The following is a 103,958-nucleotide window of genomic DNA, read 5'->3' on the forward strand; positions in this document are numbered from 1 at the left end:
GCCGATGTTCACGTGCGGCTTGTTACGCTCAAACTTTGCCTTTGCCATAATGGCCTCCTGTTTTCTTTCCTGGCGGTGAGCGCGCGGCTCACCCTACGGATGGGTGGCAGGGCGGGCCGCAGGGCCCGCCGCCAGATCAGGCGTATTTCGCCTGGATTTCGTCGGAGATGTTCGACGGCACCGGGTCGTAATGGTCGAACTGCATCGTGAACTGCGCGCGGCCCGAGGACATGGAACGCAGCGTGTTGATGTAGCCGAACATGTTCGCCAGCGGCACGAAGGCGTCGATCGCGATGGCGTTGCCGCGGTTCTCCTGGCCGGAGACCTGTCCGCGCCGCGAGGTCAGGTCGCCGATGATCGAACCGGTATATTCCTCCGGCGTGATCACCTCGACCTTCATCATCGGCTCCAGCAGCTTCGCGCCGGCCTTGCGCAGACCTTCGCGCATCGCGGCACGGGCGGCGATTTCGAAGGCCAGGACCGAGGAGTCGACGTCATGGAACGCACCGTCGATCAGCGAGACCTTGAAGTCGATCACCGGGAAGCCCGCCAGCGGACCGGAGTCCATGACCGACTTGATGCCCTTCTCGACGCCGGGGATGTATTCCTTCGGCACCGAGCCACCGACGATCTTGGATTCGAAGGAGAACCCTTCGCCGGCCTCGGTCGGGGTGATGACCATCTTGACGCGCGCGAACTGGCCCGAACCGCCCGACTGCTTCTTGTGGGTGTAGTCCACTTCGGCTTCGTGGCTGATGGTTTCGCGATAGGCCACCTGCGGCGCACCGATATTCGCCTCGACCTTGAACTCCCGCTTGAGGCGGTCGACGAGGATGTCGAGGTGAAGTTCGCCCATGCCCTTCATGATGGTCTGGCCCGACTCCAGGTCGGTTTCGACGCGGAAGGACGGGTCTTCGGCGGCCAGCCGCGCGAGGCCCTGGGACATCTTCTCCTGGTCGGCCTTGGTCTTCGGCTCGACGGCGATCTCGATCACCGGCTCGGGGAAGGTCATGGTTTCCAGGACGACCGGTTCCTTGGCGTCGCAGAGCGTGTCGCCGGTGGTGGTGTCCTTCAGGCCCGCCAGCGCGATGATGTCGCCGGCGAAGGCTTCCTCGATCTCCTCGCGGTTGTTCGAGTGCATCATCATCATGCGGCCGACGCGCTCGCGCTTGCCCTTGGTCGCATTGAGGATCTGGTCGCCCTTCTTCATCACGCCGGAATAGATCCGGGTGAAGGTCAGCGAGCCGACGAAGGGGTCGTTCATGATCTTGAAGGCCAGGCCGGCGAAAGGCATGTCGTCATCGGCGCGGCGCGCGATGTTGCGGACTTCCTCTTCGTCACCGGGCTTGAAGCCCATGTAGTCGACCACGTCGAGCGGGCTCGGCAGGAAGTCGATCACGGCGTTCAGCAGCGGCTGCACACCCTTGTTCTTGAACGCGGAACCGCCCAGCATCGGGACGAATGCCATTTCGAGGCAGCCCTTGCGGAGCAGCTTGCGGAGGGTATCCACGTCGGGCTCTTCGCCCTCGAGATACTTCTCCATCCACTCGTCGTCCATTTCGACGGCGGCTTCGATCATCTTGCCGCGCCACTCGTCGGCCTGGTCCTGCAGCTCGGGACGGATGTCCTCGAGGGTCCAGGATGCGCCGAGGTCGTCGCCCTTCCAGAGCCACTCCTTCATCAGCACCAGGTCGAGCAGGCCTTCGAGCTCGTTCTCGGCGCCGATCGGGATGCCGACGGGAACGGCGCGCGCGCCGGTGCGGTCCTCGATCATCCGGTGGCAGTTGAAGAAGTCGGCGCCGATCTTGTCCATCTTGTTGACGAACACGATCCGCGGAACCTTGTAGCGGTCAGCCTGGCGCCAGACGGTCTCGGTCTGGGGCTCGACGCCTGCGTTGGCATCGAGCACGCAGACAGCACCGTCGAGCACCGCCAGCGAACGCTCGACTTCGATGGTGAAGTCGACGTGGCCGGGGGTGTCGATGATGTTGAAGCGGTACTTCGTGTCCGAAGTCCCTTCTGCGGTGGGTTCTTCCTGACGCTGCCAGAAGGTGGTCGTCGCAGCCGAGGTGATCGTGATCCCCCGTTCCTGCTCCTGCTCCATCCAGTCCATGGTCGCGGCACCGTCGTGCACTTCACCGATATTGTGGGACTTGCCGGTGTAGAACAGGATCCGTTCCGACGTCGTGGTCTTGCCCGCGTCGATATGGGCCATGATACCGAAGTTCCGGTACCGCTGAAGAGGGTAGTCGCGTGCCATGGGGGATGTCCTTCAGGCGGAGTCTATAGGTTACCAGCGATAGTGGCTGAACGCCTTGTTGGCGTCGGCCATCTTGTGCGTGTCTTCGCGCTTCTTAACCGCAGTGCCACGGGAATTCAGTGCGTCAACAAGTTCCCCTGCCAGACGCTCTTCCATGGTGTTCTCGTTGCGGTTGCGGGCGGCGGCGATCAGCCAGCGGATGGCCAGCGCCTCGCGGCGCTCGGGACGGACCTCGACCGGAACCTGGTAGGTCGCACCGCCGACCCGGCGGGACCGGACCTCGACGGAGGGCTTGATGTTGTCCATGGCCTCGTGGAAGACCTCGACCGGCGACTTCTTCGTCTTCGCCTCGACGCGGTCGAAGGCGTTGTAGACGATACGCTCGGCGGTGGATTTCTTGCCATCCACCATGAGGTTGTTCATGAACTTGGTCAGAACCTTGTCGCCATACTTGGCGTCAGGCAGGACTTCACGTTTTTCAGCAGCGTGACGACGGGACATTTGCGTCTCTCCTTATTTCGGGCGCTTCGCGCCATATTTCGAACGGCGCTGCCGACGGTCCTTGACACCCTGGGTATCCAGGACGCCGCGAAGGATGTGGTACCGGACGCCGGGAAGGTCCTTCACCCGGCCGCCACGGATCAGGACCACGGAGTGTTCCTGCAGGTTGTGGCTTTCACCCGGGATGTAGCTGATCACCTCGTAGCCGTTGGTGAGACGCACCTTGGCCACCTTCCGCATTGCCGAGTTCGGCTTCTTCGGCGTGGTGGTGTAGACGCGCGTGCAGACGCCGCGCTTCTGGGGGCACGACTCCAGGTGCTGCGACTTGGAGCGTTTCACTTTGGGCTGCCGCGGTTTGCGGATCAGCTGTTGGATCGTTGGCATGCCGGGTATCTCTCCGCTTTGCACATTTTCTTCGTCTCTCGCGCACCTGCCGTGCGTAGGCCCCTGAGACGCCGAGCCCGGGACCCGGACAAAGCGCAAAAACCACGCCGTCCCAGCATGGGGTACGCCGTGGTGGGTCCTCAGAGGATCGGGGCTTTTCAGGGCCCGGATCTTGACCACTTAAGATCTTGAGATGCGTCAGGATACAGTTATCCCGTCGCGATTGGGCGGCGTATATGCAGAGTCGCAGGGGTTGTCAACAGCAGCCCGCCGCCCTGCCCGGCCCTTGCCGCCGGCCGCCGGATGCGCCCGATTCAGGGGCGCGGAATCACGGGTCTTGCCTGCAGACGCCGCAGCCGGATCTCGCGCCACAGCGAATACCCCCCCGCGGCGACCACGATGGCCGAGCCGGTGACTGTATAGATGTCGAGCCCCTCCCCCAGGAAGATCACGCCGATCGAGATTGCCCAGAGCAGCCCCGTATACCGGAAGGGTGCCACGAAGCTCAGCTCGCCCGCGCGCATCGACTGGATCGCCAGCAGGTAGGCCAGGACAAGGCTGACCCCCGCCACGGCCAGAACCGCCAGAACCCGCGGCGGCACCGGCTGCCAGTCGACGAAGCAGCCCCAGAGGACGGCCATCGCGGTGGTGGCCAGCGCGCCGCAGAAGGCCGGGATGGTCGGCGGGATGGCGGCGGGGATCTGCCGCGAGGCCAGGTCGCGCAGGGTCAGGAAGGCCACGGCCAGCAGCGCCACCAGGCTCCAGGCCGAGAACCCGTCCGTGCCGGGGCGGATGATGACCAGCACCCCCAGGAAGCCCGCGAAGATCGCCGTCAGCCTGCGCCAGCCGATCGGCTCGCGCAGGAACAGCGCCCCGGCCAGGGTCACGCTCAGCGGCGCCGCCTGCCCCACCGCCGAGAACACCGCCAGCGGCATGTGATTGAGCGCGACCACCACCGCGGTGCCGGTCCCGGCCTCCGCGGCCGAGCGCACCAGGATCGTGCGGCGCGCGTCCCTGCCGGGCAGGGGCAGCGACCGGCGCGTCACAAGGAGGATGACCAGCAGCAGGATGCAGGCCACCGCGCCGCGCAGGAAGATCGCCTGGGACACCGGAAGCTCTCCGGCGACGGAGCGCATCAGCGCGTCATTGGTGGCGAAGGCGCCCATGCAGGCGGCCATCAGCACCGCACCGCGGATATTCTCGGAGGAACTCGTCATCTGTCTGGAACTTTCACGGCGGCGCGGGGCGTCGGGTAGGGCCCGTGAAGCACATCTGCCCGCGCCCGGCAATGGGCCGCCCGGCATTTCGCCGGGCTCAGCGCGGCGCATCCGCCTCGTCGGCCACCACGCGCAGGAAATTCCGCAGCACCGGCGCCGGATCGTCGCGCCGCCAGATCAGGCCGGTTTCCAGATGCGGCGGATCCTCGCCCAGGTCCAGATAGCGCACGCCGGCCCGCGCCAGCGACCGCAGCGACCCGGGCACCAGCGCGATGCCCATCCCCGCCGAGACCAGGCTGATGATGGTCTGCATCTGGATCGCGTGCTGGACCACCCGCGGGCGGGCGCCGCGATCCTCGTAATAGCCGGTCACCAGATCGTGGAAATACGGCGCGGCCCGGCGCGGGAACAGGATCAGCGGCGCCGCGGTCACGGCGGCAGGGGCAAGCCGCCCCGCCGCGGGCACCAGCCGCCCCTGCGTGATCCATGTCTCGGGGACCGCCGCGATCAGCGGCTCGCGCAGCAGCCGCAGATAGCTGAACCCCTCCGGGAGCAGGCCGCCCCCCTGCAGGATGACGATCCCCGCCTGCCCCCTGCCCTCGGCCAGCGCCGCCACCTGCCGGTCGGTGGTCGCCTCGCTCAGCGCCAGCTCCACCTCCGGGTAGAGATCGCGGAACCGGTGCACCAGCCGCGGCAGGATGGAGTAGTCGGCGGTGGAGACGAAAGAGAGCTCCAGCCGCCCGGACTGCCCGCCGAGGATCCGCTCCGCCGCCGGTTCCAGCGCCTCCACCGCCGCCAGCGCCGCCTGCACCTGCGGCAGCCATGCCGCCCCGAAGGGCGTCAGCGCGACGCTCCGCCGGGTCCGCGCGAAAAGCGGTGCGCCCAGCCGCCGCTCCAGCGCCTGGATCGACTGGCTCAGGGGCGGCTGCGTCATGCCGAGACGGTCGGCGGCCCGGCCGAAATGCAGCTCCTCGGCGACGGCGGCGAAATGGCGGAGCGGCCGCAGATCCATCAGTCATATCCTTATCGACCCAATAGGCGCACAATAATATATTTCACTCCGCTTTCACAGGCTGATACGGTCGCCCGACCATTTCCAAGGGAGGGTTCGATGCCCCTGTATCGTTCGAGAACCAGTACCCATGGCCGCAACATGGCAGGGGCCCGCGGCCTCTGGCGCGCCACGGGCATGACGGATGACGATTTCGGCAAGCCGATCATCGCCATCGTCAACAGCTTCACCCAGTTCGTGCCGGGCCATGTCCACCTGAAGGACCTTGGCCAGATGGTCGCCCGCGAGGTCGAGAAGGCCGGGGGCGTGGCCAAGGAATTCAACACGATCGCGGTCGATGACGGCATCGCCATGGGTCATGACGGGATGCTGTATTCGCTGCCCTCGCGCGAGATCATCGCCGACAGCACGGAATACATGGTCAACGCCCATTGCGCCGACGCGATGGTCTGCATCTCCAATTGCGACAAGATCACCCCCGGCATGCTGATGGCCGCGATGCGGCTGAACATCCCCGTGGTCTTCGTGTCGGGCGGGCCGATGGAGGCCGGCAAGGTCACCTGGGAAGACGGCCGCGAACAGGCGCTGGACCTCGTGGACGCGATGGTTGCCGCCGCCGATGACAGCTATACCGACGAGCAGGTGCAGACGATCGAGCGCTCTGCCTGCCCGACCTGCGGGTCCTGCTCGGGCATGTTCACGGCGAACTCGATGAACTGCCTGACCGAGGCGCTGGGACTTTCGCTGCCCGGCAACGGCTCGACCCTGGCCACCCATGCGGACCGCCAGAGGCTGTTCGTCGAGGCGGGCCACCTGATCGTCGACCTGGCCCGGCGCTATTACGAGCAGAATGACGCCTCGGTGCTGCCGCGCTCCATCGCCAGCCTGCCCGCGTTCAAGAACGCCATGACGCTGGACATCGCCATGGGCGGATCCACCAACACCGTGCTGCACCTGCTGGCCGCCGCGGTCGAGGGCGAGGTCGATTTCGACATGTCCACCATCGACCAGCTCAGCCGCAACGTGCCGGTCCTGTGCAAGGTGGCGCCCGCCAAGGCCGATGTGCACATGGAAGATGTCCATCGCGCCGGCGGGATCATGTCGATCCTGGGCGAGCTGGACCGCGCCGGACTGCTGGACACCTCCGTCGGCTCCGTCCACGCGGAATCGCTTGCCCATGCGCTGGACCGCTGGGACGTGACGCGGACCAATTCCGAGACGGTGCACGACTTCTACCGTGCCGCGCCGGGCGGGGTCCCGACACAGGTCGCCTTCTCGCAGAACCGCCGCTATGACACGCTGGACATGGACCGCCAGGGCGGCGTGATCCGCGATGCCGAACACGCGTTTTCCAAGGATGGCGGGCTGGCGGTGCTCTACGGCAACCTCGCCGAGGATGGCTGCATCGTGAAGACGGCCGGCGTCGACGAGTCGATCCTGGTCTTCAACGGCCCCGCGCGCATCTTCGAATCGCAGGACAGCGCCGTCTCGGCGATCCTGACCAACAAGGTGAAGGAAGGCGACGTGGTGCTGATCCGCTACGAGGGTCCGCGCGGCGGGCCGGGGATGCAGGAAATGCTGTACCCGACCTCCTACCTGAAATCGAAGGGGCTGGGGAAGGCCTGCGCGCTGGTCACGGACGGCCGCTTCTCGGGCGGATCCTCAGGGCTGTCCATCGGCCATGTCTCGCCCGAGGCGGCCGAGGGCGGCACGATCGGGCTTGTCGAGGAGGGCGACCGGATCGAGATCGACATCCCCAACCGGCGGATCCAGCTGGCCGTGGATGACGCGACCCTGGCCGCCCGCCGCCTGGCCCGCGACGAGAAGGGCTGGACGCCCGAGGAAAAGCGCACGCGCAAGGTCTCGGCCGCGCTGAAGGCCTATGCCGCGCTGACCACCTCCGCCGCGAAGGGCGCCGTCCGCGACGTCACCCAGCTGGACCGGCGCTGACCCGGTGCCGCCGGCGCGCCCTGCCCGGCGGCACCCCCCGTGCGGGCGGATTTTTTCGGAAATCCCGGCAGAATCCGCTTGCACTCACCCGCCCTCTGCACCAGATAGGGCCACCGTAGGAGATGGCCCCGGCCATCGCCCGGATGCGGACCGGAGACAGGATCTCCCGGCCGCGCACAGGGGTATAGCTCAGCTGGTAGAGCGACGGTCTCCAAAACCGTAGGTCGCGGGTTCGAACCCTGCTGCCCCTGCCACTTCCAAGGCGCTGAAAAAAAAGCGAAAAACCTTCGGAAATTTTCTGTGGAGAACTTCTCTGGATCGCCGGTTTACAGCCCGGTTTACCAATCCGGTTTACACCTCGGCCGGAATATCGCGCGTCACAGGCTCCTTGCCAGCTTGTCCAAAAGCCCATCCGCCGCGTCAGGCGACAGGGCCACATAGGTCTCGATCATCTTCGCAGCGTGCTGAATCGACCAACCCATGTGCGTGGCGATCTCGCGCAGGCTCGCATCGGCCTCGAACAGCCGGGTGGCCGCCGTGCCGCGCGCATCGTAGAGCCGTGGCCTTTTTGCAACATCCTCGGTTTCGCGGATCTTGCATTCATCCCGGCGGCGGCTGACCGCCTGCCCCATGTCGTTCTGGGATTTGTAGGGCTGGCCCCGCCCGTTGAGCAGGATCCTGCCTTCGGGCGTGTCGCCGGGGGTCTCGTCCAGGATGGCCTGCATCCGGGGCGTGACCGGGATCGACACGATGCGCTTGCGCTTGGCCGTGCGGATCACGATGCGCTGCCCCTTCCCCGTGGCCTGAAAATGGCTCAGGGAGAGCGTGTGCAAATCGCCGGGGCGAAGGCCCGTCTCCGTTGCCGTAATCATCAGGCGGGCCAGCCAGCGCGGCGCAGGGCCTATGGAGCGCTTGGCGTCGCCGTGCAGGAACAGGTCCAGCTCGGCAGGCGTCCAGATAATGTCGGACCGGTCGGCAGAGTACAGCTTGGACATGCCCGACAGGTGGTTCGCCTTGATCCAGCTCTTGTCCACCGCCCAATTGACGATGGCCACCAGATGGCCCGCGCGGGTGTCGGCAACCTTGGCGCTCTCGAAGCGATCGCGCCAGCCGTAGACCACGCGCCGGATCTGCGGCAGGTCGAACATCTCGATCACCGCATCCCCGAACTCGGCGTCAATCCCGCGCTCGTGGTAAATGCTGACCGAGTAATCCTTCTTGGTGCGTGGGGCCAGGGCCGCATATTCGCGGCTGGCAAGGAAGGCCCGGATCACCTCGCGGAACCGGCCGCGGGACGCGCTGCGGGTCTCGCACGCCTCCCGGTACGCCTTCCAGTAATCCGGCCCGTTAAGGGCCAGATCATCGGCGGAGGACCAGAAGCGCGGCCCCCCTCTCCATGCGTAGTGGTAGACCACGCTCGACCCGTCAGCGAGCCGCTTGCTTACGCGGTGAATGCCCTTCGCTGGACGTGTCATACTTCTTCAGCCATGTGTTGATGTCAGCCTCCGCTGCGGAAGGTTTCGCGATAGCGGTCCCGTCACGCATATGGAAGACCACGGAGCAATCGCGGATCTCGACCGTGTTCACGTGCTGCACCTGGGCATTCATGATCGCTTCTGTCACGACCTTGGCTATGGTGGATTTCATGGATAGTTCCTTGGCAACGTCAAAGGGGGAGACCCCAGAAAAAAAGGGGGGCGACCGAAGTCTCCCCCTTTGAGTTGCCTAATAACCGTGAACATTCCACGATCATTGGCAACACCTAGGGTCATCTTAGAGCAGGCGCAAGTGTCAGAATCCCAACGGCAAGAATACCTTGCCGTTTTCGCACGCTTCGCACGCGCGGATGGCCAGTTGCTTCTTCGGCAACTTGTCCAAGGAGACATCGGCCAGCTTGTCGGCCGGAACATGCGCCTGGATCATCTCGATCAGATGGGGCTTTTTGTAGCCCTCGAAGAAATCCTCCGTAAACTGGGCAAAGCTCAGAAGCGCCTCCTGCGCTTCTGGAAGGCGGTTTACAGACGCAAGGGAAAGTCGGTCAAGGAGCTGTTTCGCGAGTATTTTCCGGTGGTTGGAAGGTGTCGTTGAGTCAACACTCTCTTTGGTTGCGTCGATTGAAGCAATTTTTACCCAGTCGGGGGACTGCCTTACATACTCCTGCACCCCATCAGCAGAGACGATATCGCGGTCGTCCCGATGGAAAAGGGTCTGCGAATACGAGAAAGACGGGTTTGCGAGCTGTTCTGCAAACATCGCCAGCACCCGGTCGGGCTTCTTGGCCAGCAACATGCGGAGACAATGAACGCGTATTTCGCCGATTTGTTGCGCAACTTTTGCGGGAAGTTTCACATTTTCCGCTTCGTTGCCTTCCTGCAACATATCGCTCACAGGTTCCGGGCGCATCAACCACCCGCCTTGATAAAGCGGCTCCAGGTCGTCAGGAAGGCAGTTTTCCCGCACATTCAGAGGCTTGTCAGCCGAGAAGCCGAAGGTCCAGCACACTCCCAGAAGCTCCACAAGCTCCGGCGGGTGGAACTTCTCTGCACGCTCGGACAGTTCCGAATATCGGGCAAACCACTCGGGTTCAGCCTCTTCGTCGTGCCGGTAGCGATCCCAGCGGATCTCCGCCCACTCGGCCCGCTCGTCATCGGTCAGCCGATCAACGCCCGGGTGCATTTGCGGGGATGCCGACCCATACAGATCGTCGCAATAGCGGATGAAGGCGGCATCGGGATAGTCCGCCTCGATGCGTTCCTCGCCAGCAATGTGGGCCAAGCTGTCCAGAACCGAGGGGGTCAGGATGAAGCTCGTATCGGCGAACAGGTCTTCCTGAAGGCGCCCGCCCGCCGCGAGATAGGCTTCCTTCGTCGTCAGCGCGGCCTTGGCCGACTTCGACCAGTCCGCCCGCGAGCGCTTGAAGGCATCGCGGATGTCGTTCAGGTCCATGCCGGGCCGGGACATGCAGACGGACACCATTTCGCGCATGGCGTCTTCGTCTTCGTGGAAATAGGTCAGGCCATAGCCTTGATCGATGCTCAGCGATCCATCCAGGACCAGCGTAAGCACGTCCTCGGGCAGCTGGTGCACCGCGCGGCGCTGCTTCACCGCCGTCACGGACTTGCCCAGCCTGCGCGCGATCTCGCCATCCGACATCGAGCGGAACGCCGGGCTGTTGTAGACCATCAGTTCATCGCGATCCGACAGGCGCTGCTGGGTGATCTGCTCGGTGGCGCCCATGTCGCGGGCCTGATCCTGCGGGACCAGCCGCACCGGGACCATGTGTCCGCCGTCGAAGACGCCAGTGTCCACCAGCTTGTGGAGCGCCCGGGCGCGCCGCCCGCCGGAGACGGCCAGGGCCTGCCCCTCATGCTCATAGGCGATCAGCGGCACCAGCACGCCGTTCTCGGCGATGCTGTCGGCCAACTGGTCGACCAGCACGGGATCTACCGTGTCGTCGCTGCGCGGGTTCTCGGGCGCGACGTGCAGCCGGGCGATGGGGAAGTGGGTGATGTCGAAAGCTTCGTGCTTCATGGCTCTCTCTCAGGATTGAAGGATCGCCGCCAGCACGAGGCAGGCGGCAAGCGGCAGGACATGGATCAGCGCGACGTTCACTCGGCCGCGGACATCATCATGCTGTTCGGGTCGATCCCGGCGGCGCGGGCATCGGCCACGGCACGGGCGAACTTCGCAGCCGCTTTCGCCTCGGGGGTAGGCATTTCGGGCAGCGCATCGGCCCAGGCGGACATTTCGGCGAGAACCTCGTGCGGATCCTCGCCGAACACGTGATTGCTGTGCACGGGGAAGATCATGCGATCCGTGTCATGCGCGGCGGCATGAAGGGTCAGGGTGGCATGGTCCCACTTGCCGCTCGTCAGACGGCACTCGGCGCGGGTCCAGCCCTTGGCCTCGATCTTGGCCGCGATCTCGTTGCAGGCGGTGATGATGTCTTGCAGGTTCACTTGGGAAGCTTCCGTTCTCTGGCGTTGTCCTTGGCGATCTGCCATTTGATGCTGGGTCGGCCGCTGCGGCTGGGGCCGCGCTCGCCGCTGTCGCGCACGCGCTTCTTGGCCTTCAGCTCGGTCAGGCGCGGGCGGATGGACATGAAGTCCACGCCGATGCGCTCGGCGATCTCGTCGGCGGTCAGCGGGCCCTCGGCTCTGCTCAGGGCCGCCATCACCCGGTCGCGCAGGTGTGTGGGGCGCTGCTTTCCCAGCATCGCGGCGGTCGCGGCGCTGGTATCGGTCGGCGCGTGGCCGATCCCGTTGCGGTCATAGGGCATCAGGTTTCCTCGGAGGGGTTCAGCCGCTCGGAGCGGTGTAGGTGTAGATCACGGTGTTCACGCCGGTTCCGGAGGCCCGGAAACTGCCAATGGGCAGATCCTTCCAGGCATCATTCCAGCCGTAGCGGTTGCTCTTCGGCGCGGGCAGAAGGCCATGCTCGCGCGCCGTGTAAGGCAGGATTGCTCGCAGCACGCCGCCGGGCTTGAGGAACTTGATCGCGTGAAGCACGTGCTTGGCATAGTGCTTGCCCGCGAAGGGCGGGTTCATGACCACCGCGTCATAGCGATCGCTGTCCTTGTCGGGCGCAGGCACCTGAAGGAAGTTGGCCACATGCACGCGATGGCCCTTGGCCCGCGCCTCGGCCGCGCGGCCTGCATGGACCTCGATCCCGAGAACCATGGCGCCCGTGGCCCGCATGGCGTCCATGATGTTGCCGGTGCCGCAGGACGGTTCCAGCACCCGACGGCCGGTCATGTCGCCATATTCGCGCATGAGGGTGTCGATCACAGGCTGCGGGGTCGGGTAGAATTGCAGGTCCTTCGAGACGGCCGTGCCGGTTGCCTTGGCCTTCTCGGCCGCTGCCTCGGGACTGTCCGCCAGCACCTCGCCGTAATACTCGGCCAGAGCGCGGTTGACGGTCAGCAGGGTCTCGGGCGCGAAATAGACATGCGCGTTGCCGTTCTGGTATTTCTTGCACCAGATCCCGTGGATGGCATCCTCGGCCGTCGCGTGCTTGCCCTCGGCCAGCGCGCGCAGATCCTCGAAGCTCGGCTCCGGCTTGGCATCGAGCGCAGCCATGGCGCGCAGGATGTCCTGGACCTTCTCCCGGCCGTAGCCGGACCACGTTCCGAAGCCCGAGAGGATCACGCGCTTGGGCAGGCCCTTGACGCCGACCTTCATCTTGTCATGCGATTTGAAGGCCGGATCCAGGTTGCAGAACACCTCGGCCAGCCCCTTCAGCACGGTGCCGCGGGGATCGGACACGGCATCGCCGAATAGCTCGCGGACCTTTTCCAGCGTCAGCGCCGGGGCTTCCGCGATGATCCGGTCTGCCCGCTTGCGGTCATTGGACCCGGCCACGGTGTCGAAGTTCACGGCTTGGCGCATCTGGGCCCAAGCCGACAGCAACAGCGATTTCTCCATTTCGCGCGGGCCCGGCGCGCTCGGAGCGCGAAGCTCGCCATAATGCCCGCCGATGGTTACGGCCATGCTCAGGTCTTTGATGGCCTGCTCGAACCCGGCGTGCACGGAGGCCAGCTTGACGCGCTTGGCCTCGTACTCGTCGATGATGTCGCTGGGAAGGCGACGGATTGCAACGTGCTGGTTCAACGCGGCTTTCCTTCTGTGATCGTGGTGTGGGGCGCTCAGGCCGCCCAGGGCGGCGTGGGGAGCGTGACGCGCAGCGCGGGGGCGTCCGGAGCGGACTTCCACAAGGCGCATCGCTCCGGGTGAACCTGAGCGAGTTCGCGCCCGTGGTCCCCCCGGCACGGCTCCGAGGTGTCCGATTTGCACACAGGGCACGGCACGCTGAGAGGTGCCGAGGCGTGCGCTTCCCGAAGGTCGCGCAACACATCGCGGGTCTTGGTCATTAGGCATCCTTTCGGGGCTGGTCTGTCGCCGCCCTCGATTCCGCGCTGTTCTTTGCCGGGGTGAATCGTCAATTCCGCAATCATGCGGCAGGCTGACGCAGCCTGTAATCAGGAGGGACGGGGTTCAGGCACCCGCCCGCGTGGCTATAGCCGCCCCAGCCCGTTCGATCCGGCTGGCGTTGATCCGTCCCGCTTCGGTGGGGGCGCAACCAATGCGGCAGTTGTTCGGGATGCCTGCCCCGCTCAATAATTTCATGCTCAAATCTCCGCGTGTGGAGCGCTTTTTCCGTGGAAAACCGGCCCGGGGGTGGGCTCAGCTTCGCAGGATCCGGTTGATGGCCCGCAGCCCCAGGATCACCAGCGAGAGCAATGCGCTCGCAGCCATGATCCGCAGCCGCGATACCGGCGGCATCGGTGCCTTGATCGCAACGATGTCGGTCTTCATCTGCATTCACCTTCTGCGCTGTGGAGCGCTGTTCTGCTGTGCGTGTGGAGCGCTTTTTCCGAGGCCGCGAGGCCGGGCGCAGCCCGGCCGAGCGCGATTTTTTCGCGCGGCGCCAGGACGAAAAGTGCCCCGCCTGATTGTGCCAGGCGGGGCAATGGGCGGGGGCCAGCCGCTGGGGCTGGCCGATCTGGCGGGGCCTCACGCGGCGGGCTTGCCGCGCAGGGCTTGCACGCGGGCAAGGATCGCCTCGCGGCTCTGGTCCTTGGCGTCCTTCGCGTTCTTGGCGTAGGGCGTCCATTTCTCGCCGATTACGCCTTCATAGGCGGATTTGGCGATTTCGAGGTATTCCTCGCACGCGGGAATCTGGGTCTGCTCGGTCTGTTCGATCTGCGAGACCACGCGTTCCAGATTGCGCAAGGCGATTTCGCTGCCGTCCATCGTGGCTTCGACCTGATCGAATTTCTGCCACAGCTCGTCCCGGCGCTGCTGCGCGCTCTCAAGCATCCATTTGGCATTGTTGGCGATGTTGCCAAGCGCGCCCTTCTGCTGGAACGCAAGGGCGTTCGCCTCGCTCGCGTTCGGGGCGATGTAGTCGGTGTTCGGGTCGTAGAGGCACGCGGCCAGCACGGCGATAGCCTGCACGGCTTCATCGTTGCCGGCGTTGCGGTCCTTGGCGTCTTGGTACGCATCGGCGGCGATGGCCATGTAACGGCTGCGCTTGCGGGTGGTCGCGTCGTAGCTCTCGGCGCGGCGCTGGCGGTATTCCTCCAGCCGGTCGGCCCGGTCCTGCTCGTCGCGGTGCCCGCCGGTCTCGGTGAAGCCGTGGGCGATGTCTTCGGGGTTGATGTGATCGTATGCCATGGGCTCGGTTCCTTGTGTCTCGGGTATCAGGTGGGGGCGGGGCGGCCTTGGTGGCCGCTCCCTTTGTTCAGTTCCGGCGGCTCGCCTTCTCGGCTTCCCACGCCGCGCCGATCATGGCGCCGATCAGGAGGCCCGCGCCGATCAGGCCAAGGATTCCCTTTGTCCCGAGCCATGTCCCGATGGCTGCGCAGAGGATGGCAAAGGGAATGCCCAGGACAAGGATTGCAGCCACGGCGCGGCGCTCGTTGCGCTTCTGGCGGGTGATCTTGCGGCGGACCATCTTAGAAGCTCCACTCTTCGGCGAGGTGGGGCGGCTGGCTGTTCTTGACCAGATACGAGACGGCAAGCCGGTCGTCGTAGTCGATCAAGCTTTCCTCGATCGGCAAAAAGTCTTCGCAGGACAGGTCCATGCACAGGGGTTGATCCAGCGCGGGGGCGCTGATACGGGCATCAAAGGCCATGGGCTTAGGTTCCTTCTAAGCGTTTGGTTTAGGGCGAGGCGTGGGGTTGCAGCCCCTGCCTTGCCCGTCCTTTATATCCCTCGTTTCCGGTTTCTTATAGTGCGCATTCTGACGCGCGTTTTCTTAGCAGATGGCGTTTCATTTCCATCTGCACGGCGATGCATTCTTTTCACGACATAGAAATGACGTGCTTCGCAAAGCCTATGCGAGTGATATGAAAAGCCTTGATCCATTGATGGCTATATCTCCTGAGCTTGGTTTCCATTCCTCATGAAATACCGTCAGGTTTTGTTTTTTCATTTTTTTATTATTCCCGCCATGCCCTGCATGGCCATGAAATCATGCGCGATAGCGCATCTTTCCCGGCCTGCAAGGCGGGCAATCTCATGGCTCGATGGGCTGGCGCATCAAGAGGCTGAGAAGGCTTGTCCATGCCTTGTCCATAGGCGGAGCTGTTCAGGTGGCGGAGCCTGTGGGCAAGGTGTGGGCAAGCCGGGGTTGATCCTGGGCGAGCCTGTCGATCAGCGCGAGACGCAGATGCAGAAGGGATCGAAGCCCGAATGGGTGGAGACCCGCAAGGGGCTCCATGCTTGCACGAGAGCCCGGTCGGGCCGGGATCAAGGCACGATGATCTCGGCCCGATCTGCCCAAATCAGCCAGATCGTTGCAAGAGAGCAACAGGATGGAAGCAGATGAGGCTGTTGCACAATTGCCATATTGCAAGAGCCCAATTCTGGGAGTGTTCCCTACTACTCCGGGGGGCCGGGGGCATGGCAATGCCACACCATCGCGGGCATCCGCAGGCGCAGGACTGAGCAGAGCAAGTCCGAAGCAAGGATCGCCCGACTGACCAAAGCCATATCTCCGGTCCCGGCCATTCCTCATGCTTGACGCACATGCGCGGCAAAGATCACGCGCAAGCCATGAAACAGCAGCACAAATCCCCCGCCGTCATCGACCAGGCATCGCTCCCGACGCTCGATGAAATCACGCCGATCACCACCGCAAAGGGCGAAACGCTCGATGCTCGACAAAGCCTCGCATGTACGCTGCGCGCAACAACCGCGCTCAACATCGAGCAGATCGCAGAACAAGCAGGATACTCCGGCAGAGCCGCGTGCTCGCACTTCCTTCGCTCGGATAGGGGCAGGATGGGGGTTCAAGCAGCAATCACACTGCACCTCACCGACGCAGGACGCATCGGCTTGCAGACGATGATCGCGCTTGCCCAGACGAGCAAGTCGGACACGGTAAGGCAGGCAGCAGCAGCAGACTTGATGGACCGTGCGGGCCTCAAGCTGGACCAGCCGGAGCAGCCAGCAGGCGGAGCCGGGCACGCAGCGCCCAGCATCACGATCAACATCGGTCAGCCTGAACAGCCGGTCACGCTGGATGTCACGCCAGACGAGGCAGGCAACTAGTACAGCAGAGCAGAATTGCTTGAGAACACAGGCAGGGGGGGGCGGGGCAAAAACGAAGTTAGGCTCGCCTAGTGACCCCAGTCCGGCGTATAAAATGCGGGAAACATAGGATCGTTTGCATGCCGGACCTACACATCATCATCACAGGAAACTTCGGGGAGAGCTTGCGCCTGATAAATTCGGATATCATCAGCCTGGATGACGATGGCTTGGGTGGCCAGCTGATGCGAGCAGGCACAGCACAACGCTTCAGACTAATGTCGGTGGACCTCCCAGAGCATCTGACAGACATTGCTCTATCCAGCTTCGAGGTTCATCCTAGCTCACATCGAAATCCTGTAAGCCTCGTACGCTGCATCGCCATCTGCGAAGCACTGGAAGCGTCGAATGGCCGACCTGCTTGACGCCACCCGAACCTCTCATCCAAGGTCAACAAGGCACCTTAGCCTTGGGAGTGTGAATGGGCCGAACCTAGAGAACCAACCTCTTGATAATTTTTAAGCAAGCGCCCAGAACCCACCGTCAGAACTAGGATCGCGGAAAAACATCTTCAACTGAAGACATTCCGCCCTCTAAAGAAAACCTAAGGCCACCATGAAATCATTCACCGCTTGGAGCGAAACTGGAAAATCGAGAGCGCGGCAAGTAAGATCCTATCTTCTTCGCAGAACCCCCTTGGGTGGACCGACAGGAAAACTCGACACACTCATTCTTCATATTGGCAGCCCCAAAACGGCCACTTCCACATTTCAAGACTGGCTAGGGGAAAACCGCTGGACCTTGCGCAGAGACGGCGTGGATCTGCGAATCCCATCCGACATTCGCGGCAAAAGCTACATCGCATCCGCGATGGAATATATAAATGGAAAAGAACAGGATATTGATACCTCGGGCTTCTCCAGGTTGTTCGAATCCGTTTCGACGAGAAACCTACTTGTGAGCGAAGAATCGCTGACGAACACATTCATTCCCGGCCCCAAGAGAAACCGGAACGGGTTTGACTCGATTGATAGGTTGATAAAGTTCATTGAGGCACTGGAGACTCCAAACAAGAAAATTTTGTTGACTGTCAGGAGGCAAGATAAGTTCTTAGCTTCGAGTTATGCGCATCGCCTTCAAAGATCAGGAGAGACGGCTGCATTCTCTGGCTGGACGAGAGCCAAAGTCGACTTCAGAAAACTCTCATGGCTTCGAGTTGTAGACAAGCTAGAATCGGCCTTTGGAGAAGAGAATGTATCCGTCGTTCCCTTTGAGATGATTCAAACTACTAATTTCAGGGCATACTATGAAAGATCCCTTTCGTCGTTGAACATTTCAACCCAGAACCATACCGAACCCACTGATCCGATTAAGAACCCGTCACTCACTGAGGTTTCGGAGGAGATTGCAAGAATAATAAATAGGCTGCCAACTAAAGACGTTGCGCAAAAGTCTAAACGAACCGGCGTAATCGAACGGATTAATAATTTCACTTATGCAATCGGCGACCGCACGTCGAGGCCTGACAACGGTGAAGTAGCCCAAGCGTGTCAAGCTTACTATCAGTCCGAGAACATTGAACTAGCAAAACGAAAGTTCCCGGACCTGAAGACCTCATTCACATTCGAAAAATTAAGTAGATAACCCACACCGATTGCATGAGTGTCCAGAAGAAGGTTAGCGCACCATATGAAGAAATTCAGATCGGAGCAATCTCATGACCTTCTTCCAAAAGCCTGCGTTAAAATATCTGGAAGGTGAAAGAAATCACACTTCAGGAAATCCGATCAACTCCAACCTTCGTGGTGACAGAGTAGCTCCACCCTCTACGGCTTCTCCGCCACCAAGAGAAATATCCGCGCGGGAGTTCGGCCTTTCAAACCAATACATACTAAGAGTTGAACCCAACGGCGCCCTATTCAAAATCGGAACAGGATGGTTCGACTTGCACGGGTTTTGGTGCGTTGAACGAAATGGGCGAGTAGAGGTTCGACGTGGCGCAACGAAGAAATTAATGAGAAAACTAACTCCGATGCAACGGCACGAGCTGGCTCGTGTGAGACTAAACGCACGGAGAAACGGCTTGCGTTAGTGTGTATTGGTGCGATAGGCCCTAAACTGTAGTGTGCTTGCTGCCACTGACAGCCAACTTTTCTGTTCCTTATAAGATCAACGCTGCCTCTTATGGATTCACCATCTCCTACGCTATCACTTTACGACAACGCAGAATCCCGAAACAGCGCCGAGCAGACATATGTTATTTTTGGCGGGCGCCGCGGAGGGACTACTGCTATCGCAGGTGTGTGCCAACGCCTCGGCCTTTTCTTAGGGGACGACCTGGGAATCAACCTCGAAGATCTAGACTTCCGCCATTCGCGCGGCAAACAAGCGATCCTTCGATCCATCGAGCAACGAAACAAGGATCGTGGCATCTGGGGTTGGAAGCATCCTGTTCCCCACGCATATCTCTCCAAAATCACACCCCAGCTACGAAATCCGCGTTTTATCTTGGTAACACGCGACACTACAGCACACGCCTCAGGTATGCTTGAGCGGGAAAATCGTGACGTAGAAGAAAGCCTCAGAATCCACATAAGAAACGAAAGAAACAATTTCGATTTCATTTTCAAACAGGAACTCCCCACACTGCTGGTAAGTTATGAGAAGTTAATATCAAAACCAAATGATGTAATTCGAGATACTTCACACTTTCTTAACAGAAAGTTAACCAGACAAAAGCTTAGAGAAATTAAGAAGTTTATACATCCGGGGTATTACGAACCTGTAAGTAGAATAGAAAAGGCTAAGAACGCGATAAGTCAGGTACTTGGAACATCCTCTTCAGAATAAGGTAAATCCAAGTAGTTGAGACGGTCGGTCCGTCTTGACATTCAATACTGAAAGCACTTGAGCGAACAATATTAGACAGGCGCCGCCACGAGAGCGATGGCGACGCCAGGAAGAGCTTAATCGTTACTCAGCCTCGCAGGCAACTTTGAGCGAGGGATGTCATCCAAGCACCTGCGAGCAATCGCTACGACGGGGCGATGAAAACTCTTCACGATGAATCCTCCAGATTGATCCATATCTGTCAACAGTAATATTTAACATTCGCAATAAGTTAACTACTAAAGTAATTATCTTTCAATTGGCGAATCCGCGAAGAGCGGTTACACTCAAATCATGATGAAGCGCCCTGAGCATCTCGAACACATGGAATCTCCGGACATGTTCGACGACGAGTATCATGACGATGTGGTGCAGTACCGGGAACCATCCGATGAGCCAGAGTGGCAAGATGACGAATACCATGACGGCAGCGATGAACTGAGAACTTCTATTTTCTCCAAGATACTATCGGCCTTTCAGTTCAAGCGTCTTGGCTAGCGGGCTGCCCATTCGTTTCTCCGGATGTCCGGCGGCACGTGGATTGCTGTAAAATTAAGCGACCTAAGTTGGTTCCTCATCCTGACTGAACAGGATTGCTCTGTCATAGCGAGAAGTACAGCGTCCCTCTGATTTTCGGAGGGTACGCGAATGACAATCAACTACACCGCCGACGGCCGGGTGATGGGCGACTTCTTCCGCTCGCCTGCCTTCGTGCGCGGGCTGCAAGGCCCCATCGGCTCAGGCAAGTCCGTCGCCTGCGTGATGGAGTGCCTGCGCCTCATGCTGTCGCAGGAGCCTTGCTTCGACCCTGCCACGGTGCGGGAGGTCGAGCGCGGCGTCTTCGACGGCCAGCGCACCGGCAAGCGCCGCTGCCGCATCGGGATCATCCGCAACACTACCCCGCAGCTTGAGACCACGACCATGAAGACGTGGCTCGAATGGCTTCCCGAGCATCTGTATGGCCGGGTGCGCTGGCGCGCGCCGTACCGGCAGGACATCCACATCACCATGCCTGACGGCTTCGACGTGGAAGCCGAGGTCTGGTTCCTCGCCCTGGATCGGCCCGAGGACGTGAAGAAGCTGCTCTCCTTCGAGTTCACCTTCATCTGGCTCAACGAGGCGCGCGAGCTTCCCCGCGAGATCATCACCGCGGCAATCTCCCGCGTGAAGCGCTTCCCGCGCCTGATCGACGGCGGCTGCACCCGCGCCTGCATCATCATGGACACCAACGCGCCCGACGAGGAACACTGGTGGGCCATCATGTCGGGCCAGGTCGATGCGCCGGACTGGCTGTCCGAAGAGGATCGCCTGACGCTGCTCAAGCCCGACGATTGGGAGTTCTTCGCCCAGCCGCCTGCGGTTCTCGATGTCTGGAAGAACGGCAAGCTGGATGGCTACGAGCTGAACCCCCACCGCGAGAACGGCCGGTTCACCGACAAGACCTATTACATGGGGCTGATCCAGGGGCAGACCCGCGACTGGATCATGAACATGCTTCAGAACAAGGTCGGCCGGATCTTCGCCGGGCGCCCGGTCTATTCGGGCTTCAACGAGCTGACGCATCTGGTCGACGACATCGAGCCGGATCCGGAATACGTGATCGACGTGGGCGCCGACTTCGGCCTGACCCCGGCCGCGGCCTTCGGGCAGGACGTGCGCGGACAGGTGCGCGTCTTCGACGAGGTGGTGACGCGCGACACCCAGACGGAGCAATTCGCAATCCTGCTCGCACGGCACATCCGCGAGAAGTATCCGGGCTACCGCTTCCGCTTCACGGGCGACCCGCGCGGCGATGACCGCCAGCCCAACCAGCAGGACGCGGCCTATACCGCCTTCAAGATCCTCAAGAAGCACGGGATCGACATCGAGCCCGCCTGGTCGAACGATCCGGTGATCCGAACCGGCGCGGTGCAGACCCAGCTCAACACGATGGTCGAGGGCCGGCCCGGCTATATCCTGAGCCGCAAGTGCACGTACCTGATGAACGCCAAGAAGGGCGGGTACTGCTACCTCAAGGACGGGCACGCGATCGACAAGAACTCGATCTACAGCCACGTCTCGGATGCCGAGCAATACATGTTCCTGCGCATGGGCTACGGGCGCAAGCTGATCCGCTCCGAGGGCGGCCAGCGCGCTGTCTCGGTGCAGGCCGGGACCGGCGGGAATGTCCATCGCCACAGGCAGGGCGCCCGCGCCCGGCGCACCTCCCGCATCCTCAGCATTGGCCGTTGACAAGCACCGACCCCGAAGAACAGCCGGCAGAAAAGGAGGCTCGACATGTGCGGCGGAGCAATCAAGAGCGTATCGAAGGCGGTCAAGGGCGCCGTTGACACCGTGACCGGGGCCAGCGCGCGCCGGGCGCAGAAGAAAGCGGCCAAGGAGGCCAAGCAAGCGGCGCAGGCTCAGGCCCGGCAGGCCAAGGAGCAGCGCACGCAGGAGGCCTCGGCCGCCTATGCCGAGCGCCGCCGGACGATGGGCACGAATGCCCGCTCCGGCTCGCGCACCTCCTACAGCGCCTATTCGGGCGGCATGGGATCGCGGAGCTTCTTCCAGTGAGGGATGCAGGCGATATCCTGAAGCGCATGGACAAGGCGCAGGCCGAGCGCTCGCGCCTCGAACCCATGTTCGACGATGCTATCCGGCTGACCATGCCGGGGCGGCGCGGCTTCAACATGACCGATTGGGACCCGGCCTGGGCCGACATCTACGACGAGACCGGCGCCAACGCGGTGGAGGAATTTGCCAGCCGGATGCAGGCCGGATTCTTCCCCAGCTTCTCGCGGTTCATCCAGCTTGAGGCGTCGAGCCTGATCGCCCCGAAGGACCGGGCGGCGGTGAACCGTGACCTTGAGGAAATCTGCCAGTATCTGTTCGAGGAAATCTGGGTCTCCAACTTCGCCACCGAGGCGGCCGAAAGCCTGACGGACCTTGCGCTGTCGACCGGCACGCTCTGCGTGGAGGAAGGCTTCGGCGGCAACCGGCTGCACCACCAGTCGATCCCGCTGACGGAGCTTCTGCTTGAGACCGGCCCCGCGGGCCAGATCGGCGGGCAGTTCCGTGAACAGCGCGACGTGCCGGTGACGGACGTGCCCGCCATCCTGGGCCAGCATTACGACGACAGCGCGGCCCCGGTGCTGGCGGCAGACATCCGCCAGAACGTGGATCGCAAGGTCACGCTGGTGACGCACACCTATCGCGACTTCACCAGCCGCGACACCGAGCGCAGCTGGCATATCGTGCTGGTCAAGGAGACGAAGGAGATCGTCTGCAAGCGCGAGTTGACCGGGCGCGGCTCCAATCCGTTCCTCAGTTTCCGCATGGGCAAGATCGAAGGCGGCACCTGGGGGCGCGGCCCGCTGATGCGCAGCCTCGGCGCGGTGCGCACCACGAACCTGATGGTGGAGCTGGTGCTGGAAAACGCGGCCATGGCCATCACCGGGATCTACCAGACCGATAATGACGGCACGGTCAACGCCGACAATATCAGCCTGTTGCCGGGCACGATCCTGTCGCGCGAGATCGGGACGCGCGGGCTTGAGCCGATCGCGGCCGCGACGGGCAGCTTCCAGATGCAGGATGTGGTGCTTGGCGATCAGCGCACGAACATCAAGCGCGCGATGTACAACGATATGCTGTCGGATCCCAACCGGACCCCGGCGACCGCCTACGAGGTCTCCGAGCGCATGGCCGATCTGGCCCACCGCACCGCGGCGGGCTTCTCGCGCATCTTCTACGAGTTCGTCCAGCCCTACATCTGGCGGGCGCTCTACCTGCTCGAAAAGCGCGGCGACATCCAGCTTCCCACCCAGAACGGGCGGGCGCTGAACTTCCGGCCCACCTCCCCGCTGGCGCGAGCGCAGTCCGGCCGCGACCTTCAGGCGCTCATTCAGGACTTCTCGCTGCGCGCGCAGATCTACGGCCCGCAGGCGGCGGCCATGTCCTACGAGACCGAGGAACTGGAAACCTGGCTCCAAGCCCGCAACGGGCTGGATGAGCGGATCTTCAAGACGCCCGCCGACATGGCGCGCTCGATGCAGGAGATGCAGCAGCAGATGATGCAGATGCAGGCCCAGATGCAGCAGATGGGGGCGACCGGCAAATGAGGGAGCGCCCCCAGAAGCCCGTCAACATCGACGGCATTCCACGCAGCCCCGCGCAGGATGAGCAGATCAACGACACCTGCCGCGCCGCGCTGAACACCCCGGCCGGCGAACGGCTCATGGATTACCTGCGCTCGATCACCGCGAGCGTGGTGATGCCTCCCTCCGCCTCGGATGCGGAGCTTCGCGACCTGGAAGGCATGCGCCGCCTTCACGGGATCCTCGACTACCGGCGCAAGACCACCCCCAAGGAGTAGCAGCCCATGCTCAAAGAAACCCTGTTCGGCGCCATCATGCGCGCCATTGTCTTCGCTCCCGCCGATGATGCGGGCGGCGGCAGCTTCTTCACCCCGCCCGCCGATGATGCGGGCGCGGGCGCAGGCGACGATGGCACGCCCCCGCAGGGCGATGGGGGCGCGCCCGAGGGTGAAGGCACCGGCGACGACGGGACCCCTCCCAGCGGCGACGGGAGCGCCCCTGAGCGCCCCGAGTGGCTGTTGCAGAAATACAACAGCGTCGAGGATCAGGCCAAAGCCTATCGCGACCTCTACGGACGCTTCTCCAAGAAGACCGAGGATCTGCGCGCCGAGATCGCCGCAGAGCGCGCGGAAGGCGTGCCGGAGGCGCTGGACGGCTATGCCTATCCCGAGGGTTGGGAAGCCCCCGGCGAGGACGTGGACGGCGCGCTGCGCGCCTGGGCGCACGAGAACGGCATCAAGGGCGAGGCCTTCCAGTCGCTCATCAACGATGTCTGGGCCAAGACCATGCCCGATCCCGACACCGAGCTGAAGGTGCTGGGCGACAACGCGCAGGAGCGCATCGCCGATGTGAACCAGTGGGTGCACAAGAACGTCGAGAAGGATCACTTCCCCGTCGTGCAGGGCATCATGACCTCCGCTGCGGGCGTGGCCTTCATCGAAAGCCTCGCCGGGCGCGGGGCGGCGGCGGGCTTCGCGCCCAAGGGCGGCGATGCCGGCGCCAAGCCGATCACCCGCGAAAGCCTGCGCGAAATGCAGTTCGATCCGCGCTACGGCGTCGATGACAAGTACACGGCCGAAGTGACCGCGGCGTGGGATAAATGGGGCGCGCAGCAGGAGCGGCAGCGGTGAGAACCGCGCCCGCCACCCCCGAAGACATGGAAGAGCTGGCCCTCAATATGAGGGCCATCGACCGCTGGGAGTTGCGCCACGTCGCCCGCGTCACGGGCCGGGGCCATATCTCCATCCTGGGCGACCTGATGTCGACCTACCGCGCCGCGCCGCTGACCGCGCTGCATTGCCCCGAGGGGCTGGTCGGCGTCGTCGGCGTCCTGCCCATGCCGGGGATGCCCGGCGGCGGGGCGATCTTCTTCCTGGGCACCGATCTGGCCGACCTGCACAGCCTGCCCATGGACCGCGCCCTGCGCCGCTGGCTGGATGCCGAGCTTGAGGCTGCGCGCTGGCCGCGCGGCTTCGGCAACGTGATCCCCAAGGACTTGCGGTTCCGGCACGTCTGGCTGCAACATTTGGGGTTTGACTTCCCTGTGGCCGAAGTACAACACCTCCCCGACGAGCTTGAAGTCTTCTGGATGCAGGCCCGTTGCGATGTCGGCCCCAATGACGCCACAGCGGCCTGCGCCTAGCAGAACACCCGCGCCCCGGTGATCGGCGGAATACCCGGACCCCCGATCAACTGTTTGCGTGGAGGCTAAGATGCCCAACGATATTCCCGTCAGCTTCATCGAGCAGTATCAGGCTGACGTGCACCTCAAGTTCCGCCAGATGGGGTCGCGCCTGATGAACACCACCCGCAAGGGCACGGTGCAGGGCTCGACCGTCCACTGGCAAATCTTCGGCACCGTCGTCGCGCAGGCCATGCCGGCCCGTGGCGAACGCCATACCTTCCAGGAGCCCGGCCACGACCGCGTGTCGGCCACCATGGAGGATTTCGTGGTGCCGACCTACGTCCGCAAGCTCGACCTGCTGAAGCAGAACATTTCCGAGCGTCAGGCCCACGCTGCCGCGCACACCTCCGCCCTGGGCATCAAGACCGATGATGCGCTCTTCGCCATCATGAGCGCGGGCAAGGAGAAAGAGGCAGGCGATGCGGCCTATGGCTTCGGCTACAACCACGCCATGTCCATCGTCACCGGGTTCAACAACTCGTATGTGCCCGACGACGGCAACCGCTTCTGCGCGCTGCACCCCAACTCCTGGGCGCAGTTCCTGAAGGTGCCGCAGTTCGCCAATGCCGATTGGGTCGGCGCCGACAACCTGCCCTTCAAGGGCGGCATGTCGGCCAAGATGTGGATGGGCGTGCTTTGGATGCCGCTGCCGAACACCCCGTTCGACGACGAGACCAACGTGGCCACCAACTATGCATGGCACCGCTCCGTGGTGGGTCATGGCGTGAACCAGGAGCCCCAGACCAACTGGCAATGGCACAACGACTACAGCCATTACTCGTGCGTCTCCGACATGAGCTTCGGCGGCGCCGTGATCGAGGACAAGGGCTGCTACTCGGTCCAGTCCCTCTCCCCGCCCCCGGATCCCTCCGCGGGCTGAGCCCCGCCGGGACAGATCGCCCGCTGACGGGCTGACAGCGGGCTGACTGGCCGGGCGTCCCAAGGCGCCCGGCCCTTTTCATTGAGGGCACCATGGCTATCCTTTCCGTCTCCAACAGCACGATCAAGGTGATGAACGCCGCGCTCGCCGAGCTTGGCGTGCCGCCGATTTCGAGCTTCACCGAAAACTCGATCAGCGCGCGCACCGGCAACGCGAAGTTCCTCGACACGCTCGAAGGCGCCATCAGCGCCTATCGCTGGCGCTTCGCGCAGGAGGTGTTCACGCTTCAGCAATCCGGCGACGTGCAGCTTCCGCCGGACTTCCATTCCGCATGGCGCATCCCGCGCGAGGCCGTCGCCGTGCATGTCGCCTATGCCAACGGGCGCCGCGTGCGCTGGGATGTGCTGGGCGAAGACGTGATTATCGAATGGCCCAGCCAGACCACCCCGGCCGTCACGGTGGAGGCCAGCGCCGTGAAGGCGCCCGAGGGCTGGCCCGGCCACTTCCGCCGCTACTTCATCCCGCTGCTGGCCGCCGAGCTGGCCATGCCCATCACGCAGGACGAAAGCCGCGCCGTCGGGCTGTTCCAGCTTGCCGAGCAACGCTTCGCCCTGGCCAAGAGCCGAGACGCGCAATCGCGCAGCCCGCGCCGCATCGACACCGGCGCCTTCGTGCGCGCCCGCCGGGGAGGCCGCTGATGCCCAGCCTGAGAGACTTCCGCTCGAACTTCGCCGCCGGTCGCACCGGCGAGGCCCTGGCCGCGCGCCCCGATGCCGGGGCCTACCAGATGTCGGTCTACGATGCCCGAAACATCATGGTCACGTCCGACAACAAGCTGGCGCGGCGCTGGGGGACCGAGCTTGCGCAATGGCGCGATGCGCCCGAGCGGCTGGAAACGTGGGTCGTGGCCGAAAGCGAGGAAATGCGCTTCCTGCTCGCCTTCTCGCCGGGCCGACTGGAAATCCTCGACGGCACGCTGACCCGGCGCGCGCTGTTCGAGGACATGCCTTGGACCGACAGCACCGTCTGGTTCATGACGATCGCGGCCGAGCGCTATACCGCCGTCATCGCCGATGCCAGCTTCCGCACGCGGATCCTGCGCTTCGACACCGCGACCGGCGACTTCGCGCTCGATCCCTTCGACTTCGACATGAGCCTCGACGAGCGGCACTATCTCGCCCCGTTCTTCGCCTTCGACAAGAAGGTGAAATGCAGCTTCACCACCCTGACCGCGCCCGGCGTGGATCCCGCAATCTCGGCCGCGCTCTCCACCATCCTGGGTGTGGAGGAAACCGAGTTCGACGTGGCCTCGGGCACCGGGCAGATCACCACCGATGCCGACGTGTTCACCGATACCCATGTCGGGCTGCGGATGCGCATCGCCGATGGCGAGTTCGTGGTCGATGCCGTCACCGATGCCCGCACCGCGCAAATCTCCGTCATCCGCGACATCGCCGTGACGCTGGACGAAAACCCGTTCTGGCTCACCGATGACAGCAAGATCGTCGAAGTCACCTGCGAGGGCCACGGGCTGAAGGTGGGCGATCAGGTCGTGTTCTCCAACGTGCAGAAGGGCGCGGGCACCAACGTGCTGCGCGGCGCGCTCTGGCTGGAATACAGCACCACCACCGCGCGATCCGAAGGCGATCCCACCGCCTATGCCGTCAAGCGGATCATCGACGAGAATATCTTCCAGGTCGAAGGCGAAAGCGCGGCAGGAAGCACCAATCTGGTGGGCGGCAACAGCGTCAAGATGATGCGCTTCTGGGATCTGCAAGGACTCAAGGAGCCGGTCTATTCGGCGGCGCGCGGCTGGCCGCAGGCGGCGGGCTTCCACGAAACCCGGCTCTGGCTGGGCGGCTCCGCGCAGCTGCCCGATGCCGCCTTCGCCTCCGCCCCCGGCGCGACGTTCGACTTCGACCCGGGCACCGGCGAGGCCGATGATGCCGTGACCATGTACGGGATCGGCGACCAGTCCCGCGTGCGCCACTTCATCAGCAGCTTCGACCTTGCGATCCTCACCGACCGGGGCGCCTATTACGTGCCCGGCTCGACCGAGCGCGCCATCACGCAGGAGACCGTGCGCGCGCCCAAGGCGGCCGACGGCGGGGCGGCCTATACCAAGCCGTTCCTGTTCGACACCGCGTTCCTCTATGTCGATGCCAACGGTGCCAGCGTGCGGGAAATGTCCATCCAGGGCGATGACAGCCAGTATTACATCGCCCCGATCTCCACCGTCGTCTCGGACTGGATCAACGAGCCGCGCCACGCAGCGCGCTATGACGGGGCCGCGGATGTGGTCACACCCTACCTGATCTGGTCCAACAGCGACGATGGCGGCGCGGTGGTGATGCACTCCAACCGCGCCGATCAGGCCATGGGCTTCATGCGATGGGACATCGAGGACGGGCGTTTCGTCAGCTTCGCGGGCCTCTCGCGCGAGCTTTATGCCTCCGTCTCCATGGATGACGGGCGCCACGCTCTCGTGCGCTTCGACACCGCGCGGCGCACCTCGCTCGATCTGGCCGAGCGGCTGACCGGCTCCGGCGACGAGGAATGGCAGGCCACCATGCACGCGGATCAGACCCTCTCCGCGCATTCGGGCTATCTGCGCCTGAGCGACGTGACGCTCGACGAGACCGGCGCCTTCCGCACCGCCGACATGCTCGACGAACTCTGGATCGGCAGCGCGATGCCGTGGCGGATCGAGGCACACGCGCCCATCGCCGCCTCCGGGCAAGGCCCCCAGCTTGGCAACATGGTCCGGCTGGTCTCGGCCGACATCCTCTGGGACGGCACCTGGACGGGAACCGTTGCCGGGCAGGAAGCCCTTTCCGCGCTTGACTTCCCGGCGCTGGAAGTGCCGACGCCGATTAGAGAATGGCGCAAATACATGGTCGGCGAATGGGGCACCGCGCCCCGTCTGGTGATCGAGGGCAGCGCCGTGGGGGACGTGTCAGTCAAGGCGATGGTGCTGAAGGTCTATTTCTGATGTGCGATGTGCAATCCTTCCTGAGCATGGGCCAATCCCTTGTCGGCGGGCAGCTCAATGCCGCCGACGCCCGCCTGCAAGGCGACCTGCAAGCGATGAACGCCCAGACCGCCACGGTGCTGGCCGGGACGCAGGCAATCCGCCAGCGCGGCCAGCTGCGCCGCGACTTCGACCGGCAGGCAGGCCAGAACCGCGCGGCAATGGCCGTCTCCGGGCTGGCCACCGAAAGCTTTGCCGGCGTGGAGGCGGGCAACCGCGAAGACCTCGCCCGCGCCATGGGCCAGATCGACAGCGATCTGGCGACCGAGACCGCCAGCAATGACGCGCAGGCCCGCATCGCCCAGGCGCAGGCGCGCCGCGATGCCTCCCTCGCCCTCTGGTCGGGCCGCATGGACGCGATCCAGACCGGCGTGCAGGCGGCGCAGAACTTCGCCGCCGCAGGCATGGGATCCTCCGGCGCGGGCGGCGGGCTGGGGTCGGACCTCTGGACCTACAACACCGGCGGCGCGGGCGCGCGCGGCCAGCAGAACCGCAATCGGATCAGGAGCTTTTTCCATGCCGGTGCTTAGGAAGCCCATCGAAATCAACAGCGGCGCCAACGTGCGCCCGCTGGCCATGTCCCGCTCGGCGGCGGGCGACCTCATGACCCGCGAGGCCGGTCGCATGGCGCAGCGCGCCGCGCAGTACGGGCAGGCCATGGCCGCCGCATCGCAGGAGGAAGGCCAGGCGCTCGCGCGCGCTGCGACCTTCTCCACCTCCGAGAGCGGGATGCCGCAGATGCCCGATGCCTCCGCGCAGCGCATGAGCGCGATCGCGCGGCAGACCTATGACGGCGCCATGCAGGAGCGCATGGGGCACGCCATGGCGACCTCGATCCGCGGCAGGATCTCGGCCATCGAGAACCTGCATCCCTACGACCTCGATGCGTTTCAGGAAGAAGCGGCCTCCGCCATCGCCGACATGCGCGGCGACATCCCCGAGGGCTTCGAGGGCTTTTTCGAGGATACCATCGCCGGGGCCATGGTCTCCACCGGAGCCAGCATCGGCCAGCGGCAGGGCCAGCTTGAAATCCGCAATGCCGCCTCCCGCGCCCCGGTCATGGTCGATGACCAGATCCGGTCGGTGCGCGATGCCGTCATGGCCGGAGACGACGCGCGCGCCGCCGCCATGGCCGCAAACACGCAATGGATCGACGAGCTTTCCCCCGCGATCATGACCGATGGCGACAAGGCAGAGCTGAAGCAGCGCATCCGGGTCGCGGCCGGGATGGCCCGCATGACCCGCGACCTGGGCGTGGAAGAGCTTTCCCCCGGCGCGCTGATGGATCTGCAAGCGCGCCTGCTCTCGGGCGGCGACGAGGAACTGAACGAATACTTCACGCTCGACGACGGCACGGTTGACCGCGATGCCATGCGCACCGCCTCCGGCGTGGTCACGCAATTCATCGGCAACGCCAACCGGCGGCAGGCGGCGGTAGAGGCGGCCGCGCAGAAGGCTTATGACCTCTCGATCCTGCGCCGGGGCGGCGCGACCTCCAACCCTAAGAACCGGGGCCTGCTCGACGAGGATCTGGCAAACGCGCTGGAACTGCGCACCGAGGACGGGCTGCGGCGCGGGATCGACATGGCCGACTGGCTGACCATGGAGGGCGAGGACCGCAAGAACGCCGTCGCGCTGGTCAAGGATGCGGGCTTCCTGCCCGACAGCATGCGCCAGCTTTTCGACCGCATGAACACCAATCCCGACCCGGCCGAGCTTGCCGCGGGCTTCGAGCTGATCCGCGACGTGATCGAGGGGCCCAACAGCGCGGGGCGCACCACGAACCTGGGCGACCAGCTTCCCGACGATCTGGCCGCGGTCTACGGGCTGGTCTCCGACCTGCACGGCGATGGCAGCTTCTCGCAGGAGGGCGTCGAGCGGGCCGTGGCCAAGGTCTGGGCGCTGCGCGACGAGCCTTGGGATGAAACCCAGCTTGCCCGGCTGATGAACGCGCAGAACCGCCGGTGGGAAGGGCGCGGGCAGGTCGATGCCGATACCGCCCCCGAGATCCTGGCGCGCGATCTGCGCAGCACGCTCTACGAGGGCGAGGACATCCAGCCCACGCCGGAGGAAGAACGGCAGGCCGCCTCCGTCTTCACCACCTACATGCGCCTGGGCCGCAACTACGACGATGCCCTCGACATGACCCGGCAGAGCATGGAGGGGCGCTATGTCACCAGCGACTACATGGGCGGGGTCCGCTCCGCCTATTCGCCGGAGAAGTTCTACGAGGTGCCTTATCAGGGGATCGGCGACATGCTGGCGCAGCTTGGCGGCGAGGCCGCGGGCTGGGTCGTCGGCGGGCTGGGCTTCCCGCGCGCGGGCGCCAATATCGCCGCCTCTCCCTTCGAGGCCGTGGCCGACCAGCGCATCCGCGAAATGATCGGCGGGCTGGAAGACAGCCTCGGGCGCGAGGCGTTCGAGAGCGGGGCAAGCGGCGACCGGGCGCTGATCGACGATGCCGACTTCCTGCGCCCGGGCGAGGATTACTATCTCGTGGCCGATACCGGGCGGGGCACGCCGCCAGTCTACACCGTGATGATGAACGACGAGACCGGCAGGCCCTACCCCGTCGGCACGCTCGACGTGCGCGAGGACATGGCCGCGCTGCAACAGGCCGACCAGTCCCTTGCCGCGCTGATGAAGGCCGGGAACCTGGGCGAACGGGAATGGAAGATCATCGGCGACGAGATCGTGCGCGCCGCTGAGGCCGGGGAAAGCCCGCGCCCGCCGCAGGAGATCCTGCGCGAACACTTCGAGAAAATGCGTGGCACGCAGGGGCCGAGGGGCTGATGGAAGAATATCGCGATCTACTGAACTTCATCTACCGCGCCGAGAATGGCGGGCGGGTGAATTACGACGTGGTTTATGGCGGGATCCGCGCGGAGCATCGCCCGCCCAAGCCGATCACCGGCATGAGCGTGCGCGAGCTGCTGGCCTGGCAGGAGAAGGTGAACCCGCATTACAACTCCGAGGCCGCGGGCGCGCTGCAACTGATGCCCGCCACGCTGCGCTCTCTGCTGCGCGACGGCACCGCCAAGCTGGATGACACCTTCTCGCCCGAGACGCAGGACCGCTATGCCGTGGCCCTGATGCGCCGCCGGGGCCTCGACAAGTGGCAGGGCGGGCGCATGTCCACCGAAGAGTTCGGCAACTCGCTGGCCAAGGAATGGGCCTCCCTGCCGGTGCTGGCCCCGACCTTCCGGGGGAACCGGCGCATCGAGCGCGGGCAAGCCTATTACGGCGGCGTGGGGGCGAACCATAGCCGGGCGCTGGTGGGTGTGGAGGACTTCGAGGCGCTGCTGTCGGGGCGGCCCAGGGCGCGCAAATCGACCTCCGGCGGGCCGGATGCGCCTGCCGTGCCGGGGCGCACGCCGGGCGTGCAGGACCCGCCCCCGCCTTCGCAAAGCTGGGGCGAGGCATTCGAAGCGGCCTATCGCACCGAGCGGCCGGACGCGGCGCCGGTCGATGTCTGGGACAAGCCCGACGTGGACCTGACCCCGCCGGGCGAGCTCCTGCCCCCGCAGGAGCTTCCGGACGTGGATTACAGCACCCGCACCGGCAAGGGCGGCGGGCCGGTCGCGCCGCTGAGCGCCGGGCAGGTCTTCGTCGAGAGCGCCACGGATAGCGCGATCGTTCGTTCCGCGCAGATGCAATGGCTGGCCCGTCAGCATGAGTTCGATCCCGACTTCGACGTTGCCGCCGCCATCGGCAGCGACGGCATGGCGGGCTTCGCGCGGTATCTCTCCAAGGCGCAGAACGCCGAGCATTACGAGGCGCTGAAGAAGCAGATCCGGCGCGAGGAAATCCGCACGCGCCGCGCCGATCAGTATGACGGCTGGATGGTCCCGCTGGCAGGCGGGATCTTCAACCCCGACAACATCCCCGCCATGCTGGTGCCCGGCGGGCTGGCCCTGCGCGGCGGGGGCGCGGCGCTGCGCGGGGCTGGCGTGGCCGCCGCATCCTCCTTCGCCCTGGATGCGCCCATGGAGGCGGTGCGGGCCGAGAATGACCCGCTGTCCTCGCGGCTGGAAAGCCAGCTCAATGTCGGGCTGTCCATGGCCATCAGCGCCGGGATCGGCGGCTATCTCAACCGCAACGGCCGACGCGCGACCGCCCGGCAGGTAAATCTGGAATGGCGCGACTATGCCGGTTCCCATCCGCAGGCCGAACGGCTGGGGCTGGATGTCGAGGATGCGCCCGCCCTGCCCGGCCCTGCGCAGGCCCGCCTGAGCGCGCCGCAGGATGCCGAGGGCGCAGCCGCCTATGACCGGATCGGCGAGACCCGGCGCGAAATGCACCGCTCCGAGGCCAACTTCTCCACCGACAAGCCCGAGGACGGGCAGGCCATGCTGACCCGGCGCGGCCGGATGCTGGCGCGCATGGTGGATGGGCCCTTCAAGCGGCTCAACATGACCTCCATGACCCGCGCGGTGAAAGGCATGGCCGACGATCTGGCCAATGACGGCGGCATGGCGCGCGCCGACGGCACACCCAACGGGCCGTCTGTCTGGATGCGCTCGCGGGTCTGGCACGGCGAGGTGGATGGGATCTACCGGCGCGAGACCGAAATCTTCGAGCGCTACCTAGGCTTCGAGAAGAACCCCGAGGTGGCCGGCATCCATCTCAACAAGAGCTTCCGGCGCAAGCGCGCCAGCGGCGAGGAAGCGCTGTCGATCGAGGATTTCCGCCGCCGCGCCTCCCGCGCGCTCATCACCGGGCAGCAAGACGAGATCCCCGAGGTGAACGAAATGGCCGGGCACCTGCGCGATAGCTGGAAACGCTACGAGCGCGATGGCGTCGATGCTGGCGTGCTGTCCACCCGCGCCTCGATCCAGGCCCGCATGGACAAGATCCGCGACCGCATCGAGCGGCTGGACAAGAAGGAGGCCGAGGGCAAGGAGCTTTCCGAGAAGCAGCGCCAGGACCGCGCCGTGTTTCGCAACCGGCTGCGCCAGTTCGATGCCCGCCGCGAGGCCGAGGACGTGCCGGAGGATTACTTCACCCGCGTCTGGCGTCCCGCCGCGATCCGCGACAACCGCGAGGCGTTCCTGAAATACGTGCTGATCCCGCACCTTGAGAAGAACCCCGAGAGCTGGACGTGGGTGCCCTCCAAGGATCACCTGCACCGCGAGCTGAACGCGCTGATGGCGCGCAACCCGACGCAAGCGCAGATCGACGCGATGCACGACCGGATCAAACAGGCCCCCGACGAGGGCGGCTGGCAGAAGTTCACCTATTCGCAGGAGGAAGGCGCGGTTCGGGCGCGGGCCGAGGAAATCGTCGAGACGCTGCTGGGCGATACCGACAATGACCTTGCCCACCTGGGCGCGCTGACCGAGGAAGCCCGGCCCAGCTTCGGCCGGATGCGCCAGTTGAACATGCCCAACGCGCATCTGCTGAAAGAGCATAACGGGATCGCTGACTTCATCGAGACCGATTACATGCACGTCGCCAAGGCCTATGCCGACCGCATGGGACCGGCCATTGAGATGGCCCGCCGCTACGGCGCCCCCAACGAGGGGATCAGCGCGGCCGAGGGCTTCCACGCGGCGCTCAGCCGGGCGCAGCGCGACGAGTTCCGCGCCTTCCTGCGCGCCGAGAAGGGCGATGCGCCGCTGTCGCGCACCGAGGCCATGGACCTGATCGAGTACCTGCGCGGGCAGCGCCCGGCATGGGTGCAGCTTCACACGGCCATGGGCCGGATGCAGAAGGAGGCCAAGCAGGCGATCAGGGATGCGGGGCTGGACTGGACCGACTTTGCGCACATGCTCTACACGGATCCCGCGCAGGCGGGCTCTTTCCGCGCAGGCAATGCGGCTGATCCGGTCAGCGTGATCGGGGTCGATCCCTTCGGCGCGACCCCCATCGAGACCTTCAACCACGAGTTCATCCACGCGCTGAAAGCGGCAGGCAAGTTCAGCACCGGCGAGTGGAACGCCATGGTGGATCTTGGCCGCCGCCTCTCGCCGCTGTTCGACCTGTCTCGCTACACCAGCGCGGACGCAGACGAGGAAGCCGTCGCCAACCTCTTCCCGATGTGGGCCGCCCTGGGCGGGGATCAGCGGGCAATCTCGCTGATGGAGGAAGCCGCGGGCGTGAAGCCTGCCTTCTCCACGCTGCTGGGTTCGGGCGATGCCGGGATGGCCCTGCAAGCGCTCAAGGCGTTCAGGCCCTTGGGCACGGCGCTGCGCACGGAGGCGCGCTTCAACACGCATTGGGCGCCGATGGAGCGCGACATCCTGCACCTGCGCGACCGGGTGCAGAACCGGGTGATCCGTAACCCCGACCGCTGGGACAACCGCGCGGCCACGTTCCTGCGCAACTATGCCAACCTCGCCTTCATGGGCCAGTCGGCCCTGCCGGCGGTGCAGGATCTCGGCACGCTGGTCATGCGCCACGGTCTCGGCCGCACCTTCCAGCACGCTTTCGGCAAGCTCGATGACGAGCTAGCCCAAGTCGTGAAGGCAGGCGGGGAGGAAATGCGCAAGGCGGGCGGGATCCTCGACGTGATCGAGGGCGTGGCGCTGTCGAAGTTCTCCGATCCGGGCATGGACGCCTCGGGCCTGACCGCTCCGGAGCGCTGGTCGCGCGTGCTGTCCAACCGCTACTTCGCGTGGAACGGGCTGGCCAGCCTGACGGCGCGCGTCAAGGAGATCGACGCCGGGATGCGCGTGACCGACACGCTCGACCGCATCCACCGCGTTGCGGGCGGCTTCGGCACCGAGGCCGATCTGCGCGAGCTGGGCCGCTACGGGATCACGCCCGACGACGCCAAGCGCATCGCGACCGAGCCTGCCGCGCGCCAAGAGGGCGGGCACTGGCTGGCCAACACCGACGCCTGGAAGGACCGCGAGAACGTGATGAAGTTCCGCGCGCTGATCCGGCAGGGATCCGAAAACGCGGTGCTGATGGCCACGGCCGCCGACAAGCCGATCATTGCCGACGGCACGGTCTACCTGCGGCGCGGCCCGCGCATCGACCCGCTGGCGCGCAAGGCTGGCCTTGAGGTGTCGGGCGACTATTGGCAGGTCCAGTCGGGCCTGCTGACGCTGCCCTTCTCCTTCTGGTCCTTCGCCTTCGCCGCGCACACCAAGATCCTGTCGCACGCGGTTGATGATCCCACGGCGCGCAACATGGCGGGCGTGGCCTCGCTGGTGGGGCTGGGCTACATGGTGGCCAGCTTCCGTGACGGGGATAGCTGGGACCGCCGCGAGCCGGAGGAAAAGCTGTTCCGCGCAATCAACCAGTCCGGCGTGCTGGGCGTGCTGCCGCAGGTCCTTGCCATCGGCGAGCAGCCCACCGGCTATGACATGGCCATGCGCGCCGCCGGGGCCGGGCCCGACGCAGCATCCAATCTGGTGCACGGGATCGGCACGGGCGACATGATGGAGACAAGCTGGGGCCTGCCGTTCCGCAATCACCTGCTCATCAAGGATTGGGTGGATCAGATGGTAGACCGGAACGAGCGGGGAATAATGCCCTAGACAGGCCCCGTGGCAAAAGAACAACACCGGTCGAATCAACGACTGGTGTTGCAATGGCTGAGACGATCTATCCGCGGAGCGCAACCTACGTGGTCGGGTCGACTGCGAGTGCTGGCCCGTTTGAAATCCCCTTCCCCTTTGCCGACGAGGACGAGGTTGCCGTCCACGTCAACGGCGTGCGGATCACCGCCTATTCGGTCACGGTTGCCAGCCGGTACGGCACCGAGGGCAACAAGGTCACGCTCGAAGCCCCGGTATCGAATGCCGGGGTGGTCGTGTCGTCCAGCGTGCTCCCCGCGCGAGCCATCGGCGACACCTTCACCCAGCAAGAGCTGTCGCGCGAGCTCGACCGGCTGTTCTATCTCTCGCAGGAGGCCGCCGAGCGCGCCGTGAGCGTCGATCCCGGCAGCGGCGTGGCCGACATCGGCAGCGGGCGCATCCGCACCAGTGCCGATCCTGTCGAGGCGCAGGATCTCGTGACGCTGGGTTACGCTGAGCGTGTCCTCTCCGGCGATGCAGCCAGCGCCCTGCAAATCGAGGCAGGCGTTATCCTCGGGCACCCTTGGCGCTACGAGCGCGACGAGGCGGCCCCGCCCGCCGCCTCCTACCTGGACACGGCCGGGCGGCGCTATCGGCTTCTCAACGACGAGATCGGGCTGCGCTACTTCGACCGCACGCTGCGCGACGGGGGCCAGATCGGCACCGCGCTGCTGGGCTTCATCGACTATGCCCGCGAGACCGGCCGCGCCGCCGCCGTGATCCCGCCGGGCCTCTACGAGCTTGAACAGGCCATCGCCGCCAGCCTCGACGGCGACGGCACCAGCGGCGTGCAGATCAGCCTGCGCGGCGCGGGGCGCCGGGCGACGGGCCTGTGGTGCGACGCGGCCAGCGTGCCGGGCACCGCGATCAGCCTGCAATCCGGGCACCGGCTGTCCAGCTTCGAGCTTGGCGGCTTCTCGCTGGGCTATCGCGGCACGCAGGAAGCCGGAAGCTGGGCGCTCGATCTGGGTGCGGCCGGGGGCGCGGGGCAGAACCATCGCTCGCTGGTGCTGGATGGGCTGGACCTTGCCCCGTTCGAGTTCCTGACCGGGCAGGCCGATGGCACGGTGCAATCGTCCTGGGCGAACATGATCCGCGCCGATGGGCACCTCAACGCCCTGCTGCGCGAGGTCCGCCTTCAAGGCGTGGATGCCCCCGCTGCCGACTGGTCCGATGACGGGCCGATGTGGGCAACGCTGGTCGGCGTGCAGCTCGACGACTGCGCGGGCGCGGATCTGCTGAAGGTCTCGGCCGCCGGGATCGGCACGGCCATCCGCAGCCACGGCACGGCATCCGGCGGCAGGCTGGCGATGGATGGCTGCGACCTGCGCGCCGTGCGCACCGGGCTGTCCTGGCTGCGCCTCGGCGCGCAGGCGGATCTGCGCGTGACCGGCTGCCGGATCCAGCACCGCGATGCGGGCCTGGTCTTCGACGGCGCGGGCCTCGCGGATGTGAGCGGCAACACCTTCCGGCAGGAGGCGGCAGACGCGGATTATGCCGATCGCGTCATTCCCGTGGATGTGCTGGCGCAGAACGTCACCAGCATGACCGCGCAGGGCAACACCCATGCCGGGACCGGCGACCCCCGCCGGATCGGCCTGCGGGTCTCCGGCGCGGGCGGACAGGCGCGCGTGACCGGCGGGACGATCCCCGCCGGGGCCGTGCTGGCAAGCTGGCTCGACATTCCCGCCGATGCCGGGCTGACGCAGTTCGACCTGCCCGCCACGGCCGAAGGCGCCGAGCCGGCGCTGTTCATCGCCAATCCCGATGCCGCCCCCGTGCGCCGGATCGGCGGTGCCATGCTGGAAATCTCGCTGCTCGAAAGCACCGATTACGACACCATCCAGCATGGCGCGTGGGTGACGATCAGCTTCGAGACCCATGACGGACACCCGTTCCTTGATGGAGCCTTCGGCCCCGAGGGCGTGACCGTGCCCGATGGGCTGGGCGTCACACGCGCCCGCGCCGTGGCGAATGTGGAGTTCGACACCAACAGCAGCGGCAATCGCGGCCTGGCCATCAACCTCAATGGCTCCACCCGCCTGACCGGCGCGCAATCCACGGCGAATGGCGTGGCAAACCGCCCGACCTCGCTGAGCGTCCAGACGCCATGGTTCGATGTGACGCCCGGCGACGTGATCTCTGTCCAGGTCGTGCAGACCACCGGCAGCGCGCTCGCAATCTCTTCCCCGACCAACATGAGCGTGGAGTTCATCTGATGTCTGAAAAGATCACCAGCCTCCGCGATTACCTGCCGGTGATCGCGGCCGTCGTGGCAATGGCCTCCGCCTTTGCCGTGGCCGACCGGCGCGGTGAGGCAAATTCCGTCCGGATCAACGACATCGAGGCGCGCGTGCGTGTCCTCGAAGCCCGCTCGATCCGGCTCGACGAGCGGCTGCAAACCATCCTCGACGTGCAGATCGAAATCCGTGAACAGATCAAGGACCTTCAGCGATGACCTACATTCCCGACAGCGCCGTGAAGTTCATCTTCGTGCACTACTCGGCGACCTATGACGATCAGGTCGTGACCGCCGCCGACATCGAGCGGATGCACCTGAAGCGGGGTTTCAACAAGATCGGCTATCACGCCTTCATCCGCCGCACCGGCACCGTCGAGCCCGGCCGCGACATGACCCGGCCCGGCAAGGTCGAACAGGGCGCGCAGGTCTCGGGGCACAATCACCACAGCGTCGGCGTGTGCTTCGCAGGCGGGCTCAAGCGCGGACATGGCGTGAACAAGGGCTTCGACACCCGCACGCCGGAACAGACCGAGGCGCTTATCGCATGGATCGATGCGCAGCTCGCGCGCTTCGGCGGCGACGGGATGGATCCCGCCAAGGGGCCGCTCGTGGTCGGGCACCGCGATGCCAAAGGTGCCGCCACGCAATGCCCCGGATTTGATGTTGCGCCCTGGTGGGCAGAAGTACAGGCCAATCGACGCGCGGCGAAGCGGCCCCGCATTGGCCTTCTCGCAGCCATCGTCAACCTGCTCAAAGGAGCCCGCGCATGAAGCCTCTGAACAAGTCCAAGACCCTCAAGGCCAACGTCCTGGGCGCCGTGGGCGGCGCCATTGCCGCGGTCGATCCGTCCCTTGTCCTCGACGCCATGACCATCGCCTCCTCGGCGACGGGCGGCACCGGGGAAATCGTCATTCCGTCCGGCCAGATCACGACCTCCGGCGTCGTCATGCTGATCTGGTCGGTGGTCAACGCGCTCCTGCGCCTCAAGACCGGCCAGCCGGTTTCGATGCGCATCGGCAAATAACCCAAGTCAAGAAAAAAAGGCTACCTAATGACCCAAACCACCCTCCAAGCAGAAGCGGCGATGCCGCTTTCCCATTTCGACCCGACCCTGAACGATAGCGTCGATGGCGCGCAGGATATCGGGCCGGCAATCGTCGCGGCCGTCCGCCACGCGCAGGAACATGGCGCCGCAACGCTGGTCATCCCGCCGGGTGAATGGGAAATGCGCAGCGTGATCGACATCGATCTGGACTTCGACGCGCAAGGCAATGAGGTTTCCTGCCACTTCAAGATTGTCGGCGCGGGCATGAACCTGTCGAAGATCATCATGCGCCCATGGATGTACCCGGCCAAGGACCGCATCCGGCTGGACACCTCCAAGCGCAACTCGACGCTGGAAATCTCCGACCTCGCATTCCTCGCCATTGGCCAGGGCATGCAGGAAGACACCTTCCTCCTGCGCTCGCGCGCCGTTCGCCGCGGTGGCCAGATGCAGCGCACCGCCGTCATCCGCAACGTGCTGGTCATGGGCTATGACGACTACCACGGCGGCGGGAGCCGGGAGTATTTCCGCAACCTGTTCGACCTGAGCTGCCACAACCGGCCGCTGATCGAGAACCTGGTGACGGATGCAGGCACCAACGAGAACGTGTACACCGGCTCCGACTGGTCGGATGACAGCGATCTCTGGACCGTGGATCGCGCGCTTGTCCTCGACGGCGCCTATGCTCCCGAGGTCGATCAGTGCATCTTCTCGCGTGCGCGCTACGGGATCATCTGCCGGGGCAATATCCCCGAGACCGAAACCTCCCCGATCGACTTCACCTATGCGGCGGACGACGAAGGCGGGCAGCCCGAGGTCGGCGTGTTCACCAACAACCGCTTCCCGACCTGCATCCTGGGCCTTGTCTGGCATCGCGACGGTCAGGAGCCGGGCCTGTCGGTCCGCGGGAACTTCTTCGATTTCCGCGACTACGGCGCCTATGTGAAAGGCGCCCGCATGGGCGAGATCCTGAACAACACCTTCGTGCAGAAGGTGGTCGACGAGGCAGAGTATCCGACCCGGACCAACCCGAAGGACATCCTGCTCAATGACGTGGATGGCCTGCTGATCGAGCACAACTTCTTCCAGGGCGGCAACCCCGTTCAGGGAACGCCGGACCCGATGCGCATTGCCATCGACATCCATTGCGACGACCCTGCCACCGAGCAGACGCAGGATGTGATCGTGGGCACGAACTATGTCGCCCAGGCCGCGGTGCTGGAACGCTACTGCCGCAAGATGGCCAATACCGGCGCCCTTTACTACAAGGATCCGGTGGTCGCGGGAAGCGCCACCGTCGGCCAGCCGATGCTGCTGGAAGCTGCCGCAACCATCAAGCACACGCCTTACGCCTGACCCGTCAGCAATCATGAAAAACGCCCCGCCGGAGTGATCCGGCGGGGTTACTCTTTCCGGTCTCGCCCATGGGAAAGGGCACAAGCTTCCGCAATACCGTTGCGAGGAGAGTTCCCGGGCCCAAGCAGCGGATCGCAGCCCTATCGCAACATCCGCGCCATTGGTAACGTCACGTTAGGCACCCACAGGAGGGGCGGGGAAGCCTACTTCCGATACGTGCGCACATTGATCGAAGCCAGCCTGCCGTAGTGGTCCTTGACCACCAAATTTGCCCGGGACCTTGTTCCATGCGGAGGGGATCAATCACTAACGCTTATCCAGCCACGAATGCTGGCGATATTTCGCCGCCAAGCATCTTCGAAAGTTACCCGCTCAATAGAGTTCTGCCCTGGAAACTCGAATTTTTGGATTTTTACCCTCATCATCTCAACGTGAAAATCACCAACACTGGACGGCGACGGAACCAAAAAGACAGATCCAGTTAGAGAAACCACTTCTTCGCCGCGCTCAATTTCAGCGCCTATGAATTGATCCCTATATGTCCCTATGACTGCAACTTCCCTGTCGCGATAGTCAAAAATCATGAAGTCTCCTTCCCTGGAAGCGGCCCGGTTCCCCGCCCAGTTTCCGAGCAAGTTCACAGAAGCAAAAACCGCCACAGCCACAACGAAGAAACTGCCATAGCGGCTATCAACACCCACAGGCCCAAGAAACCACGAGCGGACTTCACGATCTTGATCCATTGACTCTTGAACAATGTCCCGCCAAAGAGTGCCGCTTCGCATCCTCCTGCGAAGCGCAATCCCATTCCAGCCCCCCACGATTAGGAGATAAAAAACTATGGCTTGCGAGATGTAAGAAAACCCTGTAAGCGCCATTGAAAACATTAACAATACCAATGGAAATAAAACATGTGGGGAAACAAAACTATAATCCGCGAGTATTTCTAGAGCTCGCATAGGAAATGCGTATACAGTATTATATATCATGATGGAGAGTAGCGCCACGCCGCCTGCAGCCACGATAATTTTCGACACCTCAAGATCGACAAATACCTCGTCGACACCAAAGTATCTCAAATAAGACGATTGGAACTCATAGGTCAAATAATAGCCAATACCCGTGATTAAGGCGATAAGAGCTGCCTCTTTCCCTACGATTTCTGAAAGTGAGTACGGAATGAAGCCGGGTGGCTGTTCCTGCTTTTTATTCTGGGCATCCAGATCGTTTTCTTGCCGCACGGAAATATATCCTCTCAATTCACTGTTTAAGCGACATTCCCAAAATGGTATGTTGCTCGAAGACAAGATCTCTTGGCTGGGCAAGTGGTTCAAGTCTTTTCCCTGTCGATTACAGGCGGCGACGAAAGCGCCAAGAGTTGCGGGGGATTCGTCCACCTGCCTCCAAGATATCAGCCTTGCGGCAACCCTTGTCAGCGCGGTGGATCTTCTTGTCTTGCCGCTCTTTTTGAGTTCAGGCTTGGATAGCTGTGATCCGCATACTGCTGGCGCTCGAAGGCAGCGAATGGTCGTGACTTAACCGTCGCTGTAGCATCCATAATAGGAGCAATCCGCCACTCAGCCTTGCACCTCTATAAAGCGCCAAGAACAAATGCTTTGGTGGTGCCAAGCACCTGGATTTCGCGCTAAAGGCGACTGTCCGGAAATCTGGCTGCAATCGCAGCATTCAAAGACAGCGCTGAGAGCCCGATGATGGCCGGAAGCGTTAGTGGGCGACGGGCGTCCGAGAGGCTGAAAACTGCGCCCAGCAGACCGTCGCGATTGCGCACGTCCCTGGGGTGCTGTATATACCTCCCTCCACCTTCCTCTCCGGTGGCAACCGGAGGCATCTAATCCGCCACCAACGTAAGGCGTTTCTGTGCGCGGGTGACTGCGGTATAGAGCCAGCGGTGGGCGTCATCGCGGAACAGGTCGCTCTCATCGTAGACGATGACGTGCCGCCACTGGCTGCCCTGAGCCTTGTGGCAGGTCATCGCGTAGCCGTAATCGAACTGCTGGCTGTGCTTGAGGTCTTTCCAGTGCAGGTCCTCGGCCCCGCCAAGAAAGAACTCCTGGCGCACGGAGGTGATGAAGGCCCCGCGCTTGGCGTTGTCGTCGTCGACCAGCTTCATGCGGAACTTGTTCGAGCCGCGCTTGCGGTGCAGCATTTCGCGCACGCTGAACAAGCCGCCGTTGAAGATCCCCATGCTCTTGTCATTCTTCAGGCAAAGGAGCCTGTCGCCGATCTCCGGGGCGGGACCGGAGCGGCCCAGCGTGCGCCGGATCCGTTTGTTGAAGCCGTTGCGCAGGGTGTGGGTGCCAACGATCACCTGATCCGCCTGCACCACCTCCTGCGCGGTCAGCGTGCCGCGCGGAACCATGCGCACCGCGCCGCCGCGATCCCATGTCTGCGGCACGTCACCTTGCCGGATCATGGTGGCCAGGGCGATGATCGGGTTGCCCTCGGCCTGCCGGTGGATCTCGGTCAGCATCGCATCCGGGTCGGCCTCGGTGAAATAGCCCGCGCTCGACACGGGCGGAAGCTGCGCGGGATCGCCCAGCACGAGGACCGGCCTGCCGAAAGAAAGGATGTCCTTGGCCAGTTCTTCGCCGACCATGGAGCATTCGTCGATCACGATGAGCGAGGCGCCCACGCAATCGCTCTCCTTGTTGATGACATAGGTGACAGACCCATCCTTGCCGTCGACCGGCTGGTAGATCGTCGAGTGGATCGTCGCGGCGCCGTGGCATCCGGAGCGGCGCATTTGCAGCGCGGCCTTGCCGGTGAAGGCCATGAACACGACATGCCCCCGGCACGCCGCGGCGATGGTTTTGGCGATCGTCGTCTTGCCGGTTCCGGCATAGCCGAACAGCCGGAAAATCTGCGGGCGGCGTTCCTCGGGGGTGGCCAGCCAATCCATCACGCTTTCGAGCGCGACAACCTGGCCGGGGGAATAGTTCTGGGTCTGGGGGGAAAGCAGGGCTGCGCCGTCCATGGTCTTACCTTTTCATGAGCGGGACGAGTGCCACCGCTGATGCAATGGCCAGAACGATCCCGAGGGCTGGGGAAGCCATGAGCGCGGCCCCGAGGACCACGCCCAGGCAGAAGGCGCGCGCTTGGGGCTTCAAGCGCGCCAGGGCGTCAGAACGGGATTTCATCGTCGGAATATCCGCCGCCTCCGCCGCGCTGGTTGCCATAGCCCTGCTGGCCGCCATGGTTCTGCTGGCCGCCATGCGCGGTCCCGCCTCCATAGCCGCCGCCCTGCTGGTTGCCGTAGCCGCCGCCCTGCGGGCCTTGCTGGTTGCCGCCCCAGCCGTTGCCGCCCTGCTGGCCGCCACCGCCACCGCCTCCGCCCTGCTGCTGGCGCTCGCTGATCTTAAGGGACAGGAAGTCCCGGCCGTCCTTGCTGCGCTTCCACGCCGCGATGCGCATGTGCGACAGCGGACCATCGCAGGGGCCGGAGAATTGCGGGGCCTTCTCGTTGTCCTGCCGGTCGTTCGGGAACAGCGGGCCGACGCGCTGGTAGAGCACCAGCTCGCGCTTGCCGTCCCGGCTGACCTGCTCGAACAGCATCACGACGCGCGTCTCCTGCCCGTTGATGTTGAGCTTGCCCGAGCCGGACAGGATCTGATCGTCATGCGGCTTGAAGACGATGCCGCTGTTGGTGTTGTCGTAACCGCTGCCATCTGCCATGGGAGTTTTCCTTTCCTGTTACCAGCCGCTCGGGGCGCTGTTCTGGCGTTGCGTGTCGGGGGTGCGGGGGTTCTGCTGGGTGCCCTGCTGGGGCTGCTGCTCGCCGCGCAGCGGGGCGTCGGGGTTTCCGTCCCATTCCCAGCCGCCATCCTGCTTGGGCTGCTGCTGCTGGGCAGACGGGCCATCCATGCCGGGGGCATTGTGCGGCTGGCTGGTGTACTTGTCGTCGAAGATGCCGAGGAAGATGTCGGCGCAGGCCCCGAGCCAGCTTGCCGCCTTGGTATAGGCGTCGGTCAGGCTCTTCTTGGCCGCATCCTCGTCCACGATCCACTTGCCCGACTTGGCCATGTAGACCATGGGCGTGCCGCCGAAGGCCGAGAAGGTGCGCCGCTCGCCGCTTTCCTTGTCGACCAGCCAGAACTCGATCTCCAGCTGGTGGTGCTGCTCGCGGATGATCTCGAAGCGCTGCTTGCGGCTCATCAGGCGCGGCGGGGCATCGGGCGGCCCGTCGCGCATGACTTCCTCGATCTCGACGGGGATCTGGTGGGGCACGCCTTCGCGGATCGTCTCGCGCACGACGTTGAAGCCCCAGCGCCCGCCGATAGGGCCCAGCACCTCCGTCAGCTTCATGATGATGTAGGTCGGGTTCGGGCTGTCGCCCTTGTAGCTCTTGCCGGTGATCGGCTTCGTGAACCGCTTGTCCACCGGACGGAGCGTTTCCCACAGCGCGATATTGGACGTGAACTGGTTGTGCATCGAGCCATCGGGCATCGGCTTGTCTCCTTAGCGGTCAGCTTGCCGGGCTTCGGCCAGAAGCTCGGACATGAATGCCTCGCGCGCCGCCGGGCCTTGGGCCTGACTGCCAAGCTCGCCGCGCAGCGCGTCAATCAGCGGGTTGATGATCCAGTGATCGGCCGTCTCGATGGTCCAGCGGTTTTCAGGCTCCCCGGCGAACACGCCGGAGAACTTGACGGTGGCCAGCCCGAGCCGGGGATTGGGCCGGGCCGAGACATAGCAGAGCCGGGGGTCGAGCCGGTCGCCGCCGCGGATGCGGGCAACCACACGATCCTCAACCGGCGTGGCCGCGCTCTCGATGAAGCCCAGGGCTTCAAGCTCGTGCAGGTTCGCCCCGTCCATCAGGCCGCCTCCTTCTTCTCGTCGTGGATGGTGATGTTGATGGCGCCGCGCTTGTTGCGCTTCATGGTGATCCGGGGATGGGTCACTTCGCTGTCGGTGTCGCGGACGAACTCCTTCAGCTCCGCCTTGAGCTCTTCGTGGCGCTTGGCCGCCAGCTTGGTGGTCACGAACTCGTCGACCAGCGCGGGGATCTGGTTGTTGTCGCTCAGGTCGCGCCGCATCATGCCGTTGAACGGCACGGTGTTCTTGATCGAGGCCGGAACGATGGGCTTGGGCTTCACGGCGCCGTCGAAGAAGCGCGGGCTCGGCGGGGTCGCGGACTTGATGTGCCCCCAGAACGCATCGCAGCGCTCGACGTAATGGTCCTGCCATTCCTTGCTGGCCCCGATCCAGACGTATTCCGGCGCGGCCGCGCCGACGATGACCGAGAACAGCAGCATGTCCGAGCCGAGCGCGAGCATGTGGTGCTGAAGCTGGGGCATATAGTAGTCGGCGGCTTCCTCGGGGTTTGCCCAGCGACCCGTGTGCTTGGCCTCCATCGGATAGATCAGCCCGTCGGGCGTGCGGATCAGCGCATCGGGATGCGAGCCGATCACCGGGCGGTGGAAGGTGCCATCGGGGGTGAAGATCGCCTCGTGCTGGGTGCCGTCTTCCTTGTGCTTGGAGTGCTTGAAGCCCGCGCCGTGTTCCTCGCACAGCCGCGCGATGGTCCAATCCAGGTGCGCATCCTCCGTGGCGAGGCCCAGCTGCACCGGCCAGGATTTGGACAGATCCTCGCGCTCTTGCAGGCCCATCTTCTCGCGGTACATGCGGTTCCAGTCGCCAGACAGGATGTCCCGGGCATCGGACGAGCCGATATAGGTGTTGCGGTCCATGTCAGTGTTCTCCGAAGGGCGCCTGATAGATGGCGTCGTGGTGGACGATGGTGGCTTGGTTGGGGCTGGGGCCGTAGCGTTCATCGCAGTCCGCCTTGACCGCGCTGAACAGCCCGGCCAGATCCTCCTGCCCGAAGCCCAGCCAGACGAGCGGGATCAGCGCGGCGCAGGCGTTGTAGAGCACAGCGTCGATCAGCGCGGGTGTCTGGGCGTCGTAGGGCAGCAGCTTGTTCTGCTCGGCTACGAATGCGCGCTGGCGCTTATCGTCGAGCGAGAAGGCGAAGTAGTGGGCGCCGTTGACCGGCTGGGATCCATCAGGCATTGGCATTCTCGATCTTAGTGCACAGGACGCGCAGCCCGGCCGTGAGCGCCGCGCGGGCGATGGACAGGCCCGACAGGCGGGTGTGAAGCTCTGCCCAGGACGGCCAGAACTTCTCCTTCTCGGCGTACTCGGCCAGCACCAGCCGGACCTGCTCGGCCGGGTAGATCGCGAGGTTGCGCGCATAGATGGTGAGCATCGCGTTGCGATCTTCCTCGGCCATCTTCTCGTGCTTGGTGGACAGCCACAGCTGGTAGAGGGCGACACGCAGCGCGGCGGTGTCTGCGGGCTGGTCGATCAGCGCGGCAGCCGCGGCGGCGACCTGATCCTTCGTCACCGCCTTGGGCACGAACCACGAGCGCCTGTGCAGCCGGCAGAGATACATGCCGTCAGAATTGCGCTCGATGTCTTTGATGTTGGCCCAGGTCGGCTCTTCGTCAGAGGGCCATGCCCCCAGCGAGGAAAGCGCGGACCGAACCCGGTTGATCTCCGCGTCCTCGATCTGCAAACGCAACTCGGCCGGGCGGGCGACGCTCAAGGATCCGCGCGATGTTTGCGACGAAATCGCCGTCGGCGTCTCGGTGGAGCCGCCCGGCACGATGGGACCAGGATGCGAAGTCATGGATTGCCTCTTCCTCGTTGAAATCGTGGTGGGGGAAGCGCGCCCTGAGTTCTGACAGGGCACGCTTGGAGGGCCGCCAGTTGGCAGCCAGCATGGTGGCGCGGGCGGGAGGTCCGCCCGAGCCGGTTTGAGGGGGCCATGGGGTCTGCTGTTGCAGAGCCGCGCTCAGGGCTGCGATGATCTGGTTGACGCTCAGGCCGGTTGCATCGGCGATGGCGTCGAGGGGACCAGCAAGACCGGTGAACGCGGATGTTGCGGGTAAAGACACAGATTGAAGTCCTCGGCGTTGACCGGGACGATACGCGGCTCCCATCGCATGGCTTTGCCGCCGCGCTTGACCTTCACCTTGCGCCAGCCATGCACGACGATCTCGAACCCGCCCAAGAGGGCTATGAGGGCGCGAGGCTCTTCGAGGATCTTGCTGACGCGGGCGGAGGCATTCGACCCGGATGTGACTTGGACCAGCCGGGGCACGAACCCCGGCTGCACGGCTATTAGGTCTGCAAAACCGAACAGGTCTTGCCTTATGCGGGCGTGAGGGTTCCACCGTTCTACGACGGCGGTTGTCCATCCCTCAGCCTTCAGGAGCGCGAGGCTCCGCTGGGAGGGTGTCACGGGGTGCTGGCGTGCAGGGTCCGGGTGACTTTCGCGACCTGGCCGAACACATCGCGCAGGAGCGCAAGTTCATTCAGGGCGCTGGCGAGCTGGTTTTCCAGGTGGCCATTGGTCTGGCGAGCGAGCGCCAGTTCCTTCTTCAAGCGATCTGCCTCGGAGGATCCGGGCGTTTCCCAATCAGGTGTTGACAGGGTGATGCGGGACTTTGCGAGCTTCTGCGCTTGCCGTAGGGTGGCCCCCTTCGGCAGTAACGGTCGGTTATCAGGCATGTCATTCCACTTTGTGCGGACTTTTGAGTTTGAGCACCGTCCTGCGGTTTACAGTTCGCTTGTAAGCCATTGACTTTAGGTGCCCGGTTCCTTGCCTATTCTACAAAAATATCCAATTCAATCAGCGATTTGATACGGACTCCAAAACCGTAGGTCGCGGGTTCGAACCCTGCTGCCCCTGCCACTTTCCAGACGCAGACCGACGACACCCGCAACGCGGCATGCGGCGCGGGGCTTGAACAACCGGCCCGCAGGCGGTATCTGCCCCGGCATTCAGAGAGGGCAGACCATGGCGACAACCAACCCCGTTCAGTTCATCCAGCAGGTGCGCGGCGAGATCTCCAAGATCGCCTGGCCCACCCGCCGCGAGGTCCTGATCACAAGCCTGATGGTCATCGTCCTGACGGCGATCTTCGCGCTGTTCTTCACGGTCGTGGACATGGGCATCCGCTTCGGGCTGCAATCGGTCCTGACGGCTTTCGGCAGCTGACCGGCCGCTTCCGGGGCGGAAAACGGCTCTTGCCATTTCCCGGCTCGGGGTCTAGCACGCACTCTCACTCAAAACGTGGCATGCCGCGATTCGCGGCGTGCTTGTCTGTTCCACAAGGGGACGAGCCGCCACGGGCGGGACAAGGATAAGGCAACATGGCGAAACGGTGGTACTCGGTCAGCGTCCTCTCGAACTTCGAGAAGAAGATCGCGGAACAGATCCGCCACGAGGTCGCCGAGAAGGGACTTGAGGACCAGATCGAAGAGGTTCTCGTCCCCGAGGAAGAGGTGATCGAGATCCGCCGCGGCAAGAAGGTCTCGGTCCCGCGCCGCTTCATGCCCGGCTACGTTCTGGTGCGGATGGAAATGACCGATCAGGGCTATCACCTGATCAACTCGATCAACCGGGTCACGGGGTTCCTGGGGCCGCAGGGCAAGCCGATGCCGATGCGCGACGCCGAGGTGAACCAGATCCTGAACCGGGTCGAGGAAGGGGTGGAGCAGCCCCGCACGCTGATCCATTTCGAGATCGGCGAGAAGGTCAAGGTCGCCGACGGCCCGTTCGAGGATTTCGAAGGGCTCGTGGGCGAGGTGGACGAGGACAACCAGCGCCTGAAGGTGACGGTGTCGATCTTCGGCCGGGAAACCCCGGTCGAGCTGGAATATACCCAGGTCACCAAGATGATCTGAGTCCGTGCCTGCCTCCGGGCAGGCGCACGAGGCGTGGGAGGCTCCCCGGACGCGTCCGGGACCAGACCACGGCAACGAAGGGCCACCGACGCGTCGGCGGCCGTTGAAGGCGGAGCGATCCGCCGCTTGTCAGAAGGAGAGGCCAGATGGCCAAGAAACTGATCGGCACCCTGAAGCTTCAGGTGAAAGCCGGCCAAGCGAACCCGTCCCCTCCCGTGGGCCCCGCCCTGGGTCAGCGCGGCATCAACATCATGGAATTCTGCAAGGCGTTCAACGCCAAGACGCAGGACATGGAGCCGGGCGCGCCCTGCCCGACCGTGATCAGCTACTATCAGGACAAGTCCTTCACGATGGACATCAAGACGCCCCCCGCGTCTTACTACCTGAAGAAAGCTGCCGGTCTGAAGCCCGTCGGCAAGCGCAACCGCCCGAAAGGGTCGGAGAAGCCGGGCCGCAGCATCATCGCGACCGTCACCGTCGCCCAGGTCCGCGAGATCGCCGAGTCCAAGATGAAGGACCTCAACGCGAACGACGTGGATGCGGCAATGCAGATCATCCTGGGCTCCGCGAAGTCCATGGGCATCGAGGTGAAAGGCTAAGTCATGGCAAAGCTCGGTAAACGCACCAAGACCGCCCGCGAAGCCTTCGTCGGCAAGGAAAACCTGTCCGTCGAGGATGCCGTCTCCCTGATCAAGGGCGCCGCTTCCGCGAAATTCGACGAGACGCTGGAAATCGCGATGAACCTGGGCGTCGACCCGCGCCACGCGGACCAGATGGTCCGCGGCGTGGTCACGCTGCCCAACGGCACCGGCAAGACCGTCCGCGTCGCCGTCTTCGCCCGCGGCGCCAAGGCTGACGAAGCCAAGGCCGCAGGCGCGGACATCGTCGGCGCAGAGGACCTGATGGAAATCATCCAGGGCGGCACGATCGAGTTCGATCGCTGCATCGCGACCCCGGACATGATGCCGGTCGTCGGCCGACTGGGCAAGATCCTGGGCCCGCGCAACCTGATGCCGAACCCCAAGGTCGGCACCGTGACCATGGATGTCGCGCAGGCCGTGTCGAACGCCAAGGGCGGCGAGGTCCAGTTCAAGGTCGAGAAGGCCGGCGTCATCCACGCGGGCGTGGGCAAATGCTCCTTCGACGATGCAAAGCTGGCCGAGAACATCCGCGCCTTCGTCGAGGCGGTGTCCCGCGCCAAGCCCTCGGGCGCCAAAGGGGCGTACCTGAAGAAGATCTCGCTCAGCTCCACCATGGGGCCGGGCGTGTCGGTGGCGGTCGAGAACGCGGCAACCGCGGTCTGATCCAGCCACGCAGGCTTGCGGAGGGACGGCATCGCCAGATGCCGTCCCTTTTGCGTGACCGCCCGGCGGCAATCCGGGGAAAGGAAAGATTACCCCTTTCCTTTCCCTGCGTTCGCCGCTAGGGAACGGTCTCCCGCATGAAATGTCCCACAAGACGATTCGTGCGGTCTGTCCGAGACGGAGGGTGCGTCGAGGGAAGCCGCCAGGGGCTGACCGAAGGCGCTTAATGTCCTTCCCGAGATGGGGATCGAGACGTTTCTCTGGGATCAGGCCCTGCCTGCTCTCTGGCGATCTGGCCTCGGGACCATCACCGGACCCGAACGTCGGGCCCCGTGCCCGGCAGACATGAGCCGAGGGGGAAACTCCTCAAACTTGGAGCAAAACTGTGGATAGAGCCCAGAAAGAGAAAGTGGTCGAGGAACTCGGCCAGATCTTCGAAAGCTCTGGCGTCGTGGTGGTTGCACACTACGCGGGTCTCACGGTTGCCGAAATGCAGGATCTGCGGGCGCGCATGCGCGATGCCGGCGGGTCTGTGCGTGTTGCCAAGAACAGGCTCGCCAAGATCGCCCTGAAAGGCCACCCGGCGGAAGCCATGGGGGACCTGCTGACGGGCATGACCGTACTGTCCTATTCCGAGGATCCCGTGGCAGCAGCCAAGGCGTCCGAGGACTTCGCCAAGGGGAACGAGAAGTTCCAGATCCTGGGCGGGGCAATGGGAGATACGGTTCTGGACCGGAACGGTGTGAAGACCGTGTCCCAGATGCCGTCGCGCGAGGAGCTCATCGCTTCCATCGTCGGCTGCATCGGTGCACCTGCGTCGAACATCGCCGGGGCCATTGGCGCGCCTGCAAGCAACATCGCAAGCATCCTTTCGACGATCGAGGAGCGCGGCGAGGCCGCGTGACATGGGAACCGCGTGGGGCCGCAAGAACCTCGCGTTGGAACACATCTAGATATACGGAACCAGAGAAATGGCTGATCTGAAAGCACTCGCAGAGCAAATCGTCAACCTGACCCTGCTCGAAGCACAAGAACTGAAAACCATCCTGAAGGATGAGTACGGCATCGAACCCGCAGCGGGCGGCGCCGTCATGATGGCCGGCCCGGCCGGCGGCGAAGCAGCCGCTGCTGCCGAAGAGCAGACCGAATTCGACGTGATCCTCAAGGCCGCAGGCGCCGAGAAGATCAAGGTCATCAAAGAAGTCCGCGGCATCACCGGCCTGGGCCTCAAAGAAGCCAAGGAACTGGTCGAAGCCGGCGGCAAGCCCGTCAAGGAAGGCGTCGACAAGGCCGAAGCAGAAGACATCAAGGCGAAGCTGGAAGCAGTCGGCGCCGAGATCGAGCTCAAGTAATCGCCTGCGCGCATGTCGCGTGGCTGATTGCATCATTCGGTGGCTGGATCCGGATTTTCCGGGTCCAGCTATCCGCGTCTTGGAGAGGGGCATTCCCCTGCCCCTCTCCAGGGTGCGGACCGGTCGAGCGGCTCCCCTTGGGACGGGAGCCAGGAATGGACCGATCCCCCTGATTTCATCGGCGTGCAACCGGCCACCCCACCGGGCCGCACGTTGACGAAACACGAAAGGTGACGACGCGCATGGCTCAGTCCTTCCTCGGCCAGAAACGACTCCGCAAGTATTACGGCCGCATCCGCGAAGTTCTGGAGATGCCGAACCTCATCGAGGTTCAGAAAAGCTCCTATGAACTGTTCCTGAAATCCGGGGATGCGCTTCAGCCGATGGACGGCGAAGGCATCATGGGCGTCTTCCAGTCCGTCTTCCCGATCAAGGACTTCAACGAGACCGCCGTTCTCGAATTCGTCAAGTACGAGCTCGAGAAGCCGAAATACGACGTCGAAGAATGCATGCAGCGCGACATGACCTACAGCGCGCCGCTGAAGGTCACGCTGCGCCTGATCGTGTTCGATGTCGACGAGGATACCGGCGCCAAGTCCGTGAAGGACATCAAGGAGCAGGACGTGTTCATGGGCGACATGCCGCTCATGACGCCGAACGGCACCTTCATCGTCAACGGCACCGAGCGCGTGATCGTGTCCCAGATGCACCGTTCGCCGGGCGTGTTCTTCGACCATGACAAGGGCAAGACCCACGCGTCGGGCAAGCTGCTCTTCGCCTGCCGGATCATTCCCTATCGCGGTTCCTGGCTGGATTTCGAATTCGACGCCAAGGACATCGTCTTCGCCCGCATCGACCGCCGCCGCAAGCTGCCCGTGACCACCCTGCTCTATGCGCTGGGGCTGGACCAGGAAGGCATCTGCGACGCCTATTACGACACGGTGAATTTCCGTCTCGACGGCTCGCGCGGCTGGGTCACGAAATTCTTCCCGCAGCGTGTCCGCGGCACCCGCCCGACCTATGACCTGGTCGATGCCGCCACCGGCGAGATCATCTGCGAGGCGGGTCAGAAGATGACCCCCCGCAAGGTCAAGCAGCTGCTGGACGAAGGCACCGTCACCGAATTGCTGGTCCCCTTCGACCACATCGTCGGCCGCTACGTGTCCAAGGACATCATCAACGAGGAAAACGGCGCGATCTATGTCGAGGCCGGCGACGAGCTGACCTGGGATCTCGACAAGGACGGCGAGATCACCGGCGGCACGCTGAAGACCCTGCTGGATGCCGGCGTCACCGAGATCCCGGTTCTCGACATCGACAACATCAATGTCGGCCCCTACATCCGCAACACCATGGCGGCGGACAAGAACCTGGGCCGCGACGGCGCGCTGATGGACATCTACCGCGTCATGCGCCCGGGCGAGCCGCCGACCGTCGAGGCCGCCTCGACCCTGTTCGACAGCCTGTTCTTCGACAGCGAGCGCTATGACCTCTCGGCCGTGGGCCGGGTGAAGATGAACATGCGCCTGGCGCTCGACGCCGAGGACACCCAGCGGACGCTGCGCAAGGAAGACATCATCGCCTGCATCAAGGCGCTGGTCGAACTGCGCGACGGCAAGGGCGAGGTCGATGACATCGACCACCTCGGCAACCGCCGCGTCCGGTCCGTCGGCGAGCTGATGGAAAACCAGTACCGCGTCGGCCTGCTGCGGATGGAGCGCGCGATCAAGGAACGCATGTCCTCCGTCGAGATCGACACGGTCATGCCGCAGGACCTGATCAACGCGAAACCCGCGGCCGCGGCGGTGCGCGAATTCTTCGGCTCCTCGCAGCTGTCGCAGTTCATGGACCAGACCAACCCGCTGTCGGAAGTCACGCATAAACGCCGTCTCTCGGCGCTTGGCCCGGGCGGTCTGACGCGCGAGCGCGCGGGCTTCGAGGTCCGCGACGTCCACACGACCCATTACGGCCGGATGTGCCCGATCGAAACGCCGGAAGGCCCGAATATCGGTCTGATCAACTCGCTGGCGACCTTTGCCCGCGTGAACAAGTACGGCTTCATCGAAACCCCCTACCGGGTGGTGAAGGGCGCGCAGGTGACCGACGAGGTCCACTACATGTCCGCCACCGAGGAACAGCGCCACGTGATCGCCCAGGCGAACGCGTCGCTGGATGACGAGGGCCGGCTGACCAACGAGATGGTCAACACCCGGATGTCGGGCGACTACACGCTGAACCCGCGCGAAAGCGTCGACCTGATCGACGTCTCGCCGAAACAGCTGGTCTCGGTCGCGGCCTCGCTGATCCCGTTCCTGGAAAACGACGACGCCAACCGCGCCCTGATGGGCTCGAACATGCAGCGTCAGGCGGTTCCGCTGCTGCAGGCCACCGCGCCGCTGGTCGGCACGGGGATCGAGCAGGTCGTCGCCCGCGACTCGGGTGCGGCGATCATGGCCAAGCGCGGCGGGATCATCGACCAGGTCGACGCGACCCGGATCGTGGTCCGCGCCACCGAGGATCTCGAACTCGGCGATGCCGGGGTCGACATCTACCGGATGCGCAAGTTCCAGCGCTCGAACCAGAATACCTGCATCAACCAGAAGCCGCAGGTGAAGGTCGGCGACATCGTGGTCAAGGGCGAGGTGATCGCCGACGGCCCGTCCACCGACATGGGGGAACTGGCGCTCGGCAAGAACGTCATCGTCGCCTTCATGCCGTGGAACGGCTACAACTACGAGGACTCCATCCTCATCTCGGAACGCATCGTGCGTGACGACGTCTTCACCTCGATCCATATCGAGGAATTCGAAGTCGCCGCCCGCGACACGAAGCTGGGCCCGGAAGAGATCACCCGCGACATCCCCAATGTCGGCGAGGAAGCCCTGCGCAACCTCGACGAGGCGGGCATCGTCTATATCGGCGCCGAAGTCGGTCCGGGCGACATCCTCGTGGGCAAGATCACGCCGAAGGGCGAAAGCCCGATGACGCCGGAAGAAAAGCTCCTGCGCGCCATCTTCGGCGAGAAGGCCTCCGACGTGCGCGACACCTCGCTGCGCCTGCCCCCGGGCGATTACGGCACGATCGTCGAAGTGCGGGTGTTCAACCGGCACGGCGTCGACAAGGACGAGCGCGCGATCCAGATCGAGCGCGAGGAAGTCGAACGCCTGTCGCGCGACCGTGACGACGAGCTGGCCATCCTGGAGCGCAACATCTACGCGCGCCTCAAGGACATGATCCTGGGCAAGCCCGCGGTGAAGGGTCCCAAGGGCATCCGTCCGGGCACCGAGATCACCGAGGAACTGCTCTCGGGCCTGAGCCGCGGCCAGTGGTGGCAGCTCGCGCTGGAGAACGAGGCCGAGGCGCAGATGATCGAGGCCCTGAACGCGCAATACGAGGCGCAGAAGCGCGCCCTCGATGCACGGTTCGAGGACAAGGTCGAGAAGGTCCGCCGCGGCGACGACCTGCCTCCGGGCGTGATGAAGATGGTCAAGGTCTTCGTGGCGGTGAAGCGCAAGCTGCAGCCGGGCGACAAGATGGCCGGCCGCCACGGCAACAAGGGCGTGATCTCGCGCGTGGTGCCGATGGAGGACATGCCGTTCCTCGAGGACGGCACCCCGGTCGATTTCGTGCTGAACCCCCTGGGCGTTCCGTCGCGGATGAACGTGGGTCAGATCCTGGAAACCCACATGGGCTGGGCATCGCGCGGCCTGGGCATCCAGATCGACGAGGCGCTGCAGTCCTACAAGCATAACGGCGACCTGACCCCGGTGAAGGATGCGATGAAGATCGCCTATGGCGACGATGTCTGGGAAGAAGGCATCGAAGGCATGGACGAGGGCCAGCTGCTGGAGGCTGCGGGCAACGTGACCGGCGGCGTGCCGATCGCGACCCCGGTCTTCGACGGCGCGAAAGAGCACGACATCAACGATGCGCTGACCCGCGCGGGCTTCTCCACCTCCGGGCAGAGCCGCCTGTTCGACGGCCGCACCGGCGACGAGTTCTCCCGCAAGGTCACCGTCGGCGTGAAGTACCTGCTGAAGCTGCACCACCTGGTGGATGACAAGATCCACGCGCGTTCGACCGGCCCGTACTCGCTGGTCACCCAGCAGCCGCTGGGCGGCAAGGCGCAGTTCGGCGGCCAGCGCTTCGGGGAGATGGAGGTCTGGGCACTCGAAGCCTACGGCGCCGCCTACACCCTGCAGGAAATGCTGACGGTCAAGTCGGACGACGTCGCGGGCCGCACCAAGGTCTATGAAAGCATCGTCAAGGGCGAGGACAATTTCGAGGCCGGCGTGCCGGAATCGTTCAACGTTCTCGTCAAGGAGGTCCGGGGTCTGGGCCTCAACATGGAACTCCTGGACGCGGAGGGGTCGGAGTAACCGGGGTCGCCCCCGGGCGGGCCTCCGGGCCCGCCGCTCCTTTTTCCGCGCAATTTCAAGGATAGCCCAATGAACCAGGAACTCGTGAACAACCCGTTCAACCCCCTGACCCCGCCGAAGCAATTCGACGAGATCAAGGTCTCCCTCGCCTCCCCCGAACGGATCCTGTCGTGGTCCTATGGCGAGATCAAGAAGCCCGAGACGATCAACTACCGCACGTTCAAACCCGAGCGTGACGGCCTGTTCTGCGCGCGCATCTTCGGTCCGATCAAGGATTACGAATGCCTGTGCGGCAAGTACAAGCGCATGAAGTATCGCGGCGTCGTCTGCGAGAAATGCGGCGTCGAGGTGACGCTGCAGAAGGTCCGCCGCGAGCGCATGGGCCATATCGAGCTGGCCTCGCCGGTCGCGCATATCTGGTTCCTCAAGTCCCTGCCCTCCCGCATCGGCCTGATGCTGGACATGACGCTGCGTGACCTGGAGCGGATCCTCTATTTCGAACAGTACGTGGTCATCGAGCCGGGTCTGACCGACCTGACCCAGGGCCAGATGCTGTCCGAAGAAGAGTTCATGGACGCCCAGGACCAGTACGGCACGGATGCCTTCACCGCCAATATCGGCGCCGAGGCGATCCGCGAGATGCTGTCGATGATCGACCTCGAAGCCGAGGCCGAGCAGCTGCGCGCCGACCTGGCCGAGGCCACCGGCGAGCTGAAGCCCAAGAAGATCATCAAGCGCCTGAAGATCGTCGAGAGCTTCCTCGAATCCGGCAACCGTCCGGAATGGATGATCATGACGGTCATCCCGGTCATTCCGCCGGAACTGCGTCCGCTGGTGCCGCTGGATGGCGGCCGCTTCGCGACCTCCGACCTGAACGACCTGTATCGCCGCGTCATCAACCGCAACAACCGCCTCAAGCGGCTGATCGAGCTGCGCGCGCCGGACATCATCATCCGCAACGAGAAGCGGATGCTGCAGGAATCCGTCGATGCGCTGTTCGACAACGGCCGCCGCGGCCGCGTGATCACCGGCGCCAACAAGCGTCCGCTGAAATCGCTGTCGGACATGCTGAAGGGCAAGCAGGGCCGGTTCCGCCAGAACCTTCTGGGGAAACGCGTCGACTTCTCGGGCCGTTCGGTGATCGTGACCGGTCCCGAACTCAAGCTGCAGCAATGCGGCCTGCCCAAGAAGATGGCGCTCGAACTCTTCAAGCCGTTCATCTACTCGCGCCTCGAGGCCAAGGGCCTGTCGAGCACCGTGAAACAGGCGAAGAAGCTGGTCGAGAAGGAGCGCCCCGAGGTCTGGGACATCCTCGACGAGGTGATCCGCGAGCACCCGGTGATGCTGAACCGCGCACCGACGCTGCACCGTCTGGGCATCCAGGCCTTCGAGCCGGTCCTGATCGAGGGCAAGGCGATCCAGCTGCACCCGCTGGTCTGTTCCGCGTTCAACGCCGACTTCGACGGCGACCAGATGGCCGTGCACGTGCCGCTGAGCCTCGAGGCCCAGCTGGAAGCGCGCGTCCTGATGATGTCGACGAACAACGTGCTGTCGCCCGCCAACGGCGCGCCGATCATCGTTCCGTCGCAGGACATGATCCTCGGCCTCTACTACGTCACGCTGCAGCGTGCCGGCATGACCGGCGAGGGCATGGTCTTCGCCAACATGGAAGAGGTGGAGCACGCGCTGGCATCGGGTGCCGTGCATCTGCACGCCAAGGTCACCGCGCGGGTCAAGCAGATCGACGATAACGGCCTGGAAATCGTCAAGCGCTACGAGACCACGCCCGGCCGCCTCAAGGTCGGCGCGCTGCTGCCGCTGAATGCCAAGGCGCCCTTCGAGCTGGTCAACCGCCTCCTGAAGAAGGGCGAGGTCCAGCAGGTCATCGACACCGTCTACCGCTATTGCGGCCAGAAGGAGTCGGTCATCTTCTGCGACCAGATCATGACGCTGGGCTTCCGCGAAGCCTTCCGCGCCGGCATCTCCTTCGGCAAGGACGACATGGTGATCCCCGACAACAAGTGGGAGATCGTCGATGGCGTCCGCGACCAGGTGAAGGAATTCGAACAGCAGTACATGGACGGCCTGATCACCCAGGGCGAGAAGTACAACAAGGTGGTGGACGCCTGGTCGAAATGCAACGACCGCGTGACCGAAGCCATGATGTCCGCGATCAAGGCACTGCCGGTGAACGAGGACGGGTCGGACGGCGAACCGAACTCGGTCTTCATGATGGCCGACTCCAAGGCGCGGGGCTCCGTCACCCAGATGAAGCAGCTGGGCGGGATGCGCGGCCTGATGAACAAGCCGAATGGCGAGATCATCGAGACGCCGATCATCTCGAACTTCAAGGAAGGCCTGACCGTTCTCGAGTACTTCAACTCGACCCACGGCGCCCGCAAGGGTCTGTCGGATACCGCGCTGAAGACCGCGAACTCGGGCTACCTGACCCGTCGTCTCGTCGACGTGGCGCAGGACTGCATCGTCCGCCAGGATGATTGCGGCGGCTCCCGCTCGATCACCGCGCAGGCGGCCGTCAATGACGGCGAAGTCGTCTCCTCGCTCAGCGAGCGCATCCTGGGCCGCACCGCGGCAGAGGACGTGTTCCGCCCGGGCACCGAGGAACTGCTCGTCGCCCGCAACGAGCTGATCGACGAGCGCAAGGCCGACCTGATCGAGGCAGCGCGCATCCAGACCATGCAGATCCGCTCGCCGCTGACCTGCGATACCGAGGATGGCGTCTGCGCCCGGTGCTACGGCCGCGACCTGGCCCGCGGCACCCCGGTGAATATCGGCGAGGCCGTCGGCATCATCGCGGCCCAGTCGATCGGCGAACCCGGCACCCAGCTGACGATGCGGACCTTCCACATCGGCGGCGTGGCGCAGGGCGGCGGTCAGCAGTCCTTCCAGGAATCCAGCCAGTCGGGCCGGGTGGAACTGCGCAACCCCAACCTGATGACCGCCGCCAATGGCGACATCCTGGTGATGGGCCGCAACCTGGTTCTGGCGATCGTGGCCGAGAATGGCGACGACCTGGTCACGCACAAGGTCGGCTACGGCTCCAAGCTCTGGGTCAAGGACGGCCAGGAGATCAAGCGCGGCGAACGTCTCTTCGAATGGGACCCCTTCACCCTGCCGATGATCGCCGAGGCTGCGGGCAAGGTGAAATTCGTCGACCTGGTCGCGGGCATCTCCGTGCGCGAGGATGTCGATGACGCCACCGGCATGTCGCAGAAGATCGTGATGGACTGGCGGACCGCGCCCAAGGGCAACGAGCTGAAGCCGGAAATCATCATCGTCGGCGAGGACGGGCAGCCCATGCGCAACGAGCAGGGGCGTCCGATCACCTACCCGATGTCGGTGGACGCGATCCTGTCGCTGGAAGACGGCACCGAGGTGCAGCCGGGCGACATCGTCGCGCGGATCCCGCGCGAGGGCGGCGGCACCAAGGACATCACCGGCGGTCTGCCGCGGGTGGCGGAACTGTTCGAGGCGCGGCGTCCGAAGGATCACGCGATCATCGCGGAGCTGGACGGCTACGTGAAATTCGGCCGCGACTACAAGAACAAGCGCCGCATCACCATCGACCCCGTGGACGAGACGCTGGAACCCGTCGAGTACATGGTGCCCAAGGGCAAGCACATCCCGGTGGCCGAGGGCGACTTCGTCCAGAAGGGCGACTACATCCTCGACGGCAACCCTGCCCCGCATGACATCCTGCGGATCATGGGCATCGAGGCGCTTGCCGACTACATGATCGACGAGGTCCAGGCGGTCTACCGGCTGCAGGGCGTGAAGATCAACGACAAGCATATCGAGGTGATCGTCCGCCAGATGCTGCAGAAGTGGGAAATCCTGGATTCCGGGGACACCACGCTGCTCAAGGGCGAGCATGTCGACAAGGTCGAGTTCGACGAGGCCAATGCCAAGGCGGAGTCCAAGGGCGGCCGTCCGGCATCGGGCGAGCCGATCCTTCTGGGCATCACCAAGGCGTCGCTGCAGACGCGCTCCTTCATCTCGGCGGCCTCCTTCCAGGAGACCACCCGCGTGCTCACCGAGGCCTCGGTCCAGGGCAAGCGCGACAAGCTGGTCGGCCTGAAGGAAAACGTCATCGTCGGCCGCCTGATCCCGGCAGGCACCGGCGGCGCGACCCAGCGGATCCGCCGGATCGCCACCGACCGCGACGCCAAGGTCATCGAGGCGCGCCAGGAAGAGGCGGAAGCCGCGCTGGCCCTCGCTGCGCCCGAATCTGACGACATGTCGGGCGGGTTCGGCCAGGTTCTGGGCGATGACGTCTTCGGCGGTGCCGATGACAACGGTCTGGTCGACCTGCCGGAACGCCGCGAGGACTGATCCCGCTCCGGCTGCCGACAGCCAGGGCCCCCCGCCATGCGGGGGGCCCTTTTCTTTTGCCCGCGCAGGTTCCGGTTGCGAGGCGGACCGCACCGAAGCTCCGGCGGGACGACATGTATATGATTGCGCCTGCCCGGCGACATGGTACCGTCAAACCGAAACGTGCTTGCACAGCCTCCGGAGGGGTGACTGGAAATTGGCAACCAGACAGGGCGCATCAACATGACCGAAACCTCCGCCCGCCCTCTTTCCGCGACGGAGCCATCCCGCCGGAGTTAGGATCCCGCAGGTGAGCCGCCGCAGGCCCCGCAGTCGACCCGGGCCGGGCCCGCTGCCCGCAGGCGGACCGGACCTGCCGTGAAGGTTCATGTATACGGCGACAGCCATTCCTACCTGTTCTACGGCAGGCGCCACTACCGGCACCGGCTGGAACTCGGCCGCCCGCTGCGCTTCACGGTCACCGGCGGGTCGATCCGGGCAGCCTCCCTCTCGGGGTTCCGCAGCAGCAATTCCACGCTGGGCGTGCGAGAGAAGATCCTCTCCGTCCTGCCCGATGCCAGGCACCTCGCCCTGTGCTTCGGCCAGGTCGATCTGGAACTCGGGTATTGCTATCGCGCCGCGATCAAGGGCGAACCGGTCGATCCCGGCACCTATCCCGCCTGGCTGCTCGACATCTACGACGGCTTCATCGACCATCTGCTTCCCTCCGGCTGCGAGATCGCCCTGAAGGGCGTCAATCTCACGGCGCTTCAGTCCGACATCTTTGCCGCCGCCTATGTCAGCCGCCTGATCCTGGAGACGGGCAATGTGCAGCTGGACGACGCGATGGCGCAGATCAAACCGCATATCCTGGGGCATGATGCGCAGAACGCCATGCATCTGGCCTTCAATGCCGGGCTTCGGGACCTCGCCGCATCCCGCGGGCTGCGGTATTTCGACATCAATGACGAGATTTCCCAGCCCCCCGCGGGCTCCGGCAAGGCCCCGCGCATCGCGGGCCACCATATGCCCGGCGCGCCGGACCACCACCTGGCCGATACCAAGGCCACGCGGCTGATCCATTACAACGCGCTCGGCCGCTGCTTCGGATTGCTTTAGCCCCTGCCCGCGGGGATCGCGGCGCCGAGGAGCCTTCGAACCGGACCGGAGGAAATCCACCCCGCGCTGCCGCCCCGGGCCCCTTCGCGATGGCCCGCGACCGGACGGAAAGACGGGGCCAATGGTCGGGAACAGGGCGATGCGGCGGCGCGAGGGCGCCCGGCGCCAACCGACGGACCGCCGCCTAGCCGCGGCGCAGACCATAGAATTCGATGCAGTTTCCGCGGGGCGCCCCGCCCGGATTAACGGTTGAATGACCCCTGCCTCCTAGTCTGGCTCCGACAGCTAGGATGGACGACGAAAGATGAGATGGCATTTCCCCGGCTGGCACCCGACCCGCCGCGACGGCCTTTTCGGCGCTCCGGGGATGCTGGGCGCCATGCCCGCCCTGATGATCGCGGCCTTCTGGCTTTTCGGCGAGGCCGGGCTCTATGCCGCGGCGGTCGGCCTGCCGCCTGCCATCTGGATCCTGTGGGCCCTGCGGGCCCGCGGCACCGATCCCGGCCGATGGCGCACGCCCTTCGACATCCGGCGGAGCCAGCTGGAAGACCGGGCAGGCGCCATGCTGCAGGACAGCCGCGTGACCGGGCGAAGCACCGCCTGCATCCTGATCGCGATCGATGATTTCGCGCTTCTCGCCAGTCGGTTGGGCTTGCGCGCGGCGGACACCATCCAGCTGCAGATTGCCCGCCGGATGCAGGCCGCAATCCGCCGCAACGACATGCTGGGCAGTTTCGGCAACGGCATCTTCGCCATCGTCCTGTCCCCCGTGCCGGGCCCCGACCTGGAAACCCTGCTCTCCATCTGCGGCCGGTTGCAGGCATCGGCGGCGGAACCGATCCTTCTGGACGGGGCCAGCGCGCAGATCTCCGTCTCGGCCGGGTTCGCCCTGCCCGACCGGGTGCCCGAGGCCACGGGCCGGTCCCTGCTGGATTGCGCCGAGGCCGCGCTGGCGGAGGCTCAGCGTCACGGGCCCGGCTCCATCCGAACCTATTCGGTCGAACTGCATCAACGCCTCACATCCCGGGCGCGCCTGGTGACGGATGTGCGCGAGGCCCTGGAAACAGGGCAGATCCGCCCGTGGTTCCAGCCCCAGGTCAGCACGGATACCGGACGCGTGACCGGCTTCGAGGCGCTGGCGCGCTGGTCGCATCCCGAAGGCGGCCTGATCCCCCCGGCCGATTTCCTGCCGGCGATAGAGGCTGCGGGCCTGATGGAACGCCTGGGGGAGATAATCCTGCATCACGGCCTTTCGGCGCTGAAGGCGTGGGACCGTGCCCAGACCGCCGTCCCGACCGTCGGCGTGAATTTCTCGCTGCAGGAACTGCGCAACCCGACGCTGGTCGATCGCATCGCCTGGGAACTGGACCGGTTCGGCCTGGCCCCCGACCGCCTGACCATCGAAGTGCTGGAGAATGTCATTTCCGACGGAACCGAAGACGCCGTCAGCCGCAACATCGTCGCGCTTTCGAAGCTGGGCTGCCGCATCGACCTGGATGATTTCGGCACCGGCCATTCCTCCATCACGAATATCCGCCGCTTCACCGTCAGCCGGTTGAAGATCGACCGCAGTTTCGTCCTGGGCGTCCATGAGGACCGGGAACAGCAGAGGATGGTCGCCGCGATCCTGACCATGGCCGAACGGCTGGATCTCGACACGATCGCCGAAGGGGTGGAAAGCGTCGGGGAACACACGATGCTGGCCCAGCTGGGCTGCGGCCATGTCCAGGGCTACGGGGTCGGGCGCCCCATGCCCTTCGAGGACACGATCGCATGGCTGGCGGATCACGAGGCCAAGCTTGCCTCCCCGCCGGTCATCGGCCGCAGGACCGGCTGATCCGCCGCCGCAGCCCGGCGAGACGGCGGGTAACCTGCCCCGGTGCGGGCCGAATCCGGCCTTCCGCACCGCAGCGAAACGCGCAACGCAGGGGGCTTTCGGGTCCCGTCAATTCCGGCGGAAACCCCGGTTTTGCCTATATCTGCTTGACCTTTCCACCGCTCGCCTGTTGAACCGGCCCATCTGGAAACCCGAAGGCTGCGTGTGCGATGAATGATCAAAACAAGAACCTGATTCTGGCGACGGTGTTGTCCTTTGTCGTGCTGATGGGCTGGTTCTTCCTGTTCCCGCCGCAGGAGCCGCCGCAGCCCGAAGCGCCCGTCGCGGAGCAGACCGCCGCGCCGACCGGGGAAACCACCGCGGCCACGCCGCCCGGCCTGGCCCAGGAGGGTGGCACCGCGCCGCCCGCGGCCGGGGAAGCCGCGGCGGACAGCCCCCGGATCGCCATCGACACGCCCAGCCTGACCGGCTCCATCGCGCTGACCGGCGGCCGCATCGACGACCTGTCGCTGCGCAACTACCACGAGTCTCTCGACCCCGGCAGCGCCGAGGTCAGCCTGCTGAGCCCCGTGGGGCAGCCCCAGGCCTATTACGCGATGTTCGGCTGGGCGCCGGGCGGCGACCTGGACTTTGCCGCCGTGCCCGGCGCCACCACGCCCTGGCAGGTGGAAAGCGGCGAAACCCTTGCCCCGGGCGCACCGGTGAGCCTGATCTGGGACAATGGCGCGGGCCTGGTCTTCCGCCGCACGATCTCGATCGACGACAAGTTCATGTTCTCCGTGACCCAGAGCGTCGAGAACACGACCGAAACCCAGCAGCGCCTGGCCCCCTACGGCCTTGTCGCCCGCCACGGGGAACCTGACAGCAAGAAGTTCTTCATCCTGCACGAAGGCGTCGTGCGGATGAGCGACGGCGCGCTGGAGGAAATCAAGTACAACAAGATGCCCGACCTGGATGTCGTGGCGCGCGAACAGGCCCCGGCGGAGGTGACGAGCGTCGCCGACAAGGGGTGGATCGGCTTCACCGACAAGTACTGGATGACGACGCTGATCCCGGCGCAGGGATCCGGGTTCACCTCGGTGGCCAAATACGTCCCCGGCAGCGACATCTACCAGACCGAGACGCGCCTGCCGACCGTCACCGTCGCTCCCGGCGAAACCCGCGAGATCACGTCGCAGCTTTTCGCGGGCGCCAAGGAATGGGAAACCATCAAGAATTACCAGGCTGCAGGGGTCGACCGCTTCATCGACTCCATCGACTGGGGCTGGTTCTTCTTCCTGACCAAGCCGATCTTCTGGCTGCTGCACGAACTGCACGCGATCATCGGCAACATGGGCTGGTCGATCATCGTGCTGACGCTGATCCTCAAGATCATCCTCTTCCCGCTGGCCTACAAATCCTACGCTTCGATGGCGAAGATGAAGGAACTTCAGCCGGAGATGGAGAAGATCAAGGAGAAGGCCGGCGACGACCGCATGAAAATGCAGCAGGAGATGATGGCCCTCTACAAGAAGGAAAAGGTCAACCCCGCCGCGGGCTGCCTGCCGATCCTTCTGCAGATCCCGATCTTCTTCTCGCTCTACAAGGTGATCTTCGTCACGCTGGAACTGCGTCACGCCGCCTGGCTGGGCTGGATCCGCGACCTGTCGGCGCCCGATCCCTCCTCGATCCTCAACCTCTTCGGGCTGATGCCCTGGGGCGTGCCGGACCCGGCCAGCTTCTTCGCGATCCTCAGCCTCGGCGTGCTGCCGATCCTGCTGGGCGTCTCGATGTGGCTGCAGCAGAAACTGAACCCGGCGCCCTCCGACCCGACGCAGCAGATGATCTTTGCCTGGATGCCCTGGGTCTTCATGTTCATGCTGGGCAATTTCGCCAGCGGCCTGGTGCTCTACTGGATCACCAACAACACGCTGACCTTCATCCAGCAATACACGATCATGCGGCGCCATGGCTACAAGCCGGACATTTTCGGCAACATCAAGTCCAGCTTCGGCTTCCTGAAACGGAAGAAGAAGGACGCCAAATGACCATGCGCCTTGCCCATATCTGGCGGCATCCCGTCAAGGGCATCGGCACGGAACGGCTCGGCTCGGCTCATCTAGAGCCGGGCCGTCCCGTTTCGGGGGACCGCGCCTGGGCGATGCTGCGCGAGGGGGTCGAGGCGACCGGCGGCTGGCAGAAATGCGCGGGCTTCCTGCGCGGTGCCAACGGCCCGCGGCTGATGGCGGTCACGGCGCAGACCACCGGGGACGGGCTGATCCTGCGCCACCCCGACCGCGCGCCGCTGCAATTCGATCCCGCGACCGAGGGAGACCGGCTGATTGCCTGGCTCGGCGATCTCTGGCCCGAGGGGCTGCCGCGCCCCGAGAGGCTGGTGAAGGCCCCGCCCGAGGGCATGTCCGACATGGCCTACCCCTCCGTCTCGGTGCTGAACCTCGCCTCGCTGGCCGAGCTGGCGGCCGCGCTCGGACAGGAAACCCTCGACATGCGCCGTTTCCGCGGCAACCTGTGGATCGGGGGCGCCGCCGCCTGGGCCGAATGGGACTGGGTCGGCCGCCGCCTGGCGATCGGCGACGCGGTGCTGGAGGTCGTCGAGCGCAATACCCGCTGCCTGGCCACCCATGCCAGCCCCGAAACCGGGACGCGCGACCTGGACGTGCTGCGCACCCTCTCGGGACGCTGGGGCCATCGCGATTTCGGCGTCTATGCCCGCGTCCTGTCCCCCGGCCGCATCGCCCCGGGCGATACCGCCACCCTGATCTGACCGCAGCCGCGCGCGCCCCGCGCGGTGCCCGCCCCCGCAACCCGGAGACCCCAGATGACGCAGATGTCCTTTCCGCTTGCCGAGGAGCCCGACGAGCTGTCCCGCGAGGCCGGGCGCAAGCTTTTCGCCGGCGAGACGAGTTTCGTGAAAGGCGTCGTCGCCATGTCGGGCCTGCCCCCGGCCGACAGGCTGGAGATCTGCTTTGCCGGGCGCTCCAATGTCGGGAAATCCTCGCTGATCAATGCGCTGACCGGACGCAAGGGGCTGGCCCGGGCGTCGAACACGCCCGGACGGACGCAGGAGATCAACTATTTCGAACGCGATGCGCTCTACCTCGTCGACCTGCCCGGCTATGGTTTCGCCAATGCGCCGGTGGCCACGGTGGCGAAATGGCAGGAGCTGATGCGCGCCTATCTCTCGGGCCGCCCCACCCTGCGCCGCGCCTTCGTCCTGATCGACAGCCGCCACGGCATCAAGAAGGTCGATGACGAGATCCTGACGCTGCTGGACAAGGCGGCCGTGACCTTCCAGGTGGTGCTGACCAAGGCCGACAAGATCAAGACCAGCGAATACCCTGCCCTGCTGGAACAGGTCGGCAAGGCGCTGGCGAAACACCCCGCCGCCTATCCGGAGCTGATCCTGACCTCGTCGGAAAAGGGCGAGGGCATCCCGACCCTGCGCAGCACGATCAACGGCCTCCTGGCGGACTAGCGCCGCCGGTCACACCGCGAAGTCCAGCGGCGCGAATTCCGCCTGATCCGCCGCGACCGCTGCCTTCAGGTCCTGCATCAGCGCGGGATCCGCCGCGTGCACCCTGCTCCAGTTCGGCATGGAGGGGGTGGCATGCGGGCTTTCCAGGAAGATCTGCCCGGCGCGGGTGATGTTGTCGGCGAACAGCTCGACCGTGCGTTCCTCGCTGTGCCGGTCCAGGCTCAGCCCGTTCATCTTGGCGTCATGGGCATAGACCTCCACCATGTCCAGCGCGCGGCGGTAATAGACCGCCTTCAGCGTGCGGAACGTGTCGGTGGAGAACACCGTGCCGTCCACGGCCAGCTTGCGGAAGATCGCCTTGCAGATATCGGTGGACATGCGGTTCAGCCCGTCGCTGGCCTCGTCGGGGCTGACCTCCTGGTGCTTGTGGTCATAGGCATCCGAGATTTCCACCTGGCAGACAGCGCCCGGGCCCAGGTTGCGCCAGGCCTCGGAGAGGACGCCGATTTCCAGCCCCCAATCCGACGGGATGCGCAGATCGGGCAGGATCCCCGTGCGCAGCGCGAACTCGCCCGACAGCGGATAGCGGAAGCTGCGCAGGTAATCGATGTAGTCGCGATCGCCGATCACCTTCTTCAGCGCGATCAGCAAGGGCGACACCAGAAGCCGCGTCACCCGCCCGTTCAGCTTGCCCTCGCCAATCCGGGGGTAGAACCCCTTGGACAGCTGGTAGGGGAAATTCGGATTGGCCACCGGATAGACCAGCCGCGCCAGCATCCCCTGGTCATAGGTGACGATATCGCAGTCATGCGTCGCCATGACCGCCGAATCCGCACAGGCGATCAGGTAGCCCATCGAGGTCCAGACATTCTTGCCCTTGCCGGGTTCCGGTGGCGCCAGGCCCAGACCGGCCAGCCGCGCCTCGATCCCCTGCATCCGCGGCGAGCCGTTCCAGATCACCACGTGGTTCTGCGGCAGGCGGGAAAAGAAATCGCGGGCCATGCGGTACTGGCGTTCATCCGCGCGGTCCAGCCCGATGATGATCCGGTGCAGGTAGCGCACCTTGCCGAGCTCGGCCAGGATGTTGGCCAGGGCCGGGCCCTCCAGCTCGGAATAGAGCGAGGGCAGGATCAGGCTGATCCGCCGGGTCTGGGCATAGGCCTCGATCTCGTAGATCATCTCCTCCAGCGGCCGGGCGCGGAGGTTGTGGAACTGGGCGATATTGCCGTTCTGGTGGAAGTCGGCCATGTCAGCTCTCCTGCGGGGCAAGTCCCGCGGTCAGGTCGAGGATCGCGGCATTCCAGCCCTCGGGGCCCTCTGCCGCGCTCCGGCGTATGCGTCCCGCTGCCTCGCCGGACAGTTCGGGCAGGCCGGGGCCATGCGGGTTGCGGATGATCACGCCATGGGTGGCCGCCTCGATCATCTCGCGGTCATTGGGCGCGTCTCCCAGCGCCACGGTCGTTCCGGCGCCGTAGCGCAGGGCGATCTCCGCCATGCGCCCGGCCTTGGTCGCGCCGAAGGACAGGGTCAGGAACCGCCCGCCATCGCGGGCCGCCAGGCCCAGCCGCTCCAGCTCGCCGAGGAATGCGCGGCGTTCCTCCGCGGTTCCCTGCCACAGCCCGGGTTCGGAGAATTTCCGCCGCCGCGCCAGCGCCGCCGCCGCCGGCGACAGCCCGGTCAGCGCCGCGACCTGCCGGTCATCCATGTCGCCGAAGCCGCAGAACCGCGCGCGCAGGGGGGGCGGCACCTCTTCCAGCAGCCAGCGCAGCCGTCGATAGGCCGGGGCCTCCGCCGCCTCGGCATCGCCGGGCTGCCAGATGCCCGCGCCATTCTCCACGATCGCGGGCGCCTGCCCCAGTCCCAGCGCCCCGTGCAGGGGCGCGATCTCCGCGGCGGTCTTGGAACTGGCGAGGATCAGCGGAATGCCGAGGGCCGCCAGCCGGTCGAGCGCGGGGCGCGCGGGGCTCCAGTCATAGGTGGCATGGTCCAGAAGCGTGCCGTCGAGATCGGTAAAGACAAGCCAGGTCAGGGCGCTGTTCCGTTTCGCTGTCCGGGGCGGGGGCGCCCTGTCCCGGCAGGGAACACCAAATCGCGGCCCCTGCCAAGTGCCGCGATGCGGCGAAGCTCAGACATGCTGCCCGGCATTCACCTCGATCTCCGTGCCCGTGACATAGGAGGAGCCGGGCGAGCAGAGGAAGAAGATCACATCCGCCACTTCCGAGGGCTGGCCGAGGCGGCGCAGCGGCAGGGTCTCGACGATCTTCTCGGTCCCGGGGCTGAGGATGGACGTCTCGATCTCGCCCGGCGCGATGGCATTCACCCGGACGCCCAGCGGGCCGAAATCATGCGCCATCTCGCGGGTCAGCGCCTTCAGCGCCGCCTTCGAGGTCGCATAGGCCGCGCCCGCAAAGGGATGGACCTGGTTGCCCGCGATCGAGGTGACATTGACCACCGCGCCCTTCGCCGCGGCCAGTTCGTTGCAGAGCCCGCGGGCCAGGACGATCGGCGCGAAGAAATTGACGTGGAAGACCCGCCCCCAGGTGCGCAGGTCCGTCTCCAGCGTGTTCAGCCGTCCGCCTTCTTCCGATTTGGGCGAGATCCCGGCATTGTTGACCAGCGCATCCAGGCGGCCGTCGATGCGGTCGCGGATCCGCTCGATGGCCTCGATGGTGCTCTGCGGATCGCCCAGATCGATCTGGATGTGGTTCTCCTCGCCGCCCGGCCAGGGACAGCGGGCATCGAAGGGCTGGCGCGAACAAGTCAGCACCCGCCATCCCTCGGCCGAGAAACGCTTTACCGTGGCATGACCGATCCCGCGGCTGGCGCCGGTCAAAAGCAGGGTCTTCTGAGGCGACATCGCACCGGTCCTTTCCTCGTTACCGGACCAGTCTAGAGGCTCGGCCGCCCCGGGGAAAGCTGCCCTTGAGGGATTCCCCGCGAGCGATTAGGAGGAACCGTCCCCCGAGGTGCGCGAGATGAAAAAACAGATGTCCCAGACCCGCGACTGGATCGCAACCGCCAAGACCCTGTCCGAGGCCCTGCCCTACCTGCAGCGCTACGAGGGCGCGACGATCGTCATCAAGCTCGGCGGCCATGCCATGGGCTCGGATGAGGCGATGGAGGAATTCGCCCGCGACATCGTCCTGATGCGGCAGGTCGGCGTGCATCCGGTGATCGTCCATGGCGGCGGCCCGATGATCAACTCTATGCTCAAGCGGCTGGACATCCAGTCGGAATTCGTCGGCGGCAAGCGCGTCACCGATGCCGCCACCGTCGAGGTGGTGGAGATGGTCCTGTCGGGGCTGATCAACAAGCGCGTGGTCCAGGCGATCAACGACCAGGGCGGGCGCGCGGTCGGCATTTCCGGCAAGGATGCCGGGCTGATGATCTGCCGCCAGGATGACCCCTCGCTGGGGCTGGTCGGCACGCCCGAGACCATCGATACGCGGCTGCTGGAGACCCTGACCACGGCCGAGCTGATCCCCGTGATCGCGCCGCTCGGCGTCAGCCGCGAGGGCCAGACGATGAATGTCAACGGCGACACCGCCGCCGGCGCCATCGCCGGCGCGCTGCAGGCGCGGCGGCTGCTGCTGCTGACCGACGTGGCGGGGGTCAAGAACGCGGCCGGCGACGTGATGACCGAACTGACGGCGTCGCAGATCCGCGAGATGACCGAGGAGGGCGTCATCGCCGGCGGCATGATCCCCAAGACGGAAACCGCGCTGGATGCGCTGGCGCGCGGCGTGCGCGCGGCGGTGATCCTCGACGGGCGCGTGCCCAATGCCTGCCTGCTGGAGCTGTTCACCGATCACGGTGTCGGCTCGATGATCCGCCGCGGCTGAGCCCCGGCCCGCCCGCGCCGCATCCCCGGCGCGGGTCCGTTGACCCGAAAGCGATTGCCATGCCGCTCCTGATCCTGATCCGCCACGCCAAGTCCGACTGGTCGCATGACAGCCTGGACGACCATGCGCGTCCGCTGAATGCCCGCGGCCGGGCGGCGGCGCCGCTGATCGGGCGGGACCTTGCGGCGCGCGGGCTGGTGCCCGATCAGGTCCTGTGCTCCTCGGCCCTGCGCACCCGCCAGACCTGGGAGGCCATCGCAGCCGAACTGGCCGGCCCCGCCGAGGCCGATATCCGGCCCGCCCTCTACCATGCGCAGCCCGAGGCGATGATGGATCTCCTGCGCCGGGCCACCGGGCAGGTCGTGGCGATGATCGGCCACAATCCCGGGATCGGCGCGCTGGCCCACCAGATCCTGGCGGCGCGGCCCGCCCATGCGAAATTCGCCACCTACCCGACCGGCGCGACGCTGATCGCGCAAATCGACGACTGGGCCGGGCTGCGGAACGGCGGCGCGAAACTGTCGGATTTCCTCGTCCCGCGCGACCTGCCCGGCCATCCCTGAGGATCAGCGCCGCGCCTCTGCCGCGATCAGCGCGGCATGGGCGGCCGGGTCCGCCCGGTGCAGGCTGTCCAGCATCTGCTGCGCCCGGTCGCCCAGGCGCGCCGTTTCCTCGGCCTTCACCGCCTCCACCTTCGCGCGCAGTGCCAGCGCCCGCGCGATGCGCGGATCGGCCGCCAGGCCGGGATCGCGCTCCGCCATCGCCGCCACCGCATCCAGGATCGTGCCCAGCTGCGATCCGTAGCTGGCAACCTCGGCCGTCACGCGGCGTTCGATCGCGGGAACCCCGGCGAAATCCGGGGCGATCTCCTGCGCGACATCGCCCGAAAGCGGCGCCCGGAAGATCGCCGAGAAGGGAAAGACATTCATCCCGCGCCCTCCCCGCCCCGTCTCAGTGGCCGAGGATCTGGCTGAGGAACAGCTTGGTCCGCTCGCTCTGGGGATTGTTGAAGAAGGCCCGCGGCTCGTTCTGTTCGACGATCTGCCCCTGGTCCATGAAGATCACCCGGTTCGCCACCGCCTGGGCAAAGCCCATCTCATGGGTGACGCAGAGCATGGTCATCCCCTCCTCGGCCAGCTGGATCATGGTGTCCAGCACCTCCTTGATCATCTCGGGATCCAGCGCCGAGGTCGGTTCGTCGAACAGCATGATCTTGGGCCGCATGCACAGGCTGCGGGCGATGGCGACGCGCTGCTGCTGCCCGCCCGAAAGCTGGCCCGGATACTTGTTGGCCTGGTCGGGGATCTTCACCTTCTCCAGGTAATGCATCGCCGTCTCGATCGCTTCCTTGCGGGGCACCTTGCGCACCCAGATCGGCGCAAGGGTGCAGTTCTCCAGGATCGTCAGATGCGGGAACAGGTTGAAATGCTGGAAGCACATCCCGACCTCGGAGCGGACCTTGTCGATATTCTTCAGATCCGAGGACAGGACCGTGCCGTCGACGGTGATCTTGCCCTCCTGGTGTTCCTCCAGCGCGTTGATGCAGCGGATCATCGTCGACTTGCCCGATCCCGATGGCCCGCAGATCACGATGCGTTCGCCGCGATAGACGGTCAGGTTGATGTCGCGCAGGACGTGGAACTGCCCGTACCACTTGTTCATGCTGCGGATGTCGATGGCCACCTCGTCGGAGACGGCCATGGCGGGGCTTTGCGCGGTGTCGGTCATGATGGTCCCTCAGCGATGGCCGGTATTGAGCTTGCGCTCCAGGTACATGGAGTAGCGCGACATGGAGAAGCAGAAGAGGAAGAAGACGAAGCCGATGAAGGCGAAGAGTTCCCAGTAGATGCCGTTCCAGGCGGAGTCGGCGCGGATCGCGTTCGACAGCCCGATCGGGTCGAGAATGCCGATGATCGAGACCAGCGTCGTGTCCTTGAACAGCCCGATGAAGGTGGAGACGATGCCGGGAATGGCGATTTTCAGCGCCTGCGGCATGATGATCAGCCGCTGGGCCTGCCAGTAATCCAGCCCCAGGCTGTCAGCCGCCTCGTATTGGCCCTTGGGCAGCGCGGCCAGCCCCCCGCGCACCACCTCGGCGATATAGGCGGCGGAAAACAGCGTCGCCATGATGATGACCCGCACGATCAGGTCGAAATTCGTTCCCGGCGGCATGAAGTAGTTCAAGAGCGTCGAGGCGACGAAAAGCAGCGTGATCAGCGGCACGCCGCGGATGAACTCGATGAAGGCCACGGAGAAGCTGCGCACGATGAACAGGTCGGTCTGCCGGCCCAGGGCCAGCAGGATCCCCAGGGGCAGCGACAGGGTGATGGCGCTCATGCCGATCACGACCGACACCATGAACCCGCCGAACTTGTTCGATTCCACCGGCTCGAGCCCCAGCGGCAGCAGGGCGCTCAGGCCGCGGCCCAGCGGGCCCATCACCAGGATCCACCACAGCAGCGGCAGAAGGACGGCCAGCGCCACGGCCAGGATCGCGTTGACCCGGCCGCCCAGCCGCCAGCCAAGCGCCGCCACGCCGAACCCCGCCAGCGCCAGGAGCGGCGTCCAGACCGGCCCGCCCCAAAGCAGCCAGGCGCCCAGGAACGGGTAGAGCACCGAGAAGACCAGCATCCGCCGCGGCAGCCCGGTGAACAGCACCGGCGCCAGCGCCACCAGCATCAGCACGAAGGTCAGGTTGGGCCGCCACAGGAAATCCCAGGGATAGAACCCGTAGACCAGCTGCAGGAACCTTTCGCGCACCACCGCCCAGCAGGCGCCGGAATGCTCGGTGCCCCAGGTCTCGTCGATGATCTGTCGGCATTCCGCCAGGCTGTCGGCATTCCACACGGACAGGAACACCCAGGGCAGCAAATGCGACAGCAGCAGCGCCACCACCCCCAGCGTGACCACGGTCATGGCCGAATTCACCGGCCCGGCGAAAAGGTTGCGCCGCATCCAGCCGGCCGGACCGACCGAGGTCACCGGCGGCGGCTTCTGCTCCAGCATGCGGGTGCGGACATAGGGGGTCATCGCCATCTCACCGCTCCTTCAACTTGACGCGCTGGTTGTAGAGGTTGAACACCCCCGAGATGACCAGCGAGATCGCCAGGTAGATCAGCATGGTCAGCATGACGCATTCCAGTTCCCGCCCCGACAGGTTCAGCGAGGTGCCCATCAGGGTGCCGGTGAGGTCCATGTAGCCGACGCCGATGGCCAGCGAGCTGTTCTTGGTCAGGTTCAGGTATTGCGAGATCAGCGGCGGGATGATGACCCGCAGCGCCTGGGGCAGGATCACCAGCCGCATGGTGCGGTTCGGGCGCAATCCCAGCGCGGCGGCCGCCTCGCTCTGGCCCTTGGAGATCGCGATGATGCCGCCGCGCACGATCTCGGCGATGAAGGCGGCGGTATAGAGGCTCAGCGCCAGCCACAGCGCGATGAAGGAATTGCGCAGGTAGATGCCGCCGGCGAAGTTGAAACCCTTGAGTTCGGGATAGCCCAGGTGAAAGCCCAGCAGCGCCAGCAGGACCAGCACCGGCAGCGCGATCACCCCCAGCGACAGGTACCAGGTGGTCGGCCGGTCGCCGGTTGCGTTCTGGATGCGCTCGGCGCGGCGCCCGATGGCACGCACGGCAAGCATCCCTGCGGCCAGCACGGCCAGCAGGGCCAGCAGGTCGAGCGAGATGTCGAAGATGCCGAAAAACGGAACCTCGCCCAGGCTGCGCGTGAAAAGCGGCTCGGGCAGGTAGATCCCGCGATTGGTGAAGGCCACCGCGTCGAACAGCATCGAGGCGGCCGGATCGTCGCCGCGGAAATCGCGCGGCTGCGGCAGCGCCTCGATCAGGATGGCCATGGCCAGCACGATCCACAGCAGGACCGGCACGTTGCGGAACGCCTCGACATAGACCGTCATGACCCGCGCCACCAGCCAGTTGGAGGACAGGCGCAGCACCCCGACGATCACGCCCACCACCGTCGCCAGCACGCAGCCCAGCACCGCCACCAGCAGCGTGTTGAGCAGCCCGACCAGCGCCGCCCGGGCATGGCTGTCCTGGCTGTCATACTTGATGAGCATCTGGTTGATGTCGTAATTCGCCGGCGCCCAGAGGAAGGTGAAATCGATCGGCTTGCCGAGCGCGGCGAGATTGTAGGCGACATTGGCGCCCAGCCAGTAGATCAGGGACAGCACCCCGATCAGCGTGACGATCTGGATCGTCATCGAGCGGTAGCGCGTGTCGTAAATCAGCTGCGACAGGCGGAACCCGCCCTGCGGCGGCTCGCTGACAGTGGCCATGGATGCTCCTTCGGGACGGCGGGCGGGAAGGGTTGCGGAGGCAGGCGCCGGATGCAGCGGGGGCGCGGAAACTCCGCGCCCCCGGTCGATCTCAGCGGAAGGGCGGCGCGTATTGCAGCCCGCCTTCGGTCCACTGCGCGTTCAGCCCGCGCGCCAGACCGATCGGCGTGCCCTCGCCGATGTATTTCTCGAAGATCTCGCCGTAATTGCCTTCGGCCTTGATCGCGTTCTTGGCCCAGTCGGCCGAGAGGCCGAGCATCTCGCCGAGATTGCCCTCGGTGCCCAAGAGGCGGGCGATCTCGGGGTTCTCGGTGGAGGCCGAGAGTTCCTCGATATTGGCAGAGGTCACGCCCAGCTCCTCGGCGGCCAGAAGCGCGTTATGCACCCAGCGCACCAGATCGGCCCAGTCGCTGTCGCCATGGCGCACCAGCGGCCCCAGCGGTTCCTTGGACACGATTTCCGGCAGGATGATGTGATCGCCCGGCGCCTCGAAGGAGGCGCGGGTGGCGGCAAGTCCCGACGCATCGGTGGTGTAGACGTCGCAGGCGCCGGCAAGGTATTGCTGCTGCGCCTCGGCATTGGTCTCGATCGGGACCGGCTCGTAGCTGATGTTGTTGGCGCGGAAGAAGTCCGACAGGTTCAGTTCGGTCGTGGTGCCCTTCTGGATGCAGACCGTGGCGCCGTCGAGTTCGCGCGCGGAGGTCACGCCCAGCTCCTTGGGCACCATGAAGCCCTGGCCGTCATAGTAGTTCACGCCGACGAAATCGAGCTTGAGATCGACATCGCGGGTGAAGGTCCAGGTCGTGTTGCGCACCACCAGGTCGACCTCGCCCGCGGCAAGCGCGGTGAAGCGGTTGGTGGTGGTCAGCGGCTTGAACTCGATCTTCTCGGGGTCGCCGAAGATCGCGGCGGCCACCGCGCGGCACCAGGCCACGTCGAAGCCTTCGTAACGGCCATTCGCGTCGGGCGCAGCAAAGCCGACGAGGCCGGTATTGGTGCCGCAGATCAGCTCGCCCCGGGCCTTCACGTCGTCCAGCGTATTGGCGGAAACCATCCCCGCCGCGACACCGGCAGCCGCCAGCACGCCCCAAAATACCGTCTTGGTCATTTGTACCTCTTCCTGTGCGCCGCCATGAGCGGCTTTTCGCCGGTTCGCTGCCGGCCTCGGTCCCTGATTTATCGTGGTGAGCCCCTCACCGCCGAAATTCCTGCAGGTTGCGGGCCATCGGTCAAGGCTTTGAACCCCCTCGACGTGGGAAAACTGACGGTTTTTTCAGCAGACGCCGCGGCGCGGGGCAAAAACAAGGCAGGGGGCAAAAGCCCCGCCGGGCCCGGAAGACAGGCCGCGGGGCAGGAGGATCGAGTCAGGGGGCCGCGCAGGCGGCCGGGGTCAGATGGCGCGGATCAGCGTGAAGGCGCGATGGGCCGTCAGGAAGGCTTCGCGTTTCAGCGCCGCGATCGCGGCCGCCTCCTCGTCCTCGCCCCATTGCCGCGCCTGCCAGTCCTCGTCGATCCGCGAGGCGGTCCAGGCGTCATGCGGCGTGATGGCGCCGTGGATCACCGCCAGCGCGATGACCAGCGAGCCCGAAATCGTGACCAGGTCATGAAAGGCCGAGAGTTCGAACGCATCCAGCGCGTGGACCTCGGCGGCAAGGGCGGCAAGGCTGGCCGGGGGCTGGGGCAGGTGCATGACCCCCGCCCCGGTATCCAGCGGTGCGCCGAATTGGCCCGCCGACCAGATCAGCAACGGATCCCAGGCCGCGCCCTGTGCATCCGCCAGGTCGGCCGGGGCCTCGGCTCGATAGCACAGGAGGTCGGTGCCGCCATATTCCGACAGCATCGCGGCGACGGCCGCATGCTGGTGCGCGACATTGTCGATGGCCGAATTCGCCAGCCGCGTCAGCGGCATGGTCGCGGGATCCACGGTCTCGACCTGGGCATCCCATTCGCCGGCCACGGCCTCGGCAAAGGCTCGCGACGGCAGCAGCAGAGCGGCCTTGGCGGGGGTCTTCACCGCGCGGCCGTCCAGGCGCACGGTCCAGCCCTCCGCGGTCTCGACCGCCTCCGCCGCCTTCCAGAACCGTTTCGGCGCCCAATCGGCCATGCTACTCTCCCCAAAGCTCGTGCAGCAGCGCGGGCACCTGCGCGAATTCCGTCGCCAGCCGCTCCGCTCCGGCCGCCTCCAGCGCGGGCACGGCGTGATAGCCCCAGGCGACGCCCAGCCGCCGCACCCCGGCGGCGCGGCCCATTTCCATGTCGAAACTGGTATCGCCGATCATCACCGCATCCGCCGCCGCCACCCCGGTCGCGGCCAGGGCCGCCTCCACCATCGCGGGATGCGGCTTGGACGGGTGATCGTCGGCCACCTGCGTGGTCACGAAGCGCGGCGCCAGCCCGTGCAGGTCCATCAGATGCGTCAGGCCGCGGCGCGACTTGCCGGTCGCCACGCCGATCAGCACGTGATCGTCGGCAGCCAGCGCATCCAGGCAGGCCAGCGCCCCGGGATAAAGCGGCGAGGAAGCCGCGGCATCGGCGCCGCGCATCGCGGCATAGCTGTCCTTGTAGGCCGCCACCATCCGGTCGATGCGCGCGGGCGGCTGGTCCGGGGCCAGCTGGGCGATCGCATTGGGCAGCGACAGCCCGACAATCGACAGCACCTCGGCATCGGGCGGCGGGGCCAGCCCCTCGGCCGCGAAGGCCGCCGCCATCGAGGCCTTGATATGGCCCTGGCTGTCGACCAGCGTGCCATCGACATCGAAAAGGGCCAGACGCAGGCGGCTCAAAACTCGGGATCCTCGAACGGGTCCGCGGGCACATCGGCCGGGTCCCAGCCAAGGGTCCGCCAGGTGCGCGCCATGTGATCGGGCAGCGGCGCGGTGATTTCCAGACGCGCGCCGGTCACCGGATGGGTCAGCCCCAGCGACCGAGCATGCAGGTGCAGCTTGCGGCTGATCTCGCCGCCCAGCTGCGCGCCCCAGCCATCGCCCAAGTTCTCCTGACCCGATCCGCCATACTTGCCGTCGCCGATCACCGGGTGGCCCAGTTCGGCCATATGCGCGCGCAGCTGGTGGGTGCGGCCGGTCACCGGCACCATCGCCACCCAGGCGCAGCGCTTGGCCAGCGCAGAGAGCACCGCGTAATCGGTGGTCGCGTGCTTGGCGCCCTCGGTCGCGTCGACATCGCGCGGATGCAGGCAGCGCATCTTCTCGCCCTCTCCGCCCCTGCCATGGCCGGGCGCCTTGACCAGCCCGTACTTGATCGTCCCCATCTGCGGATGCGGCACGCCCGCGACGACGGCCCAGTAGATCTTGCGCGTCTCGCGCGAGCGGAACGCCTTGGTCAGCGCATCCGCCACCTTGCGGGTCCGCGCCATGATCAGCACGCCCGAGGTGTCGCGGTCCAGCCGGTGCACCAGCCGGGGCTTCTCATCATAGCCGAAGCGCAGGCATTCGGCCAGGCCGTCGACATGGCGCGTCTGGCCCGATCCCCCCTGCGAGGCCAGGCCCGGGGGCTTGTTCAGCACGATGACATGGTCGTCGCGATACAGCACCGCGCGGCGCATCATCTCCGCATCGGCCTCGGCAATGCGGGGCACGGGCGGGCGGTCCTGTTCGGGACCGGGATCGGGGATCGGCGGGATGCGCACGGATTGCCCCGCCTCCAGCCGCGTCGCGGGCTTCACCCGCCCGCCATCCACACGCAGCTCGCCCTTGCGGCACATCTTCTCGATGCGGCCCTGGCCCAGATGCGGGAACTGGCGCCTGAGCCAGCGGTCCAGCCGCTGATCGGCATCCTCGGGGGAAACGGTCCGTGTCTCTACGCCGCTCATTGCAACACCATCCTGGTCAGGGTCAGCCCGGCGAAGAGCGCGCCAAGCGACACGATCACCGAGGTCAGAACATAGGTCGCGGCCAGCCCGGCCTGCCCCCGTTCCCACAGCGTCACCGCATCGAGCGAGAAGCTGGAGAAGGTGGTGAAGCCGCCAAGCATCCCCACGGTCAGGAAGGGCGCGAATTTCGTGCCCCCCTTCAGCGCCATCACCGCGACAAGGACGCCCATCACCAGCGACCCCGCGACATTGACGAAGAGCGTGCCCCAGGGAAAGCCGGGGCCGAGCAGCCACAGCGCCGCCCGTCCCGCCAGAAAGCGCCCCGAAGCGCCGATCGCGCCGCCCAGGGCGACCATGAGAAGATGTGACCACATGCAGGCTTCCTTTCGCGGGCGGCGGCCAGAGTCAACTCCGCGCAGGCGCGATCCGCCTAGCTGCCGCCGCGCCGGGCCCTGAGTCGGGCAAAATACTCGACCCGCTTGCCCAGGTCGCGTTCGAAACCGCGATCGACGGGCTGGTACAGGTCGGGCCGCGCCATGTCATCGGGGAAGTAATGCTGTCCAGAGAATCCGTCCTCGGCGTCGTGGTCATAGGCATAGCCCGCGCCATAGCCCTGGTCGCGCATCAGCCCCGTCGGCGCGTTCAGGATGTGTTTCGGCGGCGGCACCGAGCCGGTCTTCTTCGCCAGAGCACGCGCCGCCTTGTAGGCGACATAGCCGGCATTCGATTTCGGCGCGAGCGCCAGGTAGATCACCGCCTGCGCCAGCGCCAGCTCGCCCTCGGGGCTGCCCAGCCGTTCATAGGTCTGCCAGCCGTCGATGCAGACCGCCTGGGCCTGCGGATCGGCGAGGCCGATATCCTCCACCGCCATGCGGGTCAGGCGCCGCGCGAGGAAACGGGGATCCTCGCCGCCCTCCAGCATCCGCGCGAACCAGTAGAGCGCGGCATCCGGGTCCGAGCCGCGCACCGATTTGTGCAGCGCCGAGATCAGGTTGTAATGGCCGTCGCCGGACTTGTCGTAATTGGCCGCGCGCTGCTGCAGCCGCTGCCCCAGCGCCTTGGGGCCCAGCGGCTCCGCGATGCGCCAGCTGGCGATCACCTCGGCCATGTTCAGCAGGCTGCGCCCGTCGCCATCGGCCATCGCCAGAAGATGCGCCCGCGCCTCCGCCGTCAGCGGCAGGCGGGCGCCAAGCTCCGCCTCGGCGCGGGCCAGCATCGCCTCCAGCGCCTCATGGCCCAGCCGCGTCAGGACGACGACATGCGCCCGGCTCAGAAGCGCGGCATTCAGTTCGAACGAAGGGTTTTCCGTGGTGGCGCCGACCAGCGTGATCAGCCCGCTTTCCAGATGCGGCAGGAACCCGTCCTGCTGCGCCTTGTTGAACCGGTGGATCTCGTCGACGAACAGGAGCGTCCCCTGCCCCGCGCGGCGACGCTGGCGCGCTTCCTCGAAGACCTTCTTCAGATCGGCGACGCCCGCGAAGATCGCGCTGATCTCCACCATGTGCAGACCCGCCTCGCGCGCCAGCAGCCGCGCGATCGTCGTCTTGCCCACCCCGGGCGGGCCCCAGAGGATCAGGGACGGGATCTGCCCTGCCGCCAGCATCGTGCCCAGGGGCGCCTCGGGTCCCAGCGCCGCCTCCTGGCCCAGCACCTCGGCCAGGGCCCGCGGGCGCAGCCGGTCGGCCAGGGGCCGCGGCCCGGTCTCTGCGGCCGGGGCCGCCGCGGGGCGGTCGGCGGAGGGGAGGGAGTCGAAAAGATCGGCCATGTCCGAGATGTCGCCCAGCCGCCCGTCCTGCGCAAGCCCTCTGCCGGCGCGCGGGCCCGGCGGCGACCGGCAAGGAAAAAGGGGCGGCGCCGCGGCACCGCCCCTTTTCCGAAAATCGCCGGAGCGCCGGGCTTATGCCTCGACGGCTTCCTCGGCTTCGAGCCGTGCGCGGTCGGCGGCACCCTTGGCCTCGACATCGCGGTCGACGAACTCGATGATCGCCATCGGCGCCATGTCGCCATAGCGGAAGCCCGCCTTCATGATGCGGACATAGCCGCCCTGACGGTCCTTGTAGCGCGGGCCGAGCACGTCGAAGAGCTTGGCGACCAGCGCGTCCTGCTTCAGGCGCGATGCGGCGTTGCGGCGCGCATGCAGGTCGCCGCGCTTGGCGAGGGTGACGAGCTTCTCGATCACCGGGCGCAGTTCCTTGGCCTTGGGCAGGGTCGTCTTGATCTGCTCGTGCTCGATCAGCGAGCCGGCCATGTTGGCGAAGAGCGCCTTGCGGTGCTCGTGGGTGCGGTTCAGGCGGCGGTATCCGCGGGCGTGACGCATGTGTCTATCCTTTCAGGTGCTTTGTCCGGCCCCCATGCGTGCGGGGACCTCCTTGGTGGGGCGGAATTGCCCATGCGGCCCGGATCGCCCGGAACCGCGAAGTTGCGCGGGCGGATACATCGATCCGCCCGGCGCGTCAAATCAGAACTGGTCCTCGAATTTCTTCGCGAGGTCCTCGATGTTGTCCGGCGGCCAGTCCTCGACATCCATGCCGAGATGCAGGCCCATGCCCGAAAGCACTTCCTTGATCTCGTTCAGCGACTTGCGGCCGAAGTTCGGGGTGCGCAGCATCTCGGCTTCGGTCTTCTGGATCAGGTCGCCGATATAGACGATGTTGTCGTTCTTCAGGCAGTTGGCCGAACGCACCGACAGTTCCAGCTCGTCGACCTTCTTCAGCAGAAGCGGGTTGAATTCCAGCCCGTCATCATCCGACTCGGCGCGCGCCGCTTCGGGTTCGTCGAAGTTGACGAAGATCTGCAGCTGGTCCTGCAGGATCCGCGCGGCGAAGGCCACGGCATCCTCGGGGGTCAGCGAGCCGTCGGTCTCGATCTTCATGGTCAGCTTGTCGTAATCCAGCACCTGGCCCTCGCGGGTGGGCTGCACGTCATACGACACCTTCTTGACCGGCGAGAAGATCGCGTCGATCGGGATCAGGCCGATGGGCGCGTCCTCGGGACGGTTCTTGTCCGCCGAGACATAGCCCTTGCCGGTATCGACGGTCATCTCCATGTAGAGATCGGCGCCGTCATCGAGATGGCAGATGATGTGATCGCGGTTCAGCACCTCGATCCCGGCGGATTCCGAGATCTCGCCGGCCGTCACGGCCCCCGGACCGCGGGCCTGGATGGTCAGGCGCTTGGGCCCTTCGACTTCCATCTTGATCGCCACGCCCTTGAGGTTCAGGACGATGTCGGTGACATCCTCCCGGACGCCCGCGACGGACGAGAATTCGTGAAGGACGTTGTCGATCTGCACGCTGGTGATGGCGGCGCCCTGCAGCGAGGACATCAGCACGCGACGCAGCGCATTGCCCATGGTCAGACCGAAGCCGCGTTCCAGCGGCTCGGCGACGAGGGTCGCCTGACGCGTGGGATCGTTGCCCGGCTTCACGTCGAGCTGCATCGGCTTGATGAGCTCCTGCCAGTTTTTCTGGATCATGCCTCTTGGCCTCCATGCTCGCCGCCTGCCCCATGTCCGAAGGCCAGCGACACCCGAGGTTGTGAACGGATCGAACCGGCGGCGCATCGGGCACCGCCGGTTCGGGTCGTGTCGAAATCGCTCAGACGCGGCGGCGCTTGGGCGGGCGGCAGCCGTTATGCGCGATCGGCGTGACGTCGCGGATCGAGGTGATGTTGAACCCGACGGCCGCGAGGGCGCGCAGCGCGGATTCACGGCCCGAACCGGGGCCCTGCACTTCGACTTCCAGCGTCTTCACGCCGTGTTCCTGTGCCTTCTTGCCCGCGTCTTCGGCGGCCATCTGAGCGGCATAGGGGGTCGATTTGCGCGAGCCCTTGAAGCCCATCGTGCCGGCCGACGACCAGGAGATCGCGTTGCCCTGCACGTCGGAGATCAGGATCTTGGTGTTGTTGAACGACGAGTTCACATGAGCAACGCCTGCGGCGATGTTCTTGCGCTCTTTTTTCTTGCCGGAGTTGCGGCGGGTATCACGTGCCATATCTGCGGTCTCCCCTTACTTCTTCTTGCCGGCGATCGGCTTCGCCGGGCCCTTGCGGGTGCGGGCGTTGGTATGGGTGCGCTGGCCGCGCACGGGGAGGTTGCGGCGATGGCGCAGGCCGCGGTAGCAGCCGAGATCCATCAGGCGCTTGACGTTCATCTGCACTTCGCGGCGCAGGTCGCCCTCGACGGTGAAGTTCGCGTCGATATGCTCGCGGATGGCCAGAACTTCCTCGTCGGACAGTTCGTTGACGCGACGGGTCACGTCGATATTGACGGCTTCGCAGATCTGCTTGGCGACATGATCGCCGATACCGTGGATATAGGTCAGCGCGATCGGAACGCGCTTGGCCGTGGGAATGTTGACGCCGGCGATACGTGCCACGTGGTTTTTCCTTTTCGTTGCGGTTCCGTAGTTCCAGAACCTTTTTTCACAACGCAGACCCGCCAGGCGGCAGGCAGCGCGGCGATCATCGGCGAATCTCCGGGGCGCGGAACGCAACGGGACAGCCGATTCTCAGTTGAGATGGCGTGAAGTATTGAGAATCCGTGCCGAGGTCAAGGGCGGATCCGGGGCCACCGCCAATGCGGATCGACCCGGACCGGCGGCCGAAGCGGCGCCAGTCTGCCCCGAGACTATCTCACAGAACGGCCGGGGGTGCAAATCGGGTTTTCGTGCGGCCCGTCCCCCGGCGCCTGCCCAAGAAAAAAGGGGCCCGAAGGCCCCCTCCCTGCGCGTCTTGCCCGGCTCAGGCCGACACGGCCAGCGCATCCAGGATCGCCGCGGTGACATCGTCCATCGGCTGGTCGCCGTTGACGGTGCGCAGCTTGCCGGTGCCGCGGTAATACTCGACAAGCGGCGCGGTGTCCTTGTGATAGGTGGCCAGGCGCTTCTTCAGGGTGGCGGCATTGTCATCGGCGCGGGTGCCACCGGTTTCGGCGGCGCGCTTCTCGATCCGCCCGACCAGCAGCTCGTCCGGCACCTGCATCTCGATCACGGCATCCAGGGTCATGCCCTTCTCCGCCAGCAGCCCGTCCAGTGCCTCGGCCTGGGCCGAGGTCCGCGGGAAGCCGTCGAAGATCACGCCGCTGGACGCCTGGACATCCGGCTGCTCGAGACGTTCGGAGACGACGCCGATGACGATCTCGTCGGAGACCAGATCGCCCGCATCCATCACGGCCTTGGCCTTCAGCCCGATCTCGGTGCCCGCCTTCACGGCGGCGCGCAGCATGTCGCCGGTGGACAGCTGGACCATGCCCTGGCTGTCGATCAGCCGCTGCGCCTGCGTGCCCTTGCCCGCCCCGGGCGGTCCTAGGAGGATGATGTTCATTTGCGTCTCGTCCCTTTCTTGCTCCGCCTCTTCCCCCGGAGCTGTGACTTCTCGATCAGGCCTTCGTATTGATGCGCCAGAAGGTGCGACTGGACCTGCTGGATCGTGTCCATCGTAACGGAGACCACGATAAGGACGGAAGTGCCGCCGAAGTAGAAGGGAATGCTCAACTGCGACCGCATGACTTCGGGAAGCAGGCAAACAAGAGCCAAATACGCGGAACCGAGGACAAGAAGTCGCACGACCACGTAGTCGAGATAGTCGGCGGTCCGCTTGCCCGGACGAATCCCGGGGATGAATCCCCCCTGATTCTTCAGGTTATCCGCCACATCTTCGGTCTTGAATGCCACATTCTGGGTGTAAAAGTAAGTGAAGAACACGATCATCGCTGTAAAAAACAGTAAATACAGCGGCTGGCCCGGCCCGAAATAGGCCAGGATCGTGGACATCACCGGCCCGGTATCCGACCCCGAAAAGGTCGCGAGCGTCGTCGGCAGCAGAAGCAGCGAGGAGGCGAAGATCGCGGGGATCACGCCGGCCGGGTTGACCTTGATCGGCAGGTGGCTGGATCCGCCGTCATACATCTTCATCCCGACCTGACGGCGCGGATACTGGATATGCACCTTGCGCAGCGCGCGTTCCATGAAGACGACGAAGCCGATCGTCACCAGGATCATCGCGATCACGGCCAGGATCGTGCCGACCCCGACAGTGCCCGCGCGGCCCTGGGCGAAGAACTGTGCCAGCGCGGCGGGGATCTCGGCGATGATGCCGACGAAGATGATCAGCGAGATGCCGTTGCCGATGCCGCGGGCGGTGATCTGTTCGCCCAGCCACATCAGGAACATCGTGCCGCCGACCAGCGTGATCATGCAGCCGATGCGGAAGAACCAGCCCGGATCATGGGCAAGCCCGCCGGATTCGATCGACATGGCAAGGCCGTAGGACTGCACCAGCGCCAGCGCCACGGTACCGTAGCGGGTATACTGGTTCAGCTTCTTGCGGCCTGCCTCGCCTTCCTTCTTGAGGTTCTGCAGCGGTTCCCACATCGCGCCCATCAGCTGGACGATGATCGAGGCCGAGATATAGGGCATGATGCCAAGCGCGAAGATGCCCATGCGGCTGATCGCGCCGCCGGTGAACATGTTCAGCACGCCGCCGATGCCGGTCGTGGCCTGCTCCATGAAGGCCCGGAGCTCGCCGCCGTCGATGCCCGGCACCGGGATATAGGTCCCCAGGCGGTAGACGATCAGGAGACCGATGGTGAATAGGATCCGCTGGCGCAGCTCGGTGGCCTTGCCGAAAGCCCCCCAGCTGAGATTCTGCGCCATCTGTTCCGCTGCTGAAGCCATTGCGCCTCTCTTGATAACGACAGCGCCGCCAAACCGGTTTCCGGTCGGCGGCGCTTGGAAAACCTGTGGAAGTAGTAAGCGGGGCTGCCCCCGCTCACAAGCGATTAAGCTTCTGCCGCAGGGGCCGCAGGGGCGCTGACGGTCACGGAACCGCCGGCTTTCTCGATCAGCTCTTTCGCCGAGGCGGAAACCGCGGTGACCTGCAGGTCGATCTTCTGGGCGAACTCGGTCTCGGTCAGGGTGCCCTGCTCGTCGACGGTGCCGGCCAGCTTGCCCAGCACGCGGATGCCGTCCAGCTTGCGGCGCACCAGGCCCGATGCGACCAGGACGTCCTCGGTCACCGGCTGCGCGGTATCGATCTTGCCGGCCTCGATGAATTTCTGCAGCACGCCCAGGTTGACGACGGCATAGGATTTCCGGTTCGGCTTGTTGAAGCCGCGCTTCGGCAGGCGCATGTAAAGCGGCATCTGGCCGCCTTCATAGGCGTTGATCGAAACGCCCGAGCGGGATTTCTGACCCTTGATACCACGGCCGGCGGTCTTGCCCTTGCCCGAGCCGGGGCCGCGTGCGACGCGTTTCGCCTTGCGGGCTGCGCCGGGATTGTCGCGAAGTTCGTGCAGTTTCATGTCGCTTCTCCTTGCCGGATGTGACCCCTGAAGCGGATGGGCCAGCCACGGCTTTTCTTGATTATGGATTCGGATCCCTCGGGACCACCGCGCGCGTATAGTCCCCTATCCCGAACGGATCAAGGCGATTCCGGCTCAGCGCAGCCGACCGTAAAGCGGACAGCCCAGCGTCACCTGCAGCGCGGCGACAAGTTCCTCGGTGGTTTCGGCCGGGACATAGCTGCCGCCGGTCTGGTCGGCCAGGCAGCGGGCGGTCGACATGGACTCCGTCCCGGGCGCATCGCCGTCGCGCGGGAATCTCTCGCCGCGCACCTTGTAGCCGATCACATGCACACGCAGCCCCGGATGCGCCGCGGCCAGGTATGCGCCCAGCTCGCAGGGCGCCCCGCCGCAGGTCTCCTTTCCATCCGTCACCAGTACGACATCCCCCGCCCCGCCGCCTTCCGCCAGAAGCGCGGCGGCCCGGCGGACGGCCTCCGTCAGGGGTGTTTCGCCATCCGGCTGCAGCGCCTCCACCGCCTCGATCACCGGTCGCGCGGCGTCCGGGATCGGCGGAAAGCGCAGTTCGATATTCTCGCAGGTGGCGCCGGGACCGGGGCCGTAGATCATCAGCCCGATCCGCCGCAACCCGTCGAGCCGGGGCATGACCGTCCTCACCGCGCGACGGGCTTCGTGGATCCGCGGTTCGGCCAGCTGGTTGAACCCCATTTCCGACATGGAGCCCGAGCCGTCGAAAACGACCATGGCATCCCGGCTGCAATCCTGGGCGGCAAGGGCGGTGGGCAAGATCAGGGCTAGAGCCGTCAATAGCGCGCGCATCCCGCATTCTTGCGCCCGGCATAACGCAGGGGCAAGTGCGGGCTTCCGGCAATCGGCCCGAAGGGCGCGTCGGTGCCGAAACTTCCGGCAGCCGCCCTCCTGCGCTAGGATCGTGCCATGCCCTGTCGAGGTTATGCCCCATGACCCTTCCCGAACCGCGCGAAATCCGCGCGCATGACGGCACGCCCTACCGGCTGCGGCCGATCCGGCCCGGGGATGCCCCTTCGCTGATCCGGGTTTTCGACGCGATGCCGGCCCGGAGCCGGTGGTTCCGCTTCCTGCGTCCGCTGCCGCATCTGCCGCCGGACATGGCCGCCCGATGGTGCAGCCCGGATCCGCGGCGCGAGGTCTGCCTGGTGGTGGAAGGGCGGGACGCGCTGGAAGGGGATATCCTCGGCGGCGCGCGGGTGGCGGAGCTGGCGGCCGGCGGCATCGCGGAATTTGCCGTCTCGATGCGCCCGGAGGCCGAGGGGATGGGCCTGGCCCGGCAGGCAACGGAAGCGGTGATCGAGGTCGCGCGCGCCCGCGGCGCGGCGGGCATCCGGGGCTGCATCGCGGCCGAGAACAGCTGGATGCTGGGGCTGGCGCGGCGGCTGGACATGACCGTCACGCCCGATGCCGAGGATCACGCGCTGAGGGTCGCGCGGCTGGATTTCGCCTCCGGCTGACCCGGCGGGCGGTCAGGGCTTGCGCAGGCGGCGGCTGTTGGCGCGGGTGCTCGCCTCGATCGGGCGGATCGCGGCCAGCATCGCCTCGGCCGTGCCCTTGCTGCCCGCCGCGGCGCGGCTGGCCATCTCGAATGACTTGGCGAAGGCGGCGGGCTTTTCCAGCACCATGCGGGCCGCCTCTTCGGACTTCATCGTGCCGAGCGCCATCTGGAGCATGCGCTTCTGCACCACCTCGCCTGCCGACAGTATCATCCGCCCGTAGGCCAGGTTGACCTGCTGCCAGGTCTCGACCGCCCTGAACGCCGTCTTCATGTCATACATGTTCTGCTCGCCTCGTGATCAGGAACCAAGGATAGCCCCCGCCCCGGGCCGGGGAAAGGCCGAATGCACGCCCTCACGCCGCATGCCGGGCCTCGGCCGCATCGGCGATGGCCTCCACGGTCGACGCGATCAGCACGCGCCGCTGGTCGAGCCGGGAAAAGTCGTGATCCCCCAGCGGGTAGAGCCGCCGCAGCGCCTGGGGCATCGCCATCAGGTACAATTCGCTGACCGGCACGGGCACGATGGCGTCCTCGCTGCCGTGATGCAGGCTGACGGGACAGGTGATCCGGTTCAGCCCGGCCAGCATGTCCAGCCCCTGCCCCGCGGCGCGGAACCCGCCGCCAAGCCCCTGGCCCCGGAAATCGGTGGGGCCCGTCCCGGCCAGGGGCACGCCCTCGACATGCCCGTCGCGCAGGGTCTCTGCGATATTGCCCGCCGGCGCCCAGAGATGAAGGCTGGCCACATCGCCCGGCCTCCGGGCCGCCAGGACGGCCAGCTCCGCGGCGCCCAGACCGTGCCCGACCATGTGGACCGGGACGCGCGCCGGGCCCGGACCCTGGGCATAGTCGAGCATGGCGGAGAGCTGGTCGATTTCGTCGGGGATCGCGGCCTCGGCCAGATCGCCGTCGCTCTCGCCGTGCCCGGCCCGGTCGAAGGCCAGAACGGCAAACCCCTCGGCCTGAAGCGCGCGCGCCAGATCCACCAGGAGGCGGCTGGGTTCGGTGCGGCTGCGGGCGAGGCCATGGGCCAGCATCACGGTGCCGCGCAGGCTGCGTTCGGGGGCGTGGAAGGCGCCGCGCAGGACACGGCCGTCATGGGAAAGGTCGATCTGTCGAAGGGAAGGCACGGGCAAACTCCTGTTCAGATGCCTGCAAACGCGGCCGCATCGCCAGGTGTTCCGCCACAGCCCATCACGACAGGCGGAACGGCGCCGAAACGCGAAACGCCCCGGCCAGGGACCGGGGCGTCGCAGGATCAGGTCGGAAGGACGGCTCAGCCGCGCTCTTCGACGATCTCGACCAGATGCGGGATCTTGTTGATCATGCCGCGCACGGAGGGGGTGTCCTCCAGTTCGCGGGTCTTGTGCATCTTGTTGAGGCCCAGGCCGATCAGCGTCTTGCGCTGGACTTCCGGGCGGCGGATCGGAGAGCCGATCTGCTTGACAACGATGGTTTTCGCCATGGGTCCGCTCCTTATGCGTCAGCCGTTTCGGCCGCCGCGTCGTCCTTCTTGGGAAGGATGTCGGCAACCTTCTTGCCGCGACGCTGTGCAACCTGCCGCGGGCTCGTCTCGCGGCCGAGGCCGTTCAGCGTGGCGCGGATCATGTTGTAGGGGTTCTGCGACCCGGTCGACTTGGCGACGACATCCGCGATGCCCAGCATCTCGAACACGGCGCGCATCGGACCGCCGGCGATGATGCCGGTCCCGTGCGGGGCGGTACGCATCACGACGCGGCCCGCGCCATGGCGGCCCTCGATGTCGTGGTGCAGCGTCCGGCCTTCCTTCAGCGGCACGCGGATCATCTGGCGCTTCGCCTGCTCGGTGGCCTTGCGGATGGCCTCGGGGACCTCCTTCGCCTTGCCCTTGCCGAAGCCGACGCGGCCCTTCTGGTCACCGACGACCACGAGCGCCGCGAAGCCGAAGCGCTTGCCGCCCTTGACGGTCTTGGAGACGCGGTTGATCGCGACCAGGCGATCTGCGAATTCCGGGTTCTCGTCGCGGTCGCGGCCCCGGCGGTTATCACGTTCTGCCATGTGGCATTTCCTTTTCTCAGGCGCAGGGCGCCGTCATTGTCCAACCCAGGTGAGAGGGACATTGCCCTACTCCCGGATCATCGAGGCAGCGCCGTGGCGCTGCCTGCAAAGGTCTCGAGCGAAAGCAGGCCCCGAAGGGCCCGCGATCAGAACTTCAGACCGCCTTCACGCGCGGCGTCGGCCAGGGCCTTCACCTTGCCGTGGAAGAGGAAGGCGCCACGATCGAAGTAGCATTCCTCCACGCCCTTCGCCTTGGCCCGCTCTGCGATGAGGGCGCCGACCTTGGCTGCGGCTTCGACGTTGTTCTTGCCTGCCAGGCCCAGATCCTTCTCGAGGGTGGACGCGGAGGCCAGGGTCACGCCCTGCACATCGTCGATCAGCTGGACGCTGATGTTCTTGTTCGAGCGGAACACCGACAGGCGCGCACGCCCGTTCGCCATTTTCCGCAGCTTGTTCCGAACGCGCAGACGGCGCTTCAGGAACAGTTCCCGTTTGCTGTTGGCCATGTTGCCCGTCCTTACTTCTTCTTACCTTCCTTACGGAAGATGAACTCGCCCTTGTAGCGGATCCCCTTGCCCTTGTAGGGCTCGGGTCCACGCCACTCGCGGATGTTGGCGGCAACCTGGCCAACCAGCTGCTGGTCGGTGCCCTCGACGACGATCTCAGTCTGTTTCGGACAGGTCACGGTGATGCCTGCCGGAACGTCGAAATTGACGTCATGCGAATAACCCAGAGCCAGCTTCAGCGTCGTGCCCTGCATCTGGGCGCGGTAACCCACGCCCTGGATTTCCAGCTCTTTCTTGAAGCCGTCGGTCACGCCGGTGACGAGGTTCGCCACCATCGTGCGGGTCAGGCCCCACTGCTGGCGGGCAACCTTGGTCTTGCCGACCGGGGTCACCGTCAGGGCACCATCCTCGAGGGACAGGCTGACATGGTCGGTGGCGGTGAAGGAGCGGGTCCCTTTCGGGCCCTTCACTTCGACCGTCTGGCCCTTGATCTCTGCGGTCACACCCGAAGGAAGGGCGACCGGTTTCTTGCCGATACGAGACATTCTGCCCTCCTTAGAAAACGGTGCAGAGAACTTCGCCGCCGACATTGGCCTGACGGGCGCTCGCATCGGTCATCACGCCCTTCGGCGTGGAGACGATGGAGATGCCCAGACCTTGACGGACCTGCGGGATCTCGGTGGCGCCGGCATAGACCCGGCGGCCGGGGGTGGAAACGCGCTTCAGCTCGCGGATGACCGGCGTGCCTTCGAAGTACTTCAGGCTGATCTTGAGGGCCGGATGGCCATCTTCGCCGGTGGTCGCTTCGTAGCCGCGGATATAGCCTTCGTCCGCCAGCACGTCGAGAACCCAGGCACGCAGCTTGGAAGCAGGCGTGACCACGGTCGACTTGCGGCGCAGCTGGGCGTTGCGGATGCGGGTGAGCATATCGCCGAGAGGATCGTTCATGTGTTTACCTCCCTTACCAGCTGGACTTCACGAGACCAGGGATCTGGCCTGCGGAGCCGAGGTCGCGCAGCATGATACGGCTGACCTTGAGCTTGCGGTAATAGGCGTGGGGACGCCCGGTGAGCTGGCAGCGGTTGTGCAGCCGGGTTGCCGAGGAGTTGCGCGGCAGCTTCGCCAGTTTCAGGCGGGCCTTGAAGCGCTCTTCCATCGGACGGTTCTCGTCATTCGCGATCTCTTTGAGAGCGGCGCGCTTGGCGGCATACTGCTCCACCAGGCGTTCCCGCTTCTTCTCGCGTTCGATCATGGATTTTTTTGCCATGTCCTCGATCCTCGCCTTAGCTGTTGAACGGCATGTTGAAAGCTTTCAACAGCGCCTTGGCTTCCGCATCCGTCGAAGCGGTGGTGCAGATGATGATGTCCATGCCGCGAACCGCGTCGACCTTGTCGAACTCGATTTCCGGGAAGACGATGTGTTCCTTCAGGCCGGTGGCATAGTTGCCGCGGCCGTCGAAGGACTTGCCCGACACGCCGCGGAAGTCGCGGATGCGGGGCATGGCGATCGTGATGAGGCGATCGAGGAATTCGTACATGCGGTCGCCGCGCAGCGTGACCTTGGTGCCCAGCGGCATGCCTTCACGGACGCGGAAGCCTGCGATGGACTTCTTCGCCTTGGTGATGACGGCCTTCTGGCCCGCGATGGCCGACAGATCCTCGGAGGCCGACTTGACCTTCTTGGTGTCGTTGACCGCCTCGCCGACGCCCATGTTCAGGACGATCTTGTCGAGGCGCGGGATCATCATGACGTTCTTGTAGCCGAACTCTTCGCGCAGCTTGCTGCGGATTTCGTCGCGGTACAGCGTCTTGAGGCGCGGGGTGTAATCGGTGGCGTCCAGCATCAGACGGTCTCCCCGGTGGTCTTGGCGAAACGCACCTTCTTGTCGCCTTCCATGCGGAAACCGACGCGGGTGGCCTTGCCGTTGCTGTCCAGGAGCGCGAGGTTCGACAGGTCGATGGGCATCGCCTTCGGAACGCGGCCGCCCTGCGACTGCTGGCTCTGCTTGGTGTGGCGGATGGCGACGTTCACGCCTTCGACCACGGCCTTGCCTGCAGACGGGTTGACCGACTGGATCTCGCCCTGCTTGCCCTTGTCCTTGCCGGCAAGGACGACGACCTTGTCGCCTTTTTTCAGCTTAGCAGCCATCTCAGAGCACCTCCGGTGCCAGCGAAATGATCTTCATGAAGTTCTTCGCGCGCAGCTCGCGGACGACCGGCCCGAAGATACGGGTGCCGACCGGCTCGCCGTTGTTGTTCAGGATAACGGCAGCGTTGCGGTCAAAGCGGATGGCGGTGCCATCTTCGCGGCGAACTTCCTTGGCGGTCCGGACGACGACTGCCTTACGCACGTCGCCCTTCTTCACGCGGCCCCGCGGAATGGCTTCCTTCACCGAGACGACGATGATGTCGCCCACGGAAGCGTATTTCCGCTTCGAGCCGCCGAGGACCTTGATGCACTGAACCCGGCGGGCGCCGGAGTTGTCAGCGACATCCAGATTGGTCTGCATCTGGATCATGGTTAGTCTCCCGACCTTTGGGAACGGGTCCCAGGGTTTCGAATAGTTCGGAAGGGCCTGCCCTTCCGGAATATCCGCTCAGAGGAAAGCTGGCACCTTACCAGGTGCCGTGCACTTCCCAGCGCTTCGTCTTCGACTTCGGCGCGCATTCGATGATGCGGACCTTGTCACCGGCCTTGAAGGTGTTCTCTTCGTCATGCGCCCGGTACTTCTTGGATTTCCGGATGGTCTTCTGCAGGACCGGGTGCTTGAAGCGGCGTTCGACGGACACGGTGACGGTCTGTTCGTTGGCCGCGCTGGTGACGACACCTTGCAGGATGCGTTTGGGCATGGACTCAGGCCTCCGGCTGGGCAGCTGCGGCTGCCTTCTGGTTCAGGACAGTTTTGACACGGGCGACATCGCGGCGGACCTGGCGGATCCGTGCGGTGTTTTCCATCTGGTTCGTGGCTGCCTGAAAGCGGAGGTTGAAGGCCTCTTTCTTCAGATCGGCCAGCTGGTCACGCAGCTGGTCCGGGGTCTTCTCGCGAAGTTCCTTGGCGTTCATCGCCCTTTTCCTTTGCACAATCACCGGAGAGCCCCCTGCGTTCGAGGTCACTCTGATTCCGGTGGAGTCGGTGAATGAGCGGCCCCTATACGCGGATGACGGCAGGATGACAAGCAGAGTCTGGCGCTTTTCGCTACAGGCCGCTCAGCTGCGGATCGGCACATGCCGCGGCAGCGGCGGGATCATCCGGGGGAAGACTGGAGCGGGTAGTCGGAATCGAACCGACACCAAGAGCTTGGAAGGCTCGTGTGATACCATTTCACCATACCCGCGCCGTCCCGGAGACATAGAAGATGCCGTGCGGCGAGGCAAGCCCCCCGGGACGGGATTCCCGCAAGGGCAAGGCGCGGCTCAGAAGCGCCAGCGCATCCCGGCTATGACCGAGGCAGCATCCTCGTACTCGGCGCCGCTGTCATCCTCATGGCTGTATTCGGCATAGCCGAGATAGAATTCCGTGTTCCAGTCATCCACGCTCTGGGTCATCTGGATGCCGGTCTGGCGGCTTTCCGCGCCATCAGATCCCAGGTCCTCCCCGGCATAATGGTCGACGGAGACGGCGGTGCTGCCGATCTGCCACCAGTCGCGCAGGATCCCCGCCTTGACGTAGACATAGGACCCGCCATCGGGATCGCCGCCCCCCGCCACCGTGCCGGTCAGGCCGGTGGGCGCATGCAGCAGCGACAGCGACCCGGCCCAGCTTTGCGAGACGTCGCCGCCGTCATCCTTCCAGCCTCCGCCAAGCCCGGCGGCAAGGCTGAGCTCGCCCATTTCGGCATCGTAGAACAGGCCGATATCGTAGTAATCGGCATCGTCATCCCCGGCCAGCACCTCCTGCCCATAGGCCACCGCGAGGGTGACGCCCGAGACCTCCGGCGTGTCGTAGCGGATGCGCCCCTTCCGGCCGCCGTCGAAATCGGTGAAGACATCGCTGATCGCGACATCGCTCAGCGCGCCGTCCTCGCGGCGGAACAGGTAGCCGCCCGCGGTATCGCCCGTCGCCACGGCGCTGGCCAGCGCGGTTCCGGACAGGTCGCTCCCGGCGATCCCGTCGGAGGCCATCGAGCCCTGCCCCAGCGACAGCGTGCCGAAACCGGCCTCCAGCGACAGGTCGGCATGGCGAAGGTCGGTCTTCTCCCAGGTCCAGCCGGGCGCGTCGTCCTGGCTGAAAGACGAACTCTGCGGCGCCCCCAGCCCGGTTTCCAGCTTGAAGCGCAGCGCGGCGCCCCCGCTCAGGCTCTGGTCCAGATCGAACCCCAGGCGGGTATTGGAATGCGCGTTATCCGCCAGCACGCCCTCGGAGTCGCGGCCGTCATCGAGGCCGATGAAGGTCGGGCTGACCTGCCCGTAGAAGGTGACGGTCCCGCCGGTGTCGCTGGAATAGCTCTGCGCGGCGGCGATGGCGGGCAGCGCGCCGATGATGACGCCGGCGAGACCGGCCGCGCGTGCCCCTGACAGTGTGACTGGCATGATTCCCCCTGGCTGCTGGGATGATATGCGGCCCGCCCCGCAGAGGGCGGCGGATCCGCGTCCTGCATCGAGGATAGCGGCAATGCGCCATTGCAGCGAGGTCCGAGCCCGGCCAAGGCCCATGCGCGACGGACCCGTTGCCAACGGGCAACCCGTCCCCCTCCGCCCCGGATGATACCCTGCGCCCAACCCGGAAAGGGCAGGTCGCGCAGCGCCGGCAGGGCGCGGCAAAGGAGCGGGCCGCCGCAACTCCGGCCGTGACGCGCGTGGCATCTCCGCGCCGCGGGGCGGAGGCCGGGAGGCGGCCTGCACATGGCCACACCGCAGCGCCGGGACCCGGAGGCTGCCGGCATCAGCGGATGCAAGCCGGACAGGCAGCAGGGACCGACCGCGCAATTACCGCGCAACCGCCTGATCGTGTTTCAAATCCGGAAGGAAGTGGTGCCGCAGAAGGGCATTGAATGCCCCTATATTTAGGTTCCGGCCGGTTCCGGTAATTTCCGATCTGACTGCTATATAACAGAAAAATAGCTATTTGTCTTTCCGTCCTGTTCCGGTAACTTCCGGGGCATCCCAACATCTAGGGTGGGGCTGGCGGTGGGGCTGGAACTTGCCTGCATTGAATAAGCTGAGTGCTGCACAGGTCAGGACCGCCCCGGCGGGCCGTTATGGCGACGGCGGCGGGCTTTGGCTGCACAAGCGAGACGAGACGGCCGGGAAGTGGCTCTACCTGTTCAAGCAGGGGAAGCGGCGGCGCGAGATGGGGCTGGGCGCCTTCCCGGCGGTTTCGCTCAAGGAAGCCCGCGAGAAGGCCGACCGGTGCCGGGCACAGGCGCGCGACGGGCTGGACCCGATAACGGAGCGCGAGAAGCAGCGCCGGGAAATGCGGCGCAATCTGCACCTTCTCCGCGACATTGCCGATGACGCTTTCGAGGCACGCAAGGCCGAGTTGAAGGGCGACGGCGTGGCGGGCCGCTGGTTCTCGCCTCTTGAACTGCACATCCTTCCCAAGCTGGGCGACAAGCCAGTTGCCGAAATCGACCAGATCGACATCCGGGACGCGCTGGCACCGATCTGGCACAGCAAGGCCGACACCGCGCGGAAGGCGATGAACCGGCTGGGGATCTGCCTCAAGCACGCTGCCGCGCTGGGGCTGGCCGTGGATTTGCAGGCGGCGGACAAGGCAAAGCTCCTGCTGGGCCAGCAACGGCACAAGGCCGAGCACATCCCCGCTCTGCCTTGGCAGGACGTCCCTGCCTTCTATCAATCGCTCGACGATGTGACGCTTTCGCATCTGGCGCTGCGGCTGCTCATCCTAACCGGCGTGCGGTCGCGGCCGCTCCGCTACCTGCACCTCGACCAGATCGACGGCGACGTCTGGACCATCCCCGGCGAAGCGATGAAGGGCCGGAAGGACAAGACACCGGATTTCCGCGTTCCCCTATCGGCCGAGGCGCTGCGGGTGATTGACTTGGCGCGACCCACCGCGCGGGACAGGTTGTTGTTCGGGACCAAGCGGGACGTAATTTCCGATGCCACAATGAGCCGCATGATGGAACGCCGGAAGATGACGGCGCGGCCGCACGGATTTCGGTCATCGCTGCGCGTCTGGCTCTCGGAAGCGACTGACGCACCTTATGAAGTGGCCGAGACCATGCTGGGGCATGTGGTCGGCGGTGCGGTAGAGCGGGCCTACAGGCGGACAGACTACTTAGAACAAAGGCGACAACTCTTAGAGTTTTGGGCGCGCCATTTACAGAGCGCCTAAAATATCTGGCCGTAAGGCACTTATAAGAAAAGAAGTTATCCAATAAATATATGGCCGAAATCGAGAAAGATTCACGGGACCTAAGCAGCCTACTTGAGCCGCCCGCGGAATGCAGTACCATCGAATCGTATCAGGGCAAGTGAGAAGCCTTGATGACCAATCCGGTTCGCCAAAACCGGATTGGTCGAGGTTCGAAGGGTTATGGATTGGTCCCTCTGTACCTCAGTCTCGCACACTCAAAGTGCTCAGGGCAAGGCGCCTGGGCGGCGACGGAGCAACAAAATGCGGATCTTGAGGCGACGTGATGTCGAGCACGTGACCGGGCTTTCGCGGTCTACCATCTACAGTATGATGTCAGAGGGGAACTTCCCCAAGCCCTTGCGACTGGGCAAGAGAGCCGTCGGGTGGCCGGAAAGCACGGTCATCGCCTGGCTCGAACAGCGCACAGACAAGAGCAGCATGTAGTTGGAACCCCGCCCCATTGTGGCGGGGTGCTTGCTTCATAGCCTAGCGGCAAGCGATTCCGCCCTTTGGTGCAAACCAGAGGCACAGAAGTCATGGCAAACCACGACCTAGCATTCAGCAACGGCGGCCAAGTCCGCTGGACCTGCAAGGCGCTGCTTTCGGGCCGCACGCTCAACCATGAGACGGCAATCCGCGAAGTCCGCGCGCACCGGCTGGCGGCAATCATCCACCGGCTCATCCATAAATACGACTGGCCGATTGATACCCAGTACACCGGCCCGGAGAACACCGCCGAGTACAAGCTCCGCCCCGGCTGCGACCGGAACAAGCTGCGGTTCCCGCCCTCCGCACTGAAAACGGCGGGCCGCGGATGAACGTCCTTCGCATCGCCCGGCTCTGCCGCCTCTACTGGCTGCATCCCTCCGTCGCCGCACGCATCGCGGAACTGGCTTTCGGGGAGGGGCGCGAATGACCGGCGACCACCGCGAAACCGCCGACACCTACGCAGGCGAACTGATCCGGCAGGACGCCTTGCGCGTCGTCACCTGCCGGGACCGCTTCCAATGGATCTTGCAGCGCCGGACGCGCGCTGCAAGCCCGGCCGGGGCACGGTGGGAGGCTCTGGCCTATTGCCGCAGCCGCGCCGCGCTGCTGCGCCTGTGGCGCGACAACGGCGGCAATCCCGTCGCAGAACTCGACACCCTGCCGGACACGTTCCGGCCGGGGGCCAAGGAGGCGGCGCGATGACGGGCCGCGTCCGTATCGAGCGCCGGGGCGGCCGGTGGCATGTGGTCAAGCAGATGGCGGCCGGGGCGACCGAAGGCGCCTGGGTCTCGCTGGGCGGTTGCCGGGAGCATTGGGTTGCCGTCCGGCTCTGGCTGTCCTTGATCGGGAAAGGAAGCGACCGATGAGCCGCAAGCCCTACAAGCGCAGCAAGAAGGGGGCTGGACGTTTCGTCCAGCTCCACGAATGGGTGCAGGCGACCGAAGCTTGGGCAACGCTCAAGCCGGGGCCGCGCGCGCTCTACATCGAGTTGAAGCGCCGCTACAACGGCGCGAACAACGGCCAAATCCTCCTGAGCTATCGAGACGCCGCGCGGCTGCTCAGCGTCCACCGCAATACAGTCGGCGGCTGGTTCGATGAGTTGGAAGCGCGGGGCTTCATTCATGCCAAAAGGGGGCATTGCCTCGGGCCGTCCGGCATCGGCGAGACAAGCCATTGGGCGCTCGATGAGGAAGCGACGATGGACGGGAAGCCCGCCCGGAAGGCCTTCGCGAGTTGGACGCCAGAACAGAAGCCCCGCACAGGAAACAGGACACCCCGTCAAGGAAAGCAGGACGGCGGCGACCGAAAGTCCGGCCACAACGCCGGTCCCGTCCTGAAAATAGTGACGTGATGGCGAGGTTTCCGAGCCGGGCCGTCACAGGATTGATGACATCTGCACATCTGGCCATGGGCCACCGCAGTAGGGCAGCGCGGGGAAGCGCCGGACCACGGCAAGCGCGGGCATGGTTGCCGGGACGGGAGGGGGGTGGCAAAAGTCCGCACGCCTCCGCCCGCAGACCGGTGCGGCCAGACACATGCACGCATCCCCAATTCAAGAATTTCGGATCGACCGATGGAAGGAGGATTTGCCACATGATTTCGGGAAAAATCCGAGGGCGGCGATGGGCGGCGTAGGCTCTGGGCGGCGCTGGCGCTTCGATGGCCGGGACACGGTGGACGCCTACCGGCAACTCGACGTCCGCAAGCTGGCGCGCGGCGGTTGGCTTGAGCCGGGCCTGTCCAGCACATTGACCTGGACGCGCGGCGGGGCCGAGGTTGGCCGCATCGAGATCCGGGCCGAGGCGGGGCGCATCGTGCTCGACTACCGGGTGCGGGGCGGCAGCGGCGATTGGGAGATGATGAATTATCCCGTGCCGCTGGTCTCGACGCCCTGCCATCTGGGCGGTGCCCGGCGCTGGTTCCTCTGCCCGGCGCGCGGCTGCGGGCGGCGCGTGGCGGTGCTCTACGGCGGTCGCATCTTTGCCTGTCGCCGCTGTCACGGGTTGGCCTATCCATCGCAGCGGGAGGATGCCGGAGACCGCGCCGCGCGGAAAGCGGACAGGCTCAGGGAACGTCTGGGCTGGCCGGGCGGCGTCCTCGATGGCAGCGACCTTGGGCGGCCGAAGGGGATGCACCGTGAGACCTACGCCCGGCTTTGCGCCGAGCATGACGCCTTGCGCGAGACCTGGGAGTGGCAATTCGTGGAACGCTGGCGAGGCATGGCGCTCTAGCTGGCGCCGGGATCTTGACCTGTGGTGGCGCGCGGGGGGATTCTGGCGCTAGCCGGATGCCGGGGTGACGAAATACCCATGGACGGAAAGCGCCGGAAGGACCCGAAAGCTGCCTGCATCGAGGCAAAAAGGTGGGGCTGGCGGTGGGGCTCAGCTAGACGATCTATGCACAACCGTCTGAAATTACTTCTATTTCCAGGAGGAATTGGTGCCGCAGAAGGGACTCGAACCCCCGACCCCATCATTACGAATGACGTGCTCTACCAGCTGAGCTACTGCGGCGCCGGTGCCCGAAGCACCGTGGAGCGGCTGGTAGCAAATCCCTGCTACCAGCGAAAGACCGAAATTACGCCTTGACGGTCGATTCTTCGGCGGTCGCCTCGACCGTCGCGGCCTCTTCCGCGGAGGGATCGGCCGACTGGTCCTCCAGGGCGCCGACGATCAGCGGCAGCATGCCGGCCGAGACCTCGGGCATCGCCTCCGAGGCGGGGGCGGGACGCCAAGCCAGCGTGTCGAAGCTGCCGCAGACATCGCAGACCGGCTGCCATTCGGCATAGACCGCGCCCTCGACCTCGCAGACCCAGGCATTGCCGCGCGGCGCGGTGACCGCCTTGGCCAGCCAGGCCTTGACCGCGGTATCGGTTCCGCCCTCGCCGCGCTCCACCGCCGCCATCAGCGTCATGACGCGCGCCGTCGGTGCGGTCTCCACCAGGTCACCGAGGGTCCGGCGCGCCTGCGGGAAATCCTCGGCGGCGATGTTCAGCTCCGCCATCAGCATCCGCGCCTCCGGATGGGAGGGATCCTTGCGGACCAGGTCGCCGAACCGTTTCAGCCGCTTCTGCGGCGTCTCCGCAGGGTCGATCGCGGCATAGGCCGCGGCCAGGGAGGGATGCGGCTCTGCCGCCCAGGCCGTGCGGATCAGCTGCGCGGCCTTGACCGCGGACCCGGCCTCCAGCTGCGCCTTGGCAGCCTCGACCACGGCGGGGGCGAAATTGGGCAGCTCCTTCGCCGCCTCCAGCGCCGCCTTGCGCGCCTCCTCCAGCTTGCCCTCGCGGCGCAGGTCCCAAGACTGGCACAGCGCCAGGAGGCCGTCGCGGCGCCGCGCCAGGTCCTTGGGCGCCGATTTGTGGCGCCGTTTCAGCCCCATGGTCGACCGCGCCGCGGCCCAGTCGCGTTCATGGGTCTGCATCAGGAACAGCTGGTCGGCGACCTCGGAATGATCGGGTTTCAGCTTCAGCGCGGTCTCGGCAAGCTTGCGCGCGGTCCGCTCGTCGCCCTCGGCCTGTTTCTGCCGCATCAGCCCGCGGATCGCGACGAAACGCGTCCGGTCGCTGGAGAGGAGCTTCTTGTAGCTGTCCACCGCCAGGGTCCGGTCGCCCATCTGCTCGGCCGCCTGCGCCGCCAGCAGGACCGCCACCTCGTCATGGGGCAGCTTGCCATCGGCGGCCCGGGCCTTGCGCAGCGCGAGCCGACTGTCGCCGGAGGCCAGCGCCAGCATCCCCTCGGTCAGCAGCTGATTGCCGCGTTTCTCGCGATGACGGTAGAACCAGCGCGTGAAGGCCGTCTTGTCGCCCGCGATGAACCGCAGCAGCGCCACCACCAGCCCGACGATGCGCAGCACGATCCAGACCGCCACGAACAGCAGCAGCACCGCGATCAGCGCCTGGATCGGGCCCAGCGTGATCTCGTAGCCGGCGAAAAGCACGGTCAGCGTCTCGCCGGAGGCGGCGACAAGGGTGATGCCGTAGACGGCTGCCGCGACCACCGCGACGAAGACCAGAATCTTGATGAGTGTCCAGAGCATGGTCCCGTCCTCAGTTCGTGTTCACGGCATCGGCCAGGCCGGGCAGCGCGGCATCGGCCGCCACCCGGGCCCGCGCCCGGTCTGCCCAGGCCGCCAGCGGTTCCTGCCCCTCGGCGGGCAGCGCGTCGAATTCGGCCAGCGCCGCCTCCAGGTCCCCGCCCTCGACGGCGACCGTCATCCGCGACAGCACCGCGTCGGGATCGTCGCCCTCGCGCGCCTCCAGCGACCGGATGCCGGTCTGGGTGCGCAGGAAGGCCATCAGCCGGTTGCCCGGATCCTCGGACATGGTTGCCGTCAGCGACGCCTGCAGGGCGTCCCGCGCGGCGGGGGTGTAGTCCTGCTGCAACTCGGCGAGGGTCGGAATGCCCGAGGCCCCGTTCTCCCGGATCACCGGCGGCAGCTCCGTCACCGCCTCCAGCGCCGGCAGTGCGGTCTCGTAGGGGATGCCCGCATTCAGCGCCGCCTCCACCTGGGCCAGCGCCGCCCGGGCGACGGCCGCCTCGGCGCGCGCCTCCGCCTCCGCCTCGGCGGCCCGGGCGCGTTCCTCGGCCGCGGCGACCTGTGCGGCCGCCTCGTCCTGCGCGGAGGCCAGATCCTTCTGCGCCTCCTCCTGCATCGCGGTCAGCTCGGCGGCGGATGCGGCGGAAATGTCGGTCAGCCGCTGTTCCAGCCCGTCGGCATCGGCGCGCTGCCGCTCCAGGATGCCGCGGAGCTCCTCCAGCTGGCGTTCATAGGCATCGAAGGCGGCCCGCGCGGTGTCGGAACTTTCCACCAGCGGGCGCTTCTCCACCGCGACGAGCCGTTCATCGACCTCGGCCAGGCGCTGGTCGAGCCCGTTCAGCCGGTCGCCCACGCCCGTCAGGCGCTGTTCGACATTGGTCATCGAGGTGGCGACGGTCTCCATCTGCCCCTCGGCCGAGGCCAAGAGGTCATTGACCGAGCCCAGCGTGCCCGCGACCTCGGATTGCAGCCCCCCCAGATTGCCCACCAGATCGTCGAACTTGCCTGACATGCCGGCGAACTCGCCCGAGAGCCCGTCGGCGACATTGCCCACGGCGGTCTCCACCGCGGTTCCGGTATCTGCCTCCAGCCGGTCCAGCCGGTTCTGCACGGCCTCCAGCTCGGCCGCGACCGGATCCTTGCCCAGGCCGGTCATGCTCAGCCAGTCCACCTGCACGAATTGCGCCGCGCCGAAGCCGATCAGCGCCGCCAGCACGCCGCCGAACACGGTGGAGAAGACGCCGCCGCCCTGGCCGGAGGCCGCTGCGGGGGCGGCCGGTGCAGCAGGCTGCCGCGGCTCTTGCGCCGTGTCGGGTTCCGGCGCGGCGCCCGCTTCGCCTGCCGCGTCGCGGACCGGCGGCAGCTGGTCGTCGGCGGGAACCGGATCGGCGGCGGGCGCGGTCCCCTCCAGGGCGGGGTCCTCGATTGCGGCCTCGGCCTCCTCGCGGGTCAGCGCGGGATCGGCCTCGACCGTCGCGGCGCCGGTTTCGGGGCCTGACGCGGCGGCGGCGTCCGTATCCGGGTCCTCGGCAGGCTCTGCCTCGGCGGGCCCGCCTTCCGCGGCCGCCTCGCCGGACGAGGTCCCGGGCGCGGTCTCGGGGACGATCTCGGCATCCTCGACCGCAGGGGGGTCCGCCGAGATGTCCTTGCCGGTTGCTTTGCCGTCATCGGCCGCATCCTGCCGCGCGCGCTTGTCATCCGTACTCAAAACTGCGTCCTCTCCCTGGAGCTGTCCGCCGGGTCTGTCCCGATTTGCAACTTAGACTGGCAACGTGCGGTTTCTCAAGCACGCAAACCGGCATCCTGCCTGGCCAGCAGGTCCAGCATCGCACCGGAATCCGGACGTGCGGCCACGTCGGGTCTGGCGGCACTCTGCACAGGCAGGGCCGCGGCCACAGCAGGGCTGATTGCCGCAACGCGCAGCTGCGCCGCCGCATCCCGCAGCCATGGCCCCAGAAGCCGCGCGGACCGCGCCGAGAAAACCGGCAGCAGAACCGTCCCCGGCCGCGCCAGCAGCGCCCGCGCCGCCGCGCCGGGGGGCAGCGGCCGCTGGTCGTAGGTCACCATCTCGGCCACATCCAGCCCCGCCGCGCGCAGCGGCGCCGCCAGCGGACCCGCGACATGCGCCCCGCGCAGATGAAGCAGCCGCCCCGCCGGGCGTTCGGCCGAAAGCAGCGCGACCAGG

Annotated in this window: 108 protein-coding genes and 3 tRNA genes; 45 read left to right on the forward strand and 66 right to left on the reverse strand. The window is 65.5% G+C overall.

Translation table 11 applies throughout. From position 1 onward, the window contains the following. Nucleotides 1-136: 136 nt before the first annotated feature. The 5 genes from fusA to ICN82_RS03855 form a co-directional block, all read right to left on the reverse strand. Complete coding sequence (gene fusA / locus ICN82_RS03835; protein WP_193179814.1) at nt 137-2,260, reverse strand: elongation factor G; 2,124 nt, start codon at nt 2,258-2,260, stop codon at nt 137-139. 30 nt (nt 2,261-2,290) lie between these two features. Beyond that, a complete protein-coding gene (gene rpsG, locus ICN82_RS03840; RefSeq protein ID WP_138469896.1) occupies nt 2,291-2,761 on the reverse strand; it encodes a 30S ribosomal protein S7 in 471 nt (156 codons plus the stop codon). Nucleotides 2,762-2,773: 12 nt separating this feature from the next. Then, nucleotides 2,774-3,145: a 30S ribosomal protein S12 gene (gene rpsL, locus ICN82_RS03845; RefSeq protein ID WP_071673925.1), complete on the reverse strand. Its 372-nt coding sequence runs from the start codon at nt 3,143-3,145 to the stop codon at nt 2,774-2,776. A gap of 314 nt (nt 3,146-3,459) precedes the next feature. Beyond that, nucleotides 3,460-4,362, reverse strand: a complete 903-nt coding sequence (locus ICN82_RS03850; protein WP_193179816.1) for a DMT family transporter — start codon at nt 4,360-4,362, stop codon at nt 3,460-3,462. A 97-nt stretch (nt 4,363-4,459) separates the two neighbouring features. After that, nucleotides 4,460-5,374 carry a LysR family transcriptional regulator gene (locus ICN82_RS03855; RefSeq protein ID WP_193179818.1) on the reverse strand — a complete coding sequence of 305 codons (915 nt, stop codon included), beginning with the start codon at nt 5,372-5,374 and terminating at the stop codon, nt 4,460-4,462. A gap of 99 nt (nt 5,375-5,473) precedes the next feature. Between ICN82_RS03855 and ilvD the strand changes: the two genes are divergently transcribed. Both ilvD and ICN82_RS03865 read left to right on the forward strand, forming a co-directional pair. Continuing rightward, on the forward strand, nt 5,474-7,324 hold the full coding sequence (gene ilvD / locus ICN82_RS03860) for a dihydroxy-acid dehydratase (RefSeq protein ID WP_193179820.1): 1,851 nt from the start codon (nt 5,474-5,476) through the stop codon (nt 7,322-7,324). Between the two features lie 178 nt (nt 7,325-7,502). Beyond that, nucleotides 7,503-7,578: transfer RNA gene (locus ICN82_RS03865), tRNA-Trp, on the forward strand. Between the two features lie 123 nt (nt 7,579-7,701). Here ICN82_RS03865 and ICN82_RS21585 read toward each other — a convergent pair. The 11 genes from ICN82_RS21585 to ICN82_RS03910 all read right to left on the reverse strand — a co-directional run bounded on the left by ICN82_RS21585 (nt 7,702) and on the right by ICN82_RS03910 (nt 14,960). Then, entirely contained in the window at nt 7,702-8,739 is a 1,038-nt protein-coding gene (locus ICN82_RS21585) for a tyrosine-type recombinase/integrase (protein ID WP_193179830.1), read from the reverse strand. A 10-nt stretch (nt 8,740-8,749) separates the two neighbouring features. Continuing rightward, nucleotides 8,750-8,971 carry a hypothetical protein gene (locus tag ICN82_RS03875; protein WP_193179832.1) on the reverse strand — a complete coding sequence of 74 codons (222 nt, stop codon included), beginning with the start codon at nt 8,969-8,971 and terminating at the stop codon, nt 8,750-8,752. 144 nt (nt 8,972-9,115) lie between these two features. Further along, nucleotides 9,116-10,855, reverse strand: a complete 1,740-nt coding sequence (locus ICN82_RS03880) for a ParB/RepB/Spo0J family partition protein (RefSeq protein WP_193179840.1) — start codon at nt 10,853-10,855, stop codon at nt 9,116-9,118. A gap of 77 nt (nt 10,856-10,932) precedes the next feature. After that, nucleotides 10,933-11,283, reverse strand: coding sequence for a hypothetical protein (locus tag ICN82_RS03885; RefSeq protein ID WP_193179842.1), 351 nt, complete (start codon nt 11,281-11,283; stop codon nt 10,933-10,935). Next, the gene (locus ICN82_RS03890; RefSeq protein ID WP_193179844.1) at nt 11,280-11,603 is read right to left on the reverse strand and encodes a helix-turn-helix domain-containing protein; all 324 of its coding nucleotides are present in this window, start codon (nt 11,601-11,603) and stop codon (nt 11,280-11,282) included. Before ICN82_RS03890 ends, ICN82_RS03885 begins: the two co-directional genes overlap by 4 nt. A gap of 19 nt (nt 11,604-11,622) precedes the next feature. Further along, nucleotides 11,623-12,933, reverse strand: coding sequence for a class I SAM-dependent methyltransferase (locus ICN82_RS03895; RefSeq protein ID WP_226898276.1), 1,311 nt, complete (start codon nt 12,931-12,933; stop codon nt 11,623-11,625). A 35-nt stretch (nt 12,934-12,968) separates the two neighbouring features. After that, nucleotides 12,969-13,277, reverse strand: a complete 309-nt coding sequence (locus ICN82_RS21735; RefSeq protein WP_456238067.1) for a zinc finger domain-containing protein — start codon at nt 13,275-13,277, stop codon at nt 12,969-12,971. Between the two features lie 229 nt (nt 13,278-13,506). Next, nucleotides 13,507-13,638: a hypothetical protein gene (locus ICN82_RS21455; RefSeq protein WP_269142373.1), complete on the reverse strand. Its 132-nt coding sequence runs from the start codon at nt 13,636-13,638 to the stop codon at nt 13,507-13,509. A 198-nt stretch (nt 13,639-13,836) separates the two neighbouring features. Further along, complete coding sequence (locus tag ICN82_RS03900; protein WP_193179848.1) at nt 13,837-14,499, reverse strand: hypothetical protein; 663 nt, start codon at nt 14,497-14,499, stop codon at nt 13,837-13,839. A gap of 67 nt (nt 14,500-14,566) precedes the next feature. Continuing rightward, on the reverse strand, nt 14,567-14,779 hold the full coding sequence (locus ICN82_RS03905; protein ID WP_193179849.1) for a hypothetical protein: 213 nt from the start codon (nt 14,777-14,779) through the stop codon (nt 14,567-14,569). 1 nt (nt 14,780) lies between these two features. Beyond that, nucleotides 14,781-14,960: a hypothetical protein gene (locus ICN82_RS03910; protein ID WP_193179850.1), complete on the reverse strand. Its 180-nt coding sequence runs from the start codon at nt 14,958-14,960 to the stop codon at nt 14,781-14,783. A 923-nt stretch (nt 14,961-15,883) separates the two neighbouring features. Between ICN82_RS03910 and ICN82_RS03915 the strand changes: the two genes are divergently transcribed. The 20 genes from ICN82_RS03915 to ICN82_RS04010 all read left to right on the forward strand — a co-directional run bounded on the left by ICN82_RS03915 (nt 15,884) and on the right by ICN82_RS04010 (nt 41,092). After that, nucleotides 15,884-16,381 carry a helix-turn-helix transcriptional regulator gene (locus ICN82_RS03915; protein ID WP_193179851.1) on the forward strand — a complete coding sequence of 166 codons (498 nt, stop codon included), beginning with the start codon at nt 15,884-15,886 and terminating at the stop codon, nt 16,379-16,381. Between the two features lie 594 nt (nt 16,382-16,975). Further along, the gene (locus tag ICN82_RS03920; RefSeq protein WP_193179852.1) at nt 16,976-18,004 is read left to right on the forward strand and encodes a hypothetical protein; all 1,029 of its coding nucleotides are present in this window, start codon (nt 16,976-16,978) and stop codon (nt 18,002-18,004) included. Nucleotides 18,005-19,588: 1,584 nt separating this feature from the next. Beyond that, on the forward strand, nt 19,589-19,747 hold the full coding sequence (locus ICN82_RS03925; RefSeq protein WP_193179853.1) for a hypothetical protein: 159 nt from the start codon (nt 19,589-19,591) through the stop codon (nt 19,745-19,747). A 150-nt stretch (nt 19,748-19,897) separates the two neighbouring features. Continuing rightward, nucleotides 19,898-21,481 (forward strand): hypothetical protein, encoded by a 1,584-nt coding sequence (locus ICN82_RS03930; RefSeq protein ID WP_193179854.1) that lies wholly within the window; start codon nt 19,898-19,900, stop codon nt 21,479-21,481. A gap of 45 nt (nt 21,482-21,526) precedes the next feature. Continuing rightward, the gene (locus ICN82_RS03935) at nt 21,527-21,805 is read left to right on the forward strand and encodes a hypothetical protein (protein ID WP_193179855.1); all 279 of its coding nucleotides are present in this window, start codon (nt 21,527-21,529) and stop codon (nt 21,803-21,805) included. Further along, on the forward strand, nt 21,802-23,352 hold the full coding sequence (locus tag ICN82_RS03940; RefSeq protein WP_193179857.1) for a portal protein: 1,551 nt from the start codon (nt 21,802-21,804) through the stop codon (nt 23,350-23,352). Before ICN82_RS03935 ends, ICN82_RS03940 begins: the two co-directional genes overlap by 4 nt. Then, nucleotides 23,349-23,606, forward strand: coding sequence for a hypothetical protein (locus ICN82_RS03945; RefSeq protein WP_193179859.1), 258 nt, complete (start codon nt 23,349-23,351; stop codon nt 23,604-23,606). Before ICN82_RS03940 ends, ICN82_RS03945 begins: the two co-directional genes overlap by 4 nt. Before the next feature lie 6 nt (nt 23,607-23,612). Beyond that, nucleotides 23,613-24,458: a hypothetical protein gene (locus tag ICN82_RS03950; RefSeq protein WP_193179860.1), complete on the forward strand. Its 846-nt coding sequence runs from the start codon at nt 23,613-23,615 to the stop codon at nt 24,456-24,458. Then, nucleotides 24,455-24,970, forward strand: a complete 516-nt coding sequence (locus ICN82_RS03955; RefSeq protein WP_193179862.1) for a hypothetical protein — start codon at nt 24,455-24,457, stop codon at nt 24,968-24,970. The genes ICN82_RS03950 and ICN82_RS03955 overlap by 4 nt, the downstream gene beginning before the upstream one ends. 70 nt (nt 24,971-25,040) lie before the next feature. Next, a complete protein-coding gene (locus ICN82_RS03960; RefSeq protein ID WP_193179864.1) occupies nt 25,041-25,892 on the forward strand; it encodes a phage capsid protein in 852 nt (283 codons plus the stop codon). Between the two features lie 92 nt (nt 25,893-25,984). Next, nucleotides 25,985-26,590: a hypothetical protein gene (locus ICN82_RS03965; protein WP_193179866.1), complete on the forward strand. Its 606-nt coding sequence runs from the start codon at nt 25,985-25,987 to the stop codon at nt 26,588-26,590. Continuing rightward, the gene (locus ICN82_RS03970) at nt 26,590-28,884 is read left to right on the forward strand and encodes a hypothetical protein (protein ID WP_193179867.1); all 2,295 of its coding nucleotides are present in this window, start codon (nt 26,590-26,592) and stop codon (nt 28,882-28,884) included. The genes ICN82_RS03965 and ICN82_RS03970 overlap by 1 nt, the downstream gene beginning before the upstream one ends. Continuing rightward, entirely contained in the window at nt 28,884-29,453 is a 570-nt protein-coding gene (locus tag ICN82_RS03975) for a hypothetical protein (protein WP_193179868.1), read from the forward strand. Before ICN82_RS03970 ends, ICN82_RS03975 begins: the two co-directional genes overlap by 1 nt. Then, on the forward strand, nt 29,440-31,716 hold the full coding sequence (locus ICN82_RS03980; RefSeq protein ID WP_193179869.1) for a hypothetical protein: 2,277 nt from the start codon (nt 29,440-29,442) through the stop codon (nt 31,714-31,716). Before ICN82_RS03975 ends, ICN82_RS03980 begins: the two co-directional genes overlap by 14 nt. Continuing rightward, nucleotides 31,716-36,410, forward strand: coding sequence for a hypothetical protein (locus ICN82_RS03985; protein WP_193179870.1), 4,695 nt, complete (start codon nt 31,716-31,718; stop codon nt 36,408-36,410). Before ICN82_RS03980 ends, ICN82_RS03985 begins: the two co-directional genes overlap by 1 nt. Nucleotides 36,411-36,463: 53 nt before the next feature. Further along, a complete protein-coding gene (locus tag ICN82_RS03990) occupies nt 36,464-38,668 on the forward strand; it encodes a phage tail fiber domain-containing protein (protein WP_193179871.1) in 2,205 nt (734 codons plus the stop codon). Beyond that, nucleotides 38,668-38,907 carry a hypothetical protein gene (locus ICN82_RS03995; protein ID WP_193179872.1) on the forward strand — a complete coding sequence of 80 codons (240 nt, stop codon included), beginning with the start codon at nt 38,668-38,670 and terminating at the stop codon, nt 38,905-38,907. The genes ICN82_RS03990 and ICN82_RS03995 overlap by 1 nt, the downstream gene beginning before the upstream one ends. Next, complete coding sequence (locus ICN82_RS04000; protein WP_193179880.1) at nt 38,904-39,461, forward strand: N-acetylmuramoyl-L-alanine amidase; 558 nt, start codon at nt 38,904-38,906, stop codon at nt 39,459-39,461. Before ICN82_RS03995 ends, ICN82_RS04000 begins: the two co-directional genes overlap by 4 nt. Continuing rightward, the gene (locus ICN82_RS04005) at nt 39,458-39,715 is read left to right on the forward strand and encodes a hypothetical protein (RefSeq protein ID WP_193179882.1); all 258 of its coding nucleotides are present in this window, start codon (nt 39,458-39,460) and stop codon (nt 39,713-39,715) included. The genes ICN82_RS04000 and ICN82_RS04005 overlap by 4 nt, the downstream gene beginning before the upstream one ends. Nucleotides 39,716-39,742: 27 nt before the next feature. Next, a complete protein-coding gene (locus ICN82_RS04010) occupies nt 39,743-41,092 on the forward strand; it encodes a hypothetical protein (RefSeq protein WP_193179884.1) in 1,350 nt (449 codons plus the stop codon). 299 nt (nt 41,093-41,391) lie between these two features. Here ICN82_RS04010 and ICN82_RS04015 read toward each other — a convergent pair whose 3' ends face one another. From ICN82_RS04015 to ICN82_RS04060, 10 genes are all read right to left on the reverse strand, one after another. Continuing rightward, entirely contained in the window at nt 41,392-42,489 is a 1,098-nt protein-coding gene (locus tag ICN82_RS04015; protein ID WP_193179886.1) for a hypothetical protein, read from the reverse strand. 452 nt (nt 42,490-42,941) lie between these two features. Then, complete coding sequence (locus tag ICN82_RS04020) at nt 42,942-44,087, reverse strand: ATP-dependent DNA helicase (protein WP_193179888.1); 1,146 nt, start codon at nt 44,085-44,087, stop codon at nt 42,942-42,944. A 146-nt stretch (nt 44,088-44,233) separates the two neighbouring features. Continuing rightward, a complete protein-coding gene (locus tag ICN82_RS04025; RefSeq protein ID WP_193179890.1) occupies nt 44,234-44,785 on the reverse strand; it encodes a hypothetical protein in 552 nt (183 codons plus the stop codon). An 18-nt stretch (nt 44,786-44,803) separates the two neighbouring features. Continuing rightward, nucleotides 44,804-45,556: a hypothetical protein gene (locus ICN82_RS04030; RefSeq protein WP_193179891.1), complete on the reverse strand. Its 753-nt coding sequence runs from the start codon at nt 45,554-45,556 to the stop codon at nt 44,804-44,806. 12 nt (nt 45,557-45,568) lie between these two features. After that, a complete protein-coding gene (locus ICN82_RS04035) occupies nt 45,569-45,922 on the reverse strand; it encodes a hypothetical protein (RefSeq protein ID WP_193179893.1) in 354 nt (117 codons plus the stop codon). Then, complete coding sequence (locus ICN82_RS04040) at nt 45,922-46,797, reverse strand: hypothetical protein (protein WP_193179895.1); 876 nt, start codon at nt 46,795-46,797, stop codon at nt 45,922-45,924. The genes ICN82_RS04035 and ICN82_RS04040 overlap by 1 nt, the downstream gene beginning before the upstream one ends. A gap of 1 nt (nt 46,798) precedes the next feature. Continuing rightward, nucleotides 46,799-47,119: a hypothetical protein gene (locus ICN82_RS04045; RefSeq protein WP_193179897.1), complete on the reverse strand. Its 321-nt coding sequence runs from the start codon at nt 47,117-47,119 to the stop codon at nt 46,799-46,801. Then, nucleotides 47,112-47,738, reverse strand: coding sequence for a hypothetical protein (locus tag ICN82_RS04050; RefSeq protein WP_193179899.1), 627 nt, complete (start codon nt 47,736-47,738; stop codon nt 47,112-47,114). Before ICN82_RS04050 ends, ICN82_RS04045 begins: the two co-directional genes overlap by 8 nt. A 192-nt stretch (nt 47,739-47,930) precedes the next feature. Then, entirely contained in the window at nt 47,931-48,212 is a 282-nt protein-coding gene (locus ICN82_RS04055; protein WP_193179901.1) for a hypothetical protein, read from the reverse strand. Nucleotides 48,213-48,349: 137 nt separating this feature from the next. Further along, nucleotides 48,350-48,496 carry a hypothetical protein gene (locus ICN82_RS04060; protein ID WP_193179903.1) on the reverse strand — a complete coding sequence of 49 codons (147 nt, stop codon included), beginning with the start codon at nt 48,494-48,496 and terminating at the stop codon, nt 48,350-48,352. 415 nt (nt 48,497-48,911) lie between these two features. On the opposite strand from ICN82_RS04060, the gene secE reads away from it, so the two are divergent. The 13 genes from secE (at nt 48,912) to yihA (ending at nt 67,599) form a co-directional block, all read left to right on the forward strand. After that, the gene (gene secE, locus ICN82_RS04065) at nt 48,912-49,112 is read left to right on the forward strand and encodes a preprotein translocase subunit SecE (protein WP_193179905.1); all 201 of its coding nucleotides are present in this window, start codon (nt 48,912-48,914) and stop codon (nt 49,110-49,112) included. Between the two features lie 155 nt (nt 49,113-49,267). Beyond that, entirely contained in the window at nt 49,268-49,801 is a 534-nt protein-coding gene (nusG, locus tag ICN82_RS04070; RefSeq protein ID WP_193179907.1) for a transcription termination/antitermination protein NusG, read from the forward strand. Between the two features lie 146 nt (nt 49,802-49,947). Continuing rightward, a complete protein-coding gene (rplK, locus tag ICN82_RS04075) occupies nt 49,948-50,400 on the forward strand; it encodes a 50S ribosomal protein L11 (RefSeq protein ID WP_193179909.1) in 453 nt (150 codons plus the stop codon). Between the two features lie 3 nt (nt 50,401-50,403). After that, entirely contained in the window at nt 50,404-51,105 is a 702-nt protein-coding gene (gene rplA, locus ICN82_RS04080) for a 50S ribosomal protein L1 (RefSeq protein ID WP_193179912.1), read from the forward strand. Between the two features lie 385 nt (nt 51,106-51,490). Further along, nucleotides 51,491-52,009, forward strand: coding sequence for a 50S ribosomal protein L10 (rplJ, locus tag ICN82_RS04085; RefSeq protein ID WP_193179914.1), 519 nt, complete (start codon nt 51,491-51,493; stop codon nt 52,007-52,009). A gap of 67 nt (nt 52,010-52,076) precedes the next feature. Beyond that, complete coding sequence (gene rplL, locus ICN82_RS04090; RefSeq protein ID WP_193179916.1) at nt 52,077-52,457, forward strand: 50S ribosomal protein L7/L12; 381 nt, start codon at nt 52,077-52,079, stop codon at nt 52,455-52,457. Between the two features lie 242 nt (nt 52,458-52,699). Then, nucleotides 52,700-56,836 (forward strand): DNA-directed RNA polymerase subunit beta, encoded by a 4,137-nt coding sequence (rpoB, locus tag ICN82_RS04095; protein WP_193179918.1) that lies wholly within the window; start codon nt 52,700-52,702, stop codon nt 56,834-56,836. Between the two features lie 69 nt (nt 56,837-56,905). Beyond that, nucleotides 56,906-61,189 (forward strand): DNA-directed RNA polymerase subunit beta', encoded by a 4,284-nt coding sequence (rpoC, locus tag ICN82_RS04100; protein ID WP_193179920.1) that lies wholly within the window; start codon nt 56,906-56,908, stop codon nt 61,187-61,189. A 357-nt stretch (nt 61,190-61,546) separates the two neighbouring features. Beyond that, nucleotides 61,547-62,287: a hypothetical protein gene (locus ICN82_RS04105; RefSeq protein ID WP_193179922.1), complete on the forward strand. Its 741-nt coding sequence runs from the start codon at nt 61,547-61,549 to the stop codon at nt 62,285-62,287. Nucleotides 62,288-62,591: 304 nt separating this feature from the next. After that, nucleotides 62,592-64,124, forward strand: a complete 1,533-nt coding sequence (locus ICN82_RS04110; protein WP_226898277.1) for a putative bifunctional diguanylate cyclase/phosphodiesterase — start codon at nt 62,592-62,594, stop codon at nt 64,122-64,124. A gap of 209 nt (nt 64,125-64,333) precedes the next feature. Continuing rightward, entirely contained in the window at nt 64,334-66,151 is a 1,818-nt protein-coding gene (gene yidC / locus ICN82_RS04115; RefSeq protein ID WP_193179924.1) for a membrane protein insertase YidC, read from the forward strand. After that, a complete protein-coding gene (locus ICN82_RS04120) occupies nt 66,148-66,888 on the forward strand; it encodes an MOSC domain-containing protein (protein ID WP_193179926.1) in 741 nt (246 codons plus the stop codon). The genes yidC and ICN82_RS04120 overlap by 4 nt, the downstream gene beginning before the upstream one ends. Before the next feature lie 54 nt (nt 66,889-66,942). After that, the gene (yihA, locus tag ICN82_RS04125; protein WP_193179928.1) at nt 66,943-67,599 is read left to right on the forward strand and encodes a ribosome biogenesis GTP-binding protein YihA/YsxC; all 657 of its coding nucleotides are present in this window, start codon (nt 66,943-66,945) and stop codon (nt 67,597-67,599) included. Between the two features lie 9 nt (nt 67,600-67,608). Here the strand turns inward: yihA and ICN82_RS04130 are convergent, their stop codons facing one another. The 3 genes from ICN82_RS04130 to ICN82_RS04140 all read right to left on the reverse strand — a co-directional run bounded on the left by ICN82_RS04130 (nt 67,609) and on the right by ICN82_RS04140 (nt 70,456). Then, complete coding sequence (locus ICN82_RS04130; protein WP_193179930.1) at nt 67,609-68,847, reverse strand: glycosyltransferase family protein; 1,239 nt, start codon at nt 68,845-68,847, stop codon at nt 67,609-67,611. A 1-nt stretch (nt 68,848) separates the two neighbouring features. Next, complete coding sequence (locus ICN82_RS04135) at nt 68,849-69,628, reverse strand: HAD-IIB family hydrolase (RefSeq protein ID WP_193180034.1); 780 nt, start codon at nt 69,626-69,628, stop codon at nt 68,849-68,851. Between the two features lie 96 nt (nt 69,629-69,724). Then, nucleotides 69,725-70,456, reverse strand: a complete 732-nt coding sequence (locus ICN82_RS04140) for an SDR family NAD(P)-dependent oxidoreductase (protein WP_193179932.1) — start codon at nt 70,454-70,456, stop codon at nt 69,725-69,727. A gap of 118 nt (nt 70,457-70,574) precedes the next feature. Here ICN82_RS04140 and argB point away from each other — a divergent pair, with 118 nt between their 5' ends. Both argB and ICN82_RS04150 read left to right on the forward strand, forming a co-directional pair. Next, nucleotides 70,575-71,441 (forward strand): acetylglutamate kinase, encoded by an 867-nt coding sequence (gene argB / locus ICN82_RS04145; RefSeq protein WP_193179934.1) that lies wholly within the window; start codon nt 70,575-70,577, stop codon nt 71,439-71,441. A gap of 59 nt (nt 71,442-71,500) precedes the next feature. Then, complete coding sequence (locus tag ICN82_RS04150; RefSeq protein WP_193179936.1) at nt 71,501-72,004, forward strand: SixA phosphatase family protein; 504 nt, start codon at nt 71,501-71,503, stop codon at nt 72,002-72,004. A 3-nt stretch (nt 72,005-72,007) separates the two neighbouring features. On the opposite strand, the gene ICN82_RS04155 is transcribed toward ICN82_RS04150, so the two are convergent. The 18 genes from ICN82_RS04155 to ICN82_RS04240 all read right to left on the reverse strand — a co-directional run bounded on the left by ICN82_RS04155 (nt 72,008) and on the right by ICN82_RS04240 (nt 87,605). Next, nucleotides 72,008-72,370, reverse strand: a complete 363-nt coding sequence (locus ICN82_RS04155; protein ID WP_193179938.1) for a hypothetical protein — start codon at nt 72,368-72,370, stop codon at nt 72,008-72,010. A gap of 22 nt (nt 72,371-72,392) precedes the next feature. Continuing rightward, nucleotides 72,393-73,169, reverse strand: coding sequence for an amino acid ABC transporter ATP-binding protein (locus ICN82_RS04160; protein ID WP_330998959.1), 777 nt, complete (start codon nt 73,167-73,169; stop codon nt 72,393-72,395). 9 nt (nt 73,170-73,178) lie between these two features. Beyond that, on the reverse strand, nt 73,179-74,477 hold the full coding sequence (locus ICN82_RS04165) for an amino acid ABC transporter permease (protein WP_193179940.1): 1,299 nt from the start codon (nt 74,475-74,477) through the stop codon (nt 73,179-73,181). 1 nt (nt 74,478) lies between these two features. Next, nucleotides 74,479-75,732 (reverse strand): amino acid ABC transporter permease, encoded by a 1,254-nt coding sequence (locus ICN82_RS04170; protein WP_193179942.1) that lies wholly within the window; start codon nt 75,730-75,732, stop codon nt 74,479-74,481. A gap of 91 nt (nt 75,733-75,823) precedes the next feature. After that, a complete protein-coding gene (locus ICN82_RS04175) occupies nt 75,824-76,840 on the reverse strand; it encodes an amino acid ABC transporter substrate-binding protein (RefSeq protein ID WP_193179944.1) in 1,017 nt (338 codons plus the stop codon). A 282-nt stretch (nt 76,841-77,122) separates the two neighbouring features. Further along, nucleotides 77,123-77,836, reverse strand: a complete 714-nt coding sequence (locus ICN82_RS04180; protein ID WP_193179946.1) for an ATP12 family chaperone protein — start codon at nt 77,834-77,836, stop codon at nt 77,123-77,125. A gap of 1 nt (nt 77,837) precedes the next feature. Then, nucleotides 77,838-78,515, reverse strand: coding sequence for an HAD-IA family hydrolase (locus ICN82_RS04185; protein WP_193179948.1), 678 nt, complete (start codon nt 78,513-78,515; stop codon nt 77,838-77,840). Further along, complete coding sequence (locus ICN82_RS04190; RefSeq protein WP_193179950.1) at nt 78,512-79,561, reverse strand: RluA family pseudouridine synthase; 1,050 nt, start codon at nt 79,559-79,561, stop codon at nt 78,512-78,514. Before ICN82_RS04190 ends, ICN82_RS04185 begins: the two co-directional genes overlap by 4 nt. Next, nucleotides 79,558-79,935, reverse strand: coding sequence for a fluoride efflux transporter CrcB (gene crcB, locus ICN82_RS04195; protein WP_193179952.1), 378 nt, complete (start codon nt 79,933-79,935; stop codon nt 79,558-79,560). Before crcB ends, ICN82_RS04190 begins: the two co-directional genes overlap by 4 nt. A 56-nt stretch (nt 79,936-79,991) precedes the next feature. Next, a complete protein-coding gene (locus ICN82_RS04200; protein ID WP_193179954.1) occupies nt 79,992-81,326 on the reverse strand; it encodes a replication-associated recombination protein A in 1,335 nt (444 codons plus the stop codon). 132 nt (nt 81,327-81,458) lie between these two features. After that, a complete protein-coding gene (gene rplQ / locus ICN82_RS04205) occupies nt 81,459-81,878 on the reverse strand; it encodes a 50S ribosomal protein L17 (protein ID WP_193179956.1) in 420 nt (139 codons plus the stop codon). Nucleotides 81,879-82,019: 141 nt separating this feature from the next. After that, on the reverse strand, nt 82,020-83,036 hold the full coding sequence (locus tag ICN82_RS04210; protein ID WP_193179958.1) for a DNA-directed RNA polymerase subunit alpha: 1,017 nt from the start codon (nt 83,034-83,036) through the stop codon (nt 82,020-82,022). A gap of 121 nt (nt 83,037-83,157) precedes the next feature. Next, a complete protein-coding gene (gene rpsK / locus ICN82_RS04215) occupies nt 83,158-83,553 on the reverse strand; it encodes a 30S ribosomal protein S11 (RefSeq protein ID WP_193179964.1) in 396 nt (131 codons plus the stop codon). Nucleotides 83,554-83,568: 15 nt separating this feature from the next. After that, complete coding sequence (gene rpsM / locus ICN82_RS04220; RefSeq protein ID WP_193179967.1) at nt 83,569-83,937, reverse strand: 30S ribosomal protein S13; 369 nt, start codon at nt 83,935-83,937, stop codon at nt 83,569-83,571. A gap of 364 nt (nt 83,938-84,301) precedes the next feature. After that, nucleotides 84,302-84,883, reverse strand: coding sequence for an adenylate kinase (locus tag ICN82_RS04225; protein WP_193179969.1), 582 nt, complete (start codon nt 84,881-84,883; stop codon nt 84,302-84,304). Further along, the gene (gene secY, locus ICN82_RS04230; RefSeq protein WP_193179971.1) at nt 84,880-86,235 is read right to left on the reverse strand and encodes a preprotein translocase subunit SecY; all 1,356 of its coding nucleotides are present in this window, start codon (nt 86,233-86,235) and stop codon (nt 84,880-84,882) included. Before secY ends, ICN82_RS04225 begins: the two co-directional genes overlap by 4 nt. Before the next feature lie 104 nt (nt 86,236-86,339). Then, complete coding sequence (gene rplO / locus ICN82_RS04235) at nt 86,340-86,861, reverse strand: 50S ribosomal protein L15 (protein ID WP_193179973.1); 522 nt, start codon at nt 86,859-86,861, stop codon at nt 86,340-86,342. Nucleotides 86,862-86,996: 135 nt separating this feature from the next. Next, a complete protein-coding gene (locus tag ICN82_RS04240) occupies nt 86,997-87,605 on the reverse strand; it encodes a vWA domain-containing protein (protein ID WP_226898278.1) in 609 nt (202 codons plus the stop codon). Nucleotides 87,606-87,820: 215 nt separating this feature from the next. Between ICN82_RS04240 and ICN82_RS04245 the strand changes: the two genes are divergently transcribed. Beyond that, nucleotides 87,821-88,348 (forward strand): GNAT family N-acetyltransferase, encoded by a 528-nt coding sequence (locus ICN82_RS04245; protein WP_193179977.1) that lies wholly within the window; start codon nt 87,821-87,823, stop codon nt 88,346-88,348. A 12-nt stretch (nt 88,349-88,360) separates the two neighbouring features. Here ICN82_RS04245 and ICN82_RS04250 read toward each other — a convergent pair whose 3' ends face one another. From ICN82_RS04250 to ICN82_RS04320, 15 genes are all read right to left on the reverse strand, one after another. Next, complete coding sequence (locus ICN82_RS04250) at nt 88,361-88,669, reverse strand: hypothetical protein (RefSeq protein ID WP_193179979.1); 309 nt, start codon at nt 88,667-88,669, stop codon at nt 88,361-88,363. Nucleotides 88,670-88,742: 73 nt separating this feature from the next. After that, a complete protein-coding gene (locus tag ICN82_RS04255; RefSeq protein WP_193179981.1) occupies nt 88,743-89,516 on the reverse strand; it encodes an alpha/beta hydrolase in 774 nt (257 codons plus the stop codon). Between the two features lie 146 nt (nt 89,517-89,662). Further along, nucleotides 89,663-89,851, reverse strand: coding sequence for a 50S ribosomal protein L30 (rpmD, locus tag ICN82_RS04260; RefSeq protein ID WP_138469797.1), 189 nt, complete (start codon nt 89,849-89,851; stop codon nt 89,663-89,665). 11 nt (nt 89,852-89,862) lie between these two features. After that, on the reverse strand, nt 89,863-90,423 hold the full coding sequence (gene rpsE, locus ICN82_RS04265) for a 30S ribosomal protein S5 (RefSeq protein ID WP_193179983.1): 561 nt from the start codon (nt 90,421-90,423) through the stop codon (nt 89,863-89,865). 146 nt (nt 90,424-90,569) lie between these two features. Further along, a complete protein-coding gene (gene rplR, locus ICN82_RS04270) occupies nt 90,570-90,929 on the reverse strand; it encodes a 50S ribosomal protein L18 (protein ID WP_193179985.1) in 360 nt (119 codons plus the stop codon). A gap of 11 nt (nt 90,930-90,940) precedes the next feature. Continuing rightward, nucleotides 90,941-91,474: a 50S ribosomal protein L6 gene (gene rplF, locus ICN82_RS04275; RefSeq protein WP_193179986.1), complete on the reverse strand. Its 534-nt coding sequence runs from the start codon at nt 91,472-91,474 to the stop codon at nt 90,941-90,943. A gap of 10 nt (nt 91,475-91,484) precedes the next feature. Beyond that, on the reverse strand, nt 91,485-91,877 hold the full coding sequence (gene rpsH, locus ICN82_RS04280; RefSeq protein WP_193179988.1) for a 30S ribosomal protein S8: 393 nt from the start codon (nt 91,875-91,877) through the stop codon (nt 91,485-91,487). A gap of 13 nt (nt 91,878-91,890) precedes the next feature. After that, nucleotides 91,891-92,196, reverse strand: a complete 306-nt coding sequence (gene rpsN / locus ICN82_RS04285; RefSeq protein WP_193179997.1) for a 30S ribosomal protein S14 — start codon at nt 92,194-92,196, stop codon at nt 91,891-91,893. A gap of 16 nt (nt 92,197-92,212) precedes the next feature. Next, nucleotides 92,213-92,773 carry a 50S ribosomal protein L5 gene (gene rplE, locus ICN82_RS04290; RefSeq protein WP_193179999.1) on the reverse strand — a complete coding sequence of 187 codons (561 nt, stop codon included), beginning with the start codon at nt 92,771-92,773 and terminating at the stop codon, nt 92,213-92,215. Next, on the reverse strand, nt 92,773-93,078 hold the full coding sequence (rplX, locus tag ICN82_RS04295) for a 50S ribosomal protein L24 (protein ID WP_193180001.1): 306 nt from the start codon (nt 93,076-93,078) through the stop codon (nt 92,773-92,775). Before rplX ends, rplE begins: the two co-directional genes overlap by 1 nt. A 1-nt stretch (nt 93,079) precedes the next feature. Continuing rightward, a complete protein-coding gene (rplN, locus tag ICN82_RS04300; protein ID WP_072708063.1) occupies nt 93,080-93,448 on the reverse strand; it encodes a 50S ribosomal protein L14 in 369 nt (122 codons plus the stop codon). 97 nt (nt 93,449-93,545) lie between these two features. After that, entirely contained in the window at nt 93,546-93,779 is a 234-nt protein-coding gene (gene rpsQ, locus ICN82_RS04305) for a 30S ribosomal protein S17 (protein WP_193180010.1), read from the reverse strand. A 4-nt stretch (nt 93,780-93,783) separates the two neighbouring features. After that, nucleotides 93,784-93,993, reverse strand: coding sequence for a 50S ribosomal protein L29 (gene rpmC, locus ICN82_RS04310; RefSeq protein WP_138469789.1), 210 nt, complete (start codon nt 93,991-93,993; stop codon nt 93,784-93,786). 198 nt (nt 93,994-94,191) lie between these two features. Further along, nucleotides 94,192-94,265, reverse strand: a tRNA-Gly gene (locus tag ICN82_RS04315). 79 nt (nt 94,266-94,344) lie between these two features. Beyond that, nucleotides 94,345-95,460, reverse strand: a complete 1,116-nt coding sequence (locus tag ICN82_RS04320) for a porin family protein (RefSeq protein ID WP_193180012.1) — start codon at nt 95,458-95,460, stop codon at nt 94,345-94,347. Between the two features lie 312 nt (nt 95,461-95,772). Between ICN82_RS04320 and ICN82_RS04325 the strand changes: the two genes are divergently transcribed. From ICN82_RS04325 to ICN82_RS04355, 7 genes are all read left to right on the forward strand, one after another. Next, nucleotides 95,773-95,937 (forward strand): hypothetical protein, encoded by a 165-nt coding sequence (locus ICN82_RS04325; protein ID WP_193180014.1) that lies wholly within the window; start codon nt 95,773-95,775, stop codon nt 95,935-95,937. A gap of 133 nt (nt 95,938-96,070) precedes the next feature. Beyond that, entirely contained in the window at nt 96,071-97,228 is a 1,158-nt protein-coding gene (locus ICN82_RS04330) for a tyrosine-type recombinase/integrase (RefSeq protein WP_193180016.1), read from the forward strand. A gap of 282 nt (nt 97,229-97,510) precedes the next feature. After that, nucleotides 97,511-97,693, forward strand: coding sequence for a helix-turn-helix transcriptional regulator (locus tag ICN82_RS04335; protein WP_193180018.1), 183 nt, complete (start codon nt 97,511-97,513; stop codon nt 97,691-97,693). Between the two features lie 92 nt (nt 97,694-97,785). Beyond that, on the forward strand, nt 97,786-98,067 hold the full coding sequence (locus ICN82_RS04340) for a hypothetical protein (RefSeq protein ID WP_193180020.1): 282 nt from the start codon (nt 97,786-97,788) through the stop codon (nt 98,065-98,067). A gap of 94 nt (nt 98,068-98,161) precedes the next feature. Then, on the forward strand, nt 98,162-98,440 hold the full coding sequence (locus ICN82_RS04345; protein WP_193180022.1) for a hypothetical protein: 279 nt from the start codon (nt 98,162-98,164) through the stop codon (nt 98,438-98,440). 160 nt (nt 98,441-98,600) lie between these two features. Further along, nucleotides 98,601-99,089, forward strand: coding sequence for a helix-turn-helix domain-containing protein (locus tag ICN82_RS04350; protein WP_193180024.1), 489 nt, complete (start codon nt 98,601-98,603; stop codon nt 99,087-99,089). A gap of 235 nt (nt 99,090-99,324) precedes the next feature. Then, on the forward strand, nt 99,325-99,969 hold the full coding sequence (locus tag ICN82_RS04355; protein WP_226898279.1) for a hypothetical protein: 645 nt from the start codon (nt 99,325-99,327) through the stop codon (nt 99,967-99,969). A gap of 206 nt (nt 99,970-100,175) precedes the next feature. On the opposite strand, the gene ICN82_RS04360 is transcribed toward ICN82_RS04355, so the two are convergent. From ICN82_RS04360 to ICN82_RS04375, 4 genes are all read right to left on the reverse strand, one after another. Continuing rightward, a tRNA-Thr gene (locus ICN82_RS04360) sits at nt 100,176-100,251 on the reverse strand. A 64-nt stretch (nt 100,252-100,315) separates the two neighbouring features. Then, nucleotides 100,316-101,773 (reverse strand): heme biosynthesis protein HemY, encoded by a 1,458-nt coding sequence (locus ICN82_RS04365; protein ID WP_193180026.1) that lies wholly within the window; start codon nt 101,771-101,773, stop codon nt 100,316-100,318. Between the two features lie 10 nt (nt 101,774-101,783). Further along, the gene (locus tag ICN82_RS04370; RefSeq protein WP_193180028.1) at nt 101,784-103,481 is read right to left on the reverse strand and encodes a hypothetical protein; all 1,698 of its coding nucleotides are present in this window, start codon (nt 103,479-103,481) and stop codon (nt 101,784-101,786) included. A 74-nt stretch (nt 103,482-103,555) separates the two neighbouring features. Next, the coding region (locus tag ICN82_RS04375; RefSeq protein ID WP_193180029.1) for a uroporphyrinogen-III synthase at nt 103,556-103,958 on the reverse strand (403 nt) is incomplete at its 5' end.

The sequence above is a fragment of the Mangrovicoccus algicola genome (assembly GCF_014903745.1).
GTDB classification, from domain to species: Bacteria; Pseudomonadota; Alphaproteobacteria; order Rhodobacterales; family Rhodobacteraceae; genus Mangrovicoccus; species Mangrovicoccus algicola.

Coding starts and splice junctions, on each gene's coding strand:
- ICN82_RS04175 (WP_193179944.1), bottom strand. CDS start 76,840: ATGACCAAGACGGTATTTTGGGGCGTGCTGGCGGCTGCCGGTGTCGCG.
- rpsQ (WP_193180010.1), bottom strand. CDS start 93,779: ATGCCCAAACGCATCCTGCAAGGTGTCGTCACCAGCGCGGCCAACGAA.
- ICN82_RS04045 (WP_193179897.1), bottom strand. CDS start 47,119: ATGCCTGATGGATCCCAGCCGGTCAACGGCGCCCACTACTTCGCCTTC.
- ICN82_RS03925 (WP_193179853.1), top strand. CDS start 19,589: ATGTTCGACGACGAGTATCATGACGATGTGGTGCAGTACCGGGAACCA.
- ICN82_RS04160 (WP_330998959.1), bottom strand. CDS start 73,169: ATGACCGACACCGCGCAAAGCCCCGCCATGGCCGTCTCCGACGAGGTG.
- rpsK (WP_193179964.1), bottom strand. CDS start 83,553: ATGGCACGTGATACCCGCCGCAACTCCGGCAAGAAAAAAGAGCGCAAG.
- rpsL (WP_071673925.1), bottom strand. CDS start 3,145: ATGCCAACGATCCAACAGCTGATCCGCAAACCGCGGCAGCCCAAAGTG.
- ICN82_RS04140 (WP_193179932.1), bottom strand. CDS start 70,456: ATGTCGCCTCAGAAGACCCTGCTTTTGACCGGCGCCAGCCGCGGGATC.
- ICN82_RS04325 (WP_193180014.1), top strand. CDS start 95,773: ATGGCCACACCGCAGCGCCGGGACCCGGAGGCTGCCGGCATCAGCGGA.
- ICN82_RS04250 (WP_193179979.1), bottom strand. CDS start 88,669: ATGTATGACATGAAGACGGCGTTCAGGGCGGTCGAGACCTGGCAGCAG.
- ICN82_RS03965 (WP_193179866.1), top strand. CDS start 25,985: ATGGCTATCCTTTCCGTCTCCAACAGCACGATCAAGGTGATGAACGCC.
- ICN82_RS04155 (WP_193179938.1), bottom strand. CDS start 72,370: ATGAATGTCTTTCCCTTCTCGGCGATCTTCCGGGCGCCGCTTTCGGGC.
- ICN82_RS04180 (WP_193179946.1), bottom strand. CDS start 77,836: ATGGCCGATTGGGCGCCGAAACGGTTCTGGAAGGCGGCGGAGGCGGTC.
- rplK (WP_193179909.1), top strand. CDS start 49,948: ATGGCCAAGAAACTGATCGGCACCCTGAAGCTTCAGGTGAAAGCCGGC.
- ICN82_RS03875 (WP_193179832.1), bottom strand. CDS start 8,971: ATGAAATCCACCATAGCCAAGGTCGTGACAGAAGCGATCATGAATGCC.
- rpsH (WP_193179988.1), bottom strand. CDS start 91,877: ATGAACGATCCTCTCGGCGATATGCTCACCCGCATCCGCAACGCCCAG.
- ICN82_RS04030 (WP_193179891.1), bottom strand. CDS start 45,556: ATGCCCGATGGCTCGATGCACAACCAGTTCACGTCCAATATCGCGCTG.
- ICN82_RS03945 (WP_193179859.1), top strand. CDS start 23,349: ATGAGGGAGCGCCCCCAGAAGCCCGTCAACATCGACGGCATTCCACGC.
- ICN82_RS04150 (WP_193179936.1), top strand. CDS start 71,501: ATGCCGCTCCTGATCCTGATCCGCCACGCCAAGTCCGACTGGTCGCAT.
- ICN82_RS03960 (WP_193179864.1), top strand. CDS start 25,041: ATGCCCAACGATATTCCCGTCAGCTTCATCGAGCAGTATCAGGCTGAC.
- ICN82_RS04200 (WP_193179954.1), bottom strand. CDS start 81,326: ATGGCCGATCTTTTCGACTCCCTCCCCTCCGCCGACCGCCCCGCGGCG.
- rpmC (WP_138469789.1), bottom strand. CDS start 93,993: ATGAACGCCAAGGAACTTCGCGAGAAGACCCCGGACCAGCTGCGTGAC.
- ICN82_RS04245 (WP_193179977.1), top strand. CDS start 87,821: ATGACCCTTCCCGAACCGCGCGAAATCCGCGCGCATGACGGCACGCCC.
- fusA (WP_193179814.1), bottom strand. CDS start 2,260: ATGGCACGCGACTACCCTCTTCAGCGGTACCGGAACTTCGGTATCATG.
- secY (WP_193179971.1), bottom strand. CDS start 86,235: ATGGCTTCAGCAGCGGAACAGATGGCGCAGAATCTCAGCTGGGGGGCT.
- rplA (WP_193179912.1), top strand. CDS start 50,404: ATGGCAAAGCTCGGTAAACGCACCAAGACCGCCCGCGAAGCCTTCGTC.
- rplE (WP_193179999.1), bottom strand. CDS start 92,773: ATGCTGGACGCCACCGATTACACCCCGCGCCTCAAGACGCTGTACCGC.
- ICN82_RS04040 (WP_193179895.1), bottom strand. CDS start 46,797: ATGGACCGCAACACCTATATCGGCTCGTCCGATGCCCGGGACATCCTG.
- ICN82_RS04345 (WP_193180022.1), top strand. CDS start 98,162: ATGACCGGCGACCACCGCGAAACCGCCGACACCTACGCAGGCGAACTG.
- rplN (WP_072708063.1), bottom strand. CDS start 93,448: ATGATCCAGATGCAGACCAATCTGGATGTCGCTGACAACTCCGGCGCC.
- nusG (WP_193179907.1), top strand. CDS start 49,268: ATGGCGAAACGGTGGTACTCGGTCAGCGTCCTCTCGAACTTCGAGAAG.
- ICN82_RS04340 (WP_193180020.1), top strand. CDS start 97,786: ATGGCAAACCACGACCTAGCATTCAGCAACGGCGGCCAAGTCCGCTGG.
- ICN82_RS03915 (WP_193179851.1), top strand. CDS start 15,884: ATGAAACAGCAGCACAAATCCCCCGCCGTCATCGACCAGGCATCGCTC.
- ICN82_RS04130 (WP_193179930.1), bottom strand. CDS start 68,847: ATGGCCGACTTCCACCAGAACGGCAATATCGCCCAGTTCCACAACCTC.
- ICN82_RS03890 (WP_193179844.1), bottom strand. CDS start 11,603: ATGCCCTATGACCGCAACGGGATCGGCCACGCGCCGACCGATACCAGC.
- ICN82_RS04225 (WP_193179969.1), bottom strand. CDS start 84,883: ATGAACATCATCCTCCTAGGACCGCCCGGGGCGGGCAAGGGCACGCAG.
- ICN82_RS04240 (WP_226898278.1), bottom strand. CDS start 87,605: ATGGTCGTTTTCGACGGCTCGGGCTCCATGTCGGAAATGGGGTTCAAC.
- ICN82_RS04025 (WP_193179890.1), bottom strand. CDS start 44,785: ATGGCAGATGGCAGCGGTTACGACAACACCAACAGCGGCATCGTCTTC.
- rplQ (WP_193179956.1), bottom strand. CDS start 81,878: ATGCGTCACGCCCGCGGATACCGCCGCCTGAACCGCACCCACGAGCAC.
- rplL (WP_193179916.1), top strand. CDS start 52,077: ATGGCTGATCTGAAAGCACTCGCAGAGCAAATCGTCAACCTGACCCTG.
- ICN82_RS04035 (WP_193179893.1), bottom strand. CDS start 45,922: ATGGACGGGGCGAACCTGCACGAGCTTGAAGCCCTGGGCTTCATCGAG.
- rpoB (WP_193179918.1), top strand. CDS start 52,700: ATGGCTCAGTCCTTCCTCGGCCAGAAACGACTCCGCAAGTATTACGGC.
- argB (WP_193179934.1), top strand. CDS start 70,575: ATGAAAAAACAGATGTCCCAGACCCGCGACTGGATCGCAACCGCCAAG.
- ICN82_RS04020 (WP_193179888.1), bottom strand. CDS start 44,087: ATGGACGGCGCAGCCCTGCTTTCCCCCCAGACCCAGAACTATTCCCCC.
- rpmD (WP_138469797.1), bottom strand. CDS start 89,851: ATGGCGAAAACCATCGTTGTCAAGCAGATCGGCTCTCCGATCCGCCGC.
- rpsG (WP_138469896.1), bottom strand. CDS start 2,761: ATGTCCCGTCGTCACGCTGCTGAAAAACGTGAAGTCCTGCCTGACGCC.
- ICN82_RS04365 (WP_193180026.1), bottom strand. CDS start 101,773: ATGCTCTGGACACTCATCAAGATTCTGGTCTTCGTCGCGGTGGTCGCG.
- ICN82_RS04000 (WP_193179880.1), top strand. CDS start 38,904: ATGACCTACATTCCCGACAGCGCCGTGAAGTTCATCTTCGTGCACTAC.
- rpsN (WP_193179997.1), bottom strand. CDS start 92,196: ATGGCAAAAAAATCCATGATCGAACGCGAGAAGAAGCGGGAACGCCTG.
- rplR (WP_193179985.1), bottom strand. CDS start 90,929: ATGGCCAACAGCAAACGGGAACTGTTCCTGAAGCGCCGTCTGCGCGTT.
- ICN82_RS03850 (WP_193179816.1), bottom strand. CDS start 4,362: ATGACGAGTTCCTCCGAGAATATCCGCGGTGCGGTGCTGATGGCCGCC.
- rplO (WP_193179973.1), bottom strand. CDS start 86,861: ATGAAACTGCACGAACTTCGCGACAATCCCGGCGCAGCCCGCAAGGCG.
- ICN82_RS04120 (WP_193179926.1), top strand. CDS start 66,148: ATGACCATGCGCCTTGCCCATATCTGGCGGCATCCCGTCAAGGGCATC.
- ICN82_RS04005 (WP_193179882.1), top strand. CDS start 39,458: ATGAAGCCTCTGAACAAGTCCAAGACCCTCAAGGCCAACGTCCTGGGC.
- rplX (WP_193180001.1), bottom strand. CDS start 93,078: ATGGCTGCTAAGCTGAAAAAAGGCGACAAGGTCGTCGTCCTTGCCGGC.
- secE (WP_193179905.1), top strand. CDS start 48,912: ATGGCGACAACCAACCCCGTTCAGTTCATCCAGCAGGTGCGCGGCGAG.
- ICN82_RS03995 (WP_193179872.1), top strand. CDS start 38,668: ATGTCTGAAAAGATCACCAGCCTCCGCGATTACCTGCCGGTGATCGCG.
- ICN82_RS03975 (WP_193179868.1), top strand. CDS start 28,884: ATGTGCGATGTGCAATCCTTCCTGAGCATGGGCCAATCCCTTGTCGGC.
- rpoC (WP_193179920.1), top strand. CDS start 56,906: ATGAACCAGGAACTCGTGAACAACCCGTTCAACCCCCTGACCCCGCCG.
- ICN82_RS04165 (WP_193179940.1), bottom strand. CDS start 74,477: ATGGCGATGACCCCCTATGTCCGCACCCGCATGCTGGAGCAGAAGCCG.
- ICN82_RS04350 (WP_193180024.1), top strand. CDS start 98,601: ATGAGCCGCAAGCCCTACAAGCGCAGCAAGAAGGGGGCTGGACGTTTC.
- ICN82_RS03930 (WP_193179854.1), top strand. CDS start 19,898: ATGACAATCAACTACACCGCCGACGGCCGGGTGATGGGCGACTTCTTC.
- ICN82_RS03990 (WP_193179871.1), top strand. CDS start 36,464: ATGGCTGAGACGATCTATCCGCGGAGCGCAACCTACGTGGTCGGGTCG.
- ICN82_RS03900 (WP_193179848.1), bottom strand. CDS start 14,499: ATGGCATACGATCACATCAACCCCGAAGACATCGCCCACGGCTTCACC.
- ICN82_RS04320 (WP_193180012.1), bottom strand. CDS start 95,460: ATGCCAGTCACACTGTCAGGGGCACGCGCGGCCGGTCTCGCCGGCGTC.
- ICN82_RS03855 (WP_193179818.1), bottom strand. CDS start 5,374: ATGGATCTGCGGCCGCTCCGCCATTTCGCCGCCGTCGCCGAGGAGCTG.
- ICN82_RS03880 (WP_193179840.1), bottom strand. CDS start 10,855: ATGAAGCACGAAGCTTTCGACATCACCCACTTCCCCATCGCCCGGCTG.
- ICN82_RS04170 (WP_193179942.1), bottom strand. CDS start 75,732: ATGGCCACTGTCAGCGAGCCGCCGCAGGGCGGGTTCCGCCTGTCGCAG.
- ICN82_RS03935 (WP_193179855.1), top strand. CDS start 21,527: ATGTGCGGCGGAGCAATCAAGAGCGTATCGAAGGCGGTCAAGGGCGCC.
- ICN82_RS03920 (WP_193179852.1), top strand. CDS start 16,976: ATGAAATCATTCACCGCTTGGAGCGAAACTGGAAAATCGAGAGCGCGG.
- ICN82_RS03985 (WP_193179870.1), top strand. CDS start 31,716: ATGGAAGAATATCGCGATCTACTGAACTTCATCTACCGCGCCGAGAAT.
- ICN82_RS04210 (WP_193179958.1), bottom strand. CDS start 83,036: ATGATCCAGAAAAACTGGCAGGAGCTCATCAAGCCGATGCAGCTCGAC.
- ICN82_RS04050 (WP_193179899.1), bottom strand. CDS start 47,738: ATGACTTCGCATCCTGGTCCCATCGTGCCGGGCGGCTCCACCGAGACG.
- ICN82_RS03970 (WP_193179867.1), top strand. CDS start 26,590: ATGCCCAGCCTGAGAGACTTCCGCTCGAACTTCGCCGCCGGTCGCACC.
- ICN82_RS04010 (WP_193179884.1), top strand. CDS start 39,743: ATGACCCAAACCACCCTCCAAGCAGAAGCGGCGATGCCGCTTTCCCAT.
- yidC (WP_193179924.1), top strand. CDS start 64,334: ATGAATGATCAAAACAAGAACCTGATTCTGGCGACGGTGTTGTCCTTT.
- ICN82_RS04190 (WP_193179950.1), bottom strand. CDS start 79,561: ATGAGCGGCGTAGAGACACGGACCGTTTCCCCCGAGGATGCCGATCAG.
- rpsE (WP_193179983.1), bottom strand. CDS start 90,423: ATGGCAGAACGTGATAACCGCCGGGGCCGCGACCGCGACGAGAACCCG.
- ICN82_RS21455 (WP_269142373.1), bottom strand. CDS start 13,638: ATGAAGACCGACATCGTTGCGATCAAGGCACCGATGCCGCCGGTATCG.
- ICN82_RS03910 (WP_193179850.1), bottom strand. CDS start 14,960: ATGGCCTTTGATGCCCGTATCAGCGCCCCCGCGCTGGATCAACCCCTG.
- ilvD (WP_193179820.1), top strand. CDS start 5,474: ATGCCCCTGTATCGTTCGAGAACCAGTACCCATGGCCGCAACATGGCA.
- ICN82_RS03980 (WP_193179869.1), top strand. CDS start 29,440: ATGCCGGTGCTTAGGAAGCCCATCGAAATCAACAGCGGCGCCAACGTG.
- ICN82_RS04335 (WP_193180018.1), top strand. CDS start 97,511: ATGCGGATCTTGAGGCGACGTGATGTCGAGCACGTGACCGGGCTTTCG.
- rplF (WP_193179986.1), bottom strand. CDS start 91,474: ATGTCTCGTATCGGCAAGAAACCGGTCGCCCTTCCTTCGGGTGTGACC.
- yihA (WP_193179928.1), top strand. CDS start 66,943: ATGACGCAGATGTCCTTTCCGCTTGCCGAGGAGCCCGACGAGCTGTCC.
- ICN82_RS03905 (WP_193179849.1), bottom strand. CDS start 14,779: ATGGTCCGCCGCAAGATCACCCGCCAGAAGCGCAACGAGCGCCGCGCC.
- ICN82_RS03950 (WP_193179860.1), top strand. CDS start 23,613: ATGCTCAAAGAAACCCTGTTCGGCGCCATCATGCGCGCCATTGTCTTC.
- ICN82_RS21735 (WP_456238067.1), bottom strand. CDS start 13,277: ATGATTGCGGAATTGACGATTCACCCCGGCAAAGAACAGCGCGGAATC.
- ICN82_RS04110 (WP_226898277.1), top strand. CDS start 62,592: ATGAGATGGCATTTCCCCGGCTGGCACCCGACCCGCCGCGACGGCCTT.
- crcB (WP_193179952.1), bottom strand. CDS start 79,935: ATGTGGTCACATCTTCTCATGGTCGCCCTGGGCGGCGCGATCGGCGCT.